The 115,343-nt window shown below is 37.5% G+C and carries 99 protein-coding genes and 2 riboswitches (1 of these 101 only partly in view); of the genes, 23 read left to right on the top strand and 76 right to left on the bottom strand.

Annotation, left to right across the window (positions count from 1 at the left end; translation table 11 throughout):
* The 8 genes from CWR45_RS09090 to CWR45_RS09055 all read right to left on the bottom strand — a co-directional run.
* Positions 1–172, bottom strand: the start of a protein-coding gene (locus tag CWR45_RS09090) for a branched-chain amino acid ABC transporter permease (protein WP_115749550.1). The gene continues 689 nt to the left of window position 1, outside the view; only the first 172 of its 861 coding nucleotides appear in the window; its start codon is at positions 170–172; its stop codon lies beyond the left edge, outside the window.
* A 12-nt stretch (positions 173–184) separates the two neighbouring features.
* Positions 185–892 (bottom strand): ABC transporter ATP-binding protein, encoded by a 708-nt coding sequence (locus CWR45_RS09085; RefSeq protein ID WP_115749549.1) that lies wholly within the window; start codon positions 890–892, stop codon positions 185–187.
* Complete coding sequence (locus CWR45_RS09080) at positions 876–1,643, bottom strand: ABC transporter ATP-binding protein (RefSeq protein WP_115749548.1); 768 nt, start codon at positions 1,641–1,643, stop codon at positions 876–878. The genes CWR45_RS09085 and CWR45_RS09080 overlap by 17 nt, the downstream gene beginning before the upstream one ends.
* A 146-nt stretch (positions 1,644–1,789) precedes the next feature.
* The gene (locus CWR45_RS09075; RefSeq protein WP_115749547.1) at positions 1,790–3,046 is read right to left on the bottom strand and encodes a substrate-binding domain-containing protein; all 1,257 of its coding nucleotides are present in this window, start codon (positions 3,044–3,046) and stop codon (positions 1,790–1,792) included.
* A gap of 79 nt (positions 3,047–3,125) precedes the next feature.
* On the bottom strand, positions 3,126–4,124 hold the full coding sequence (locus CWR45_RS09070; RefSeq protein ID WP_115749546.1) for a 3-oxoacyl-ACP synthase: 999 nt from the start codon (positions 4,122–4,124) through the stop codon (positions 3,126–3,128).
* On the bottom strand, positions 4,121–4,534 hold the full coding sequence (locus CWR45_RS09065; RefSeq protein WP_115749545.1) for a MaoC family dehydratase: 414 nt from the start codon (positions 4,532–4,534) through the stop codon (positions 4,121–4,123). Before CWR45_RS09065 ends, CWR45_RS09070 begins: the two co-directional genes overlap by 4 nt.
* A gap of 150 nt (positions 4,535–4,684) precedes the next feature.
* On the bottom strand, positions 4,685–6,211 hold the full coding sequence (gene menE, locus CWR45_RS09060; protein ID WP_115749544.1) for an o-succinylbenzoate--CoA ligase: 1,527 nt from the start codon (positions 6,209–6,211) through the stop codon (positions 4,685–4,687).
* Entirely contained in the window at positions 6,212–6,817 is a 606-nt protein-coding gene (locus CWR45_RS09055; protein WP_115749543.1) for a TetR/AcrR family transcriptional regulator, read from the bottom strand.
* A 711-nt stretch (positions 6,818–7,528) separates the two neighbouring features.
* Here CWR45_RS09055 and CWR45_RS09050 point away from each other — a divergent pair.
* Entirely contained in the window at positions 7,529–8,509 is a 981-nt protein-coding gene (locus tag CWR45_RS09050) for an aldo/keto reductase (protein ID WP_115749542.1), read from the top strand.
* A gap of 139 nt (positions 8,510–8,648) precedes the next feature.
* Here the strand turns inward: CWR45_RS09050 and CWR45_RS09045 are convergent, their stop codons facing one another.
* Complete coding sequence (locus tag CWR45_RS09045) at positions 8,649–11,903, bottom strand: AfsR/SARP family transcriptional regulator (protein WP_115749541.1); 3,255 nt, start codon at positions 11,901–11,903, stop codon at positions 8,649–8,651.
* A 111-nt stretch (positions 11,904–12,014) separates the two neighbouring features.
* Positions 12,015–12,611 carry a DUF2179 domain-containing protein gene (locus CWR45_RS09040; RefSeq protein WP_115749540.1) on the bottom strand — a complete coding sequence of 199 codons (597 nt, stop codon included), beginning with the start codon at positions 12,609–12,611 and terminating at the stop codon, positions 12,015–12,017.
* Positions 12,612–12,865: 254 nt separating this feature from the next.
* Between CWR45_RS09040 and CWR45_RS09035 the strand changes: the two genes are divergently transcribed.
* Positions 12,866–13,300 (top strand): Hsp20/alpha crystallin family protein, encoded by a 435-nt coding sequence (locus CWR45_RS09035; RefSeq protein ID WP_115749539.1) that lies wholly within the window; start codon positions 12,866–12,868, stop codon positions 13,298–13,300.
* Between the two features lie 56 nt (positions 13,301–13,356).
* Here CWR45_RS09035 and CWR45_RS09030 read toward each other — a convergent pair whose 3' ends face one another.
* Positions 13,357–13,908, bottom strand: a complete 552-nt coding sequence (locus CWR45_RS09030; protein ID WP_115749538.1) for an MOSC domain-containing protein — start codon at positions 13,906–13,908, stop codon at positions 13,357–13,359.
* A 79-nt stretch (positions 13,909–13,987) separates the two neighbouring features.
* On the opposite strand from CWR45_RS09030, the gene msrA reads away from it, so the two are divergent.
* Positions 13,988–14,515 (top strand): peptide-methionine (S)-S-oxide reductase MsrA, encoded by a 528-nt coding sequence (gene msrA, locus CWR45_RS09025; RefSeq protein WP_115749537.1) that lies wholly within the window; start codon positions 13,988–13,990, stop codon positions 14,513–14,515.
* Positions 14,516–14,864: 349 nt separating this feature from the next.
* On the opposite strand, the gene CWR45_RS09020 is transcribed toward msrA, so the two are convergent.
* Positions 14,865–15,575, bottom strand: a complete 711-nt coding sequence (locus CWR45_RS09020) for a gamma-glutamyl-gamma-aminobutyrate hydrolase family protein (protein WP_115749536.1) — start codon at positions 15,573–15,575, stop codon at positions 14,865–14,867.
* Between the two features lie 212 nt (positions 15,576–15,787).
* On the opposite strand from CWR45_RS09020, the gene CWR45_RS09015 reads away from it, so the two are divergent.
* Positions 15,788–16,960: an MFS transporter gene (locus tag CWR45_RS09015; RefSeq protein ID WP_115749535.1), complete on the top strand. Its 1,173-nt coding sequence runs from the start codon at positions 15,788–15,790 to the stop codon at positions 16,958–16,960.
* Between the two features lie 493 nt (positions 16,961–17,453).
* Here CWR45_RS09015 and CWR45_RS09010 read toward each other — a convergent pair whose 3' ends face one another.
* The 7 genes from CWR45_RS09010 to CWR45_RS08980 all read right to left on the bottom strand — a co-directional run bounded on the left by CWR45_RS09010 (position 17,454) and on the right by CWR45_RS08980 (position 23,930).
* A complete protein-coding gene (locus CWR45_RS09010) occupies positions 17,454–18,758 on the bottom strand; it encodes an NCS2 family permease (RefSeq protein ID WP_115749534.1) in 1,305 nt (434 codons plus the stop codon).
* A gap of 117 nt (positions 18,759–18,875) precedes the next feature.
* A riboswitch (purine riboswitch) is annotated at positions 18,876–18,976 on the bottom strand.
* 146 nt (positions 18,977–19,122) lie between these two features.
* Positions 19,123–19,377: a hypothetical protein gene (locus tag CWR45_RS09005; RefSeq protein ID WP_115749533.1), complete on the bottom strand. Its 255-nt coding sequence runs from the start codon at positions 19,375–19,377 to the stop codon at positions 19,123–19,125.
* Positions 19,378–19,632: 255 nt separating this feature from the next.
* Entirely contained in the window at positions 19,633–20,640 is a 1,008-nt protein-coding gene (locus CWR45_RS09000; protein WP_115749532.1) for an LLM class flavin-dependent oxidoreductase, read from the bottom strand.
* Between the two features lie 33 nt (positions 20,641–20,673).
* The gene (lplA, locus tag CWR45_RS08995; protein WP_115749531.1) at positions 20,674–21,714 is read right to left on the bottom strand and encodes a lipoate--protein ligase; all 1,041 of its coding nucleotides are present in this window, start codon (positions 21,712–21,714) and stop codon (positions 20,674–20,676) included.
* A gap of 12 nt (positions 21,715–21,726) precedes the next feature.
* Entirely contained in the window at positions 21,727–22,614 is an 888-nt protein-coding gene (locus CWR45_RS08990; RefSeq protein ID WP_115749530.1) for an SIR2 family NAD-dependent protein deacylase, read from the bottom strand.
* A 9-nt stretch (positions 22,615–22,623) separates the two neighbouring features.
* Positions 22,624–23,418 carry a protein-ADP-ribose hydrolase gene (locus CWR45_RS08985; RefSeq protein WP_115749529.1) on the bottom strand — a complete coding sequence of 265 codons (795 nt, stop codon included), beginning with the start codon at positions 23,416–23,418 and terminating at the stop codon, positions 22,624–22,626.
* 179 nt (positions 23,419–23,597) lie between these two features.
* A complete protein-coding gene (locus tag CWR45_RS08980) occupies positions 23,598–23,930 on the bottom strand; it encodes a glycine cleavage system H family protein (RefSeq protein ID WP_115749528.1) in 333 nt (110 codons plus the stop codon).
* A gap of 186 nt (positions 23,931–24,116) precedes the next feature.
* On the opposite strand from CWR45_RS08980, the gene CWR45_RS08975 reads away from it, so the two are divergent.
* Positions 24,117–25,301: an NADH-dependent flavin oxidoreductase gene (locus tag CWR45_RS08975; protein ID WP_211315955.1), complete on the top strand. Its 1,185-nt coding sequence runs from the start codon at positions 24,117–24,119 to the stop codon at positions 25,299–25,301.
* 177 nt (positions 25,302–25,478) lie between these two features.
* The gene (locus CWR45_RS08970) at positions 25,479–26,066 is read left to right on the top strand and encodes a nitroreductase family protein (protein ID WP_115749526.1); all 588 of its coding nucleotides are present in this window, start codon (positions 25,479–25,481) and stop codon (positions 26,064–26,066) included.
* A gap of 174 nt (positions 26,067–26,240) precedes the next feature.
* Here the strand turns inward: CWR45_RS08970 and CWR45_RS08965 are convergent, their stop codons facing one another.
* From CWR45_RS08965 to CWR45_RS08940, 6 genes are all read right to left on the bottom strand, one after another.
* Positions 26,241–27,473, bottom strand: coding sequence for a tyrosine-type recombinase/integrase (locus tag CWR45_RS08965; protein WP_115749525.1), 1,233 nt, complete (start codon positions 27,471–27,473; stop codon positions 26,241–26,243).
* A gap of 2 nt (positions 27,474–27,475) precedes the next feature.
* Complete coding sequence (locus CWR45_RS08960) at positions 27,476–27,682, bottom strand: DUF3173 family protein (RefSeq protein ID WP_115749524.1); 207 nt, start codon at positions 27,680–27,682, stop codon at positions 27,476–27,478.
* Positions 27,675–28,289, bottom strand: coding sequence for a replication protein (locus CWR45_RS08955; protein WP_115749523.1), 615 nt, complete (start codon positions 28,287–28,289; stop codon positions 27,675–27,677). The genes CWR45_RS08960 and CWR45_RS08955 overlap by 8 nt, the downstream gene beginning before the upstream one ends.
* Before the next feature lie 138 nt (positions 28,290–28,427).
* Positions 28,428–29,021 (bottom strand): hypothetical protein, encoded by a 594-nt coding sequence (locus CWR45_RS08950; RefSeq protein WP_115749522.1) that lies wholly within the window; start codon positions 29,019–29,021, stop codon positions 28,428–28,430.
* Positions 29,022–30,092 carry an ATP-binding protein gene (locus CWR45_RS08945; RefSeq protein WP_115749521.1) on the bottom strand — a complete coding sequence of 357 codons (1,071 nt, stop codon included), beginning with the start codon at positions 30,090–30,092 and terminating at the stop codon, positions 29,022–29,024.
* The gene (locus CWR45_RS08940) at positions 30,092–30,406 is read right to left on the bottom strand and encodes a hypothetical protein (RefSeq protein WP_115749520.1); all 315 of its coding nucleotides are present in this window, start codon (positions 30,404–30,406) and stop codon (positions 30,092–30,094) included. The genes CWR45_RS08945 and CWR45_RS08940 overlap by 1 nt, the downstream gene beginning before the upstream one ends.
* 168 nt (positions 30,407–30,574) lie before the next feature.
* Here CWR45_RS08940 and CWR45_RS08935 point away from each other — a divergent pair, with 168 nt between their 5' ends.
* Positions 30,575–31,564 (top strand): hypothetical protein, encoded by a 990-nt coding sequence (locus CWR45_RS08935; RefSeq protein WP_115749519.1) that lies wholly within the window; start codon positions 30,575–30,577, stop codon positions 31,562–31,564.
* Between the two features lie 85 nt (positions 31,565–31,649).
* On the opposite strand, the gene CWR45_RS08930 is transcribed toward CWR45_RS08935, so the two are convergent.
* The 13 genes from CWR45_RS08930 to CWR45_RS08865 form a co-directional block, all read right to left on the bottom strand.
* Positions 31,650–34,748, bottom strand: coding sequence for a type I restriction endonuclease subunit R (locus CWR45_RS08930; protein ID WP_115749518.1), 3,099 nt, complete (start codon positions 34,746–34,748; stop codon positions 31,650–31,652).
* A gap of 2 nt (positions 34,749–34,750) precedes the next feature.
* Positions 34,751–35,863 (bottom strand): ATP-binding protein, encoded by a 1,113-nt coding sequence (locus tag CWR45_RS08925; protein WP_115749517.1) that lies wholly within the window; start codon positions 35,861–35,863, stop codon positions 34,751–34,753.
* 1 nt (position 35,864) lies between these two features.
* Positions 35,865–37,103 carry a restriction endonuclease subunit S gene (locus tag CWR45_RS08920; protein WP_115749516.1) on the bottom strand — a complete coding sequence of 413 codons (1,239 nt, stop codon included), beginning with the start codon at positions 37,101–37,103 and terminating at the stop codon, positions 35,865–35,867.
* The gene (locus CWR45_RS08915; protein WP_115749515.1) at positions 37,100–38,647 is read right to left on the bottom strand and encodes a type I restriction-modification system subunit M; all 1,548 of its coding nucleotides are present in this window, start codon (positions 38,645–38,647) and stop codon (positions 37,100–37,102) included. Before CWR45_RS08915 ends, CWR45_RS08920 begins: the two co-directional genes overlap by 4 nt.
* A gap of 468 nt (positions 38,648–39,115) precedes the next feature.
* Positions 39,116–40,651, bottom strand: coding sequence for a glutamine-hydrolyzing GMP synthase (guaA, locus tag CWR45_RS08905; protein ID WP_115749514.1), 1,536 nt, complete (start codon positions 40,649–40,651; stop codon positions 39,116–39,118).
* A 190-nt stretch (positions 40,652–40,841) separates the two neighbouring features.
* A riboswitch (purine riboswitch) is annotated at positions 40,842–40,943 on the bottom strand.
* A 155-nt stretch (positions 40,944–41,098) separates the two neighbouring features.
* Entirely contained in the window at positions 41,099–43,288 is a 2,190-nt protein-coding gene (locus CWR45_RS08900) for a transglutaminase TgpA family protein (RefSeq protein WP_115749513.1), read from the bottom strand.
* A complete protein-coding gene (locus CWR45_RS08895) occupies positions 43,285–44,547 on the bottom strand; it encodes a DUF58 domain-containing protein (protein ID WP_115749512.1) in 1,263 nt (420 codons plus the stop codon). Before CWR45_RS08895 ends, CWR45_RS08900 begins: the two co-directional genes overlap by 4 nt.
* Positions 44,544–45,506 (bottom strand): AAA family ATPase, encoded by a 963-nt coding sequence (locus tag CWR45_RS08890; RefSeq protein WP_115749511.1) that lies wholly within the window; start codon positions 45,504–45,506, stop codon positions 44,544–44,546. The genes CWR45_RS08895 and CWR45_RS08890 overlap by 4 nt, the downstream gene beginning before the upstream one ends.
* A gap of 404 nt (positions 45,507–45,910) precedes the next feature.
* Complete coding sequence (locus CWR45_RS08885) at positions 45,911–47,416, bottom strand: amidase (RefSeq protein ID WP_115749510.1); 1,506 nt, start codon at positions 47,414–47,416, stop codon at positions 45,911–45,913.
* Positions 47,417–47,641: 225 nt separating this feature from the next.
* Positions 47,642–48,832 carry a Ger(x)C family spore germination protein gene (locus tag CWR45_RS08880; protein ID WP_170138831.1) on the bottom strand — a complete coding sequence of 397 codons (1,191 nt, stop codon included), beginning with the start codon at positions 48,830–48,832 and terminating at the stop codon, positions 47,642–47,644.
* Positions 48,833–48,836: 4 nt separating this feature from the next.
* Entirely contained in the window at positions 48,837–49,934 is a 1,098-nt protein-coding gene (locus CWR45_RS08875; RefSeq protein ID WP_115749508.1) for a GerAB/ArcD/ProY family transporter, read from the bottom strand.
* A 1-nt stretch (position 49,935) separates the two neighbouring features.
* Positions 49,936–51,486: a spore germination protein gene (locus CWR45_RS08870; RefSeq protein WP_115749507.1), complete on the bottom strand. Its 1,551-nt coding sequence runs from the start codon at positions 51,484–51,486 to the stop codon at positions 49,936–49,938.
* 208 nt (positions 51,487–51,694) lie between these two features.
* Positions 51,695–52,426: a pirin family protein gene (locus CWR45_RS08865; protein WP_115749506.1), complete on the bottom strand. Its 732-nt coding sequence runs from the start codon at positions 52,424–52,426 to the stop codon at positions 51,695–51,697.
* A 253-nt stretch (positions 52,427–52,679) separates the two neighbouring features.
* On the opposite strand from CWR45_RS08865, the gene CWR45_RS08860 reads away from it, so the two are divergent.
* A complete protein-coding gene (locus CWR45_RS08860) occupies positions 52,680–53,600 on the top strand; it encodes an aldo/keto reductase (RefSeq protein WP_115749505.1) in 921 nt (306 codons plus the stop codon).
* A gap of 182 nt (positions 53,601–53,782) precedes the next feature.
* Here CWR45_RS08860 and CWR45_RS08855 read toward each other — a convergent pair whose 3' ends face one another.
* The 5 genes from CWR45_RS08855 to CWR45_RS08835 all read right to left on the bottom strand — a co-directional run bounded on the left by CWR45_RS08855 (position 53,783) and on the right by CWR45_RS08835 (position 60,967).
* A complete protein-coding gene (locus CWR45_RS08855; RefSeq protein WP_115749504.1) occupies positions 53,783–54,106 on the bottom strand; it encodes an antibiotic biosynthesis monooxygenase family protein in 324 nt (107 codons plus the stop codon).
* Positions 54,107–54,382: 276 nt separating this feature from the next.
* Positions 54,383–55,318: a heme o synthase gene (gene cyoE / locus CWR45_RS08850; RefSeq protein WP_115749503.1), complete on the bottom strand. Its 936-nt coding sequence runs from the start codon at positions 55,316–55,318 to the stop codon at positions 54,383–54,385.
* A 683-nt stretch (positions 55,319–56,001) separates the two neighbouring features.
* Positions 56,002–56,805 (bottom strand): formate dehydrogenase accessory sulfurtransferase FdhD, encoded by an 804-nt coding sequence (gene fdhD, locus CWR45_RS08845; RefSeq protein ID WP_115749502.1) that lies wholly within the window; start codon positions 56,803–56,805, stop codon positions 56,002–56,004.
* 10 nt (positions 56,806–56,815) lie between these two features.
* On the bottom strand, positions 56,816–59,167 hold the full coding sequence (locus CWR45_RS08840) for an FdhF/YdeP family oxidoreductase (protein WP_115749501.1): 2,352 nt from the start codon (positions 59,165–59,167) through the stop codon (positions 56,816–56,818).
* 525 nt (positions 59,168–59,692) lie between these two features.
* Entirely contained in the window at positions 59,693–60,967 is a 1,275-nt protein-coding gene (locus CWR45_RS08835) for an L-lactate MFS transporter (RefSeq protein ID WP_115749500.1), read from the bottom strand.
* A gap of 337 nt (positions 60,968–61,304) precedes the next feature.
* Between CWR45_RS08835 and fdhA the strand changes: the two genes are divergently transcribed.
* Positions 61,305–62,555 (top strand): formaldehyde dehydrogenase, glutathione-independent, encoded by a 1,251-nt coding sequence (fdhA, locus tag CWR45_RS08830; RefSeq protein WP_115749499.1) that lies wholly within the window; start codon positions 61,305–61,307, stop codon positions 62,553–62,555.
* Between the two features lie 364 nt (positions 62,556–62,919).
* Here the strand turns inward: fdhA and CWR45_RS08825 are convergent, their stop codons facing one another.
* The 9 genes from CWR45_RS08825 to CWR45_RS08785 all read right to left on the bottom strand — a co-directional run bounded on the left by CWR45_RS08825 (position 62,920) and on the right by CWR45_RS08785 (position 72,344).
* Positions 62,920–63,912, bottom strand: coding sequence for an LLM class flavin-dependent oxidoreductase (locus tag CWR45_RS08825; protein WP_115749498.1), 993 nt, complete (start codon positions 63,910–63,912; stop codon positions 62,920–62,922).
* Positions 63,913–64,128: 216 nt separating this feature from the next.
* Positions 64,129–65,484, bottom strand: coding sequence for an alkaline phosphatase (locus CWR45_RS08820; RefSeq protein ID WP_115749497.1), 1,356 nt, complete (start codon positions 65,482–65,484; stop codon positions 64,129–64,131).
* A 333-nt stretch (positions 65,485–65,817) separates the two neighbouring features.
* Positions 65,818–66,297 carry a GNAT family N-acetyltransferase gene (locus CWR45_RS08815; protein WP_115749496.1) on the bottom strand — a complete coding sequence of 160 codons (480 nt, stop codon included), beginning with the start codon at positions 66,295–66,297 and terminating at the stop codon, positions 65,818–65,820.
* 698 nt (positions 66,298–66,995) lie between these two features.
* Positions 66,996–67,229 carry a DUF362 domain-containing protein gene (locus tag CWR45_RS08810; protein ID WP_115749495.1) on the bottom strand — a complete coding sequence of 78 codons (234 nt, stop codon included), beginning with the start codon at positions 67,227–67,229 and terminating at the stop codon, positions 66,996–66,998.
* 67 nt (positions 67,230–67,296) lie between these two features.
* The gene (locus CWR45_RS08805) at positions 67,297–68,313 is read right to left on the bottom strand and encodes an amidohydrolase family protein (RefSeq protein ID WP_115749494.1); all 1,017 of its coding nucleotides are present in this window, start codon (positions 68,311–68,313) and stop codon (positions 67,297–67,299) included.
* A 71-nt stretch (positions 68,314–68,384) separates the two neighbouring features.
* Entirely contained in the window at positions 68,385–69,392 is a 1,008-nt protein-coding gene (locus CWR45_RS08800; protein ID WP_115749493.1) for a VOC family protein, read from the bottom strand.
* A 112-nt stretch (positions 69,393–69,504) separates the two neighbouring features.
* Positions 69,505–70,551, bottom strand: coding sequence for an NAD(P)/FAD-dependent oxidoreductase (locus tag CWR45_RS08795; RefSeq protein ID WP_115749492.1), 1,047 nt, complete (start codon positions 70,549–70,551; stop codon positions 69,505–69,507).
* 30 nt (positions 70,552–70,581) lie between these two features.
* Positions 70,582–71,070, bottom strand: coding sequence for an aromatic-ring-hydroxylating dioxygenase subunit beta (locus CWR45_RS08790; protein WP_115749491.1), 489 nt, complete (start codon positions 71,068–71,070; stop codon positions 70,582–70,584).
* The gene (locus CWR45_RS08785) at positions 71,067–72,344 is read right to left on the bottom strand and encodes an aromatic ring-hydroxylating oxygenase subunit alpha (RefSeq protein ID WP_115749490.1); all 1,278 of its coding nucleotides are present in this window, start codon (positions 72,342–72,344) and stop codon (positions 71,067–71,069) included. Before CWR45_RS08785 ends, CWR45_RS08790 begins: the two co-directional genes overlap by 4 nt.
* 692 nt (positions 72,345–73,036) lie before the next feature.
* Between CWR45_RS08785 and CWR45_RS08780 the strand changes: the two genes are divergently transcribed.
* Positions 73,037–73,918, top strand: coding sequence for a LysR family transcriptional regulator (locus CWR45_RS08780; RefSeq protein WP_115749489.1), 882 nt, complete (start codon positions 73,037–73,039; stop codon positions 73,916–73,918).
* Positions 73,919–73,944: 26 nt separating this feature from the next.
* Here the strand turns inward: CWR45_RS08780 and CWR45_RS08775 are convergent, their stop codons facing one another.
* The 6 genes from CWR45_RS08775 to CWR45_RS08750 form a co-directional block, all read right to left on the bottom strand.
* Positions 73,945–74,127, bottom strand: coding sequence for a 4-oxalocrotonate tautomerase (locus tag CWR45_RS08775; protein ID WP_425453611.1), 183 nt, complete (start codon positions 74,125–74,127; stop codon positions 73,945–73,947).
* Positions 74,128–74,161: 34 nt separating this feature from the next.
* Entirely contained in the window at positions 74,162–74,950 is a 789-nt protein-coding gene (locus CWR45_RS08770; protein ID WP_115749487.1) for a 2-keto-4-pentenoate hydratase, read from the bottom strand.
* A gap of 39 nt (positions 74,951–74,989) precedes the next feature.
* Positions 74,990–76,006: a 4-hydroxy-2-oxovalerate aldolase gene (dmpG, locus tag CWR45_RS08765; protein ID WP_115749486.1), complete on the bottom strand. Its 1,017-nt coding sequence runs from the start codon at positions 76,004–76,006 to the stop codon at positions 74,990–74,992.
* A 15-nt stretch (positions 76,007–76,021) separates the two neighbouring features.
* Positions 76,022–76,912: an acetaldehyde dehydrogenase (acetylating) gene (locus tag CWR45_RS08760; RefSeq protein WP_115749485.1), complete on the bottom strand. Its 891-nt coding sequence runs from the start codon at positions 76,910–76,912 to the stop codon at positions 76,022–76,024.
* A gap of 102 nt (positions 76,913–77,014) precedes the next feature.
* Positions 77,015–77,812, bottom strand: coding sequence for a 2-keto-4-pentenoate hydratase (locus CWR45_RS08755; protein ID WP_115749484.1), 798 nt, complete (start codon positions 77,810–77,812; stop codon positions 77,015–77,017).
* 12 nt (positions 77,813–77,824) lie between these two features.
* On the bottom strand, positions 77,825–79,291 hold the full coding sequence (locus tag CWR45_RS08750) for an aldehyde dehydrogenase (protein WP_115749483.1): 1,467 nt from the start codon (positions 79,289–79,291) through the stop codon (positions 77,825–77,827).
* Positions 79,292–79,606: 315 nt separating this feature from the next.
* Here CWR45_RS08750 and CWR45_RS08745 point away from each other — a divergent pair, with 315 nt between their 5' ends.
* A complete protein-coding gene (locus tag CWR45_RS08745) occupies positions 79,607–80,407 on the top strand; it encodes an IclR family transcriptional regulator (protein ID WP_115749482.1) in 801 nt (266 codons plus the stop codon).
* 313 nt (positions 80,408–80,720) lie between these two features.
* On the opposite strand, the gene CWR45_RS08735 is transcribed toward CWR45_RS08745, so the two are convergent.
* The 5 genes from CWR45_RS08735 to CWR45_RS08715 form a co-directional block, all read right to left on the bottom strand.
* A complete protein-coding gene (locus tag CWR45_RS08735) occupies positions 80,721–81,455 on the bottom strand; it encodes an ABC transporter permease (protein ID WP_245975393.1) in 735 nt (244 codons plus the stop codon).
* Between the two features lie 3 nt (positions 81,456–81,458).
* On the bottom strand, positions 81,459–82,391 hold the full coding sequence (locus tag CWR45_RS08730) for an ABC transporter ATP-binding protein (RefSeq protein ID WP_115749480.1): 933 nt from the start codon (positions 82,389–82,391) through the stop codon (positions 81,459–81,461).
* 43 nt (positions 82,392–82,434) lie between these two features.
* Entirely contained in the window at positions 82,435–83,037 is a 603-nt protein-coding gene (locus tag CWR45_RS08725) for a TetR/AcrR family transcriptional regulator (protein ID WP_115749479.1), read from the bottom strand.
* A gap of 474 nt (positions 83,038–83,511) precedes the next feature.
* Positions 83,512–84,411 carry a sulfurtransferase gene (locus CWR45_RS08720; RefSeq protein ID WP_115749478.1) on the bottom strand — a complete coding sequence of 300 codons (900 nt, stop codon included), beginning with the start codon at positions 84,409–84,411 and terminating at the stop codon, positions 83,512–83,514.
* A gap of 235 nt (positions 84,412–84,646) precedes the next feature.
* Entirely contained in the window at positions 84,647–86,770 is a 2,124-nt protein-coding gene (locus CWR45_RS08715) for a glycoside hydrolase family 3 protein (RefSeq protein WP_115749477.1), read from the bottom strand.
* A 533-nt stretch (positions 86,771–87,303) separates the two neighbouring features.
* Between CWR45_RS08715 and CWR45_RS08710 the strand changes: the two genes are divergently transcribed.
* The 5 genes from CWR45_RS08710 to CWR45_RS08685 all read left to right on the top strand — a co-directional run bounded on the left by CWR45_RS08710 (position 87,304) and on the right by CWR45_RS08685 (position 92,711).
* On the top strand, positions 87,304–88,218 hold the full coding sequence (locus CWR45_RS08710) for a helix-turn-helix domain-containing protein (protein ID WP_115749476.1): 915 nt from the start codon (positions 87,304–87,306) through the stop codon (positions 88,216–88,218).
* Between the two features lie 359 nt (positions 88,219–88,577).
* On the top strand, positions 88,578–89,159 hold the full coding sequence (locus CWR45_RS08705; RefSeq protein ID WP_115749475.1) for a TetR/AcrR family transcriptional regulator: 582 nt from the start codon (positions 88,578–88,580) through the stop codon (positions 89,157–89,159).
* Between the two features lie 25 nt (positions 89,160–89,184).
* Positions 89,185–90,387 (top strand): MFS transporter, encoded by a 1,203-nt coding sequence (locus CWR45_RS08700; RefSeq protein WP_115749474.1) that lies wholly within the window; start codon positions 89,185–89,187, stop codon positions 90,385–90,387.
* Positions 90,388–90,842: 455 nt separating this feature from the next.
* Positions 90,843–92,063, top strand: a complete 1,221-nt coding sequence (locus CWR45_RS08690; protein ID WP_115749472.1) for an MFS transporter — start codon at positions 90,843–90,845, stop codon at positions 92,061–92,063.
* 144 nt (positions 92,064–92,207) lie between these two features.
* A complete protein-coding gene (locus CWR45_RS08685) occupies positions 92,208–92,711 on the top strand; it encodes a DUF3231 family protein (RefSeq protein ID WP_115749471.1) in 504 nt (167 codons plus the stop codon).
* Between the two features lie 209 nt (positions 92,712–92,920).
* Here the strand turns inward: CWR45_RS08685 and CWR45_RS08680 are convergent, their stop codons facing one another.
* Positions 92,921–94,945 carry a catalase gene (locus CWR45_RS08680; protein WP_115749470.1) on the bottom strand — a complete coding sequence of 675 codons (2,025 nt, stop codon included), beginning with the start codon at positions 94,943–94,945 and terminating at the stop codon, positions 92,921–92,923.
* Between the two features lie 233 nt (positions 94,946–95,178).
* Between CWR45_RS08680 and uvsE (CWR45_RS08675) the strand changes: the two genes are divergently transcribed.
* Positions 95,179–96,132, top strand: coding sequence for a UV DNA damage repair endonuclease UvsE (gene uvsE, locus CWR45_RS08675; RefSeq protein WP_115749469.1), 954 nt, complete (start codon positions 95,179–95,181; stop codon positions 96,130–96,132).
* Between the two features lie 40 nt (positions 96,133–96,172).
* Positions 96,173–97,138, top strand: a complete 966-nt coding sequence (gene uvsE, locus CWR45_RS08670) for a UV DNA damage repair endonuclease UvsE (RefSeq protein WP_115749468.1) — start codon at positions 96,173–96,175, stop codon at positions 97,136–97,138.
* Between the two features lie 223 nt (positions 97,139–97,361).
* Here uvsE (CWR45_RS08670) and CWR45_RS08665 read toward each other — a convergent pair whose 3' ends face one another.
* Positions 97,362–98,669: an MFS transporter gene (locus CWR45_RS08665; protein ID WP_115749467.1), complete on the bottom strand. Its 1,308-nt coding sequence runs from the start codon at positions 98,667–98,669 to the stop codon at positions 97,362–97,364.
* Positions 98,670–99,181: 512 nt separating this feature from the next.
* On the opposite strand from CWR45_RS08665, the gene CWR45_RS19805 reads away from it, so the two are divergent.
* Together CWR45_RS19805 and CWR45_RS08660 are read left to right on the top strand one after the other, a co-directional pair.
* Positions 99,182–99,346, top strand: coding sequence for a hypothetical protein (locus CWR45_RS19805; RefSeq protein WP_170138830.1), 165 nt, complete (start codon positions 99,182–99,184; stop codon positions 99,344–99,346).
* Positions 99,347–99,649: 303 nt separating this feature from the next.
* The gene (locus tag CWR45_RS08660; RefSeq protein WP_245975392.1) at positions 99,650–99,829 is read left to right on the top strand and encodes a DUF2187 family protein; all 180 of its coding nucleotides are present in this window, start codon (positions 99,650–99,652) and stop codon (positions 99,827–99,829) included.
* Between the two features lie 270 nt (positions 99,830–100,099).
* Here the strand turns inward: CWR45_RS08660 and CWR45_RS08655 are convergent, their stop codons facing one another.
* Positions 100,100–101,521 carry a PQQ-dependent sugar dehydrogenase gene (locus CWR45_RS08655; protein WP_115749466.1) on the bottom strand — a complete coding sequence of 474 codons (1,422 nt, stop codon included), beginning with the start codon at positions 101,519–101,521 and terminating at the stop codon, positions 100,100–100,102.
* 288 nt (positions 101,522–101,809) lie between these two features.
* Here CWR45_RS08655 and CWR45_RS08650 point away from each other — a divergent pair, with 288 nt between their 5' ends.
* Positions 101,810–102,376, top strand: a complete 567-nt coding sequence (locus tag CWR45_RS08650) for a hypothetical protein (protein WP_115749465.1) — start codon at positions 101,810–101,812, stop codon at positions 102,374–102,376.
* Between the two features lie 282 nt (positions 102,377–102,658).
* Here CWR45_RS08650 and CWR45_RS08645 read toward each other — a convergent pair whose 3' ends face one another.
* Positions 102,659–103,315 (bottom strand): biosynthetic peptidoglycan transglycosylase, encoded by a 657-nt coding sequence (locus CWR45_RS08645; RefSeq protein WP_115749464.1) that lies wholly within the window; start codon positions 103,313–103,315, stop codon positions 102,659–102,661.
* Between the two features lie 610 nt (positions 103,316–103,925).
* A complete protein-coding gene (locus CWR45_RS08640; protein WP_115749463.1) occupies positions 103,926–104,111 on the bottom strand; it encodes a hypothetical protein in 186 nt (61 codons plus the stop codon).
* A gap of 131 nt (positions 104,112–104,242) precedes the next feature.
* Here CWR45_RS08640 and CWR45_RS08635 point away from each other — a divergent pair, with 131 nt between their 5' ends.
* On the top strand, positions 104,243–104,575 hold the full coding sequence (locus CWR45_RS08635; RefSeq protein ID WP_115749462.1) for a thioredoxin family protein: 333 nt from the start codon (positions 104,243–104,245) through the stop codon (positions 104,573–104,575).
* Between the two features lie 208 nt (positions 104,576–104,783).
* Here the strand turns inward: CWR45_RS08635 and CWR45_RS08630 are convergent, their stop codons facing one another.
* The 3 genes from CWR45_RS08630 to CWR45_RS08620 all read right to left on the bottom strand — a co-directional run bounded on the left by CWR45_RS08630 (position 104,784) and on the right by CWR45_RS08620 (position 107,088).
* Positions 104,784–105,506, bottom strand: a complete 723-nt coding sequence (locus CWR45_RS08630) for an amino acid ABC transporter ATP-binding protein (RefSeq protein WP_115749461.1) — start codon at positions 105,504–105,506, stop codon at positions 104,784–104,786.
* A complete protein-coding gene (locus CWR45_RS08625) occupies positions 105,503–106,159 on the bottom strand; it encodes an amino acid ABC transporter permease (protein ID WP_115749460.1) in 657 nt (218 codons plus the stop codon). The genes CWR45_RS08630 and CWR45_RS08625 overlap by 4 nt, the downstream gene beginning before the upstream one ends.
* A 104-nt stretch (positions 106,160–106,263) precedes the next feature.
* Entirely contained in the window at positions 106,264–107,088 is an 825-nt protein-coding gene (locus CWR45_RS08620) for a basic amino acid ABC transporter substrate-binding protein (RefSeq protein WP_115749459.1), read from the bottom strand.
* 491 nt (positions 107,089–107,579) lie between these two features.
* Here CWR45_RS08620 and CWR45_RS08615 point away from each other — a divergent pair, with 491 nt between their 5' ends.
* Positions 107,580–107,906, top strand: coding sequence for a nucleoside triphosphate pyrophosphohydrolase (locus tag CWR45_RS08615; protein WP_115749458.1), 327 nt, complete (start codon positions 107,580–107,582; stop codon positions 107,904–107,906).
* A 189-nt stretch (positions 107,907–108,095) separates the two neighbouring features.
* Here the strand turns inward: CWR45_RS08615 and CWR45_RS08610 are convergent, their stop codons facing one another.
* From CWR45_RS08610 to CWR45_RS19800, 5 genes are all read right to left on the bottom strand, one after another.
* A complete protein-coding gene (locus tag CWR45_RS08610) occupies positions 108,096–108,806 on the bottom strand; it encodes a DUF421 domain-containing protein (protein WP_115749457.1) in 711 nt (236 codons plus the stop codon).
* Between the two features lie 856 nt (positions 108,807–109,662).
* On the bottom strand, positions 109,663–110,814 hold the full coding sequence (locus CWR45_RS08605; RefSeq protein WP_115749456.1) for a M20 family metallopeptidase: 1,152 nt from the start codon (positions 110,812–110,814) through the stop codon (positions 109,663–109,665).
* A gap of 32 nt (positions 110,815–110,846) precedes the next feature.
* A complete protein-coding gene (locus CWR45_RS08600; protein ID WP_115749455.1) occupies positions 110,847–111,896 on the bottom strand; it encodes an ATP-grasp domain-containing protein in 1,050 nt (349 codons plus the stop codon).
* Between the two features lie 434 nt (positions 111,897–112,330).
* Positions 112,331–114,610 carry an ATP-binding cassette domain-containing protein gene (locus tag CWR45_RS08595; protein ID WP_115749454.1) on the bottom strand — a complete coding sequence of 760 codons (2,280 nt, stop codon included), beginning with the start codon at positions 114,608–114,610 and terminating at the stop codon, positions 112,331–112,333.
* Positions 114,611–114,984: 374 nt separating this feature from the next.
* Complete coding sequence (locus CWR45_RS19800) at positions 114,985–115,146, bottom strand: hypothetical protein (RefSeq protein ID WP_170138829.1); 162 nt, start codon at positions 115,144–115,146, stop codon at positions 114,985–114,987.
* Positions 115,147–115,343: the final 197 nt, after the last annotated feature.

The raw sequence follows: 115,343 nt of genomic DNA, 5'->3' as shown, positions 1-115,343 counted from the left end.
CACTTAACTGGTAGCTCCACACACCGGTATAGGCACCCCATATAAATAATCCTCCATGGGCAAAGTTCAGTACACTCATTAGGCCAAAGATTAGTGTTAATCCAGCTGCAAGGAGGAAAATTAACATGCCTGTCGCGAGCCCATTAATAACTAACGTACTTATTAAATCCATGTAACTTCCCCCCTAAGAAATACCGAGATATTTTTTCATTAATACCTTATCTTCTTTTAGTTCATCCATTTGCCCACTATGAACGGTCCTGCCGTCATCAATAATGTAAAATTTTTTTCCAATCTTACTTGCCATTAAAAAATTCTGTTCGACTAATAAAATTGTTGTTTGCTCTTTCATTTGTTGGATGGATTCGGTTACTTTATCAACAATAATTGGTGCTAGACCCTTACTTGGCTCATCAATGAGAAGGAGTTCATTTTCATTAACATATGCCCGGGCAATTGCTAACATTTGTTTTTGACCACCACTAAGTGCGCCTCCAGGCTTTTTCCAAAACTTTTTTAAATCTGGAAATAGGTCGAGCACCCATTCCATCCGTTTCGTTGTTTGCTCATCCTCTTTCTTCATGGCGACTCTCATATTTTCACCTACTGTTAACTCACCGAAAATTCCTTGCTCCTCTGGCACGAATCCAATTCCCTTGTTTGCAATTCGATGTGTCAGCAAATTGCCGATTTCCTCACCTTGAAAGTTAATCGAACCTTTCGACACCTTGTTCAGTCCCATAATCGTTCTTAATGTCGTCGTTTTCCCTGCACCATTTCTCCCAAGCAATACCGTAACTTCTCCTTTTGGGACTTCGAATGAGATGTCATGTAAAATATGAAACTTCTGGATAAACGCCTCTACCTGATTTAATCTAAGTAAGCTGCTCATCATATTGACCTCCCAAATACGCGGATTGAACGGTTTCATTTTCAATCATTTCTTCAGGCGTTCCCTGTGCAATTAATTCGCCATGAAATAATACAAGCACCTCGTCAGACATCCCCAAGATCATATCCATCTTGTGTTCGATTAGAACAATCGTCCGATCTTCCTGACCTTTAATTTTCTTAATGACATCAATGATCGCTGGAACTTCTTCTAAAGACATGCCTGCTGTCGGCTCATCGAGCAGCAAAATCTCTGTCTCTAAAGCTAGAAGCATTGCAATCTCTAATTTACGCTTTTCTCCATGGGCTAGATTAACTGCAAGTGAATTAGCCTTATCATCGAGAAAAACGAGTTCCAATAATTCGTTTGCTTTTTCTTTAAATTGCTTATAATGGTTAAAGTGAGCTAGCATTTGATATCGAACATTCGCTTGCGATTGCACCGCTAAGCGAACATTTTCATGCACGGTTAGATTGGGGAATACATTCGTAATTTGAAAGGATCTACCAATTCCTAAGCGGGTCCGATTAGTAGTAGACAGTTTCGTAATGTCTCTTCCCTTGAAATAGATTGTTCCATGTGTTGGCGTTAGCTGCCCGCTAAGCAGGTTAAAAAAAGTGGTCTTTCCTGCTCCATTTGGTCCAATAATAGAGGTGAATTTTTTCTCCGTTATTTTTACAGATACACCATTTACTGCAACATGTCCGCCAAAGGCAATCGATAAGTCTTTCGTCTCTAATATCGCTTCCACATTCTTCCTCCTTTGCAACTTTACAACCTTACACGTTAAAACGATGGGCTATGCCACGCCTTCTTCATGTGACAGAGCTGCCTACATTTTTGCAGATAGGAAAGCATTATACTCTCCTATCTGCCATGAGTATTATCCTGATTCTCTTATTGATTCATAATTGGCGGTGCCGTTTCTTCTGGCGTTAGCGCACGTTTTAATACCGGAACTGGATAGTCAAATTCATCGCTTTCTTCCAAGGTCACAGAATACATTTCTTGAAGCGCCTGATGGTCCTCCTCACGGAATGTCATCGTTCCCTTCGGCGTTTCAAAGCTCATCCCCTCCATTGTTTCGATTAATGTATCTGTATTTGTGTCACCGTCTGTTTGTTTTAGTGCTTCAACAATAGCAAGTGCGGCACTCATCCCACCAGCAGTGAATAGATCTGGAACTGCACCATCATATTTACTTTTATGCTGCTCTACTAACCAGTCATTCACTTCATTATCCGGAAGTGTATGATAATACAATGTAAACCCTTCCATTCCCGTTAACGCAGTCATTGTTGGCAGTGTTGCAATATCTGCTACCCCCGTTGTCACTTTAATTCCGTGATCCTCTACTTTCATGTCAACAATTTGATTCCAAGGGGTATTTGCTCCTGCCCATACTACATAAAGATAATCTGGTTTCTTTTCAATGATCTTCTGGATATTTGCTGTAAAATCTGTTGCAGCTTGATCTGCATATTCTTCATGCACAAGCTCTGCACCTAATGATTCTGCTGCACTAATGAATGCCTTCGCACCATCATGTCCGAATGAATAATCGGGTGCAAGTGTTGCGATTTTTACTCCCTCGCCAGCTACCGCTGCAGCTGCCGCAAATGCATCCTGTGATGAGTTTCTTGCAGTTCGGAAAACATAATCATTGTATTCTGATCCCGTAATACTATCTGCTGCCGCTGGTTCAACGACGATAATCTTCTCATATTCCTCAGCAAGTGGCGTGACAGCTAACGTGTCACCTGAACTTGAAGAGCCAACAAGAAAATCAACTTCTTCATCTTCAAGCAAGCTGATTGCCGCTTGTCTTGCTACCGTTGGATCTGTTTCTGTATCTTTAAAAATATATTCAATTTTCTTCCCAGCAACTTCCATCGTTCCATCTGTTGCATATTCTATTCCTAGCTCAAATCCTTTTTTCGTCTGATCGCCATAAGACTCAAGCGCACCTGTTAATGATGCAAGGACACCAATTTTAATTGTCTCCCCTGTTTCTGCAGTTGCTTCTTCTGACTCATTTGAACTGCTCGTGTTATCCTCTGAATCCCCTGATGTACTATCGCTATCACTACATGCTGCTAAAATTCCAAACACGAATAATGCAAGAAGTATACTTAATACACGAAATAACTTCATTTCATTTTGCCCCCTTAATTTCTGAATATTTTACTAAGGCAATCATATATTTTAGTAGTTACAAGGAAGTTACAAGACCTTATCCGAACCATCGTATCGCAGTTGCTGCCCATGTGTAGCCTGTTCCAGCAGAGACTAGTACAGCAATGTCTCCTCTTTCAAGTACGCTATTTTTCTCAGCAAGGTGCAGACCATAGCATGGATCCAGTGCAGACATATGCCCGTGATGTGTTAAGTAAATCGCTTGTTCCTCTTTTATCCCAACGTTTTCACACAGCGACTTAAACATTGATTTTTTCGTATGAAGCGGCAAAAGCAGCTTTAAATGTTCAAGTCCTAATCCACTCTTTTCAAGAGATTGATTGATTACTTTAGTAAAATTTGGAATTGATACGGGGTCGAGCCGCTCCTTCATATTGATTGGATTGGGCACATCTATAAACTGCATGTTCTCTTCCACGACTTTTCTACTCACTGGATTTACTGATCCCCCACCAGGGACAAGTACTTCTTGACTAAATGAACCATCTGTAATAATCGATGAGCCTAGTATTTCGCTCTTTGTCGCCTGCCTCGTAATCAGTGCTGCCGCTCCGCCGTCCGCAAAATTGAACATAAATCGTGAGCGGGGATTTTCATAATTGATAAGCATTGATTCCTTTGAGCCACCAACAAGTAGGATATTGTTTAGCTCCTCATCTGAACGAAGCATGTCTTTCGCTACTTTTACCGCTAGCGGAAAACAAGAGCTAACATTCATCATTTCAAATGCATATGCATTAAACGTTCCTAACTCATACTGTATTTTCGAAGATGCCGTCCAAACCTGATAATCTTTGAAAGGGCTACCAAAGTAAATAACTACATCAATTGTCATTGGATCTATTTCCTGTAAAATCTTTTTCCCAGCAGCAATTGCTAAATCAGATGCGTGCTCTCGGTCAGTGGCAATTCGTTTTTCATAGAGACCAAATTTCTCAATAATGACGTGCTCTGGAATCGCAGTTTTACGCGCTAGTTCTGCTGCTGTTTCTATTCTTTCCGGTTCATAAATACTAGTTGCCTGAATTCCTATCATCTACTATTCTCCTTCTTCGGTAGTTTCATGACACCTTCACCATCTAATACGATGTTTCCCGCTTGATTGACACATGTCGTTTTCAACGTTAACATTCGATTTTCTTTATCTATTTTAATCACTTCTGCCTGTGCTGTAATCGTGTCACCGATATAAACTGGCTTTGTAAAATACAAGGTTTGTGAAACATAGATAGATCCAGGTCCAGGCAAATGCATGCCTAATAATCTCGAAAGGAAGCTTGCAGTTAGCAGACCATGGCTAATCCTTTCACCAAAAAAAGTTTGTTTTGCGTATTCCTTATCAACATGGATTGGGTTATAATCACCACTTAATCCAGCGAATAAGATAAAATCTGTCTCTGTCACGGTTCTGGTAAAACTAGCGGACTGACCAATTGTGAATTCCATTTGATACACCTCCCAAATAAAGTGAAACTTCATTCGTTGGGGATTTTCTGCATCCTCCACTAATGTAAGTTGAACGAATCGGACTTTTACTTTCCGTTAATCCCCCATTTACAATTCGTTAATTCATTTCGAATTCTTGAAATGGGGTCGTTACTGCCGGTTGCGGGATAAATTACTTTCCTTCTCTAGTGACTTCATTTGAAATTCCAAAATCCTAGACTTATCAATCTTCCCTGTCGCATTTTTAGGAAGCTCATCAAGGATGAAGATATTCTTTGGGATTTTGTATTTTGCTAATCTTTTCTGACAATAGCTTTTTATTTCTTCTTCACTTTTCGTACTGCCATTATTTAATGAGAGATATGCAACGGGAATTTCTCCCCATTTTTCATCTGTGATTCCAATGACAGCAACCTCATTTATTTCTGGTAACTCGTTTATAACTTGCTCAACTTCTAGTGGATAAATATTTTCTCCACCAGAAATGATCATGTCCTTCTTCCTTCCAGCAACGTAGATAAACCCGTCTTCATCCTCCCTCATCAAGTCCCCAGAGTGGAACCAGCCATCACGAATTGCTTCCTTTGTTTTGTCTGGTAGTCCCCAATATTCTTTCATAACGTTCGGTCCTTTTATGAGCAACTCACCGATTTCACCCTTTTTAACTGGCAGCCCTGCTTGATCGACAATTTTAATATCGCAAAACATGGCTGGCTTCCCAATTGAACCAACTTTATACTTGTAATCCTCTCTAGAGAGCATGAAGATCGTTGGAGCTGTCTCTGTCATCCCCATTCCCTGCCCAAATGGCAGTCCGCGCGCTAAATATTGATTGATTAACTCTTTCGGACATGGGGCACCTCCACTGTAGAACCACCTGACCGACTGAAAATTTGCCGTATCAAAATTAGGGTTCTTGCGGATTGCTTCATGGATTGTTGGCACGCCCATCACAATCGTTACACCATACTCCTCGATGATGTTAATTGCCTTGGCCGAATCAAATTTCTTCGGAATAATGACGGTTCCACCCGTAAGTAGTGTTGGAAAGGCAAATAATCCAATCCCACCAATATGAAATAAAGGCAAAAGAACGATTGTATTGTCCATTGATGTAATATCAAGGGCATATTGACAATTTATCGCATTCCAGAACATATTCTCCTGCGTTAGTACAGCTCCTTTTGGTCTCCCTGTTGTCCCAGATGTGTAACAAATAATATAAGCATCGTTTGCTGCATCAACCGCAACGTGTCTCACATTTTTTTCAGTAGCTTTTCCTATCTTTTCCATTAAGTAAGCGTTTACAAAATAAACATGATTACATATTTCCCGATACAATTCAGATGTTTCTGTCTCGAAGAGAATCGTCTTTGCACCACTATCGTTGATTTGAAATGCCAATTCTGTAGCAGTGAGACGAATATTTAACGGAACAGCAACCAATCCTAGCTGCGCAATTGCAAAATAGCTAATCATATATTCCGCACTATTTTGCGAAAGGATTGCGACCCGATCTCCCTTTTTTAATTGGCATTCATTTTGCAAAAAGGCAGCCATATTATTGACCTTGCTTGAAAGCATCTCATACGTATCTTCGCTTCTCTCTGTAATTAACGCCATTCGATTAGGAGTAATATCCGCTCGTTTATGAATCCAATATGCAATCTGCTCCAATTATTTCACCTCACTTAAGTTTATACCACGAAAGATTACTTGCATCGCTTCCTCAAAAACTTCTTCAGGCACTGCTTGATCTTCCCAAAGCACCCAGCGCATTCCGATAAACTGTCCAACCCCCATCAAGCAATAAGCGACGGTTTCTGGATTGAGTGGCTTACATTCCCTCTTATCTACAGCCATCTCAATAGACTTGATAAACCCAGCAGCTATTTTCTCGTAATACCAGCGATACAATTCCTTGTCCACCAATACTGATTGCTGTACGATACTATATAAATTACGGTGACTTAACACCCATTCAAAAAATGCAAGAAATCCCGCCCGCTGCCTATCATAGAAACTCGTCTCCACCTCCATTGCTACTTTAATTTCATAGCGCAGGCTCGAACTTAGCTGACGCACTAGTTCATCATAAATAGATTTTTTGGTAGGGAAATAATTATAATATGTCCCTTGAGCAACACCAGCCTTCACGGTTATATCAACAATCGATGTTTCAAAATATCCCTTTTCTCCAAATATTTCTTCTGCAGTATCCAAAATCTTCTGCCTCGTTTTCATTCCCTTAGAAGTTAATTGCGTTTCCTTTGAAACTGACATATGAATCACCTCTCAGTTTTAAATTATATATAATAGTTTGAAGATTAGCAATGACTATTTAGATATTTTTTTAGATTGGTAGATTGCTCTCTTTCTAAAAGACAGAGAGCAGTTAAAGCCAAATAAAGTTGTACCGTTTTATCCCTTTTGGATTTTTTATCAAAAGTGGCGTTTCATTGTAAAAGGACTTACTTTAGGTGTAAACTGAAATTATATAATTAGTTTAAATAATATATGTATTCGTAAAAGTCCAAGTACTGGGAGGGATACTATGAAAAAGGAAAATTAAGGAATTTAGAAGTAGTTCTAGAAAAATCGAACGAATTAAAGAAAGCCTCGGTGCATCTGACGTAATTTTAACAAATGAAGAATTTGAGAAAATTGAATCACAGTTGTCAAAAATAAAGATTCACGGAAATAGAACAGATGAACATATTGCTAAGTTAAGATCTTATAATATTAAGTAGCTGAGGATAAGGTTTATCTTTCATGATAAAAGCTTGCTTATCAATGATGTTGGTCTTGATTTGTTTTAAGTAACGCTCTGTATACTAGAAGCACTTGCAGAATTTTTTCTGGATTTGTAGTGGTAAAAGCATGGACTGCAGCTGAACTGCTCAACCTGATTTGCAATCAATAAAAAACCTTTTCAATATAATGAATTTAGTTATTGAATTAATAACAATATATTTAAAAATGAGGATGATTAACATGGAATATGTAAAACTTGGTAACACAGGCTTAGATGTATCTCGACTATGTCTGGGGTGTATGGGTTTTGGGGATGCTAGCAAATGGATTCATAAATGGGTACTTAATGAAGCAGAATCTCGACCCGTAATAAAAAAAGCACTCGAGTTGGGAATTAACTTTTTTGATACGGCAAATGTGTACTCTCTCGGTACAAGTGAGGAATACCTTGGACGAGCTCTTAAGGAATATGCGAATCGTGACGAAGTTGTAGTAGCGACTAAATTACACGGACAAATGCATGAGGGTCCAAACGGATCTGGACTTTCCAGAAAAGCAATTATGAGTGAAATCGATAAAAGTCTTATGAGGTTGGAAACTGATTATATAGACCTTTATATTATCCACCGTTGGGATTACAATACCCCTATCGAAGAAACGATGGAAGCATTACATGATGTTGTGAAATCTGGTAAGGCAAGATACATTGGTGCCTCGTCCATGTATGCATGGCAGTTCCAAAAAGCATTACATGTAGCCGAGAAAAATGGTTGGACTAAGTTTGTATCAATGCAGAATCATTTAAACCTCATTTACCGTGAAGAGGAGCGAGAAATGTTACCACTTTGTAAGGATGAAGGAATTGGTGTAACACCCTATAGCCCGCTCGCATCAGGAAGATTGACGCGTGATTGGTCGGAATCAACTTATCGTTCAGAAACCGATCAAGTTCAAAAGTCTAAATATGATGGGACCGCTGATGCTGATCAATTGGTTGTAGAACGGGTTGCAGCTATCGCAGAGAAATATGGTGTCCCGCGTAGCCATATCGCACTCGCCTGGTTGTTACAGAAAGAACCAGTAACCTCTCCTATTATCGGGGCGACAAAAATCTCTCATCTCGAAGATGCTGCTGGTGCTCTAACAGTTAAGTTAACAACTGAAGAAGTTGCATTTCTAGAAGAGCCATATGTACCACACCAAATAGTTGGACATAATTAAATGAAGGTAATACCGTTGCAAGGAGTTAGTAACATAGCTATAGAAAAAGTGATTTTTCCACCTAAAGTAACGATAAATGGCGATACTTCAACATGAAGTATAATAGATAATCCCCCTCGATCCAATAAATTAAGGGGGATCATCTATACGAATCCAATTCCTCAGACTCCATAATCAAACGATACATGTCCTTTGTCGATTCCATCGGTCCAACGCCAAGCTCGTCTGCAAGTACATTCAAGCATTTCTCATACCATTTTATTGCTTGTGGACGATTGTTGTTCTGATAATAATGGTACATTATTAGGCGATAAGCCTCTTCCCATGTGTTATCAATTGATAATATCCGCTCACACCAATGCATACATAAATTAAAATCCGCGAGTCGCACTGCAACTTGTGCGAGCTTTTCGGCTCCCCGTAAAAATATAAGCTGCAGCCTTTCTCGCTCATGGGTACACCAGCTAACGAACCGGAGATCTGCCAAATAATCACCTTGATAGAGTTTCAAGCCTTTTTCAAGTAATTCCTTTGCCCGCTTGCTGTCCTTCTCCCTCAGGCCTTTCGCAATCAACTCCTCAAACTGCATACTATCAAGCTCAAAACCTGCATTAGGATTTATTCCATAACTGCTCCCTTTTCTTAAAATAAAAAACGATTCTTCCCTCGCCTTTCTATGTGGTTCTATCGCCTTGTATAATGCATTCAGTGCGACCTTAAAGTTTTTATTAGCCGCATTTTCATCCTGTTCAGGCCATAAGGATTGGAAGATTTCTTCTTTTACTAATAATTTATTGCGATTAGTAAGGAATAACTCAAATAACTCCTTTGCTTTCTCACGTTGCCATTGTTGCGGCTCGATTTGTTTCGTCCCAATCCATACATTTAGTCGCCCTAGCGTATGAATAACCATCGTATAACCTGGATGATTTTTCATCGTAGCATCAAGTCCAAGTTCATAAAGTAATCGACTTAGATAAGTAGGCTTTATATCTAGCTGTTTTGCTTTTAATAACATTGGAATAATATTTTGCATATCAATTGGTCCAAAGGTTGTTCGCTTTTTCAAAAAAAATTCATATTCCTCTGTTTGGATTGCTCCAAGAAAAGTCCCCATTTCCTGCTCAAATCTAGCCATCAGCCCTTGTTCATAGGAAATATATGCAGACCAGAAGGAGGCCACCATCAGCCCATAGCGATCCCCACATATGGACAATTCTGATTCAACCAGTTTTATGATTTCTGCTGCTTTATCATAATGTTGTTGATAAACTTCCGTAATTCCAATTGATAATTTAATGAGCGCACTAAGCCAGCGATCCTTCACTTTTTCCGTTTCTATTAACCCACTGCTCGCATGTTTCATCGCCTGTTCAAACACTTGGTTCTTTCCATTAAGCAGGGAAAGCCCCATATATGGCTCTGCTTTTCCCCTGGAAACGTTGATCTTTTCCATTATTTCTAATGCCGTCTCATAACATTGTGCAGCAAGCTTCGTATCGTATCGATCAAGTAATTGCACCCCATGTCCCAACCGCATCCAGCCACAAGCCTCGACAAACGGAGATTGTATCGATAATCCTAATTGAATTCCACTTTCAGCAAATTTTTTACTTTCTTCAGCATTGCCCATGAATGCTTCAATAATTGACAGAATAATATCGGTTTCCCGATGAGATTGTGAAAGATGCCTTCTGTTCACTTCCCCAGCATCACGTTTATATAAAAGTAATATTTCCTTTGCTTTTGCTAGTCTTCCGGTACGTAAATAAATTCGCGATTGCAAATTGCTTTCTTCCAGCGGTAAGTTTAGCTTTTTGGCACGGTCATACCAAGCCTCTGCCTTCTTTGCTTGTCCAGAATTTAATAAGTTTTCCGCCATAAGAACGTATAACTTCGCCATTTCTTCTTTGCTGGCAGCAGACTGTCCCCGTAACTGGATTGCCTGATTGACATAGCGCTCTGCCATATCTGGCTGAATCGTATCAAGGTATATGCGTGCCATTCCCTCTAAAGCGAGACTCGTTAAATAATCACCTTCACGATTTTCTTTCGGCTGCAGGTTAATAATCGTTTCATAGTTTGCAATCGCTTGGTCATAAAGCGAACGGTAACGCTCAATCTCTCCTTGATAAAAGTATAAAACCGGATACTGCTGTTTATTCTCATTTGGCAGGGCTAAAAGTAAATCATACAATGTTTGCAGCCTTCCAGATTGAAGAATTGTTAAACCATGCTTATTCAGCAAAAGGGCAAACTTATTATAATCACCTGCTTTCTCATAGTGATATAGTGCAGCTTCATTATCATCTTGTTTTTCAAAATGTTGTGCTGCTCGAATATGCAAGTCTATGAATTCGTTTTCATAATTTCTCATTAAATGATTTTCCAAAAAAGTCTTGAATAATGCATGATAATGAAAATGATGATAATCTCCTTCAACAATAAATAAATTCTGTTCAACTAAACCATGTAGAATTTCTCCAGATCCTTGAATTTGTAATACAGAATCACATACTTTTGGCGACAATACATCGAGCACACTGGACTGCATTAAAAACTGTTGAATAATCAACGATTGCTTTGACAATACTTCCGCCGCTAAGTAATCAAATAAATCCCTTAAAGACCGCTTTTGATTTTGCATAATCGCCTTCATGGTCGTCCCTGTATTGATTTGTTGTACGAGCATATTAAAAGCAATTGCCCAGCCCTCTGTTAGTTGATACATTCTGCTTACTTCTTCCTTCGTTATGTTTACTTCATATTTTTCTTCCAGCATATACGCCATCTCATCAGGGGATAGAACTAAGTCTAAATAAGAAATTTCCAACAAATCACCTTGTCCTTTTAGTTTAGGAAGAACTTCCCATTTAGGCCGCTTCCTACTCGATACAATTAGATGGAGATTCACTGGAATATGTTCGAATAAAAATAACATCCACTTTTCGATTTCACTGGAATTTAACACATGATGAAAATCATCTAAAACGATTGTCAATTCATCTTCACATGTTAGAGCATCATTTACAAAAGAAGTTGCTAAAGAATAAATTTCCTCGGTAGTAATATAGTTCTCTTGACGCTCCAATTCATGTTGGATTGTCCGGCCAAATTCAGGATACTTTTGCCGAATCGCATGAATTAATTTGGTTAGAAAAGGCATTAAATCATCGTCATTTTGCGAAATAGAGTACCAGCATGCTTTATTATTATTATCATGTAAAAACAACGCTAATGCTGTACTTTTTCCATATCCTGCCCCAGCATATAGTAATGTTAATGGATAGTTTGATATAGTCATTAATTTCTTATTCAACTTACTTCTTTGGATGAACCGATTTCTGACTGGGGGCGGGGCTAACTGGCTTTGAATGATTGGGATATACCTCATTCACTATCTCTCCCTGTAACTATCTTAATTTTCTACCATTTTATCATGTAATTCGGGAAAATATTACCTTTATGCTTTTTCTTAATTGAAAGAAAGAACAGATCAATAGATCTATTCCTTCTTAGTACTTTCACTATTCTCTTGCTTGTCCTTAACCTTTTTCTTCGGATGCATTAATTTCCCTTTACGCACTTGTTTCACCCAGAACCCACCGTGAATCCGCTTCGGTTCATAGGAAATAATAAATGCTTTTGGATCGATTTCTTGAATCGTTTGATATAGTCTTAACTCGTATCTTCGAGGTGTTAATATTTCCATTGATAGGCGGTCTCCGTCCATCCCGTAAGAAGACCAGCTCGTAACACCATATCCTTTTTCGCGGATTTTCTTAGTGAATTTCAAGTCTGGGTTGCTAGAAACAACGTTTACGGTGATGTAGCCTAATGCAAGTTTTTCTTCTATAAATGAACCAATGATTAATCCCGTTCCAAAACCTAAAGCATATGCAATCAGATTCTGAACTTCATTTAAGTTATCTAACACGAGACCTAAACCGACGATGTAAACGGTGATCTCAAACAGACTTACAAATGCAGCAATATATGTGCGTCCTTTTAATGTCAATATCATTCTCACTGTCGACAGTGAGACGTACACAACATTGACGGCAAAAATAATCATTACCATTACTAAAGCATTACTTAACAATCTGATTCCTCCTTAGGTATGTTCCCTATTAGCATACAGCAAATAGATAAGAGTTGAAAAGAAAACAATGAAATCATATTCCATTCTTATCTTGATTTGTCACTAAAATGCTTTCATTAAAGCTCTAAGTACCCCAAGTCTATAAAAAACAATTTTCCAATATGGTTCACCAAATTTTCTATCTGGGCATATCGTATAGAAGCTAGCGTTAGGTTTCAGTTACACTTTTTACTGACATAACACGAGGTGATCATATGGATCAATTTAAGCAAATGACTGATTGGAAAAAGAATCTCGACAAATTTTTTGGGGAGAACTTTTGGAATGAATTCGATGGGATCATCAAGCCAACAATTCCACAAATCAATATGTATCAAACGGAAAATGAAATAATGTGTATTGTAAATATACCCGGTTTGAATGATTTGAATCAGCTTAATATTTACGTTGACTATGCGACATTGGAACTTCGAGGAACGATTGATCTTCAACATGCGAGTGGCTCCGTTATTAAAGAAGAGATTCTGCAAGGAGTTTTCGAACGGGAAATTTCACTACCCTTCCCTGTCCGCGCTGATAAAATTAAAGCAACCTATAAAAATGGACTTACTTTTATCCAGCTTCACCGTTTGATTTCCGATACGAGTCGAAAAAATAAAATAAATGTCCGATTATTGGAAGATGAATAAATTAGTTTCAATGAAAGTCACCTGCTGACAAGAAATGCAGGTGACTCTTTTTAAATCTAAAATCCACGTAATCTCTTTTTCAAAGCTCGTTTCCATCGGTTACTTAACAGACTGCAAGATGCTAGATCATCTGCTGTGCGAAGATCGTCCTTAAAAACATGCATGACCTCGTTGCAAGCTGTAATCGACCACTCCGGATATGGCCGCTCAATTAATTCCATATCTGATCCCGCTTTAACGCCGCCCTCTTTGAGCACGCGATAATACCAGCCAGTTTTCAGTCCTATTTTTGCTGGCAGATTTCCAATAGAACCTGGTTCGGAAACTTGAATGATTGCATCACCAATTCGATAAGAATCACCAATAAATACATGGTATTCATCCATTTCTAATACAGAAAAATTCTCACCAAGTTCACCTGGCTCCATTACATTACCTTCTATTTCATCATTCCAATGCGTATAATGCTTAATTGGATAAGCCAATACCGCCCTATCTGAATCCAAGCTTTCTTCCTTTGCAAATCCAGATTTGCCAATCCAGATTTCATTGTCACTGTCCTGCACTACTTCATTAATAAATATTTTATGTACATACGGTTCATCCATTATCCATGCCCCTTACTTCTATGGTATATTATCTTTATTCTACTAAAAATATTACTTATTTGAAACGGAGGCGCTTCAATTGTCAAACACGAATAAAGCTACTTTTGCTGGAGGATGCTTCTGGTGTATGGTAAAACCATTTGACCAATGGGATGGGGTTCATCGTGTAATTTCCGGATATACTGGGGGGAAATTAGAGAATCCTACATATGAAGAGGTAAAAAAAGGAGACACCGGCCACTATGAGGCGGTTCAAATTACCTTTGACCCAGCAATTATAAAGTATGAAACGATTCTGGATCTATACTGGAAACAAATCGACCCAACTGACGATGGCGGGCAATTCCAGGACCGAGGCGATCAATATCGCGCTGCAGTCTTTTATCATGATGAACAACAACTAGAAATCGCCGCTGCTTCCAAGCAAGCCCTCGAACAGAGTGGGAAATTTTCTAAACCAATTGTAACCGAAATTCTACCTGCCGTTACATTTTATCCTGCTGAAGATTACCATCAGGACTTTTATAAAAAGAGCGCAAAGGAATATGAAGAAGATCGCGCAAAGTCTGGGAGAGATGAATTCATTGCCAAGGTATGGAAGAAGTAATCTGCGGCAGCAGAGTATCATCTAAGGTCATAAAGCTATATTAGATGTAGGGCTTCTTTACAGCTGTCTTTAACTTGGGTGGAGCTCTAATGTGCTGCCTTGGAGCGCTTGGAGACATGAGTGGAGCCCTCATGTGCTGCCTTGGAGCGCTTGGAGACACGAGTGGAGCTCTCATGTGTCGACATGGAGCGCTTGGCGACATGAGTGGAGCTCTCTCGTGTCGACATGGAGCGCTTGGAGACACGGTGGGAGCTCTCATGTGTCGACATGAAGCGCTTGGCGACACGGCGGGAGCTCTCGTGTATCGACATGGAGCGCTCATAATTTATTCTGCTGTGTTCTCCTTAGTTTATTTACCGCATGCCTCAATAAACCCTCGATAGATCTTCACCGATGCATCATTCCCATCAGCTACCATTGCTTCTGGATGCCATTGCACACCTAATACAAATGGATGTTTCGTACTCTCTACCGCTTCAATAACACTATCACTTGCATATCCACTTATTTGAAAACCAGTTGGAACAGAGCGGTTTGCTTGATGATGATAGCTATTCACACGCAACTTCTGAGAGCCAGTAAGCTGATGTAATAAGGATCCTTCAAGTACATCGACAAAATGAGAGCCATATCCCCGCGGCGCTTTTTGCGAATGCTGCAATAGATTACGATCAATTTGCTCGTAAATATCCTGATACATATCGCCACCCGCGGCAATATTTAAGATTTGTGCACCCCTACATACTCCAAGTATTGGCTTCTTTAATTCTAGCATTTTCTTCGTCAGCGCAATTTCGAATTGGTCACGAGCAGGAATAATCGTCCCAAGCTTTGGATGGGGCTCTTCACCAAATAAGGTAGGATCTATATCATCCCCTCCAGTTGCATACAGTCCGTCGATTTCATTTGCAATTTGCTCCAGATCTTCATCTAATGATAGGTATGGCAGTATAACAGGTATCCCACCAGCTTGTAATATTGCTTTTACATTATCATTCATCACCGAATACCTAATTTGACTTACTTCCATTGATGGAGTAACTCCAACTATTGGCTTCATCATCAATCTCCTCACTATCAGAATAATTAGGATCAACCAGCATTACATTTACTTAATTAATGTTTATAAAATTCCCTATATTGAATGTATCCCAATTTCATATGCAATATCAACGTATTTATATTTTATGTAAATTACAATTACAAAGCGCAGAAAAAATGGTATATTGTACTAATAATATTATGGGATGTTATTAGTTTGGAGAGAATATTTTGTCTAAAAGCCGTTCTTTAATTCCTTTGAAATCTTTATTTATTAGTTATCATGCTTCAAATACCATTTTGATAAGCTTCTTACCACTTTATTTACAATTTAAAGGATTAAATGGTACAGAGATTGGCTGGGTGCTCGCAGTAGAATCGTTTGCATCCATACTCGCACCGCCATTTTGGGGATATCTAAGCGACAAGTATAAAACAATCAAAAAAATATTATTCATTTGTGTAATTGGGCTACTGATTGGAAGTACCTTCTTTTTCCAAATGAATACATTGCCAACCATTTTATTGATGGGCGCAATATTTTACTTTTTCGCATCACCAGTCGGCGGTCTATCGGATAGCTTCGCACAACGAAGAGCTAATGAACTGAACGTATCTTTCGGTTCTATCCGAATGTGGGGGTCTGTTGGTTTTGCAATCTCCTCACTAATTGTCGGTGAAGTGCTTGCTAGATTCGGCATTCAATATATGGTTTGGCCATATTTAATTTTTGGGATGATGGCATTATGCATCCTCTTCCCACTAAAGGATGTAACGGTTGAATCTGAACCTATTAATTTTAAAGACGTACGTAAAATTGTTACAAACAAACCGTTTCTTCTATTTTTATCAGTAATTATTTTCATCACAATTACACACCGAATCAATGACTATTTCATGGCATTATACATAACTGAACTCGGTGGAAGTGAAGAATTAGTAGGGCAAGCTTGGTTTGTTGGAGTTATCGCAGAAGCAGCAGTCTTTGCACTCGCAAGATTTTGGTTTAAAAAATATCGGACATTAATCTTTATTATTATTGCATCGATAATTTATACGATCCGCTGGTTCCTTTACGGGATTGCAGAGGATCCAATGCATGTTATCGCGCTCCAATTCTTACATGGATTAACCTTTGGAGTATTCTACACCGCTTCATTTGAATATGTAACTAGATTAATTCCTAAAACGCTCCAGTCAACCGGTCACCTCGTATTTTTCTCGGTGTACTTCGGACTTTCTGGTGTGATTGGTTCCCTAGTTGGCGGTGGAATCATGGAAGCATTTGGCGGAAGCACATTGTATGTCACGATGGGATGGCTAACAGCAATAGGCACAGTGTTGCTTATCCTCTATCATATGTTGCCATATGGGAAAGAAAATATTGTCCGGGAAATGGAATAAGCGAAAGGGAACTTTTACACTGTGTAGAAGTTCCCTTTTATTATTTATTGTTAAAATCATTCCGAATGGTTTGTTGTTATTTATATAAAGTGCAACTAACTTAGGATGATATTTGCGTCTTGGGCCGTCGCTCCAGAAATACACTACGCACACCTTAGGGGAGCTGGTGAGCCTTCTTGTGCTGTCGCACTTCGATGTCTCACCTAGGCTCTTCTTCCCGCAGGAGTCTTCGTGTATTTCTTCCGCTGAAGATAGAGTGGAATCTAGAAACAAAAAAATGTCAAACCCACTAACTATCAACGTTGATTTTAGCAATATACACGGGACTCATGTGTAAATTGCAACGACTGTCTAGGATTGAGACAAAGTTGTCACTTGTTCGCACTTTATATCAACTGTTCATTATCGTCCATCAATTAGTAGGATAAAGATTAAGGCAGCTAGCAAATAAATAAAGGTCTGGAACACAAATAATGCTCCAGACCTTTCAACATTAACCTAAGAATATAAAGTACAAAATAAATATTACTGCTAAAGCGTACATTATTGGATGTACTTCTTTTGCCTTCCCTTTTACAAGCATCGTAATCGGATAGAAGATAAAGCCAACTGCAATACCCGTTGCAATACTATATGTCAACGGCATCATCAATACAATAAAGAATGCAGGTACAGCAACTTCAAACTGATCCCATTCAATATTCTTCAATTGAGAAGCCATCAATACACCTACAATAATTAATGCTGGTGCTGTTACCTCAGCCGTGACAATGCTCAATAGTGGTGAGAAGAATAGCGCGAGAAGGAAACATCCTGCTGCAACTACAGCAGTAAAACCTGATTTTCCGCCTACACCAACACCTGCAGTTGATTCTACATAAGAAGTCGTACTAGATGTACCAAGAATGGCACCGATAACAGACCCAGAAGAATCCGATACAAGGGCACGTCCGGCACGCGGTAACTTCCCGTCCTTCATAATGCCAGCTTGTGATGCAACTGCAACAAGGGTCCCAGCAGTATCAAAGAAATCAACGAACATCAACGTTAAAATAACAACTAACATATCCATCGTAAATATATTTCCCAAATTAAGGAAGGCTTGCCCAAATGTAGGTGCGAGGCTTGGGACTCCACCGACAATATCACCAAGACCTGTTGGAAGAGCAATCAATCCAAAGATCATTCCTACAATGACGGAAATAATCATTCCATAAAAAATACCTGCTTTAATACCATAAGTTAATAAAATTACAGAAATAATTAGTCCAAAAATAGCTAATAAAACAGTTGGCGATGTAAGATCGCCAATTCCGACCAATGTTGCATCATTATTCACGACAATTCCAGCACTTTGTAAACCAACAAATGCGATAAACAATCCAATTCCTGCACCAACCGCAAGTTTTAAGTTCGATGGAATTGCATCGATAATTTTTTCACGAATTCTTGTTAAAGTTAGAATAACTAGAATAACACCTGAAACTAAAACACCAGATAGAGCTGTTTCCCACGGAATACCAAGACCAATAACAACAGCAAATGTGAAGAAAGCATTAAGTCCCATACCTGGTGCAAGCACTACTGGATATTTCGCAACAAGCCCCATAATTAATGTACCAATAGCTGCTGCAAGTGCTGTTGCTGTAAAGACAGCACCCTTATCCATTCCTGCTTCTCCGAGTGTTGCTGGATTAACAAATAAAATATATGCCATTGCTAAGAATGTAGTAATCCCCGCGATTGTTTCTGTTCTAAAATTTGTACCTAGTTCCTCAAACTGAAAATATTTCTTCATTACGTTTCCTCCTCTTATAGAATGCAAAAAGCACTCTATGGATTTCCATGAGTGCTACGTAACTACGAATTCAGAAAATGTAATAAGATGATTTGTGTATAAACTACAACCAATCATACAAACTAACATCTGCTGCGTAGTCAGACCGTTTACGGTGGTCTGGTAGAAACTCTGGGCCATATTCCCGAAATTATACGCCTTTTATTTAAAATACATTAATATACTACTAAGGGTTTCTAATATTGTCAATAAAATACGAACAAAAAAATGTAAATTTTACTTAACGTTCGATATTAATTATATAAAAAATGTAAATTGGACCTAAAATTAACAAATGAAACGGATATTTTAAAATTTTATCAGGTTAGAAATCATTAAATTTTTTTCTTACCTTCTGTCGAAACTTAAAGCCAAATCGATTAGTATATACCTCATTTTTGGCAAGAAGTTTATATGCATCTACGATATTGGATAAATGAGTAAAAATATAGATGCCGACTGCAATCAACCCAATACAAATCGGATAATAAGGTGTTAAAAAAGCAGCGGAAATAACTTTTTTCCTTACTAATCCAATTGGTAAAAAACCAACTGCAAATAATCCGAATCCTGTTATCATAAAAACCGCGTATTTTTTCTTGATACGTTCATATCTTATGTTAAGCTCTTGGAGAAACTTAATTACTATCTATATTTTTAAAAAACATTGTTATTGTTTCTACCATGCATAAGTTGCGCATTGTCAACTTATGGTTGCAATCATGTTATATAGTGCAGGTTAATGGTATTTTAAAGAAACACCATCCCACAGTAATTTACTGTGAGACAGTGTATCGTGGCCTGATTACATTATCCTTCTCATCAACTCTCAAATTTAATTAAATGTGTCAGCCAATAATTCAATCGCTTTTTTGCGGGCTTCTACACCCGGTATAAGTGGTACTAACAATAATTCATCGGCCTGAAATTGCTTTATCAATTCATTTAATTGTACTGTAACATTTTCAATATCGCCAATTACCATTCGGGTCCGATTAGCTTGAATTATTGTTCTTTCCTCTTTTGTATACTGATAATGGCGAGCTGTTTCAACCGATGGAAATTCATTCAACTTACCAAAGTTATCAGTGCCGAGTAGCCAAAGATCTAAGGATTCCGCGTATTCTTCCGCTTGCTCATTTGTTTCAGCAACAACAACAAATGGTGCGATGGATACTTTCGGTTCTGGCATGAAAAGTGAAGGTCTAAATTCATCACGATAAGTCTTTGCTGCTTGGATGCCGATATTCAATTTATCAATGCCAGCAAGCGGGAATAAGCCAAAAGTATAGCCTATTCCTAACTTAGCCGCCATTTTGGCATTTTTGACACTAGTTGATAATAACCACATCTGTGGAACGGTTGTAATAACTGGATTAGCAGCAATACCATGGAAGCGGTGATTTCCGTCTACTTGGTCACTTAAATATTTGGTTAAATCAACAATACTCTGTTCATAATTGAGCTTACTCTTTTTATTCTCATTCAACGTCTGATTCACAAGGGGTGTTCCAATCGTATTACCCAACCCTAAATCAATTCGATTAGAATGAAAAGCTTCGAGAACCCGAAAATTCTCTGCTACTTTATAAGGACTGTAATGAGGGAGCATCACGCCGCCCGAACCGATACGAATACGCTTCGTTGCATCCGCTAAACGCATAATAATCAATTCAGGGGAACTGCTGGCAAAAGCAGGAACATTATGGTGTTCTGCCATCCAGAATCGTTCATAGCCTAGCGACTCTGCTAATTGGACTAGAGTTATCGTATTCTGCAAAGCTTCTTGGGCACTCGATCCTTCATCAATTTGAGCGTAATCTAGAATCCCTAATTTAACCAATTTTATCCTTCTTTCTATATCTCATGGTGCTGCTTATGCTTCAACTGTCGGAATACTTAACATAAAATTGACTAACTCTTCCTTAGTTAAGTTTCCAAAGTAATCAACTAAATCCAGCATCTCTAAGGCTTTTAATAAATCAGCTTTTCTTAATCGCTCCCCTACTAAAGCCTCTTCAACTTCTTTAACATCTTTTGTTCCGAAAAAGTCTCCTGTAATCTGGATAGCCGCAATTTTAGCATGTTCGATACTTAAACCGATACTAATCGTTCCAATTGGAAAACGATCTGTTAAACGATATTCAAACTGCTTAAAGTGACCATAGTTCCAGTCCCAATTATTGTATTTCTCAGCCGCAATTTTATCGACCTCTGTCCAATCTCTCGAGGTTAATTCATATCGTTTCGCTTGACTAATATTATCAATTTCAAGTAATTGACAAATCATATAATCAGTAAATTCCCAGACCGTCATTTCTTGATATTCAGGCGCTAAATTGGGACGGATCGATCCAACGCGGCTACGGACTGATTGAATGCCGTGTGATTCAATTTTCTTTTGATTAGGGCTCAACACGGACACCATTGCTTCATAATTAGGATCTAATAGTAACGAGTAGCCCGCGTAAATACGCCCTTTCTGAACCGTCATGGCTGCTCCTGAAATTTTCTTGCCATCTAAAACTAAGTCATTACGTCCTTTTTGTTCTAATTTATCGACGCCTAGCTTCTGAAGTGCTTTGATGGCCGGTTCATACAAACGTGAATAATTACCATAAATATCGTTATTACCGTTAAATAAGAAACAAAAGCTCATATTACGGTCATCGAGATATATCGCACCCCCGCCTGTTTCGCGGCGAATGATTTTGATACCATGCTCATCCATATATGGTTGATTGACTTCCTCATATACATTCTGGAATTTCCCAATTTGAACAGCTGGCTGCATCATGTATGGGAAAAGCACATCATCATCTAAGAAAATATGATCTTTCACATATTCTTGTAAGGCCATTGCCACTCCTGGATCATAAATCCATTCTCCATCTCGTTTAGATTCAATTAAATACATCAGCTACCTCCATTAATCATTCAGTGCTATTGTATGTAATACTTCGGCAATATCCTCATCAATTCGCATCGTCTGTGGACGAATCGCATGTGGAATGAAGTAATCCTTCTGATTCATTGTCACAAACAATGCCTTAGGATTTGCTTGCGTCATTTGTTGGAAAGGATGTTTAATAAATTGTGGCGTTGTATGCCCAACCCCAATTTCTAAAAAGAGTACCTTCTTATCTTGGTTCTCTTTTAGGAATTTTTCATAGCGTTCTTTCTGCTCATGAAAATGACCATCCTCTACCATTCCTTTTTCTTCATTGCGTTTGTTAATTTCCATTACGGCCCCACATTTTGGACAATGAGGAACTAATTCTGCAGGAATCTTCATATCTGATTGTTCCTGAGCCATTTGACGGATTAAGCTTTCGTCGTGGTAAGTTTGTTGATGACAGTGATCAGAACATTGCCATAACCCGTATTCTCCTTGAATACGAAAGACCTTATCCATATCGAATGCTGCTGCATAAAAAGCATTATCGGCATTCGTTGTGATAATATGATAGTTTTTATCCTTCATTATTCGACGCAAATCGACATATGCTTGCCCGATTGGTTGATCAAAAAAATTCAACAAACTAAAGCGACTTTGAAAGGCCCAATATTCTTGTTCATCTTCAAAATCAAATAGACTTGCTTGTAACATATCAAAGAAGCGATACTTCGCAATAAAATCAGGAAATGCATCAGTAAATCGTTTTCCTACATAGGTAAATCCAGTTGCAGCAGACATTCCTGCACCAATCCCGATTACAATCGCTTCAGCTTCCTCTATTAGTTGATGTAAAAAATCAGCTTGTGGCAGTGATGAATCCATCGTTAGTGTCTGCCAATGTGTATTAAGTTGTTGCATAGCAATCTCCTATTCTTTCATCCCTAATAATGTCTGATAGATTTGTAAATCTTCATCTTTAAACACATTAAAGATAACATTAAGTGTTGATTGGTTTTTGCTTAAGTACTCTTTCACAGTTTGAATCGCAATTTCAGCCGCACGCCCGTTAGGGAAATTGAATTCACCTGTTGAAATGCAGCAAAAAGCAATCGCCCCTTGTTGGTACTCATCGGCCAAGGCTAAACAAGAACGATAAGACGAAGCTAGTAACTGCTCCCTTATGGGTGTAACGCCACGTTGGTCGATAAATGGACCGACTGTATGGATGATATAGTCTGACGGTAAATTATATGCCTTCGTTATTTTTGCTTTACCAATTGGCTCTTTACGACCTTGAGCTTTTATCAGCGCATTACAATCTAACCGCAACTCCACACCTGCACGTGTGTGAATAATATTGTCAATACACTCATGATTCACTTGCATGCAGCCTAAAAAATCACTGTTGGCTGCATTAACAATCACGTCCACTGCTAGACTCGTAATGTCACCTTGCCACAAATAAAGTTGCGGCTGAAAAGCTGCCATATCATTCAATGTGGTTAGTAGTCGTTCGTTATTCCACTTCGTCAAGAAGGCATCTTGGACCCGGATAAATTGTTCTGTCACCGGTTCAGGGGATCGGACATTACACAGCCCCCGAAATAAGACTAATTTATCTTCTACAGTGTCCATCTTGTACTGCATCATTTTTCCATTTGTATTTGGATTCTCGTTCAGTAAATAATCGATCAGATAATCTAATTGCGCTTCTTGATCCATAACCTACTCCTATTAAGAAATATACTTATTAGAAAACTAAGGCTTAACCAAGCTTTTGGGTGACCACCTTAGTCTCCACTGATGTAATAAGAAAGTTTTTATACTTTCCTATAAATAGTACTATTACTGCTGTTAATCAGTACTCTGATAAACAGATAGTCTAATAAAGCATTTACTAATTAAGCCTCTTCTAATTGGTTAAACGCTTCTTCATCAACATCCGTTAATTTAACTACCCAGTTTTCTTCTTCTTTGGCGGAATTTAATAAGCTTGGTTCTTTTATTAATGCTTCATTTCGCTCAACAATTTTACCAGCCAACGGAGAAGCCAATTCAAAAACAGTTTTCGAAGCTTCCAAATTTAAAATTGCACCATCTACCTCAAGGGTATCAGCATCTATGTATTCTACGAAACCAACTGTACCAATATCATCTTGCAATTCTGGCGTCATACTTAAAGTATAAACCTCATCATTTTTCTCAATAAATAAAAAGCTACCACGTTTTTTCATTCGTAATCCCACTTTCTTAATTTATATTGATTTTTACTATATTTACAGTATATCATTTTTTATGAATAATCTAATATAATGCTCTTTACCCAAATCTATATGAAATTGACATAGTTTCCAATGGGTGCTAGGGTTTAAGTTAACGTTAACAATTACATATCATTGAAGGAATTGGAGAATATGCAAATGAAGACAACAGAACAATATAGACCTTTATTTGAATCAATAACTCTACCAAATGGTATTGAATTAGATAATCGCTTTGTCCTGTCACCAATGATTACTAACTCTTCAACCATTGAAGGTTATGTTACTGAGGAGGACTTGGCTTATGCAGAACGACGTGCTAGTTCTGCACCTCTCCAAATTACGGGTGCAGCTTATATTGAAGAATATGGCCAATTGTTTGAATATGGCTTTAGTATCGATGATGACCGTAGTATCAAAGGACTTAAGCAACTCGCCCAAGCGATGAAGAGAGAAGGTGCGAAGGCAATTATTCAATTAACTCATGCTGGCCGTTTCTCCAAAATATCGCTTAAAGACTTCGGTGTCGTGTATGGTCCAAGTGAAATGAACTTAAAAAGTCCCATTGAACATACAGTCTTACCTATGACCAAACGTAAAATCGAGCATGTCATTACCCAATATGCCGATGCAACACGGCGAGCGATTAAAGCAGGGTTTGATGGGGTTGAAATTTCAGGTGCACAGCGTTTACTAATCCAAACATTTCTATCCACTTTCTCTAATCAGCGTGAGGATGAATATGGTGCCGGAAGCCTTGAAAATCGCTCACGTTTTGGTATTGAAGTGTTGAGGGCTGTTCAAAAAGTCATTGATGAAGAAGCACCTGCTGATTTTATTCTTGGCTACCGTGGTACGCCAGAAGAAACACGGGGCAATGAGATTGGATACAGTGTGGAAGACTTTCTTTATTTCATGGATCAAGTGATGGAAGTAGCAAATATCCAATACTTAGCTACCGCAAGTTGGGGTAAGAATATTTATAAACAAACCATTCGGCAAGGGAGATTTAAAGGGAAATTTATGAATCAAGTTGTGTACGACCATATTGCTGGTCGTATTCCAGTTATGGCAACTGGTGGCATTAACTCACCGGAAAAAGCACTGGAAGCTTTCCAATTCGCTGATCTGGTTGGTGCATCAACGCCTTTTGTTACAGAGCCTGATTTCGTAACTAAATTGAAAAATGGACGGGAAGATGAAATCGATTTAGGTTTTTCTGGGGAAGAACTAGCCGATTTAGCAATTCCCGAAAGAGCTTTTAAAGATATTGTGGAATTAATGGATATCGGCGGTTCACTTTCTGATGATGCTCGGGGGAAATTACGTAAGTTGCGTAATTAGTATCAGCTATTAGATAAAACACCAATCCTGTTTCACTTGTTAAGAGATGAAGTTGGCGTTTTTTGGTAGGTTTATATTTAGATAGTCATATTCAAATAAACCCTCTAAAGAATCTTAAAAACTTATAAAAAAACTCAAACCCATGTATCATAGATAATTATAGGAGGGATAAAAATAATGATGTTAACTGATGTGAAAAATAACAGAAAACCTGAATTTGAAATTGATGAGATGTTTATAAATAGGTGGTCACCAAGATCATTTTCTGAAAAGGAGATACCAACAGATATATTACTTTCCTTATTTGAGGCTGCGCACTGGGCACCTTCTGCTTTTAATTTTCAGCCCTGGCGATTCATTATTGCCCAAACTGATGAAGAACGAAAAACATTCCATTCTTTTATAAGCGAATTTAACTTGGCTTGGTGTAAAAATGCCCCAGTTCTTTCACTTGTTATTTCAAAAAAGACAAATGATGGCGTTGAATTTCCAACGCATTCTTTTGACACTGGTGCTGCATGGGGATACCTTGCATTACAAGCATACAAATCTGGGCTAGCCACTCACCCGATGACTGGTTTTGATTTTCAAAAAGCAAGAGATGTATTAGAAATTCCTGAGGATTATGAGATCGAAGCATTGATTGCAATTGGTTATCAAGACGAAAAGGAAAAACTACCCGAAAAACTCCAGGAACGCGAACAGCCTAATGAGCGTCGTGCTCTGCAGGAATTTACTTTTAATGGGAAGTTCGGAAATAAGTAGTTATTATCATAGTCACACATTATGACATAGAATAATTGGACAGTGTTGCTGTAACAGTAAAACGACAAGCCTAGATAGATTCTAGACTTGTCGTTTCATTTTTCATTATTCCCACTCAATGGAGCGGGTAAGGCTTATAAAGCCTGTTGTTATCACATTTCTAAGGTGTCTCCATTACCTTGGAGACAGTTTTGGCGACAATTGTTTCACCGCTTGATTACCGACAAATGTAAATTGCTTACTCGTTGCAGTTTCAATTTTGATAATGCCTGCCATTGATTCGGCGACAGCATCATCAATCCCACCAAACAAATGTGCATAGTGTTTGAGTGTTATTTCTGGCGAACTGTGCCCGAGACGTTTTGAGACAACCAAGACCGAAGCATTTAATTCATTGATGAGAAAGCTTACATGAGAATGACGTAGTCCTTTTGCCTGTATGACTGGAGCACCTGCTAGCTTGGCATATCTTGCAATAACTCGAGCGATCGTTGATTTAATCATGGGTAAGCCATCGTAGGAGAAAATGAAATCTATATCTCCATGTTGGGCTTGTCGCTCTTTCCATACACGCAATATGTCAAGAGTATCATCATCTAAAGCAAGCACCCGTTTTCCATCAACTGTTTTCGTGTGGTTCTTCCGATTGTAATTCTTGCGACTCTTAGTAACTAGCATATGATGAACACGAAGCTGTTTTTTCTCAAAATCAACATCATTCCACCAGAGAGCTGTTCCTTCGTTCACACGAACACCTGTCATGTAGTAGACCCACAACATCACAAAGCACAAATGCTCATAAAAATCTTCGGTGTAAATCTTCGAGATTACTTTCTCAAATTCGTCTTTCGTCCAGTAAGCAACATCCGTTTTCCCTTTAGGAATTGGTTTCACTTGTTGAGCAACATTCTTATCAAGGTAATTAAGAGTTACGGCAAATTCAAGAATTTTTTTCAACATTCCAAAGACCATTGAAGCGTATGACTGTGAATATCCTGCCGCATTTTTATCCAAAAGCCACGTTCTGAAAAATTGAATATCGTGCAAAGTAATCTTCCGTAATGGTTTCTTTCCAAAACGTCCTATCAGAATTTTCAAAGTCGGATTCCGTGACTCAAATGTCTCTTCCGTCACTTCCGTCTTATAATCTGGAATGTAAACATTGTTCATGAATTGTTCAAAGGTCATGCCATAATCTGAATAACCTTGAGTTTGCAAAAAGTCATTTTTAATACGGATAGCTTCCGCATAGGCTTCTTTTGCTGACTCAAATTTCTTTCCAGATTGTGACTTGCGACCTTTACGCTTGATACGTTTTCCTGTGATTTTGTCCGTACCTAAGCTTACCTCGTAATAGTATTGCCCATTTTTCTCTTGATAGACATCTTGGTAGCTAGTTTTTGGCAAAGTTATTCCTCCGTTTTTTCGGACAACTCAACATCACCGATAACGGATTTTACTGCCTGCATGGGGACAACAGAAATACGCCGTCCCTCGTAAAACTCATACCCTTGTTGTACCATATAGTGTTTTGCTTGTCTAATGATATTGGAAGCCGTGTAAGGTGGGAAGCCAGCACGCTTTAAGTCTTCTGAGTTCACCATTGTTTTACTCATTACTATCCCCCATTTCTTTAAAAATTTTCCTAGTGGGTCTTTCTGAACTGTAACGCCTTGAGTCTAGTAACCTTGAGAAGAAATACGTTTTATCTACGATTAACTCAAGCAACAAATAATCATTTTTTCTTGCGTACATTACAAGTTCTTCAAATTCCTTAAAATCATGTTCTGCTATCACATCAATAATGCTGTTCAAAAATTCACCTGTATTATGTTCAACAAGGAATTTTCCAAGTTCAAATCCACATCCCCACTCAATATCTTCTGTTTGGTAGGGTGTCTTATCTGGATTTTCAGCGTGTGTGAAATACTCATACATTCCCTTCGGAGACATCACAACCTCAACATGCTTTGGAGCGTTAAGCTTTTCGCTAATTAGGCTTGAAACCTGCGAATAGCTTTTCAAAGAATCAAAGTATAGTGCACCATGCTTGTGTGCCTTTTTAATTTCCCCTGACTCTTTATTCACGTCACTATCGTGCCAAGGGCTCAACACAAAGGGTATGTGCATTTCTTCTAATACTTCCAAATAGTTCTCTGGGGCACTTTCCTGATAGAAAATGAACGCCCATTTATTGCTTCTCTGTTCTTTTTTCTTTTCCATATTTCACTTTCCTTTATTATTGATTATTGATACCACGGGGGTCGTAGTAACCCCGTGGACTTTTTTATACCATCCATTAAGTAGCGGAGCTTCCTCTTTGCCTCTGCCGTTGGCAGGCAAAAGCTCCGCTACTTTTCATCAACTCATTTTTGTTCCATTAATTATCAACAAGTGTTTATACCTCTCAAAATTTGAGAAAGAATACTCGGAGAAGCGACTTGAAATTTCTTCACGTAGTATATCTTTTGTATCTAGGATTATTTTTTGGACTTGTACATCATTTGGTAATTTTATAATATACGTGATATTTTGATTCCTAATATCAATGATGGATTTCTGTATTGATTTATTATGCTGCTTGAGTTTGAAAATCCCTTCACCCTCATGGTCTGCCTGTCTTTTTAGGAATTTCCTCAAACGGAAGCTAACCCATATTGAATAGAACCAGTTTGTTAGTGAATCCTCAACAATCCTTCTTATCAATTCAGGAACTACTAGTATTAACAACATCCCCACAGATAACAAAATCATTCCATCCAACACATTGGAAATTTCCCTTAGCACTCTAGTCATTATTTTTGAGTAATCTGCTAAGACCGTACTTGTTTCATGTTGCAAAAAAACTTCTAGCAGTTTGAACGGAACTCGAATTATGATGAGAAGCATGGAAACAAACAGCAGGAAGCCGTTAATATGGAACGTACGAATGAAGTATGATTTTCCTTTTTTCATCTACATTATTCCTTTCAGATTATTAAATGTTGGTGTTAGTAATGGGACAATTTGAAACGGGTGCTCTGAGTCAATAACTTGTATCAGACCTGTTCCAATGCCTTGCGGTATAACTATCCCTTCAAGTGACAGGTCTGGAAATAAGAATTGGGTCGTTTTGCTGTTTATGTTTCCAACTTGAATCAATACGTTTAACTGTTCTCTGCAAGAAATTGGAATAGCATTATTGTCGAAGCGCTGCGACACCAGTAAAAGATGAACCTTTGAAGCTCTACCAAGTAACGAAATTTGAGATAGCAAGCTAAAAAAAGCTTCTTTAATCGGTTTTGCTACACCATCACTTAATGCCAACACTTCGTCAATTACTACTGTATAGTGTTCGAAATCGGCTTGAGGGTTAGTGTATAGCACTTGTTGGCGTTGATGAATCAGTTCCAAGCACTTACTAAGTTCATCATTCACACTTGAAACAAAGTCGCTCTTACTTCTGTTATCGCTTGGTGCAATAACTTTAGCATTGTTCTCTCGCCCCCATCTACTGGGCATATCAAATTTTGGGTCTACGATGATAAGAATTGAACTCTTATTTAGAACGCATAGAAAATAGGTAAGGGCATAAGACTTCCCAGATCCAGAGTTTCCTGCGATAGCAATACTTGTCACTTTGTCTAGGTTTATCGTAAAGTTTTCCATTACAGGTACTTTATTTATCGGTAAATCAGCAACAAATTTGTCTATATCTGGAATAATCAGCCGCTTTGAAATGCCGTTTTTCCATGGGAAGAAGAGAGCCCGCTTTACATGGATATCTTCTGTTGCCAACGGAACAAAGTAGGCTCCTGCTTGCTTCAACAGAGTGAAATCGGGATATAGGACAGCGTTACTGATAAGATAGATTTTTTGATAAAGCTCATCATTAACGACATAACTTGCAGGAAGGCGAGGGATGAAGTAGAAACCTTCATCCGCAACTTTTACACTAAATGAGTTCGTGTAAGAAGTCTCACCGTTAATCTGTAATGCCATGTTCAGAGCTCGGAGCAAATAACTTTCAAGTTCTTTTTTCTTCATTATTTAACAACCCTAATCCCTTCTGAACGGAAATACACATTTGAACGAATTTCAATTGCTTCTAGTTTGTCAAATTTGACCTCAGAAAGAAATGGTGGCAAGGATGGTTTTTTGATGAATTTCACAGCGAATGGGTTAACTCCCTCCTGTGTGAAGTAAAGCTTGTAGCTTGTCACCTCATCTGTTCGTTTACCATCAATCCAGTTATATTGAATTTCGACTTCGGAAGAAACGTTGATGATTGGTTTATCGTTAGAAATATACTGACGTGCCGTTTCTTCGTTGTATGCGTTTTGTGAATTTTTCGTTTTCATGAATTTCTCCTTTTTTTACAAATATGACTAGTACATATTGCATAGATTTATTTATCTCCGGACTCGCGATTCCTTTGACTTTTTCATTGTATATTAACGAAGAGTAGTAGATAGTATGTTATTATAGAGGTGTAATTTAATAGATTTTCTACCACCTTAGGAGGCGCAATGATTTATACAGAAACCAAAGACTACATTTTTTCTGAGATCGGGAAAAGAGTACATGCAAAAAAATATGAGTTAAATTTGACGTATTACCAATTAGCAGGTTATGAAAATAAGGCTGACTATGATGGACATCAGAAGGATTTAACTCAAGATAGTAAAGAAGATAGGCAACTAAGATACGCAAAATATGATCTTTCTATTATCAAAAATATTGCTGGTGGGAAAGCCTATCCCAAGAAAAATCCAAATTTAATTTCGGACTCACTTTTATTACATTTAACAAAGGAGTTGGGATTTAAAAAAGATAAGCGTAAATTACTATGGGGAGATTTTGAAAATAGTGACCTATCTAAAGTCTTATTTGAGAAGCTTCTTCTTGATGTTTTATATGGGGATGATGACAAATTAAAAGAAACATATAATAACGTGCTATTTGACTATGTTCCGTATGCTGAATATCATTCATATTGGCAAATGTTTATGCTTGGTGAAATAGAAATGTCCAAATTTCCTAATAGTCAATTAAGTATTTCTTCTCATTTTTATAATCTTAAAGAAGATGATATTTTTGAGAAGTACGAATCCATACAAAAAAACGCAATTGAATTTCTTTACTTTAAGTGCGGAAAACAATTTCATATTTTGTTTGTAGATTTCATAATGCAAGAAGGGGAATCTTTGAAGAAACTAGATAGGAAATTAAATAGTTTTGGTTCTCGTTTAACTGGGTTTCTTCTAAATTATGTTCCGGACAAGGATTCCTTGGGATTACGGGCTCGCAATATAATTATTTCAGATTATAAGAAATTTGGGACTTTGATAGCTAAAGAAATGAAAGGTGAGCCATGGACATTAGATGAACATACGCTAAAACTGTTGGTGGAATCTTCCTTGGCATACATTAAAGAATTAAAAAGAGTGCAAGCCATAGAGCTTGAGGTGATTAACAAATATAATTTTAGCGGTAAAAAAAGTGATGATGTAGACTGAATAATTCTACACCACCACCAATAAAATTTTGTTCCTTTAGAATGAGACTCAAATATTTTGATGTTTAACCGCTATTTTAGTTTTGTTAAATTTTTCCACCTACTCCCTTAAACTTATCTACGTAGGCAGAAATTTTCTGAAAAACGCCCTGCTTTTTTGTTAAATATTGAGGATTAAGAGGACTCATTTTAGGTAGAATTTCATTAAGTTCCGTTCCGTTTTCACTAGCGTATTCTCTTTTTAATGAATTCAAAATATATCTTTTTGCAGCCTCTTCATTAAGTTTTTCAGTATCAATCAACTCTTCTGCTTCACGTTTTTGCTCAGTTTGAGCAAATGAGAAAAAGGCATCAATAATACTTGTTTTATCTTGAATACTGTCTAAATCAGCTTGGTTGATAAAATCAACTACTAAGCTTTCTTTTGCACGGTTTCCTACACTAGATCGAATTAAGCGACGAACCTCTTCAACCAATGTTGCTTTATCTTTTACTTTCTTGTTTTGTTCAAAAATAAGTTCAAGAATGTAATCTAAATTAATCTCTTGGGATTTTAAAAGATCTACTTCAAAGACAACATCATCCCAATCAATAGAAACAGTTTCCTTTTCTTTTCCATTTCTTTCACGGCGGAGCCAATCACGAATATCATTATATGAAGAACGATAATCTTGAATAGCTCTTTCTTCTAATACCTGAATCTCTTGCATAACAGCAATATCTTCATCAGTAACATAGTGAGTAGATTTGAAATCTTCTAAAGCTTTAGGATCAGTAATATCTATTGCTTGCAAAGCTTTTAAACCTGAAAATTCATCATAGTTCTGCAGTATATTTTCAATACGCAAATATTCACCAAAGAGTTTCGCAAACTCTTTTTTTTCCTTTTCAGTAACAATATCATCAATATTAGGAAAACGTTCCTTTAAATCTTTTACTACATCTACGTATCCACGACGGGCTTCACCAGTTGCCACATCAGTAAATCCTTCCATATACTCCTTGTAGCTTTTCTCCAGCACCACATTTTTAGTGTTTTTATCTCCAAAAAGAGTAATGGCGTCTATGGTTGCTTGTTCTAAATCTCTAAAGGTAACAATATTTCCAAAGGTTTTGGTGGAATCATAAATACGATTTGTTCTCGAAAAAGCTTGCATTAAACCATGATACCTAAGATTTTTATCAACAAATAAAGTATTTAATGTAGGTGCATCAAAACCAGTTAAAAACATTCCTACAACAATCAACAAATCAATCTCTTTGTCTTTTACTCGTTTAGCAAGGTCACGATAATAATTTTGAAATTCCTTACTTTCTACGCCATAATTGGTTTTAAACATGGCATTATAGTCTTTAATGGCTAAACTTAAAAACTCTTTTGCACTACTATCCATTGCTGAAGGTTCAAAAGTTTCATCAAGAATTTCACCTATAGCAGTTTGCTCTTCATTAGCAGCAAAGGAGAAGATTGTCGCAATCTTAAGGGGTTTACTGCTTCCATGTTGTAAGTTATTTAATGATTCATAATAGAGTTTGGCTGCGTCAACACTGCTCACGGCAAACATGGCATTAAATCCTTTTCCATTTGCATTTATACGATGGGTTTTTAATCTAAAATTATTCAGTATATATTGAGAAATTTCTTTAATCCGTTCAGGATGTAGTAATGCTTCTTTATTTTCTGCTGCCGATAGCTTTTTCTCGTCCTGTTCTTTTTCAATCTTTTTGAACTTGGGACGTACATCGTTATAATCTACTTTGAACTTTAAAACTTTTTCATCTCTAATGGCATCCGTAATTACATAAGAGTGTAACTCTCGACCAAAGACAGAAGCAGTCGTTTCAGAACCTAACGCATTTTCCGGGAAAATAGGCGTACCTGTAAATCCAAATTGATAGAACTTCATAAACTTTTTATTGATATTTTTTTGAGCTTCACCAAATTGTGAACGGTGGGCTTCATCAAAAATAAATACCACTTGCTTATTATATATAGGTAAATCTGTTTCGCTTTTAATTAAGTTATTAAGTTTTTGAATCGTCGTCACAATAATTTTATTATCATCTTTTTCAACGTTACGCTTTAATCCTGCGGTACTTTCTGAACCATTAACACTATCAGGGGAAAAACGCTGATACTCTTTCATCGTCTGAAAATCTAAGTCTTTCCTATCTACAACAAAAAATACTTTATCTATAAAATCCAGTTCAGTAGCTAAACGAGCTGCTTTAAAACTCGTAAGCGTTTTCCCTGAACCTGTTGTATGCCAAATATATCCACCACTTTCAGTAGTTCTCCAATTTTTGGCTAGGTATGAACTTTCAATTTTCCATAAAATCCTTTCCGTGGCAGCAATTTGATAAGGGCGCATAATCAGCAGGTTATCGCTCACATCAAAAACGGAGTATTTCAGTAGTACATTCAATAAAGTATTTTTTTGAAAAAATGTAGCCGTGAAATCTTTTAAATCTTTTATCAGGGTATTATCCGATTTTGCCCAATTCATAGTAAAATCAAAACTGTTTTTATCACGTTTAGTCGTATTAGCAAAATAACGGCTATCTGTCCCATTAGAAATCACGAAAATCTGTAAATATTTAAACAGAGAGTTTTCTGAATTAAAGCTCTCTTTACTATATCGATGAATTTGATTAAAGGCTTCACGAATGGCAACTCCACGCTTTTTAAGCTCTACTTGTACTAAAGGTATGCCATTGACTAAAATGGTAACATCATATCTATTGGCTTGCGTACCTTTTTGTACAAATTGGGAAATTACCTGTACTTTATTGTTGGCAATATTCTTTTTGTCTACTAGGTAAATGTTTTGAATATGCCCATCATCAAAAACAAAGTCATAAATATAATCGTTATGAATTCTACGGGTTTTATCATTGTGGTTGTCACTGGGTTTATCTAAAAACTGCTCACAAAATCTAATCCATTCAGCTTCTGAAAATTTTACATTATTAAGGTTTTGCAGTTGCACTCGGACATTAGCAAGCATTTTTTCAAGAGTGGTTAAACTTTGTAGATGTTCATAACCCTGATTCACCAAATCTTGGATGAGTTCTCGTTCTAAATCGGCTTCTGTTTGATAGCCAACTCCTTGTTGGTCTACCTTGGTATATTTATCCAAAACTATGAAGTTGTTTGATTCCGTGATGGTTTTGAAATCGCACATCTTTATGCCTCCTTCCAAAAGCTATAGTTACTAGTCAAATGTTCAAGTAATAGCTTAACAGTTTGTTTTTCTTGGGGAGATGGTTCTGCTACACTTTCATTCGCTAATGTAGAATGACTTGTAAATTGAATAATACGATTATAATAAGTTTGTTTGTTATCAGGTAATAAGTCTGACCAGTATGGAAATCCAAGAAAACTAGCTGTTTTTTCATATAGATTTCTTAAAAGAGTGAAATGATATTTTTGTACTTGATTGTTCTCAATGGCTTCCTCTATCGTCTTCTTCAAATGCAAATGATATGAAAAACTCTTATTTGAGTCTCCTGATTTTTCATCAAATTTAAAAGTGCCATCTTCCTGACGCTCTAGCATGTAGCAGGTCTTTTTGTTGACTTCATTATGGAGCACATTATAAAAAATAGGATTGTGTGATGTAATAACAAACTTTAGACCTGAATCACTTATTTTGATCAAATGAGCCAAGTCTACAGCCAGCTGAATCAGATGGTTATCATCTAATGAAGTTACAGGATCATCTATAAATACATACTCCAGCTGGTCAAACTGATTTGTTTCTCTATCGGTTGGTTCAGCTACATTTAATACATTAATAGCTTGTTCAAGTAGAGAATAAAAAACACACCATACAAAGCTACTCTCTTCTCCTTTTGATATCTTGATATAATTCGAGTGTTCATTGTTGCCACGCTCATATGAGAAGGTTACTTCTGTAAATTCTTCATTAAAATTTGGAGTTAATTTTTCATCGGAATAACGTTGAAAATTAGTAATAATATTTCTATCTTGTCCCTGCTCTTCAAAAATCCATCTTGTAAAAGAATTAGGATGGATTAAAAGTTTTGGTTCAGCATCATTTTCTAAGTCATTATCCCAATAGAACAAATCCTCCGTAAAAGCATTATAATAAAGAATTTCTTTACCAACTACTTCTGATTCCTCTAGCTCCGTATCACCAAATACTTTAGGTGAAACTAACAATCTAAATTCCCTTGAAAGTCTTGTTTTGCCATTTCCATTAAAGGCATAAATTAGTCGGACTTTTTTATTGTCATCTTTTAACTGTTGAGCAATTTCATTTAAACTCTTCCCCATACTATGCTTTCACCTCACTTTTCGGAAATGAAAGTAGCATATTACGGTAATATTCGTATTGCTTTTGACGCAATTCTATTTCACGAGGTAAGCCCTCGGTAATTGAGGATGTCAAACCGTCGAATTTGTCGAGTAAAGACACGATGCGAGCTTGCTCTATTTCATTTACTATAGGAATAGGTATTTCTTTAATTGATTTTAGACTGAGCGTTTTTTGACTGCCTCCTCCCACGTTTCTTTCAATGAAACCTTGTACACTATTAGATAACAAAATATAATATAAATATTTACTATTTATCAAGGGATGAATTACAACAGTATTTTGTCCCATGCAAACAGCGTTATCTGATGGAACAATGCTAACATTTCCATACGAACCTACTCTAGACATTACCAAGTCATATTTTTGAGGTATATACTTTTTGGTGAATATTCTATATATTTCATCACTAACTTTTAAAGTATCTTCTAAATTCACGAAACCACCTTTAATATCAGTAACTCTTATCATGCTCAGTCCATGATCTGAGTATTGTGGTGTTTGATGCAATGAATCGAATATTTTCGCAACCTCCCCCAACGCCTTCCAATCTACTTCGCCCTCTTCAAAAGTCAATAACTTATCACGATAATAGGCATACTGCTTTTTACGAGCTGTAAGCTCTGTTTTAAGCTCTGTTGTAAGCTCTGTAAAGGTGTCCAAAATACGGACGATTTCTTCTTGCACTTTAATGGGTGGAATGGGGACTGAGAGTTTTTTAAATCTGGCTTTAGATATGTTAAAACGCGTAACACCACTAGCTGTCTTTGCAATTTCAGTCCGCATAAAATGACTGCGAAATAAATATTTTGAAAATTGTGGTATTATATGAATATCATTATTAAATCTTACGCCAAATGAAAAACTATTTAAATAAACTTTATCTTCAAACTTTTTTGTAACAGCTGAAGACATCCCTGCTTCTTCTGCCGTCTCTGATGAGCCTGTAAACAAAATATCACCATATTTTACTTCATGTTGATTTTCTGAATCGGACACTTTTACAGATTCCAGCTTATCAAAATTTATTTCTATATTATCAAATATGTTTTTATATGAAATGTATAGAGCGTTTCCTTTGTCAAAGTCTTCCTTCTTTTTGCCTGAAAGACCTCCATAAAGTTCAGCCACCTCCCCTAACTTCTTCCACTCAACCCCAACCCCCTCAAGGAGTTTCTCCATAAAGTTCAGCTTAATCATGATTCAATCACCTCAATAATGTCATCAATTTCAGCACGAAGTTGATCTATCTTCGCTACAGTCGTTTTTATCTCTGCGTTCAGCTCATTTATATCAATGACTTCCCTTGTGTCTTTTGCTTCCACATAGGTGCGCACAGATAGGTTGTAATCATTTTGAACGATTGCATCATATTCAACAGAATTTACAACATGATCAATATCTTTTTTACTGTCAAACATTTCCATTATTTGCTCAATATGTTCATCTGTAAGTATGTTATTATTCGTTCCTTTTTTATAGAAATCTACTCCACTTGCATCAATAAATTGAGTTTTATTATCTATTTTATGCTTAGAAAGAACCAAGATATTAACCGCTATTGAAGTCCCATAAAAAAGGTTAGGTGCTAATGAAATAATCGTTTCAACAAAGTTATTATCAATCAGATACTTTCTAATTTTTTGCTCTGCACCACCACGGTAAAAAATACCAGGGAAACAAACTATTGCAGCACGACCTTTACTTGAAAGGTAACTAAGCGTATGAAGTACAAAGGCAAAATCGGCTTTAGATTTTGGGGCTAATACGCCTGCAGGAGCAAATCTTTCATCATTAATAAGTGTTGGGTCATCACTACCAATCCAATTTACGGAATAAGGTGGATTAGATACAATAGCATCAAAAGGTTTTTCATCACCAAAGTGAGGGTCTAATAGAGTATCTCCTAAAGAAATATTAAACTTATCGTAGTTTATATTGTGTAAAAACATATTCATACGAGCAAGGTTATAAGTTGTATGGTTAATCTCCTGTCCATAAAAACCATCTTCGATAATATGATCATCAAACTGTTTTTTTGCTTGTAATAGCAATGAACCTGAACCGGCTGCAGGGTCATAAATCTTATTAATGGTTGTTTGCTTATGAATTGCTAATTGAGCAATAAGCTTAGACACACTCTGCGGTGTAAAAAATTCTCCTCCAGATTTACCAGCATTGGCAGCATAATTAGAGATTAAAAACTCATAAGCATCACCAAAAAGATCAATTTGACTATCTTCAAAATCACCAAAATTAAGCCCTTCAACGCCTTTAATGACAGCAGCTAAACGACTGTTTTTATCTTTCACTGTATTTCCCAATCTATTGCTTGTCGTGTCAAAATCGGCAAATAATCCTTTAATATCTAGTTCAGATGGATAACCATTTGCTGAACTTTCAATAGCAGAAAATATGGCAGCTAAATCTGTATTCAAGCTTTCATTTGTGTTAGCGGTTTTCGCAATATTAGCAAACAGCTGACTCGGATATATGAAATAACCTTTTGTTTTAATGGCATCCTCTTTGATTTCTTTCGTTATAATATCATCAGGAAGGTCTGCATAATTGACGCTTTCGTCTCCCGCTTCAATATAACTAGAAAAGTTCTCGCTTATGAAACGATAAAAAAGCGTTCCTAAAACATATTGTTTAAAATCCCATCCATCTACTGAGCCACGGACATCATTGGCTATTTTCCAGATTTGAGATTGTAATACGGCACGTTGTGCTGTACTTGACATTTGTATTCCTCCAATTTTCTTCTTATACATTGATTAAAAAAGTAATTCTAGATAGGTTTGAAGTTTTCCTTCAACCTTTAGTTTCTTGCCATATTCAAACAGCAATACAATGTTCTTGTTTTCTCTTCTAGTATAACATTTAAATGCATCTGTGATGATCTGTATATCTGTTTTTAATATGATTTCGAAAGATATCCTAATGACACGATTGTACCTCACATTATACACCATGCCACCGTGATGAAGCCGATCGATGAGAAAATAAGAGCAGGTGGTTTAATGTTTCGCGCGTTTCATGCACTCAACCGGCTAAAGCTTAAATAAAAACTCCCACCGACAATCATTCGGCGAGAGTTTTTGGCGACAATCTTGGAGACAATTCAAAAGAATTTTGGTCTCAGAAAGTCATATGAGTTTTACCTAAACGGCATAAAATCAACGTTTTTCAGTGTATAGAGTGTCGCTTGATTATTCCCACTCAATCGTAGCAGGCGGCTTAGATGTAATATCATACACAACGCGGTTAATATGGTCTACTTCATTAACAATTCGAGTTGATACCTTTTCTAATACATCCCACGGAATGCGTGCCCAGTCTGAGGTCATGCCGTCAATCGATGTCACAGCACGGATACCGATTGTGTGGTCATATGTTCTTGCATCGCCCATTACACCTACACTGCGAATGTTAGGTAGGACAGTAAAGTATTGCCAAATATCACGATCAAGTCCAGCCAGTGCAATTTCTTCACGTAAAATTGCATCTGATTCACGAACAATTTCTAATTTTTCATCCGTTACTTCGCCAAGAACACGAATTGCAAGACCTGGTCCTGGGAAAGGCTGACGCCAAACAATATGATCCGGAATACCAAGCTGGCTTCCAAGCTCACGCACTTCATCTTTGAATAAAGTATTCAATGGCTCAATTAACTCAAACTGCATATCCTCTGGCAATCCACCAACATTGTGATGGGATTTGATTGTTTGTGCAGTTTCTGTACCACTTTCAATAACGTCAGTATATAATGTCCCTTGTGCTAGGAAATCAATTCCTTTTAGCTTCGCTGCTTCATCATCGAACACATAGATGAATTCATTACCAATAATTTTCCGTTTCTTCTCTGGATCATCTACACCTTTAAGCTTTGATAGGAAACGATCTTTTGCATCGACTTTAATAATATTCATATGGAAATCATCTGCGAATACTTTCATTACATCGTCTGCTTCATTTTTGCGAAGTAAACCATGATCAACGAAAATACATGTAAGCTGATCACCGATTGCTTTATGAATTAAAGCTGCAACTACAGATGAATCAACACCACCACTTAACGCACATAGTACGTTACGGTCGCCAACTTTATCTTGAATCGCTGCAATTTCTGTTTCAATAAAGCTTTGAATCGTCCAGTCACCAGAAGCACGACACACATCAAACACAAAATGATTCAATACGTCATTACCATATTCAGAGTGACGAACCTCTGGATGGAATTGTACCGCATAAAGATTTTTTTGCGGATTACTCATCGCTGCAATAGGTGTTGAATTACTTGTTGCATCGACTTGGAATTCAGGAGGTGCTGCCGTAACTTTATCGCCATGGCTCATCCACACCGTTTGCTCCGTTGGAGTATCTTTAAAAAGCACCGGGTCATGTGTTAAATCAATTAAGGCTTTACCATACTCGCGATTCTTTGACTTTTCAACAGTACCGTCGAAGTGCAATGCCATTAATTGCATCCCATAACAAATTCCTAGAACTGGAATACCTAGATCAAAGATATCTTTATCCGGGCGGAAGCTATTTTCATCATAAACACTATGTGGTCCACCAGACAGAATAATACCTTTTGGATTGATTGCTTTAATTTCATCTGCTGTTAGCTTATGTGAGTGCAATTCACTATACACACCAAACTCCCTAATCCGACGTGTAATTAGTTGATTGTATTGACTTCCAAAATCCAATACGAGAATCATTTCATTGTTTTCCATGATTATGCTCCTTTGTCTGTGCGAAATTTAGTTGCTTCGTGAATATAGCGCCTCACCTTGAAAACAGGCATTTTTATTTGGTGTCATAGGATTATTCATTCTATCAAAAAAAGCCTAAATTTCAGCTTTTCACACCTATACAAAATTTTCATATAGCTCGAAAAAGACAGAAATCCAGGTTCCATTAAGATGCCAGATATTCTGCCTTCATAGTCAGAGCATTTACGGTGCTCCGGTAGAAACTTTCGGACCATATTTCCAAGGATATACGAGGGCATATCATTCAGTTTTATATTTTTTTGAAACTTAGTGTGTCAACCGTAGTTGCACATTCTCTTATTTACCAAAAAAGGAGTAACCATGATTGTAAAATTTACAATCACCAGTTTACGAATCTTCTTTACAAACTTTTAATATGTCTTATTCTACTAACCAAGAACTATCAGGTCAACCCATTATCCTTTTGATTAAATCTTTCCATAATTTCGTCAGCTTTTGAATTTCAGCAGCTTCTATTTCATTCTTATATAGCATCCGCTCATAATTGCTCGTTAATTGTCCCATTTCATTCGTGCTATAACGCTCGTCAACCCTTTTTGCAAATTCACGCAATGTTTGGCTCGGCTCTTTTTCAAAACCTCGTCCACTTAAGATTTTCATTAAGAAATGATATGCCTCTTGAAAGCTTTTGGCATCTTGCTTATTGCCTAAGCTCAATGAAATCAAATACATTTGCCAACGGAATCTCGATTTATAAATGATGAATAGAACAGCAGCTAAGATAACCAAACCAACTGCTACATACCACCAATTTATCGAAAACGAAACTGCTTCTCTATCTCTACTACTCGCATTCTCTTTTTCAGTTTTCTCAGGCTCCTCCATTTGCTCTTCCGGGTCTTGGCTTTCTGGTGTTGGGGTCATTGCATCATTCTCCAACGCTTCACGATTTCCTTCTGTGTCCATATGGAAGTCAGATGTATTAGCAAAACCTTGTGTCGGTTCAAATGGAACCCAGCCAACCTCTGGGAAATATACTTCTACCCAAGAATGGGCATTTTCATTCGTTACTTTATAAACCTCATAACTAGCTTCTCCACGCTCGACAATTTCTCCGCTTGCAAATCCCTTTACCCATCTTGCTGGAATATCCAATGTTCGCAGCAAAACAACCATTGATGTTGAGTAATTATCACAATATCCTACTTTTGAATCGAATAAAAATTGATCCACATAATCTTGATTTTGTTCTGGGATCGGAACATCTGTCGTTTGATAGACAAACCCATTGCTACCAAAGTAATTTTCAACTGCCTTTACCTTATCATAACGATTATCATAACTTGCGGTAATTTGCTCTGCTAGCAGAGCAACCCTTTCCGGTAATGCTGGTGGAAGCTGGGTATATTGATTGCTAATCTCAGTCGGATACGGCTCGCTACTTTCTCTTAATTCATTAATAGAGTAAGATGGGCTCTCAAAGTCAATCTTATAATTAAATGGAATTGTGTCCTCATTATATGGGCGGCTTAATTCAATTGCTCCAGATTGCTCGTCTAATGCATATTCTGCCTCCCCATACACTTTGGACATACCATATGGATAAATAAGCTTGCCAATCTTGGTGTTCGTTAGTTCAATAGTCCCTTCCATACTTTCTGATACAACTGTATTGTTGAACGTCTCGAACGTAATATTTCCATTCGGTTGTGGTTCATAGTTTGGTTGCGCTGAAAGCTCCCATCCCTTTCCAGTATATACATCCTTCGATTCAATTCTCCAATACTGTTCATCTTTTACGGTAGCATAGAATACATGTGTATCGTCCTGGATAAACGAACCACCTAGCCTTGAGTCATCCTCACCATAGCCTACCTTCTGGATTACGGAACTATTTCCACCACCAGCTTTCTCCGCTGCACTCTGAATAAACGGAACGGGATCTGGCCATTGCGGTTCTAATTTAGGAGCTGCAACTCCAATAATCGTTGAGAAAAGTGCAATCGCAATTATCGGCAGCAACCAAATAGGCGTTCGCTTCAACCACTGAAACCGAATTGATTCCATGTCGATTTCTTTCATGAAATTTGCAATACCTAATGCAAGTAAGGAAATGATAAACGTTCTTACAATTGACATTGCCCCATCATACACTGTGAACGTATCTAGCACAGCTAAATAAATAATCGTCAGTAATACGAAGAGAAAAATCCGCTTCATTTGCACAAACCAATAGTATAATAAATAACTCATCAACCAGATTAATAATAGAAATAAGAAACTCCTGAATAATGGCGTTAATGTATACCAGGACTGGGAAAAGAGCGCTTCAAAATTAAATGTGAACTCCATTCTCAACTGTTCAAACCATAGATTGCTCCATATCGGTCCATCAAAATACAAGCCATTCAAAATCAACACCATTGCAAGTCCTTTTAATAGAAACGAAATCCACCATTTAAACTGGAACATCGAGATAAAGAAGCAAAACGCAGAATAAATAATAAATAATGTTAAACCCTCGGTATCGGTAACATCCTGAATCGGATACAACCATTCTAAAAACAATAAAAGACCCAATATATACAAAATAGAGGCGTAGATGGTTGATGATTGAATTTTTTTAAATTTACTCATCTGAAGCTCACCTCAATTGGATTCTGCACTAATTGTTGTTCCGTCAAAACTTGGATACTAACACTCGAAAACTCAAGCTGCTTAATAATCTGTTGCTCTCTTTCCTTAATTAAAGCTGAAGATTGAATAAAAATAACCGCCACTTGATTCATGCGCTGGCACATCTGCTGTACCGTCTGTTTAAAGAAATCGTCTAAATGGGTGGTGATTAAAATTACGATCTCCCCACTGGTTAGCTCCCTCATTTCTTCCTTGAGGATTAATGAAAATGGGCGTACACCTGTTGGTTCAAGCCTTGTCAAATGCCTTTTGATTACATTACTTGTCGTTGTATCATAGTTTGGAAATCGGTTAATATTTTGACCGATTGAAACTAGTCCAACTTGTGTTGCCTGTTTGCGAATCGTCTCCATTAAGGAAAGCGTTAATTCAATCGTCGCTTCAAATGCCAAGGTATTCATCCCTTGATAATTGCAAGTATCAAGAATAACAAGCATATTGGTGTTTTTTTCCTGCTCGAATTCCTTAGTCATGACCGCATTCTTCCTAGCTGTCTGCTTCCAATCAATCCAAGAAAACCGATCGCCAGGCGCATATTCACGTACTCCTGTTGCAACATTTGTATTCTTTAAATTTTGGGCAGAAGAAGTAATGGAACCATGTTCAAAGCTGCTTACACTTTCAATGATTCGAAGTGGCCGTTCATTCGGATATGCAGTGAGTTGATCAACAATAGGAAAAACGAACTTTTTTTTCACAAAACCGAAGATATCACCAGTTTGCACTTGGATACCTGTTAACCGATGCTCCCCACGTGGAACCTGTGAAAGCTTATATGATAACTCGAACTTTCGGTTAAATAATGGGAATATCACTCTTTTTACTTTCCGATCATAATATTGCTTCGGCTGCTCCATAGAATGGTATTTCTCATGACGGGTATCCATTCTATTTATAGTCACGGGAAGCAATTCCTCGACAATACAATAAAATAATGGGAAAGGGATGGACCTTTCGAGTTCAATCGTAACCCCTACTTCATCTCCTGCATGAATAACAGAATGATTAAGTCGTCGTGTTGCTTTCCAGTTTTTTATCGGGTAAAGCAATAAACAGAAATGATAAAGAAGGATCGGGAGGAAGCCATAAAAAAGAAACCAGCTAACAAATCCTCCTTGAAACATCGCATAAGCAAATAAAGCGATGGAGGCAACGATAATAAAAAGTAGATCACGGATAAATCCTAGCATTGCCTTCATTCAAGAAATTCCTTTCGAATCGGTATATGTGTTGTTTTTACAATGGAAGCAATAATATCTTCATTTGTCTCACCTTCATATTTCGCCTCCGATGTTAAAATAATTCGGTGTGCCATAACAAATGGTGCTAGAAATTTCACATCATCTGGCAAGACATAATTTCTATCATGGATATATGCATATGCTTTCGCAGCCTTCATCAATGCTATCGAGCCACGCGGACTTACACCTAAATAGATAGACGGATTTTCTCTCGTTCTCGTTACGAGATTAATAATATATTGCTGAACATTCCGGTCAATATAAATGTCCTTAACTTCCTCTTGTATCGAAATTAGCTCTTCCCTGCTTAAAACAGAGTGGATTGCTCCAATTGGATGATTTCTTGCCGTACGCTCTAACATTTCTAATTCATCCTGGTAGGAAGGATAACCCATTTTCAGTTTCAGAATAAAACGATCAAGCTGCGCTTCTGGAAGTGGATATGTTCCCTCATATTCGATTGGGTTCTGAGTTGCCATTACAAAGAAAGGTGCTTTTAATGGAAGCGTTTGGCCATCTACTGTAACACTATTCTCTTCCATTGCTTCAAGCAGAGAGGATTGTGTCTTAGGCGAGGTTCGGTTGATTTCATCCGCGAGAATTATATTCCCTAGAATCGGACCCGCGCGAAATTCAAATTCCATTTCTTTTGGATTATAGATGGAAACTCCTGTAATATCGGATGGTAATAAATCTGGGGTGAACTGAATTCTCTTAAAATCACAATCTAATGATTTTGCAATTGTTCGAACGAGCATCGTCTTGCCTACTCCGGGAACATCTTCGAGCAATACATGTCCACCAGCAAGTAACGCTACTAAACTAAGTGTGGCAACTTCATCTTTTCCAATAATTACTTTACTTATATTTTGTAAAACTGTTTCTATCTTTTCATTATATATCTGTGTCTCTAGCATCTTTTTATAGCCCCTCTCTCCACCCTCTAAACGGCATTTTCTGTCTCTTCTACTATAACTATACAAGAAAAGATTCAGAAGTAAAAGCGGAATTATTTGTATTTATAGTATTTACAGATAGATAGTTTTATATACTTTATTTGATTTTGGTAGTGAAGTTGATGGTAATAAATAGTGCTCGGTAATGTTGGAGCTGCTATTAGGGAGATTAGAGTGCCTGAGGATTAATATGGAGCTATTGTACGTCTTATTGGAGCGCTAAACTTTATTCAATAGCGGTCACATGCGCCGTTGGAGCTGTTTTGTGTTAATGCGGAGCGCTCAGATATCCTTTTGAACTGCTCCCAATTGCGGAGCAGTTCACCGCTGAGCACTCTACTCCAATCCTCCGCATAAACCACTAATCAATAAACATCTCTAAAATAAGGATTCCCTTTCATCCCAACCCATAAATCTGACTGTTCCAATTGTGCCGATAACTGTAACAAGCGATGCTCTTCCCCTTTTTGCGCCATGACTTGCACCCCTAGTGGCAGTCCATTATCTGCTAAATGAACAGGTAATGATATAGCAGGCTGGCCTGTTAAGTTTGCAAGCTGGGTAAATGGTGTATATGTTAGGCTTGACAGGAACATATCATATATCATTTGTTGTTGTTCTTTTTTATCTGCTTTACTAAACCGTTCAATCAGTTCATTCTGCTCTTCAGCTGATAAAGGCAGTTCACCTACCTTTGGAGCTGTATTCGCTGTTGCAGGTGTAATATAAAAATCATACTTCTTGTGGACATTCGCCATTTGCGCTGCTGCTACATCCCATGATGCAAGACTCTCTGAATATTCAGCAGCCGAAACAGATTTCCCAGCCTCACTTAAAAGCCAAGATTCAATTTCCATGTCTTTAGCAGTGATGCCCCGTCCGATTGCTTTTTCTAAACCGCGGATAGTGGAATGCATTTCACCACTGTTCATTAAATAATAATCCTTCATTAATTGCAGGCCATCAACTGGATTATCCTTTTCTTCTATATGATGCCCCTCTTGTTCAAGCCACTTTACCATTTTCATAACTGCTTCTTTAGCATCCTTTGAAACTGGTGTCCCTACCGGTGACTTCGTTGTGAAAGCAATGCGTAATGGTTTATCGAACGCTGCTTTCATTTGTTCTAAATAGCTTCCCGGGAAAAGTGGTGTTTGGTATGCCGCTTCCGGTTGTACAACTTGAAGAATATCCAGCATTGCAGCACTATCACGAACACTTCTACTTAAGACAAAATTAATAGAGGCACCTTGCCAAGAACGACCATACCCAGGACCAATCGGCGTCCGTCCTCTTGTTGGTTTTAATCCAAACAATCCGGTAAATGATGCTGGAATTCGAATCGATCCACCACCATCACTCGCACCAGCTAGCGGTACAACACCTGAAGCAATTGCTGCTGCAGATCCTCCACTAGAGCCACCTGGTGAATAATCCGGATTCCATGGATTTCTTGTCGGTCCGTAAAGTTCTGGCTCGGTAATGTTTTTCAGTCCGAATTCGGGCGTATTCGTATGGCCTAGAAAATGGAACCCTGCATCACGGAACTTTTTAACGAAGTATGAATCCTGCTTGGAAATAGATGATTGTAAAAGCTTCGATCCTGAAGTGAGTGGTTCACCTTCTAAGCTTTGTGAAATATTTTTTAATAATATTGGCACACCAGCAAATGGAGCATCTTCAATTGCCAGAGTCTCCGCTTCCTTCAACGCTTTTTCTTTTCTTGAGCTTGTCAGAATATTTAATGTCGGGTTCACTTTCTCTAATTGAGCAAACGCCATTTCTACCAGCTCTTTTGGTGTCACTTGCTTGCTCTTAACAAATTCAGCCATTTCTGTTGCATCTAATGATAAATATGTATGTTGATCCATGACTACACCTCATTTTATGATTTATAATAAGTGTAGCATTCAACACTTGTTAAAGTAACTGAATTGCTTTAACAAATCAATTATTGTTTTCCTTCTTCCAAGCCGGGTCCCCAATCTTATGAAGCTCTTGATTTACTTTATAGACTGAGTACGGAATAACAACTGTCAATATCGTACATACAATTCCCAGCATATTAGGTAACCTTTCAATGATATTTTGCCACATTATTCACCACGTTTTCCCTTCTGTTTAATCCGGTTCGCAGCACCTGTAGAACTGATATTTGCCTTCACATTAACTTCCACAGTACTTTTTGAAAAATAATTCTCTCCACGATCCCAGTTATAAACTATATTTTTCCACAAATCATAATGTTTCTCCCTAATCACATCGCCTAATCCAATCACGTCAGCCTTATACTCTCTTTGTACTTTTTTTATTGTTCGTTCTACCAATTGCTTAATATCCTTTTCTAAATCTTTTTCAATTTCTGTAATTGACTTCTCCTTCAATAAATCCTTTGTCCCAAAATGTTCTTCTATCGTGCCTTCAAAATTTATATTCAAAGAGAAAGTAAAATTTTCCTTATCCTTATTAGTTAATTTGGTCTTAACTTTTGCTGATTGGGTTTCCACATTAACCAAGTTATCATCAAACTTAGTCTCAATACTCCCACCTTTTGTCCCACCTAAAATATAAAGTAATCCTTTTGTTTCCTCCGAATTGAGCGTTCCGATCATTTGATTGTTTTCTCCAGAGACAATAACCGCATCATCATAAACAATCTCATTATTTACTAACTTCACACGAGGAATGAAATAACTTCGCTCATAGATAAAAATATTTTGAAGTCGATCGACTCTCTTAGGTTCGAGTATTCCAGCATTTTTGCTGTTCGTGGTAAGTTTCTCTATAAACATTGCAGGTGTTTTTTCTATTTGTGGAACGAAGTCCAATATTTTATTAGCTTCTCCTTCAGTGACAAATACCTTTACCCCTCTTCGCAGTTCATGGTTTCTGACGAATACATCCATCACATCAGAAAATAGTCCCGGTTCTTTTATGACTTCTTCTGAAACTAAAATCACTTTCAAATGCTGATAATAAGGAATTAAATTTGTAAGATGTCTCATTTTTCTTGAAGCAGCAAAAAGACTATCACTCTTATCCTGAATATTGATAAACCCTTTCTGATTGCCACCGCCACCACCACCACTTGATTGTTTACTTATAGCAGCTGGATTTATTAATTGATTGGTCATTAATAAGTTATATTTTTCATTACCTTGTTTTCCTTCTAAATCAATTGCTGTTCCAATTACAAACCCTCTATTCTCTATTTCAATCTTTCCCCAACACCCCGCAAGGAAAATAGGAGTTATTAAGAATATAAGTAACCATCTCTTACTACTCAACAACTTACTTCACTCCCTTAATCTTTAAAAGAATGGTAAACAGCAACGTCACAACGAAGAGGAGAACTAGAGCAAAGACAGTTACAATATTAGAAAGTGTTGAAACCTCGACATAATCTTTCGGAAGCAGACTGATGAAATACACTGTTGGTGCAATGAATAAAATGATATTCAACTTTCTTAATTTCTTAAATACGGATTGAAGAGCAAGAACGGTGATGTCAATCGCTATTACTGTAGTAGTAAATATAGCCATTACCCAGATTGTAAAAAAAACCGATTCAAATCGTTCAAAAAAACCCCCTGGGATTTCCAATTCCTTCGATAAATCAAGCGTTGGGTAGATAATATTCGATACCGCTCCATTTCCCATGACACCAACACAAGCAATGAATAATAGCGTATATAATAAAACGGTGAACGACATACCGATTGCAGCCATTTTCGGTGCTTTTTTAGGCTGCTTAGCAAATCCAAGATAAAATAGGAGGAATCCGATATTCCCATAATATATGATGCTCGATTTTATCCCCTCGGCGTACCCGCCTATGCTTGTTTTAAAAATAGGAAGTATGTTTGCCTTCTCAATCCAGCCAATTGATAGAATGATAACAAATAGAGAGATGATAATAATGAAAGGAAGAAACAGTGTATTTAAGCGAAATATCCCCGCTCTTTCCCCTGACACGGCATAAATGACAACTAATAAAAAAACGAGTGAAAGTACTTCCATCGGAGTATCATTTAACAAATAAATCTGAGAAATATCCGCTATTTCCCGAACCTCAAAAGCCGCAGTAAGGATTCCTTGGATAACAAAGAGTAAGGTCAGTATGATTGCAATCGGCTTTGTCACTAAACTCGATGAGATAGTAAAAAAGCTCTGATTCGGAAAACTGCTTACAGTTTTAACAACTAGCCATGTTAAAAAAATCATAACTATTCCACTTATGAGCAGTGGAATCCAACCATCTGAGGAGATTGTTTCTTGAGCTATCTTTGCAGGTAAAGAAAGGATTCCAACTGCAACAAGGATGGAAGGGACTGCTATTATGATATCCTTATCAGAAATTTGTATGTCTTTATCTTCCATCGGGGGCATGTTAACTCTTCTCCTCGTTCTTTGACTTCTCCTGTCTTTCCTCTGGTTTCAAATAGGTTGGACGTTTCTCTAACATCGTAATTGGTGCACGAATAACAGAATCCTTCCAATCCTTTACGAAGGCTGGAGCAAAAGGAGCAGAATATGGGATTCCGAAGCTTTTCAAATTAGCGACATGGATATTTAACATAATATAGGCGAGTATTATTCCGTAAAGGCCAAATATTGCGGCAGCAACCATAAAGAAAAGGCGCAGCATTCGAAAACCAATCCCAACACTGTAACTAGGATTTGTAAATGAAGAGATAGCTGTGAGTGCAACAACAATGACCATAATTGGACTTACAATACCAGCGCTAACTGCAGAGTCTCCTATAACTAATCCACCAACAATCCCAACTGTCTGCCCAAGATTCTTCGGTAAACGGGCACCCGCCTCCTGTAAGATCTCCATCGTAATAATCATTAACATTGCTTCAACGAATGAGGGAAAAGGAACCCCTTCCCTTGCTGCAGCGATAGAAAACGCGAGTTGCGTTGGTATCATACCTTGATGATATGAAACAAGCGCAATATAAATTGCAGGCAGCAACAAGGCAAGAAAAGTTCCAATATAACGGAGGATTCGGATTAATGAGCCAACAATCCAACGTTCATAATAGTCTTCTAATGATTTTAATGTTTCACTATATGTAGTCGGTGCAATTAAGGCAAACGGGGTCCCATCTACGAGAATTCCCACTTTTCCCTGTAACAATGAGCTCGCCACCCGGTCCGGTCTTTCGGTATTAATCATTTGAGGAAAAGGTGATAAGAAGCTATCCTCAATCCATTGCTCGACAAATCCCGACTCTGCAACCAAATCCAAATCAATCGATTTCACTCTGCGGTTTACTTCTTGCACAATAGTTGGATTGACAATACCATCAATATAACTCACCACAATCGTTCGCTTTGATTTATTTCCTACATCATGGTAATTAAATCGTAAATTTGAATTCTTAATATCTCGACGTATTAATGCAACGTTTGTTTGAACACTCTCAACAAACCCTTCTCTTGGTCCACGAATTAGCGCTTCTGATTGTGGTTCTTCAATCGACCGCTTTTCCCCACCAGCAGTGCCTAAGATTAATACAGTATCCGTTTCATCTAAAAAAAATATGGTACTTCCCGATAATAGGGAATCGATCGACTCATCGAACTTGTTGTCCTTCTTTATATCTGTAATCGCAATTTTTTCTTGAAAAACTACATCGATCTGATTTGGATCAATCTCATTCATGTTAGACTGGATAACCTTTAGGATATTGTTATTCACAAGATCTTGATCAACTAATCCACTTATATAGACGATCGCACATTTTTTATCTGTTCCACCTAAGGTCGTCTCGCGAACAATTAAATCACTTGGCTCTCCTAATATTGTCTTGATATTTTTCAAGTTTTCTGCTAGATTTTTCCCTAATTCAATCGTAGTTTTTGTTTGATTTTGTTGTTCCGGCTTATTTGTTTTCAGCTTTCGTCGATTAAAAAAGGAAGTTCGTGACATTCCACTTTCACCTCAGTCGTGAGACCACATTATGTAACTCTAGAGCGAAATCTTTCTCCACTTCTTTTTCCCATTTTTGGTTATTTTTATACAAAAAACCGCTTCATCTCAAATTTAAGACGAAGCGGTTTTCTTATTTAAGGTTTGATTCGTATTGTTATTTGCTGGATATTATTTTCTAATCGTACTTTAGCAGAAAACAACTTTATCAAACTCCACTAATTGTTCCCTCCATCGACATTTCTGCGTTCATATCAACTTGAAAGAGGACGAGTGTGGTATCCGTAATAGCAGTAACTGGTGGGAATGGGTTTTCTAAGTCTGTTACTGCTTCTTGCCTGCCAATCTTCAGATCGCCGATAGTAATTTCCCCGCTCATCACATATAAGAACGGTGTTAATCCTTCGTAAACAGGGATTTTTAGAGTTTCTCCAGCTTTAGCGTGTGCGTCTAATATATATACAGATTGTCTCACATGAAGCGGTGCTTCACTATTTTCTGGGCCGACCATCACATACCATTCTGAATGATCTATTGGCTTATCATGAAATTGGATTCCCGGTTTCAGATTAGTTTCTCGAGGACGAATAAAAATCTGTAACATTTCAACGTAACCATCCTTCACTTTTTCTTCATGCCAGAAACTGGAGCCAGCATTCATCAGCATCAATTTTCCAGGAGCAATTGGTGCTTCAAAACCAGCCGAGTCTTTATGATAAGTAACGCCATGACGAACATAACTCAGGATTTCATCATTTACATGCTCATGCATTTTTATCTTAATTCCTTTTTTCATCACTGCGTGGTCAATGATACTTAAAGGTCCAAATGCAAAATCTCTTCCGTCCTCCTGGAAGATTTCCCCTGGCTGCACACGAGTAATTGATATCGGATCCTTAAAGGGCTGTTTATGGTTTTCAGTACCGAGTTTAATCAACATATACTTTCTCCTTCAAACTACTTTCCTTAACTATAGCAAATCCACATTTTTTTGACAGTTATTCAGTACGGGGGTCGAATCTGTAATATAGCATAAAAGTTTGAACTGCTGCATGTGAATGTTTTTTAAAATAATATTTATATGCAGCAATCTCAATCAATAATCTTTTTTTCAATTAGTATAAAAAGTTGTTTTCTATCCAAGCTCTCCTTACAATAATAGACAAGCATAAAGAAGAAACGGAGTGTAGTTAATGAAGAAAAATAGATTAGGAAAATCCGATATCATGATTTCTGAGCTAACCTTAGGCTGTATGTCTCTTGGAACAGATTTAAACAAAGCAAAGGCAATCATCGATTTTGCAATCGATTGTGGAATCAATCATCTAGATACAGCTGATTTATATGACTTTGGGAGTAATGAGGAAATTATTGGGGAAGCAATTAAAGAAAAAAGAAGTCAACTTATCCTAACCACAAAAGTTGGAAACCATTTTAGCAGTGACGAAAAAACATGGTTTTGGGATCCCTCAAAGAAATATATCGAGCAAGCCGTTAAAAAAAGTTTAAAACGATTGCAAACGGATTATATTGATTTCTATATGTTACATGGTGGTACAATCGATGATCCAATCGAAGAAACTATCGATGCGTTCGAGGGTTTGAAAAAAGCAGGCTTAATTCGTGCTTACGGAATTTCTTCCATCCGTCCGAATGTCATCCGAGAATATATTGAACATTCATCTATTGATGGTGTGATGACACAGTATAGCCTGCTCGATCGTAGGCCAGAAGAAAAGATATTGGATCTGTTATACACCAATGGAATTAGTGTACTAGCAAGAGGCCCACTAGCAAAAGGAATGTTAAGCAACCATGGCGAGAATCTCATTGAAAGAAAAGGAAGGGAAGGGTATCTCAATTATTCCTATCCAGAATTAATTGATGTTCAGCAGGCTTTTTCTCAATTAATTGGTGATAAGTCATCTCGAAATGCACTAGCATTACAATACGTGTTGAGACATCAAGCTGTTGATACGGCTGTATTTGGTGCAAGCTCGATCGAACAGGTAAAGGAAAATATCCAAAGTCATGACTTGCAGAAATTAACAGACGAAGAACATAGCCAGTTAAAGCAAATTTCAAAAGCCAATTTCTATACAAATCATCGTTAACATATCTTGTCATAAGGTGAGGGAAGTCTCACTAATGCCTTAGCGCTGGAGATTGACGCGGCCAAGGCCGGGCATATTAAGGGATTTTTTACATTTCTATGCTATTTGAAACTTGGTTGCTTCTTAGTAGTAAGAGGGATGTTATTCTTCCATAATATACTAATAAACAAGCTAGTATATCCTTACACTAGCTTGTTTATTTTTACCTTTTTCACTCGATATAATCCAGCATCCGAGCTTATGACATAATCTGGTTTTGGCTTCCCACGGTTCTCTTTATGACCGGCAATATGTGCGTCGCTTTTCTCCCATTGTTTCCAGTGATCCTCTGTTTCCCAACGAATCATGATAATAACTTCCTTATCTTCCCCACGAGACTTTTTCTCCATTATTGATAAATCAATAAAGCCTTCTTGCTCCTCTATTATGCCATCTGCACCAAACTTATTTATTACTTGTTCGACGCCTCCCTCTGTAACTACCATGTTTCTCATCATAATAAACATTGGAGCACCCCCATTCTTAATTATCACCACTCTAACTGATAATGGGAATCATTGTCAAGTAAACACTCTGTTCATCATCACTAATAAATTTCCTCTTAACTAATACGTTATACAAACTTTCATACTTTTTCACCGTTGGTTTATAGAAGTAATGTAAATTAAACACCCAGCGATATGTTGATTGAAACAGTTAATCAAAAAGGAGAATTCGCCTAATACGAATTCTCCTTTTTAGTTCTCGCTTATTTAATCATTCTCTAACTTCATCTATCAATATTAATTACTAAAGACTGGAAGTGTTACGACAATCATTAATACAAATAAAATCGTCATATAGTTAACGGAATACAGGAAATTCCAATTTGCCCAGTTATAATTATTTTTCGCATTAAATCCTTTAATTGCTAAAACGAGCCAACATAAATTTAAAATAGAAGCTATCGTAACAAATACAGATCCTAATGCTGACATCATAAATGGCAATGGAATTAGAAGTGCAATATAGATAACCATATGGATTTTGGTTACTTTAAACCCGCGTACTGCTGGCAACATTGCAACCTTTGCAGCTGAATATTCATTATTTTTCTTAATTGCAATTGCGTACGTATGGGGCATTTGCCAAATAAACAGAAGCAGAAATAGAGTGAATGGAATAATATGGAAACTCGCATCAATTGCTGCCCAGCCGATTAGTGGAGTAACTGCACCAGACACACTGCCAATAATTGTATTCCACGTATACTTTCGTTTTGACCACATCGTATAGGGAAATACATATGTTATCCAGCCTATTAGGCCGTAAATAACTGCTGCAAGCGATGTAAATAATAAAAGAATAAATCCAATTAATGAAGCGGCAATCCCCATGATTAGAACGACTCTTAATGAAAAATTCCCTGTCACAGTAGGGCGTTGCTGTGTTCTTTCCATAATAGTATCAATGTCGACATCATACCAATTATTGAGAATAAGAGCTCCGGCAATAATGAACCCACTCCCACCAATGGTCAATAAAAAAGTACCCCAATGCTCTGTCAGCGAGGTATTCGTAAAATGAATTGCCAACCAAAATCCAGCCATTACTGGCAGTACATTCGCTATTAAAACAATGAACTTCACAAGCGACTTTAGATCTTGAAGGATTGTTGTTTTTTGCCCTACTACAGATTTATTATATGCTACGGAAGAAGAATTAATATGTTCGTTCAAGCTTACTCATCCTTTACATTTTTGGAAAACAAGGGTTTGGTTCACCATTAAGTGAATCCTTAGTTGTCCCTTTAGTTAGGTTTGTTTCTTATTGATTGCTACTATATTATATAAAGCTCGACATAACTTAGGATGGCGATTTTTTAAACTTCTTCATACACCTATAAAGCATAGTGTAATACTCCATCTTTAGGTAGAATGACCTCACTTTATAATATTCATTATATCACCTGAATAGGCAATTTTACATCCCTGCTTTCTTACGAATTCATGAACAAATTATAAAATAGACATAGAGCGACCACTAGCAAAGGGATGTAACAATGAAGACTCACGATAAGCATTCGACAAGTGAGTGTCAATTGGTTCGACATGCCTACATGGATTTCAAGGAGTGAACCCTGCTTTCGCAGGAAACTGCGTGGATGGAAAGTTAACAAAAAGCGGAAGACGGCCGGAGTATTTTCGAAAGCATGAGTTTTGTATCGATAATTGCCTTTTCCTTAATTTGTTCTCTAGCTAATAACCGATCCATCAATTTTCAATAATAATAGCTAGTAAGTTTAGTTGCATTAAAAGCAGACCAAGCATTTGTAACTTGGTCTGCTTTTTGGCATTAAATTCAAACTTCCATTAATATAAAGTTTCTCTGTGTTAATAAGATATTGAATTCTCACATCGCTTTAGGAATTATTACTAGCCTCAATAATTCGATGGGGATGAGTATAAATATTTAATCGATTGCCACGCGCAAAGCCAATCGCCGTAATTCCTAAATCATCTGCTAGTTGTAATGCTAGATCGGTCGGTGCTGATTTAGAAATAAGAATCCCAACACCCATCTTTGAAATCTTCAGCAATACTTCCGATGAAATTCTTCCGCTAAAAACTATTAATTTATCACTAAGTCCAATGTTATTTTGAATAACATGCCCATATAATTTATCCAATGCATTATGTCTACCAATATCGGAGCGGATCGTAATAAGCTCGTTCTGAGTTGCTAGTGCAGCATTATGAACACCGCCTGTTTTAATAAATTGCTCTGATTTCGATTGTAGTTCTTTCATTAAGATAAAACATTGATTCACAGAGATCGTAAGTTTACTAGTAATCGTCTTCGCTGTTCGAACATCACTCTTAAAATAAAACTGCCGGCTTTTCCCGCAGCAAGAACCGATGAACCGTTTGGAGTGATCAAGTTGAATGACGTCTAAATCCTTATTCAATTGAACGTAGGAAAAGCCGAGTTTTTCATCAATGCTGATCGATTTAATTTCATCATAGAAACGGATAACCCCTTCTGCCGCAAGAAACCCTATGATAAGATCCTGAAGATCCGTTGGTGTACATACGATTGTTGCAAACTCCTCCCCATTTAACACAATAGTAAATGGCTTTTCGACTGCAACATCCTCTTTTAAAACAGACTTTGAATCTCCATTAAATCGGATGATTTCCCAACTATTGTCCTTCACATCATTCATTCTATCCCCCCTAGCTTATTTCCATTTCAAGCTCCTCTACTCTCTTTTCAGCATATTTGGTATCTTTATGTGCAAAATATGTTTCCGCCTTTTCGACGATAACAGCAGCATTGTATTCCGGTATACCTGCATATTTTTCATAAACACCTTTAGGTATAAGCTCATTTCCTTCTGGCCAGTGCACTTCAACATTTCCTTGTCTTATTTCTACAAATTTTGCACGACCATGAAATGTACCATATTGATTAAAGGCGACAACGGCATCCCCTTCTTTTATGCCTAACTCCGTTGCATCTGCTTCACTTAGAAGCAGGTCATAACGATCTGCATCGTTGAATGGGTCTGTTTCATGATAAATCATCGAATTAAATTGTTTCCCTCGTCGGGATGTCACATAAAAATGACCTTCTGGCTTGCGAAGTTCTGGGAGCTCAACTGTAATGAGATTCCCTTTACCATCTGGTGTTGGGCATATTCCGTCCTCACATAGCCATGCACCACCCCATTGAAAGAGGTCTCCCCTATCTTTCAAATGCTGGATTCCATCATAATTCGGTGCGGCTTTCGCTATTTCCTCCCGAATCTCAAATGGATCTTTAAAATCTATCAGATGCTTTTCTTCCGGTTTTACTCTTTTTGCAAGTTCAACATAAATTTCCCATTCAGCCCTTGCTTCTTCAATCCGAGGCCCTTTTATTTCCGGGGAAAAGTATACCATCCGCTCCGTGGAAGTAGATGTTCCTCCACCCGGTTGCTCATATCGTGTCATTGCCGGTAAAACAATTACTGCTTCCTTTGCATCTACAAGTGTCGACGTATTAAAAATGATATCCTGATGAACACGTATATCTACATTTTCTAAACATTGCTTTACAAAATCTGGGTTCGGCATCGTTTCTAAAAAATTACCGCCAGATAAATAGTAAAGCTGCAGCTTTCGCTCGTGATTATCTGGAAGAAGAGCATTCTCTAAGGTGACACCAACAATGTCTCCTTGCCATTTTGGAATATCAAAACCCCATATCGATTCCACACGACTTCGATTTGCTTCATCAAATCCTCCACCCGGAAGTACAAATGGATCTGCACCCATTTCTCCTGAACCTTGGACTCCCGAATGTCCGCGTATTGGCATTAATCCACAATGCTCTCTTCCTAAGAATCCTCTTAGCAATGCGAGATTCGCTACTTGTGAAATATTGTCCGTCCCAAATCTATGCTGCGTTAATCCCATCGACCAGACAAATACTGCGGATTTTGATTTTGCAAGAAGCTCAGCTAATTCAATCATTCGCTCTTTCGTTATTCCCGACGATTTTTCAAGCTGTTCCCAGTTATAGGCAATAACTTTCTCTCTCAACTCCTCAAGTCCATTCACATGCCTCGAGACAAATTCATGATCAATTGCTGATCCATGCATGTCTTCCTCCATATCAAACCAGTGCTTCATAATTCCATGCATGAAAGCAATATCGCCACCAATGTTAACTTGATAAACATCATCGGCTATTTTTGTTCCGAATAAAGCAGACTCCGCGATAGATGGAACCCAGTAATTATCCATAGATGGCTCGTGATATGGATTAATGATGATAATTTTTGTGCCCTTACGCTTTGCTGCATACATATATTTCGTTGAAACTGGTTGATTATTTGCCGCAACAGAACCCCAAAAGAGCAGGACATCTGTACCAATCCAATCCTTATAATTACAAGTTGAAGCACCGACACCAACAGAACGATTTAACGCTGTTTTTGATGGAGAATGACAAATACGCGATGCGTTATCCACATTGTTCGTACCTAGAAATCGCGAAACCTTTCCTAATGTATAGTATGCTTCGTTCGTGATTCCTCTAGACGTAGTATAGAATGCATAATTCTTTGGTTTAAGCGTTTTCATTTTTTCTGCTATTTTATCTAACGCATCATCCCAGTTGATACGACTAAATTTCGTTTCGCCTGGTCTGCGGATGAGCGGATATGGAATCCTGCCCAATTTACGCAATTCTGTACTACTCATTTTACGTAAATCAGCAATATCAGCATGTATTATTTTTTCATCAATCGCTGACATCGTATTTAGCCTTAGGACATTTAAGCGGGTTGTACATACATGTGGGCCTGTTAATGTTTGATCATGAAGTCCTGATACTCCAAGTGCACAACCATCACATACACCTTGTGTGAGGATTCTCGTTGCATATGGCAGATTATCTTTATTCTCCCAAACTACTTTCATTGTGTCGCGAATATGATGTGGCTTCACTTTCCCCAAACCAAATGGAACTTTACTAACCCAAAGTGATGGATCTGGTTTCGTTGGCAGTTTAACTGGACCAGTGTGTTTTGTGTTCCCCATGCAAATCCCTCCATTTTTTATATAAAATACCATGATCTTATTTTGGAAAAACATATTAATTTATCTTACTAACTAGTTGTAAGAGTAAAGTGCGACGTAAGAGCGATATTGATAAGAGCAAGTGGACTGTCGCTTTCCGTGGTCAACTATACATTCTACGTTCACGTTTAGGTGACCGGTCATATATTAGAAGGCAATTGCTCAAACCTAGCGAAGGAAATACACGGAGACTCCTCGAAAATAAAGAACCATTTTCTTCGTGCGATGTAACGCTGCCGAAGCCTTCCTTGTCCTGCGGGAGGAACGGCCTCGGTGAGACTCTGAAGTGCGTTAGCACAAAGAGGCTCACCAGCCGCCCGCGGAAAGCGTAGTGTATTTCCGCAGCGGTCGGTCCATGAGACTTCTCATCACCCAAGCTTACGTCCGAAGTTTATATCAATAGCAACAAATGATACAAGATGAGCCTATCAGTAAGAATTAGAGTAGAAGATGAATTCCTCTACTAATTGAAGCTTCCTACCTAATCTATTTAGCTACTTGTGGTACCGTCTGGCTTAATGCCTTCTGTGTATTACGTAATCTCCTGATATCTACTCTAATCCAAAGTGATACGATAAAGGCGACGACAAATAATACGCCGAAGATTACCATCGTTAAATTATAACTGTTCGTTGAGTCGTAAATTAAGGATAATAAAATTGGACCTGCTACTCCCGCAAGTGCCCATGCAGTTAGAATATAACCATGAATTGCCCCTAGTTGTTTCGTTCCAAATAAATCTCCAATATAAGCAGGGATCGATGCAAATCCACCACCATAACAAGTTAAAATCGCAAATACTAGTATTTGGAAAATAATATCATTTGTTGCAAATGGCAACATGAAAAATGCGATTATTTGAATGATGAAAAATGCAGTATATACATTCGGACGTCCGATATAATCTGATAAAGATGCCCAGCCAAGTCTTCCACCACCATTAAAAAGCCCCATAATTCCAACCATTGCTGCTGCTGCAATCGGTGTCATACCTGCAATATCTTGAGCCATCGGGGATGCCACGGAAATAATTGCAATACCGCAAGTTACATTTAGAAAAAGCATCACCCACAGCAACCAAAATCGGCGTGTTTTTATTGCTTCATTGGCAGTAAGCTGTGATAAATCCTGTTTAATTTTGATTGAACCATTTTGCTGACTTTCTATAAAACCTTCTGGTGTCCAGCCTTCAGGTGGTGGGGACAAGTATTGTGCAGAAATTGCCATGACTGCAAAATAAGCAATCCCAAGTGTGAAAAATGTATTTGTAATACCGATTGCTTCAATTAATGCGGCAGCAGCTGGTCCACTAATTAGTGCTGCGAAGCCAAACCCCATAATTGCTAAGCCTGTAGCAAGCCCACGTCTATCTGGAAACCATTTTACAAGTGTCGAAACTGGCGCAATATAGCCAATACCTAAGCCAATTCCTCCGATTACCCCATAGAAAAAATACAGTAATAATAATGATTCCACTGCTGTCGCTAAACCTGAACCAGCAACACCAATACTAAAGAATATTGCCGATAAAAGTGCCGATTTTCTTGGTCCATGCTTTTCTACAAATCTGCCCATAAATGCTGCCGAAAAACCTAACATAAAGATAGCAATACTAAAAGCAAAAGATATTTCGGTCACTTCCCAGCCAAATTGATTGACCATTGGGTTTGTAAAAACACTCCAAGCATATGCAGAGCCAATTGAAATATGGACTCCAACAGCCGATGCAGCAATTAACCATCGATTCTTAACCTTATCCAAATAACCATCCCCTTAAAATAATGTACTTATACTCATAATAAAATCATGGATACATAGTTTAATAAAGCAGGATTTAATCTTGGTTACTAGAAAAATAATTAATTTGGACACTTATTAAATGCTAGTTTCTTTCAATCTTATATGTAAATATAACGTATTCTGGGCACTAGTCTAATACATTCAAGGTTAATAATAACATACACATCAAAATATTTGAATAATTATTATTTATTTAATTATTGAAATATTATATTTAAACTGGTATAGTTGGATTTAGAGTGATAGCGCTTACTACAAAGACATCTTTAATAAAACAATTATTTAAGGAGGTTTTTTTGTGAGTAACAAAGCAATAGTTTATGTTAAACCAGGTGAAGTTGAAGTACGTGATATCGGTTATCCGGATCTAGTACTTCGCGATGGTCCAGGAGTCAATCCACTAAACGTGGGAAGAAAATGTAATCATGGTGTTATTTTGAAGGTAATCTCAACTAACATTTGTGGAAGTGACCAACACATGGTTAGGGGACGTACGACTGCTCCAAGTGGACTAGTACTTGGTCATGAAATAACTGGACAGGTTATTGAAGTCGGTAGTGATGTCGAATTCATCGAAAAAGGAGATATCGTATCCGTTCCATTCAACATCGCATGTGGTCGCTGTGAAAGCTGTAAAAAACAAGATACTCATATTTGTACAAATGTTAATCCTGATCGTCCTGGTTCTGCATATGGATATGTAGATATGGGTGGCTGGGTTGGCGGACAGTCAGAATATGTAATGGTTCCATACGCTGATTTCCAATTGCTGAAATTCCCTGACAAAGATCAAGCATTAGAAAAAATTCTTGATTTAACGATGCTATCGGATATCTTCCCTACTGGATACCATGGGGCAGTCAGTGCGGGCGTTAAAACTGGTTCAACTGTATATGTTGCCGGGGCTGGTCCAGTCGGTTTAGCTGCTGCACATTCCGCACAGCTACTCGGAGCATCGGTTGTTATTGTCGGTGACTTAAACGAGGATCGCTTAGCTCAAGCAAGAAGCTTTGGCTGTGAGACAGTGAATTTACGTGAACATGATAATCTTGGCGAACAAATTGAACAAATACTAGGTATACCAGAGGTAGATTGCGCAGTCGATGCTGTTGGTTTTGAAGCAAGCGGACATGGTCGTGATGCTGGTGAGGCTCCTGCAACAGTATTAAACTCCATTATGGGCGTAACTAAAGCTGGTGGACGTTTAGGTATTCCAGGTCTATACGTTACTGGTGACCCTGGTGCAGTGGACAAGGATGCAAAAGAAGGAACACTAAAAATCCGCTTCGGTCTTGGATTTGCAAAAGCACATATATTTGTAACTGGTCAAACACCAGTAATGAGATATAATCGTGATCTAATGAAAGCCATTTTAAGTGGCAGAGCACAAATTGCGAAAGCTGTTAACGCAACTGTTATCTCAATTAATGAAGCCCCTGATGGCTATAAACAATTCGATGGCGGCGTATCAAGAAAATTCGTTATCGATCCACATAATATGATTAAGCAAAGAAGTTTTCTTACAACAAGTCAACAAGTTTCAAACTAATTGAAGAACAAAGGCGCAAGTGCCAGTTTAGCGACGTACGGACTGCGCCCCACACGCGTGGGGAAGTCCGACATGTCAATGTCGAACATTGCCTTGTAGGAGATAAAGGAAACACTTTGGGAGCTTTGCGAATCGATGTTGACTTTCACCACAAGGGTATAAGTGGGACTATGCCTCGAGTGTAACCAATCGGCAAGTCTACTTTAGATTGCCATGAGGTGTGGGAAGTCTCGATAGGAGCACGGGCACTGGAGCTGGACGTGGCATCTCCTGTGATAGGAATTGAAAATGTAGGAAAACATCAAGTATGGAGTTAAATCCAAGACTTGGTGTTTTTTATCTTGCTGCATTTTTTATAAAACAATCAAAGAAGCTCCTTAGCTAATAATCGATAAACTTCCAATCGCTTCTCCTGCGAATGGGGAATACTACAAATCATCGCCTCATCAAATCCAAAATGCGCTTGTTCTTCCTGCAGCTGAGTCGCGATTTCCTTAGCAGCTCCTACTAAATGCAGTTTACGATTTTCTTTTATAGTCATCCGATCCATTTCCGTAAGTGGGTAATTTTGGGCCTCCTCTGGCGTTAAAGCCTGCCCCATTCTCCCTCTCATCAACCATAAACGGGAAATATCGTGTGGACGAGCTTCAAACTCCGCTTCCTCTTTCGTTTCAGCCGTCGTCACCATATAGGCTGCATTGATAATCGGCTTTTCCATGAAAGCAGAAGGAATGAAACTATTTCTATATAATTCAAGGACTTCCCTTGTCATTTCACCATTAAAAAATTGAGCAAAAGAATAACCAACACCCATTCTTGCCGCCTGTAATGCACTATTTCCGCTCGAGCCAAGGAGCCATGCTTCAGGTAACGTAATATTTGGAGGTGTTGCTATATTCTTGTTGTATAAATTATCCTCAGGCACCTCGTCATTGATTAACTTCATTGCAGTATCAAATTTCTCATACATATTATCATACATCGGTTGGCGACCTTCAGAGAGTGCGTAAATAGAATAACTATCGCCACCAGGCGCACGACCAACGCCGAAATCAATCCGTCCAGGTGAAAAGGCACTAAGCGTTTTAAACACTTCCGCCAGTTTGAGTGGCGAGTAGTGCATCATCATGACTCCGCCAGTACCGATTCGAATGTTCTTTGTTTTCGCAGCTAGATGTGCCCCTGTTACTTCCGGTGCTGAGCTGGCATATGCATCTGTTCCGTGGTGCTCTGCCATCCACATCCGTTCATATCCTAAATCATCTGCCAATATCGCGAGTTCTTCTGCATTCATTAATGCATTAACAGCAGTATTACCCTTCGTTATTGGTGCCTGATCCAGTACGCTAAGTTTCATTGTATTCGCTCCCCTTTCACATATACCAATTATATCAAGTCGTTAGAGCAACTGCATCTAAATAAGATTAGACTTGTTAACTATGGGAACGGACCAATGGTATTGGAGTGGTCAGCAATTGACTTTAGCACTTCGACTCAATGTGTCTGCTAAAATTAAAAGAAACCTACCTCCAACTAGAAGGTAAGTTTCCTTTAAATACAGTCACATCATTTTTTATCTTCCTAATTTCAGTGCTTTAGCAATAATTTTTGGTAAATCAGTATTATCATGGAATCCAACAAATTTATCAGATTGTGGACCATAAGCATATACAGGAATATCTGCCCCAGTATGGTTAGGACTTGTCCAACCAATAGATGCTCTATCACTAATTACCTTACTGATTGCAAGGGAAGCATTTTCTGCTTCTGCAATCGATTGAAATTCAGCCTCAGACAATTCAAACCCAGTATACATCTTAATAACCTCTGCTACATTCGAACGATCTCCATTGAGCTGTGCTGCCATGTAATCACCAGTTGCTTTAACATCATTAAGGATTGAAGCGTTTAAGTCCATCGAGTTATTTGCTCCTGTAGTCATACCACCTGTATCATGGTCACCAGCAACTACAACTAATGTTTTCTTGTCTTTTTTAGCAAAATCAATTGCCTCTTCCACAGCTTCTTCAAATGCTGCAACATCCGACATTGCCCATGCAGCATCATTATCATGTCCAGCCCAATCAATTTGGCTGCCTTCAACTACTAAGAAAAATCCGTCTTTATCTTCTTCCAATACGTCGATAGCAGTTTCGGTCATTTCAGCAAGACTTGGTTCTTCGGTTTCACCGCGATGTAGTTCAGGAGCTAGAGCATCGTCTGCAAAAAGACCAAGTAGCTTATCACCTTTATCAACCTTTAATTTATCTATGTCTAATAATTGATCACGTGTTTCCACATATGTAGAACCCTGTGCTTCTGCTTTTTCAATTAAATTTAATTCTTCCTGGTTTCCACCTTCAGATACTGGTAAGAAGTTATTCTTTCCACCACCTAGGATGACATCTAAACCACCATCAATATATTGTCTTGCTATTTCTGTTTCATTATTACGACTTTCAACATGCGCTGCGAAGGATGCTGGAGTTGCATGGGAAATTGTAGATGTGGCGACAATTCCAGTTGATTTCCCTTTTTCTTCGGATGCTTCAAGGATTGATTCTAGTTTGTTCCCCTCTGCATCAATACCAATCCTACCATTATTCGTTTTTGATCCAGTTGCCATTGCCGTGCCCGCAGCAGCAGAATCAGTTATGTCAGAATTGGCAGAGTATGTCGTGAAAAGTCCTTTTAAATGAGAGTCCCAGATTGCTTCTTCACCTTTGTAAATTCGATAATTTGAAGCATAGTCTGCACTAAATCCGTCTGGGATCATATAGATTACATTTTCTACCTTTTCCCCTTTGCCAGTTTTGTTCCTATTATCTTTCCCGTCTAAGTCTTGCTTCGCAGCGTCTCCTGTTCCTAAACTTAATCCTGAAAAAACTAGCCCAGCACTTAATGCAACCACTCCAATTTTCTTATACATGTAAAAACTCTCCTCTCAAGTTTAACTTACAATATAAGAATACCTGAGAGATATTTAGTAACAATTACAACCTCGTAAATCTTCTATTAACTATTTTAATGCTAAATGACTACTACTTTTATCATAGGATATGGGGTATATGACTAGTACCGCTTAACTTCTTACGTTGTACCTAATGCGATTCTAGGTATCCAAAAAACCTAATAAATTCTCATAAATAATTATTATTCATTTCAAGTATAAATTTTATGAAATATTGAACAGAAAATATCGAGAAAAGAGGCCCCTTACAGTCCAAAAATATTTTCTAAAAAAACATTTACTACTTATCCCCTATAACTCCTTCATATACCATGTATCACAAGAATCATGCGTTGTTTCACTAAGTGATTGTTCTAATCGTCTAAAGCCAAATTTTTCATATAAATGATTTGCATTTTCTAGTATGGCAAATGTTTCTAAGTAACAATGAGCATAATGCTCTCCTGCAAACTCGAGTGCTACTTTCATTAACTCTTTAGCTAGTCCCTTCCCCTGCGCCTTTGGAGCGAGATAAAGTTTTTGCAATTCGCCTATTTTCCCTTCCTTATCAAAAGGACCAATCCCACAGCCGCCAACAACCTCTCCTTCCTCATTCTCAATCACCCAATATTTAGAATTGGGTTGTGTTTGATAAAATTCATAGAGATTGTTCAAATATGGATCATAATATGCTGTTCCAGGTATATCTAAATGAAATGATTCCAATGATTTCTTAATAATTCCTTCTATAAATAAGTTATCTTTCTCTTCGATTTCACGAATATTATGCATGACATCCTCCAATCTATGCGACTATTTTTTTCATTGGCATAAAATTTCCTCTGATAAACTCATTATAGTTCACCAAATGACGTTACCTCAATCATCTTCTTTGTTAGGAAAGATAAAGATTATGATAATAACTTATATAGATTAAGTGCGAACTAGTTAAATATGCGAAGTACTCTCGGACCAGTCGCTCCGGAAATACACTTCGCTTTCCGCGGGGGAGCTGGTGAGCCAACTCATGCTGTCGCACTTCGTAGTCTCACCTAGGCTCTTCTTCCCGCAGGACAAGGAAGGCTTCGTCAGCGTTACATCGCACGAAGAAAATGAAACTTGATTTTCGAGGAGTCTTCGCGTATTTCCTACGCTAAGATAGTGCTACATAGGTAAATATCCGTTTCTAAACTACAACAGTCTAATATTATATCGTAACTACAAACAATAAAGTATTGGTAGTTAGTTAAAATTTAAAAAGCGTATATTTGATAATTTAAAATATTACCCTTGGACCAGCTTCTACTGAAATCTCAAATAAAAATAGGCACTAATTTGCACTTTCATCCATTACCTGTCAGGTAAGATTGTAAAATCCCTTTTCACTGTACAAATGTTGCAAAAATAAAAATGTTCCCATTAAGCAAAGACTTAATGGAAACATTTTATTCAACATCTATTATAAGTAATTCATCGTAGTGTCGTTTCATCTATCCGAAAAAGCTCTCTGCCTTCTCCAAATAAACCTCTTGGTCCTCTGTTAAATCATGTTCATCAATGATTGCCTCGACTGGGCACGCTGCAACACATGCACCACAATCAATACATGCATTTGGATCAATAAAAAATTGGTCAGGTCCTTCAGTAATACAATCTACAGGGCATATACTGACACATTCTCCCGCTTTTTCGTTTGTACATGGATGTGTAATGACAAATGCCAAAGTTATCCTCTCCCTATGTCTAAGATTTGGCGTTCTTTCGTCCTGGTGTTCTATTTTTTAAACATTTTTACTGAAAGTTTTCGACATCTAACCCTAAAAATCGCAGGGCATTTAGTCCATGAATTCTTCCTTTTTCCTCATCACTCAGTGTCGTTAATTTATCGACCACTTTTCCAGACGGTGCTTCACGAAGCAGGAATGGATAGTCTGAACCGGCTATAATTTGATCTGCCCCGAAACGGTCAATCATAAATTGCAGATTATTCTCATCATAAACTAGCGTGTCATAATAAAGTAATTTCGCATAATGACTTGGAGCCTTCTCGGTCTTTCTTATTTGTGGCCATACATTCCATCCCTTGTCCATTCTAGGTAATAAATATGGAAGAGACCCGCCACCATGTGCGAAGCAAATTTTTAAGTTCGGATACTTATCAAGCATTCCACTCATAATAATGCTTCCAGCTGCGAGTGCCGTTTCCGATGGCATACCGACCATATACATGAAATTATGCCGTGGCATTCTTTCTCTTCCCATTGTTTCCCATGGATGAACAAATAGTGGTACATTCTTATCATTCGCGGCCTTGAAGAATGAATCGAGTGCATCATCATCTAAATTCTTACCATTTACGTTACTACCAATTTGAATCCCTCGAAGTCCGAGTTCATTAATTGCCCGGTCCATTTCTTGGATTGCTAAATCAGCATCTTGCAGTGGAACAGTAGCCAAACCGATAAATTTCGTTGGATGCTCTTTTACAATTGAAGCGATAAAATCATTCTGGAATTTCGCAAGCTCTAGTCCTTGTTCCGGATCTGACCAATAACTAAACGTAACAGGAATTGGAGATAGAACTTGAATATCAATACCTTCATTCTCCATATCCTTTAAGCGAGTTTCAGAATCCCATGCTTGATCCGTAATCTCTCTAAATTTCTTGCCTTTTAGCATAATGTTGGCACCACAGTCACATGTTTTCTCTAAGATAGGCCAACGATCATCCCCATATTTTTCAGCTAAATTTAAAAACTCCTCTGATATTACATGTGTATGAAAATCAATCCTTAAGCTTTTCTCCACTTTTGGACTCCCCTAGCATTCATAATTTAGAATAGAGAGATAGACTATTAAATTGTCTATCTCCTTCCAGTTTATTTACCTAACTTCGTACCGTAAGTAAAGTAACTTTGTGGTGGCTTACTTCCCCACATTTCCAGACCAAGCTCACCAACTCCAGCTGGCCATTCGATTGGCTTCCATTCCGGAGCAAACATTAGAATTCCGCCTGTCCAAATCTCAACTCTGTGACCAGATGGCTCGAATACATAGATAAATTGTGCTCCACTTGTTCCATGCTTACCAGGTCCCCACTCTATTTTGATTTCATTTTCCGCCATAATATTTGCTGCACGTAATAGCTCATCAGGTGAATCAAGATAGTATGCTAGATGATGGAAAACGCCTCCATTCTGGTTACCGTTTCTCATGAACGCAATCTCATGAGCAATGTTTGTTCTGCTTAACCATGAACCTAGACGTACATCCTCTTTATTCTGTACGAAGTATCGATGATGAATGCCAAGTAACTCAGTCCACCATTGCTGCTCTTTTTGAACATCATCTACCATGAAATTCACATGGTCGAAGCGGCGTGGCGAGACACCTCTAGCCGGATATTTACTTGGATGACTAGGTAATGGAGACTTCAGTTTCGGATCATCCGTAACGAATAATTCTTTTTCCCAATATAGTTCAATCGGGATACCCGATGGTGATGTAAAATGAATTGCATCGCCCAACGCCTTTTTACTTCCACCCTCTACCCAGTTAAACTCAATATTCATTTTTGTTAGTTGCTTCTCAAATAGTCCTAGGGTTTCTTTTGTGCTTACACGCCAACCGACACGATTCACCTCGGAGACATCAGCTGCTTTTAATACTAATGTATGATGGTCAAAATCCTGCCACGCTCTTAAATAAGCACGATCCCCTTCTATTGCTGTTACCTCTAATCCCATTACTTCTCGATAAAACCATAAAGACTCTTCAAATTTTGTGACACTTATTTCAACATGCCCTAAATGTGCAACCGTTCTCAAATAATTATCTAACCTTACTTGTGCAGACTCTTTAACAATCTCCTCTGAAACCTTTGACATTTCCTTCACCCCTAAGTATATTTTTAATTTGAAATAGAATCATAAAATACTCTATCTAAATCTAATGTTTGCCACGTCTAGCTTAAGTGCCTACTTCCAGTGATTCTTCCCGCTAAACGGAAGCTTGCGCTTTTTTCTGAGCTATCGTTTCTTTATTCTGATGACTCTTTCTACTCATAATCGATGTACTATGTGCAACATGAATGGATTCATTCGGATCGATGAACACTTTTGCATTACTAACCGCGATTGGTGCTTCACCGAAACCTGTTGCCATTAACTCGACCTTCCCAGGATAGGTTGCGATATCGCCGACAGCATAAATTCCTGGAATATTAGTCTCTGCCCTTGAATTAACTACTATCGAATGCTTCTCTATTTCTAATCCCCAATTATTAATTGGACCAAGGTTTGAGATAAATCCATAGTTTACTAGATAATCATCTGCTCTCAACTCGATTTCCTCTTTTGTCTTTGATTCCTTCAATATGATGGATTCCAGCTTCGAGTCCCCCAGTAAAGCAGTAGGAACATAGGGAGTAAGAATATTAACCGAGCATTCCTTTAATTGTTTCACACTGTGTTCATGTGCTCGAAAACGATCTCTCCTATGAACAAGCGATACACTACTCGCGATTTTCTCTAGCATTAAAGCCCAATCAACTGCTGAATCTCCGCCGCCAAAAATTACGACATCTTTATCCGCAAAATCATGGATGTTTTTTATACTATAGTGAAGATTCGTATTTTCAAATTTAGCTTCCTCTTCCAGATTCATTGTTCTCGGTTTAAAAGCGCCATTTCCAGCAGTAATAATAATTGTCTTTGAGTAATGAATTTGTGAGCTTGTAATAAGCTTGAATACATCATCTTCCTTTGTTACCTCGATAACTTCTTCATTTAAACAAATCTCCTGCTCAAATTGATTCATTTGTTCTGCTAACCGATCCACTAACTCACTAGCCTTTATCTTAGGGAAACCTGCTACATCATAGACGTACTTGTCTGGATATAATGCAGCTAGCTGACCTCCAAGCTGTGGCAGACTCTCGATTATTTTCACACTTGCTTGGCGCATGCCTGCATAAAAGGCAGTAAACATGCCCACTGGACCACCACCAATAATGGCGATATCAACTACTTCTTGTTCGTTACTCATATCATGCACCACCTTTCATGAAGTGATTTCCTACAGAATTAAGCTAATTTTCCCATGTGGTCGTAAACTATCTAAATTTAGCACAACTTTTTTTCTTTGAATCGCTAACCGGTCATTTTCTCTTACTATTTCATATTTTATTTTGCCGATAAACGTATCGACAACCTCTCGTTTTGTGCGATGTGTCGTAAAATTACACTCCACTGTAATGACATCAGATTCTATATCACTAACTAGAATATTATGATAGTTTCTCGTTGTCGTAGAATGCGGGTATTCGACATGTGCTTCTTTCTTTAATAATCTTTCTGCTCTTTCCTGTAGTCGCGAACGATTATCATGAATATAATATAGTGATTTAGTAGGAATAGCTTCCGGTTCACCGATTGGTGGAACCACATAAGTTCCGTCATCGGTGAAAAGTGCCGCCCAATCCAATAATCTCCACTCGTCTAATATTTTCGCTTCAGTGTATAGAAAATCAACGATATCTTGACGTTCTAGTGTTTTTACAGTCATTGATGTGCAACCTCCTTATCCAAGGATGCTTGAATAATTGAATTATAATGTCTCCAGAAACTCCTCATTTGCAGTTCATCTGTTGCTAGGGCATTTCCTTCCCCTCTAACCATTCCTTTAGAGATATCATTCCACTGAACTTCCGTGTTATTGGTATAAGCCTCTTGACATAATTCAAGTGCCTCGTTATCATCTGGTGTTGCAAAACCACCTGGTCCTAAGAACTCTAGGAAGTTATTATTTCTAGCTAATCGGTGCTTATCACTTTCACCTTTAGGAGCTAGTGAATACCCCTGAACTTCCATATAGCCCGGTGATGACGGATAGAAGGTTCTAGCGGTTACAGCCATAATGTCATTGATTACGAGATTCGGGAAAATGACAATGTTTCGGTTGTAATTGGCAATTCGGTTCGCGCGCTCTTCACCAAAACGCTCTGCTAATCGCTCCTTCATTTTCTCCATATCATTTTTAAACTCTTCGTCCCAAATTGGCGTCCACTGTGCAACTGGTCTTCCCCATGGAGCAACATATTCAATAACACTGTGTCCATTACCTAAATTGATGCCCTTACCTTCCAGCTTCACACGTTTTAAATTAGGGTCCTGTGCTTGTTTAATATCAAAATATGTCTTATGTGTTGGCATACCGTGATACAAGTCCACACTATTTTCAGCTAATAGTTTCCAATTCGCTCTTACACTATATTGCTGTACCCCGCCAAGAGCTTCCATTCCATATTCAGACTGATCAACTACTAGATCAATGTATTCCTTAGCATTTCCTAGATATTCCTCCAGTGAAACAGCATTTTCATCGAAGTTCACAAACATGAAACCACGATAATTCTCCAGTCTATTAACCGCTTTCATGTTTTTCGTACCCTCATCATTAAACCCTTCAGGAAAACCATCCTTTCCAGGCATACCTACTAATTCACCATCATTTTTAAAACTCCACGCATGGTAGAAGCATCGGAAAACCCTTGAATTTCCTGAATCTTCTCTACAAACAAGTGCACCACGATGTGGACATGTATTGAATAATGCTCTGATTTCACCATCATGACTGTGGACAAACAGTAAATTACGCCCACCTACTTTTTTCCGTTTGTAATCACCAGGTTCTGGAATCTCCGTTTCATGCCCAATGAATAACCAGCATTTATTAAATATTTCAGCACGTTCTCTTGCTAGTATCTCTTTATCACTAAAGACACGTCGATTAACAAGAAACTCACTTTTTTCAACATTGTCCTGTATGATGCGCTCCATTTTAAGCCCTCCAATTATTAATGTATTCATTTGGCCAGCAAACAAATTTAAGCATATTGCTATTGCCGTTTACACTAACTTCCTGACGATGTTTCCTCCGTCTTTTCAAGAAAGGGTAGTTTAACTTCCCTACCATCAATATTAACTATTAATTTTTCTCATGTACGAATTTCCTGTTTCCCTATTCCACCTTGGCTTATTGAAAAATCGCCATACCCAATTCTGTTAGCGCTTGCATTTTAATCGCCGCTTCTCGTTCGTTTCTCATTTGTACCGATTATGAATAGATCTCCAGAAAGCTTTGCTAGCTTATAAATTTCCCTCTTAATGATTCACTCATCCGAATATATTGCAAGCTATAGCAGTTCAAGCAGTTCCCTCCTTGGTGATCACTTATATTCGTTTGATTTGGCTTTTTAGCTTATAATTAATTATAGGAGACAGATTATTTAGAATCCAATTGAATTATTCTTGGTTTTCTATCATTTTATAAAATAAATTTAATACCCAATTTTTGAAAAATATTATACTTTCCATTATTTATCGTTAACTTAATTGACATGAGGTGAATTTATAACCTATTATTAAAACTAAATAGCTAATTTTTAATAAGGATAAATAGCAATTGAAACGATAAAGTACTCATTGACTCATCATTCAAACCATTGATAAGTGGGCTCGGAGGTAATCAGATGAACGAAAGCCAATTAGAAACTTTCCTTACTGTTTCTGAATGTAAAAGCTTTTCAAAAGCTGCAGATGTACTTAACGTCACGCAACCGACCGTCACATCAAGAATAAAATCTCTAGAAGATATTTTAAAGTGCGAATTATTCACTAGGATTGGTCATGAAATCTCCTTAACAGAAGAAGGGATTATTTTTACAGAATATGCAAAAAATATTTTGATCAATATGAAACATTCTAAGGAAATTAGAAATATGATAAAGACTCCTGTGATCAAGGTAGGCTTCTCCCCTGGTTACTCATATTCTTTTATTATCGAACTTTTGAAAGCGGTTAAATCCGTTGGCAATATTGATGTTCAAGTTGTAGATGGCTATGATTCTGTTAGCCTGAATGAAAAGGCTCTATTAGGAGAAGTTGATCTTGTTTTTACGAGAGATATGCTCCCAAATAGCCCTTACATTACGTCAGAATATCTATTCGATAATCATCTTGTAGTTGTTCTTCCAATCGATCATCACCTGTGTAAAAAACAAACCTTAGCCATTGAAGATTTACATGGCGAAACAATCTTAAGTTATAAACGAAACTCTGAGTTATGGAAGTCCATCGATCATCAACTAATCAGCGCGGGTAATATTACTCGAATTGATGTCGAAAATAATGAAATGCTTTTGAATGCAGTTGCAAACGAGTTAGGTATTGGGATTATTCCTGAACTTGGTATCGATAAGAAATATAAATCAAAAATAATCATCAGAGATATATCAGCGCTCACCAGTATACCGAATAAAGTCTATGTTCAATACCGAAAAAACTCCCAGATTGAGAAACTTGGAAAAAAGCTTATCTACTCCGTGATAAATCATAAGTATTCTGGAGAATAGGTAGGGGCTTCCCTACCTATTCTCCATTATCTACCAAGCTCTTTCGCTGATGTCCCGCCAATAGCCCAATGCGTTTTCGGTACTTCTGTAACAATGACACGTACATTTTCCTTAGGAGCATCCAATGATTCACTTACAGCATTGGTTACATTTTTTAGAAGTGCTTCGATTTTATCTGGAGTTCGTCCCTCCATAATTTGAATATTCACTAGTGGCAAATCCCCACCCCCTAATTTTTTCTAATTATTCTTTCACTGCAAAGCTTACATCACCTAAACCACCATATTTTACTTGTACGTAATCCCCTGGAGAAATTGGAACAGCAGCTGTAACTCCGCCTGTTAAAATTGGCTGACCAGCTTTTACCATTTCTCCTTTTTCACTTAACATATTTGCCAGTCTTGCAACAGAATTAGCTGGATGGCCAAGAACTGCCGCTCCTGCACCGAGCGATTTTATTTCACCATTGATCGCTAATGTCACACCCACAACATCCAGCTCTAATTCTTCCGGTTTTCGCAAATATGTACCAAATATCGCTCCAGCGGCAGAAGTATTATCTGCAATAACATCCGGCAATGTGAAATTGAAATTTTCGTATCTACTATCGATAATCTCTACTGCTGGAAATACATATTCAGTTGCTAGTAGTACATCAAGTGCTGTTACACCAGGTCCTTCTAAATCCTTTTTTAAAACGAATCCAATTTCTGGTTCGATTTTGGGATGGATATAGTTGGAAACAGAGACAGGTTCCCCTTCTTCAACAACCATGTTATCGAATACATATCCATATATTGGATTATCGACATTCATTTGTTTCATCTTAGCTTCGCTCGTAATACCCATCTTTGGGCCAACGATTGTAAGACCCTCTTCAAGCTTTTGACGAACTAGTTCTTCTTGAACGAGGTATGCCTCATCAATCGTAAGCTCTGGATATAGATCTGCTGTAATCTTTTTTATTTCCTGCTTTTCCTTTTCAGCATGATGTGTATAGTTTGCTAGCTTTTGAATTAACTCTTTGTCCATGTCCTTCTCCCCCATGCACGTATTTCTTATTTAAAATAGTTATTTGGTTGCCGCTTTTGAGAGCTCAGCTGCAACATCCACGATCATATCTTCCTGACCCCCAACAATTTCTCTCTTGCCTAGTTCTACTAGAATATCTCTAGATTCTACTGAGAATTTCTCTGCAGCTCGGTTAGCATGTAAGAGAAAACTAGAATAGACTCCTGCATAGCCTAAAGTTAAACTATCACGATTAATCTCTTGAGGCTTTGGTAAAAACGGTGCGACAATGTCTTCCGCTATATCCATAATTTTATAAAGGTCAATGCCTGTTTGAATACCCATCTTCTCTAATACAGCAACCAATACCTCTGTTTGCGTGTTACCTGCACCTGCTCCTAGACAGCGTATGCTACCATCGATTCGATTCGCTCCTTCTTCAATTGCAGCTAATGTATTCCCCATTGCGAGCGACAGATTATTATGACCATGGAAACCAATATTTATATTTAATGCTTGCTTCAACGACTTAATTCTTTCCTTAACCTGATGTGGAAGTAGAGCACCTGCGGAATCGACAACATAAACAGTATCCGTACCATAACTTTCCATTAATTTTGCTTGCTCAAGTAATTTCTCTGTTGGTGCCATATGACTCATCATTAGAAAACCAACCGTCTCCATACCTAATTCTTTTGCAGTTTGAATATGCTGTTTGGAAACGTCTGCTTCTGTTACATGCGTTGCGACCCTTGCCATTTTCGCACCCAAATTAGCAGCTTCCTTCAAATCCTCAATCGTCCCAATTCCTGGGATCAACAATACCGCAATCTTTGAAAAGTCAGTGACTGATACAGCAGCCTCGATTAATTCAAGCTCATTAGTTCGAGATAATCCATACTGTAATGAAGAGCCACCTAATCCATCACCATGAGACACTTCAATATAAGGAACATGCGCTTCGTTTAATGCTTTTGCAGTAGCTGTAACCTGGTCAACTGTGTACTGATGGCTAATTGCATGACTACCATCACGTAACGCAACTTCCGTAATTTTAATTTCAGATTGATTCACCATATTCATCCTCCTTTCCTACAATTGGTTTGCCGATACGTTTACACGATTCTTTGCTAATTCCTCTGCTACTTTTACTGCAGCTGCTGTCATAATATCTAAATTCCCGGCATATTTTGGCAGAAAATGTCCTGCTCCCTCAATTTCAAGGAAAACTGTTACTTTATTCCCGTCAAAAATTGGTTCCGTACGTAATTGGTAGCCTGGAACGAATGTTTGAACCTTTTCTACCATTCGAGAGATTGCATTTGTAATTTTCTCTTGATCCACTGCACCTTCCTCAACAATTGCTTGGACGGTATCGCGCATCATAATTGGTGGCTCTGCAGGATTTAGGATAATAATTGCCTTTCCTTTCTTTGCACCACCGACTTGTTCGATTGCTTTAGCGGTTGTTTCCGTAAATTCATCTATGTTAGCTCTTGTTCCCGGACCAGCACTTTTACTGGAAATGGTTGCAACAATTTCTCCGTATTCAACTGGTGCAACTTGGTTAATTGCATGGATAATCGGGATTGTTGCCTGCCCACCACAAGTAATTAAATTTACATTGTCTGCGTCCAAATGCTCCGCTATATTAACAGTAGGTGCTACAAATGGTCCAATAGCAGCCGGTGTTAAATCAAGCATTTGTTTGCCTAGCTTTTTTGCAACTTCTGCATTATGGATATGTGCTCCAGCACTCGTCGCGTCAAACACGATATCAACTAATTCCGGCTGTTCCAATAAACCATCTACACCAATATCAAATACTTGAAGTCCCAAATATTTGGCATGCTGCATTCCTCTTGATGTCGCATCGATTCCCATCATTGTTGTTAATTCCAACACGTCTGATTTCGTTAATTTAACCATCAAGTCAGAACCGATATTTCCGGACCCAATTATTCCAACTTTGACTTTTTCCATTTGGGTACCTCCCCATTTATTTTAGAAAACTAAGGCAAGGCCTAAGCCTTTCGGTGACAGTCAAAGCCCGCACTTATCTAGTAAGAAAGTCGTTTTACTTTCTTAACTACCTACAAAGGACACACGCACTTCACCTAAATCAGAAAACTTTGCATAAAATGTATCTCCTGGCTCTCCTTCGATTGCAGCTGATAATGCTCCAGATAGAATGACTTCTCCGGCTTTTAACGTAATTCCATAGGTTGATAGTTTATTAGCAAGCCATGCAACACATTTTGCCGGATCACCTAATGCTGCAGCTCCAACGCCTGTATTTTGCAGCACATTATTTTTATATAACGTCATGCCAATTTGTTTTATATCGATTTCTGTAAGTTTTACAGCTTTATCACCTAGGACATATAATCCAGATGAAGCATTGTCAGCAACAGTATCTGCTAATGTAATCTTCCAATCTTTGATTCTGCTATCAACAATTTCGAGTGCTGGTACAACTGCCTCTGTTGCAGCAAGCACATCCATCGTCGTAACATTTGGTCCAACTAAATCATCTTTAAGGATAAACGCAATTTCACCTTCAACCTTTGGCTGTAACACTCTTGAAAATGAAATCTCTCCACCATTTTCTACATGCATCTTGTCTAATAAATGTCCATAATCCGGTTCGCCAACACCAAGCATTTCCTGCATGGCTTTAGAGGTTAGCCCAATCTTTTTTCCAGTAATCCGCTGCCCCTTTTTAACTTCCTCTTCAATCGTGTGCAATTGTACTTGATATGCATCATCTACTGATAGGTCAGGATTCAGCACAGTAACTGGCTGAACCCCTTCCCTCTTATCCCATGCACTAGCTAAATGTTCTGCAAGGCCTTCCGTATTAGGTGTGTATTCCGTTTTCATAAACGTTTCCTCCTAATGCTTGATCGTAATATTCGTTAATTCTGAGTAGAAGTCAAAGCTATGTGCTCCACCTTCACGTCCTAAGCCACTATGTTTCATTCCTCCAAATGGAGTACGCAGATCACGTAAGAACCAAGTGTTGATCCAGACCATTCCAGCTTCAATTTGCGCTGCTACTCGAGTAGCACGTTTAATATCACTCGTCCACAGACTAGCACTAAGCCCGTAGTTTGTATCATTCACTTGCTCTAATACTTCTTCTTCCGTATCAAATGGAATAACCGTTACTACTGGACCAAAGATTTCTTCACGCACACATCGTGAGTCTTTTCCTAACCCTGTAATAATCGTCGGCTCTACGAAGAATCCTTTATCCAATCCCTCAGGAACTTTCCCACCTGTTAAGAATGTGCCGCCTTCTTCTTTGGCAATTTCTAGAAAGCTAAGTACTTTTTTATAATGTTCTTCACTTACCAATGCCCCAACTTTTGTTTCTGGATCAAATGGATCGCCTAATTTTAATTCCTTTGCTCTTGCTGCAAATTTTTCCAGGAACTCATCGTAAATCGAACGTTCAACGTAAATTCTTGACCCGCATAAACAAACTTCCCCTTGATTAATAAAGCTTGAACGCATTGTTGTATCTATTACATCATCTAAATCCGCATCTGCGAATATAAGGTTTGGATTTTTCCCACCAAGCTCAAATGATAATTTCTTGATCGTTGGTGATGCCGCCTTCATAATCGCAGTACCAGTAATCGTCTCACCAGTAAATGCAATTGCATCAACATCATCATGTGAAGTAATTGCTGCCCCTGTTTCACCCTTACCGTGTACCATATTTACCACGCCATCTGGCACCCCAGCATCCGTACAAATTTGAGCTAACACTGTTGCTGTCATTGGTGTTACTTCCGATGGTTTCATAACGACTGTATTTCCTGCTGCTAATGCTGGTGCAAGCTTCCATGTCATAAGTAGCAGCGGCAAGTTCCATGGATTAATTAATCCAACAACACCAACTGGGCGACGGATTGCATAGTGCAACGCTATATCATCCTGCTGGTAAGCTTCCGTCCCGACTGTTGTCATGTAATCAGCAAAGAAATGAAAATTATATGCTGCACGATCAATATCTACCTTTTTTGAAAGCCATAATGGCTTACCTGTATCTAGCGATTCAAGTGTTGCTAATTCCTCTTTTCTTTCTAAAATCAAATCCCCTATTTTACGGATAATAGCAGATCGTTCTCTAACCGGCATGTTTCCCCATTCGCCTTTAAGTGCTTTCCTAGCAACACCAACTGCATAATCTACTTCTTCTTTTCCACCTTCTGCAACAACTCCTAATACCTCTTCTGTTGCTGGGTTAACGTTTTCAAATGTCTTTCCATCTTTTGATTGCACATATTCCCCATTAATATAGTGGGAGCAATCAATTGGTTTTACGCCCGGCTTTGTTTCTGTTGTTTGCATGTAAAATTCCTCCTTCATTTAATGGAAACGGATACATTACCTCTTGAATTATCTTTTTGATAAATAAATACTCCAACAAGAAACGAAGAATCTATTTATCTGCTTAAACCTAGTATAGAGATTAAGCTAAAATGAAAAAAGACAGTAGTTCCCCTATGCGGAACAAATTGTAATTTTTTTGTTATTATATTAAACTTCACATTATAGTTAGCGTTATCATTTACTTGTACATAAAGGTTTCTTACTGATATGATAATAAATAAAATCAGTTCTTTTATACAGAACAAAGAAAAAATCGGAGGGTGAAAAGAAACAATGTCTAAGATAAAGGGTGGTCCACAAATTCTTTCTTCCGTTCAAAATGCACTACGTTTACTCAAAAGTTTTTCAACCTTTGAACCGACAAAAAGAGTTGGTGAGCTGGCAGAATCGTTAGGATTAGCAAAAAGTACTGTAAGCAGGCTGCTCTCTACATTAGCAAGCGAAGGCTTTGTGATAAAAGACGAGAAGACAAATGCTTATCGATTAGGATTATCTGTCCTTACTTTAGGTGGAATTATTACAAATGATTTAGAAATTCATAAGGAGGCTGCACCGGTATTATACAAACTCGTGAACGATACAGGAGAGACGGCGCACTTAGCCATACTTGATGGACTTGATACGATTTATATTCATAAGGAAGAATGCAATCATCCCGTTCGCATCCTGACCCATCTTGGCAGAAGAAATCCTTCCTATTGCACAAGCTCCGGTAAAGTCCTGCTAGCTTTTAGTGAACCAAAAATTGTCGGAAAGGTAATTGATGGGGGCTTGGTTAAACATATGCACAATACTATTACGGATCCAGGGCAATTACAAGGTGAGCTTGAAATCATTCGAGAGCAAGGGTTCGCAGTTAGTACAGAGGAGTTAACAGAAGGTACAAGGTCTGTGGCTGCACCAATTCGTGATTATACTGGTCAAGTTGTTAGTGCCATTACCGTCGTCGGTCCTATCCAGCGGATGACAGATCATAAAATCAATCGAATTGCTAAAAAGGTTATGGAAGCAGGGAATGAGGCTTCTGAACGGCTTGGGTATGATGAACGATATTTTAAGCGGTTGCGAAGTTAGGTTCGAGTTGGATGGAGCATTTGTGTTACTTATAAGAAGAAGTGTTGATGTAAAGTGTGGAGCAGTAACTACTATATTGGGCGCTGGACAAGTCGGAGCACCGGCCTATTATAAGTACAGTGGAGCAAATCGAATAAGATTTGCTCCTACTCCTATACAATCAAGAAGAATCAAGCATATTCTTTTGACTGCCGACAATTATTATCAACAGCAATGGGAAAACCCCTCAACTTATCAAAAAGTCAAAGGGTTTTTTACTGTTTATTATCTATTCTAATTTAGCTAATAACAACCTATATTCTCTGCTCTACGTTTACCTTTTATTTAAAATAAAGATAGCACCGCCGTAACCTAATACACACCATAATAATAAATTAATGTAGTTTTCTATTCCTGCAGTAAAGGTTGAAGCCGCGAGCGACGCGCGCATTACTTCAGCCATTGAATAAATTGGTAATATTTCATGTAGCGACTGAAGCCATTCTGGAAGCCGTTCCATCGGGAAGTTTACCGGTGAAAACATAAGAGCTCCAAAAACGATTACTTGAGAAATTCCGAGTGAAGCCGCTGGAGATAAGAGGTAAGAAAATCCATATCCAACACCAATCGATGTTAATGCAATCAAGAAAAATGCTGGAACTACTGTCCATGAAACATCATAGCCAGGATTAAACATAAAATAAGCAACAATTGATGAAACAATAATACCCGGAATCGTGAGTAATATCCATAGAGTTGTATCCGCTCCGAGAATGACAGAACGCTTTACAGGCCATGATTTTATATACTCCATATACCCATCAGCTTTGGCAGTACCAATTTGTTGAGGTAAAATAACGAGTCCCGTAATAATTAAGATGATAGTAGGTGCTCCTGTTGCTAAGTAGAGGATGCTGCTAGTACTGGGGTCTGGAATCAAGTACGTAAAACCAATTACGATTCCTATCGATATCAATATTTGAATGAAAGCTATCACTACAAAAAATCCCGCATTTCTAAGAAACTGCATTTGAAAAACATGCTTATAGTGACTCAACATACTCATCATTATTCAGACAGCTCCTTTTTCTGAAGTTAATTCCACATAAACATCTTCAATTGTTGCAGGGGACAAGGAGTAATCTATGAAATGACCTTTATCAACGTTATCTCTCGCCCACTCAATTGTTAATGGCACCTCTGATGATTCTATAGAAAACATCAAGCGGGAAGCCTTATGATTTGAGGTAAGCGCCCAGCTTGGTACATCAATTTCATTTAGTCCCTTTGCTAAACTAACCTCCATCCGCATCTGATTGCTTATGGAACCTTTTACTTCTGAAGGTGTCCCTTGCGCAAGAAACTTCCCTTTATGCAATATAGCCACACGATCTACTGCCCTTTCAGCCTCAACCACATTATGCGTCACTAAAATAACTGAAGTCCCATCATTTGTTAGTTGTCGAATTACTTGCCATAAATAACGCCTGCGAACAGGGTCTACATCGTTTGTCGGTTCATCAAGTATGACCAATTCACCTGGAACAATGACTGCCATACAAAAAGCTGTCAACCGACGGGCACCACCAGATAATTTTTCACCTGCTGTATTTGCCCAGCCGCCCATATTCAACGCTTCAAACAGCATTTCTACTCGCTTTGGATTAAATTTTTCTCTAGCTCGCATTTTTCCCATTAGCGTAACTGCTTGCTTTGGGGTAAGGAAGCCTAGCGGTATTTGAGACTGAGGTTGGACAGAACAAATCGATCGCGCTCGAGTAGGTGATTGGAGTACAGATTCGCCCATCAAGTTAATTTCACCGCTAGTAGGAGTTAGCAACCCTAGAATTTGGTTAACCAAAGTCGTTTTTCCTGCACCGTTATGTCCTAAAAGCCCGAATATTTCACCTTCATGAATATGGAAAGAAAGATTATCATTCGCTACCATCTTAGACTTACCTGGACCTTGGAAAACTTTGGTGACACCTTTCGCATCGAGAATCATCATGTACCCCCAATTATTTTATTTGCCAATTAAATGGCAGCTTTCATAGACCTTTTTTATTTTTTATTTCATCTAACACTCCATCTTTGCGAAAGTGAGCAGTAGCAATCACATCCTCCGCAGTACTGTCCAGCATCTCAATCATCCTTTCATCACTGAAATCTTCAGGTAGTAGTCCATTCGCTACCATAACCGAAAGTCCAGTTTGAAAAACCTGCATTTTTAATAAAATGGTTTTCAGTTCTTCATTAGTAAATCCTTCAAGTACTGGATCCTTACCCATTTGCTCAATCACAAGGTTGATATCATTACTTTCATATTGCATATGCGTATTATTTTTCATAATTAGGTCTCTAAATAGCACACTATATTCCTTCGCAAATTTAAGGCTCGCAATTCCAACGTCACGGAACGGTTGCCCAGAGTTTTGGTCGGCTATCATTTGTCTTGACATATCCATCGTTTTCATCACCACCTGTTTGATTAGTTCGTCGACATCATCAAAGTTTACATAAATTGGCGCGATCGAACTTCCTAGTTTTTGAGCTACCTTCCTAATTGTAATCGATTCGAGTCCTTCCACTTTAGCTATGTCAAATGCTGCATTAATAATATCTTCTCTAGAAAACTTTTTCTTCGGTGCCATCGTAACTCTCCTTGTGCAATGATATATAACAAATGATATGTATCTTTTGATTTATATCCATAATATGATATTATCTTAAATATTACAATACTTATTTTCAGATAAATTATAAAATTTTAAACAGGATGAAATTTAATCTATACTAAACTTATTTACTGAAATGCCACAATTGGGATAATGAAGGCTAGTAAACCAGCGCTGCTATAAATTGGAGGAATGACACCTCTGTCTGATGCATTAACTTAGAGCGTTTAGTCTTTAATTCGGAGCACTTGCTTTGCTTAGCGGAGGGATGGAGTGAGAGATGGAGCTGTTATTGACTAGGTCGGAGCGCTCCCCTGATCATATGCTACGATTGAATGGTTGGACTAGAAACTCCTGATCCTACAAAAAAAGCCATAAGATCAAATGGCATTACGCACATTCTAACTTATAGCTCAGTTATCTATAAATATAGATTCAATTTCAAAATTTCTATTTTTCTACTTTATCCAATGGCAATGCCGGATCTGCTGTCCATTCTGTCATCGAACCATCATACATCGCAACATTATGTTGGCCCAACTTATTTAAGATAAGCGCATTCCAAGTTGCAGCAATTCCGCTTCCACAGTACGTTATCACTTTCTTATTCGGATCGAGTGCTCCAACTTTTTCAAATGATTCACGCAGTGCTTCGTCATCATAAAGTTCTTTCGTTTCAGGATTTGAGAAGTCGCCAAAAAATACATTTACACTGCCTGGAATATGTCCGCTTCGTGCGTAAGTGTCTGTTTCTCCGTTAAAATCAGCTTCCGTCAGGCTATTAACAAGAATGACATTTTCATCGTTTATTGCATTCTTTACATCTTCTTTTGTAGCTAGAAACTCTGGTCGGCGTTTCCCAGTAAATGTTGCTTTCGGATAGGAACCTGTTTCTGTCGTTACCGGGCGTCCTTCCTCCTGCCATTTCGGAAAACCTCCATCAAGGACTGCGACATTATCAAACCCTTCATAATTCAATTGCCATGCGAGACGCGACGCCCAGTCTGAAGCAATAATTGGCGCTCCTACCGTTGCAAATCCTTGATCATATACGACAACATACGTATCATCTCCAACACCTAAATCGCTAATTTTATTTACAAAAAGTTCTCTTGGTGGAACGGTAAATTTGTACGGTGCGTCCGGGTCAGAAAGTTCTTCAAGTAAATCAGCGTATACAGCACCAGGAATATGGCCTTTTTCATATGCCTCTTTACCTGACCATACATCATAATACCCACCATTTTCCGGTTGCTTTAAAAATGTTGTTGCATCTAACAATCTTAATTTAGGATCATCTAGTCTTTTAGCTAACCATTCTGTAGTAACAATTAAAGGAACATTACTCACGACGCTCTCCCCCTAAAATTCTAATCATATAATAAATAATTCCTACAATATTAGTATGAATTAATGTAAGAATAGCATCTAACTCTAATAAATTCAATTATAAGATTGTTAATAGCTCTTTACAAAAAGCCGCATGTAGGAACATTTTCTGTCCTTACATGCGGCTATAATTATATGCTATTGTTTGACAAACTCGGGAAGTGACAGGCACCCTATTATTCACGCGCACAGGCACTTAATAAGTTAATCCATGCCCTAGTTTATACACGTTTCCATCACTGTCTTTGTATGCATAGCTTAGTCCTTCAGGCATATACTTGTCCTTATCATAGCCTGGTACATCATTTCTAGATACACAATCACCATTTTGATAAACTGCGATTACATCTTCACTTGCTGGTAATGTCAATGGAAGAACACCTGTTGGTTTCGTATTTCCTGCAAGTACTTCAAGCTGTGCATTATAGAAAGTATCATATCCAGCAACTAATGCGTCTGCTAATGGTTCAACACTTCCAAGAATCCATGGCAATGTCACGTTAACACTCACTACCACTTTCCCACGACGATCATGAATATCGTCTGCTACTGCTTTTAGTTGATTCATACCAGTTAATGTAGTTTCTTGATATAATGATCCATCCAAACCTGATAATACCTTATCTTCACAAATATCAAGTTCTAATAAACCTGGAGTTGCATTGAAATAAGTACCTGATTTTGGATGTAAGAACATAATTGCCACGTCAGCCTCTTCGTAGTTATCAGTCAATGTATAATGACCAAGTTCTTGACATTCTTTTCTTGCTTTCTCTGTGTATGCTGCAGCTCTTTCAGAATCCTTGTGTAAAACTTCCACATAAACCTTCTTATCATTTAGCTTGTCAGCTGTTAATGGTAATGTTTCGTTTTGGTTTTTAAGAATCGTTACAGATTTTTTATGTGCTTCATAAGCAGCATCCCAATTCGCTTGGTTACTAACTACTGATGTAGCAACTTCTGGTGAATTATACGTACGGTCATCGAAAAGACCTAAAGTAAACATTTCTGTAAGAAGTCTTACGTTCGCTTCGTTAATACGTTTTTCACTGATCCATCCCTTGCTGATGGCTAATTTTAGATTTTCGATGTCGTTTGTATCAGCAACGATATCTGTGCCAGCGTTTACTGCTTTAGCAAATCGTTCAGCCTCACTTAATTCTTCAACTCCCCAGCTCATATTATTTATAATCCCACTGTCACTATTAATATAGCCTTTAAATCCAAGTTCACCTCTAAGAATATGATTGAGGAAATAATGATTAAATGCGAAGCCTACCTCTTCGAAAGGAATGTCCTCACCCTCGAACTCTTGTACGACACTCTTTTTAATACTTGGGATAGAATAATATGGCATGATCGACGATGTTCCACTTTCTACCGCTGCTCTAAATGGTGGTAAGTGATACTTCTCTAAGCTTCCCGGAGTTGGATATAGATTCCATTTTCCTTCTACATAATGTGGGTCAAATCCATTTTCCCTTGCTCCGCCGCCTGGGAAATGCTTCGTTGTCATTGCAATACTGTCTTCCCCTAGTTCTTCACCTTGGAATCCTTTGATAAGACGACTGATTGCATCGGAAATAAATTCAGGATCTTCTCCAAATGTACCATAAATTCGTTGCCATCTTGGATCTGTTACCGTATCCGCCATGTACATATAACCTTTTCTAATTCCTGTAGCATTCCACTCATCGCGAGCAATTTTTGCAAATTCACTAATTAGAGATGCATCGCCACCGTTTTTAATATCTCCCTTTGCTGCAGCTGCAAGTCCTAATGTTCCAGGCCATGTAGAGAAAATCCCTCCAGCATCATTCATACCAAAAATAGGTTCTGCATTTTCATTACGTGAATTTGATGCAATTATATTAGGAATACCTAAACGTGTTCCTTCAGCAACTTCATTCATTTTATTAATCCACTCTGCCATTTCAGCTGGGCTAAAGTTGTCTCTTAAAATGAAATGTCGTAAATTCCTTTTTTCAATCGTATGTGTTGTACCATATACTTTTGATGTAGCGAAAATACTTTCACCCTTTTCAACAATCGCTTCATCTAAAATACCATCGTGGCTTGTCTTTTCCTTATCTTCTTGAGAAAGTCCCATTCTACGAGTATTAATCAGCATCATACCGACCTTTTCATCAATATTCATCAATGAAACAAGGTTCTCTGCACGTTCTTTTGGACTTAGTCGCCAATCTTCATAAGGATCTAGCTTCCCATCGTTATTCAAATCTTTAAATTTCAATCCGTCAACTTCAATGATGTTTTTGACTCTAACTTCTAAATCTGGTTGTTTATGATTCTCTGCCACTTAAATTCCTCCAATATTGTTCTTGCCATCTTAATCATATTGTTACCGCTTTAATCACAGTTATGATAGTGAAGTTAAATTTTACCTATATTAATTGTTCTACATCAATTAGTAGAAATGTCTACCGTTTACAAAACATGATTTCATTAATACAGCAGGAAATTGTCATTAGCATTCCCATTAAAAAAGCCAGTAGTACTTCCTCATATTGATAATGAAATTGTTATCGCTTTCTGTTACAGTATTTATTATAACAGCAAAAAACTAAAAAAATATAACATTTATTGCTAAATTTATTGTAAATATTGCTATAATAAAAGCGTAGGCGTCCGTTTAGCGACGTACGGACTGGACTGAACCGTAGGAGATAAAGGATACACGATGAGCGTAAGCGAATCGATGTTGACTTATCGTACGAAGGTGAGGGAAGTCTCGCTAGTCGCTGGGCGCTGGAGCTGGATATGGCCAATCTGGCAATGGAATTGAAGACAAGTTAGTATCCTTTTCTATTGCCATTTGAAAGGAAACAATTTATGAAACAACCAATTCTTATTCCTGTAGTAGATCAAGGATTTGAAATTAATTATCTTAACCCTAAAAATCAATCCAACGATTGGCATAAAAAGTTTAGCGACTCCGCCGAGATGTTCTCCCAATTAGAGTCTTTGTTCCAGCTACATATGCATGATGTGCTGGAGATTCTGATATTTTTAGATGGAGAGTGTGAGTTCTTTTGTGAAGGAAAAACGTATCACCTAAAGAGAGGTGATGTAGTAGTAATACCTCCCTATGCCGTTCACCGCGCAATTGTTAGGGATATCGATAGCTACGAACGGATTATTGTTAGCATTAGCGAGGATCTAATGGCAGACTTTGTATCTAGTTCAACAGCAATGAAAGAAAGTATTATTTTGCAAAAGACACAAGGTTCTTATGTATTACATCTGCATTCTCAAAACTTTCAAGACGCAATCTCTTTAGTTGATGAAATTGTCAATCGATTGAATAATGGGCAAAAGGCTTATTCATTTGCACTCCACTACCAATTATTCCAAATGCTTCAAGTCATCTACAATCCTGAAATCAGTAAGCCAAATCTTAGTAAAAAGGACGAGTTAGATATCAGGTTTGCGTCAGTGCTAGATTATATTGAATCGCATTTAACAGAGTCGGACCTAAGCTTAGATAATGTATCGAATCATTTTCATTTAAATAAATACTATTTTTCCCACTATTTCAAGAAAAATATGAACCTACCCTTTTACCGTTACGTTTCATTAAAACGTTTATCTTACGCCGTAACGATGATTAAACAAAATAAAAACTCCATGGAGAAAATTGCTTTGGATTGTGGATTTCCTGATTACTCGAGCTTTTATCGACTGTTTAAGAAAGAATACAATCTTTCTCCGAAGAAATTTCAGAAGGAATATAAAATTATGTATTAAGATGTATCTTCTTTTAAATAACATAGTAAGGGAGTATTACATAGAGTTATACTCCCCAGAATCATAATATTTTTGTCCAAGCATACTCTAAGCATCCTACTGATATTTCAGGTATAACATCACTGCCTTCAAGCCAAATATCTCTTTCTTCCTTCTTCTACATATCGTATTACAAATTTCGCACATCGTTTTATGTCCGAAATTCTTTTCAAACTGCTATCAATTAATCTGGAAACATTAAAGTAATGTCCAGTTAGACTAGTATCGAGCAGCGATTCCATCTAGATTTTTTACTTGATTACATTTACTTAATTCTCTATAATAACTTACGAACGTTCGTTAATTAGAGGAGGATATAATTGAAAAGCATCGAAATTAAGGATGCCGCACTAAAATACTTCACGATCCATGGTTATGAAGGCGCATCTCTTTCTCAAATTGCCAAAGATGTCGGCTTGAAAAAGCAATCCATATACGCTCATTTCAAAGGAAAAGATGATCTTTTTCTGCAGGTTTTACGTGATGCGAAGGAGATGGATTTATCTTCAACAGTCCAATATTTCAGTAGCGTTGATTCAAAAAATCCAGAAAAAGCTTTATATGGATATCTACAATTGGTCATCGATTTATTCCAAAAAGATGAGCAGTTAAAGTTTTGGCTACGTATGTCCTTTTTCCCGCCAGCACATCTTGAAAAAGTAATCGAAAGGGAAGTCACCGATATTGAAGAAAAAGAGCGGGCGATTCTGGAAGGAAAATTTCAGGAATGGATTAATGCTAAGTTAATCATTGGAGATGCAGCAATAACGCCAACATTTGCCTTCTTAAGTGTAGTCGATTCTGTTTTGGTAGAGCTAGTATACGGCAATGATGAGGAAAAGCTGAAGGCTAAATTAGCAGCCGCCTGGACAGTATTTTGGCGAGGTATTTCTCATCAATGATTCATACAGAAAGAGGTGTTAATATATGAAGAAACCAATTAAAGAACAGAAGACGGTATTCATTATTCTTCTAAGCAATTTATTCCTTGCATTTCTAGGAATTGGACTTATTATCCCGGTAATGCCGTCTTTTATGAATATAATGCATTTAACAGGAAGTACGATGGGCTATCTTGTTGCTATATTTGCTGTTGCACAGCTAATTATGTCACCATTCGCAGGTCGGTGGGTTGACCGTTTCGGCAGAAAGAAAATCATTATCATCGGCTTATTTATTTTTGGTATATCCGAACTTATTTTTGGGGCTGGAACAAACGTTTCATTACTTTATCTAGCTAGGATTCTAGGAGGTATTAGTGCCGCCTTCATTATGCCAGCTGTTACTGCTTATGTTGCTGATATTACTTTAATCCAGGAACGAGCGAAAGCGATGGGCTATATTTCCGCTGCCATTAGCACTGGCTTTATCATCGGACCTGGAATTGGCGGCTTTATAGCAGAATATGGTATTCGTATGCCCTTCTTCTTTGCGGCTGGCCTTGGATTTTTAGCATGTATTTCATCGATATTTATTTTAAAAGAGCCACTGACAAATGAAGAACTTGCAGATATTTATGCTGAATCAGGGAAAACAAACTTTATCGGCGATTTAAAAAAGTCACTTAACCCAAACTACTTTATAGCGTTTATTATTGTGTTTGTACTCGCTTTCGGTTTATCAGCATATGAAACTGTTTTTAGTCTTTTTACGGATCATAAATTTGGCTTTTCCCCAAAAGATATTGCAGCTATTATTACAATAAGCTCAATCGTTGGCGTAATTGTGCAAGTATTTATATTCGGGAAGATGGTAGAGATTCTTGGTGAAAAGAAACTAATCCAATTATGTTTAATTACAGGTGCAATACTGGCGGTGGCATCTACTGTGATTACAAGTTTCTTAGCAGTACTTGCGGTAACTTGCTTCATCTTTCTCGCATTTGACTTGCTTCGTCCAGCATTGACGACATTTTTATCAAAAATCGCTGGAAAGGAACAAGGATTTGTAGCCGGAATGAACTCGACCTATACGAGCTTAGGTACTATCTTTGGACCTATGGTGGCTGGGGTACTATTTGACGTAAACATCCACTACCCGTATCTTTTCGCTACTGTTATTATGGTCTTAGGATTTGGAATTACAGTCGTATGGAAAGAAAAACAATTGACTGAAAGCATCATGAAATAATACAAAATCTCGAAATAACTTCCAAACAACTTAAGATCGAGATTGTGCTTACGATAATTTTCAAACTCTTGTCCACCCCTTCGTCCATATTGAACGAAGGGGTTCTTAGTTCTCTAATGGATTTTTTCTACTGCAGCCATATTGCTTTCTTAATTTCAATATTTTTATATCAAATATTACGGTCAGAATATGGTCCTTAATCGAAGAATAATAAGCGAGATAGCAGTACCCACCCTCAACAGAATTATGATATTCAAAAGCTTTAACATCATTAACCTCTTCTCTATAAATATCACCCATCATCGTTGAAAAAATATTCCTAAACATTCTAAGCATAAGGATCGAGTTCATTGTCGATTCGAGCTTTTATTGTTCTATATTATTTTCTGTATATTCACCATACAACAGGGGAAAGTACTAACAAGAAATTCGGAATTTATCAGCGGAGGCACATTATGAAGAAAAAGAAGTGGGACTTGTTTGCTCTGGCTTCTATACCGTTAGCAATGACATTGGGGAATTCTATGTTCATCCCAGTCTTGCCAATTATTGAAAGGGAGATTGGTATTTCTTCTTTTCAATCAAGTTTAATCATCACTGTGTACTCGATTATTGCCATTTTACTTATACCGCTTGCCGGCTATTTATCTGACAAGATTGGCAGAAAAAAAGTAATCATACCGAGTTTAATTATTTCAGCGATTGGCGGTATTATTTCCACCTGGGCTGCCTGGAAAGGTGAAAATCCATTTATGCTTATTCTTGTTGGCAGGTTTTTGCAAGGGGCAGGAGCGGCAGGAGCTTTTCCTGTTGTTATACCGACCGTCGGCGATATGTTTAAAGATGAAAAAGAGTTGAGTAACGGCTTAGGGATTATTGAAACATCAAATACATTTGGAAAAGTTTTAAGTCCTATCTTTGGGGCAGTACTTGCAGCGGCAATCTGGTATCTTCCTTTTGCCTCTATTCCAGTACTTTCTGTCATATCTCTTCTTCTGGTTATTATATTCGTAAAAGTACCTAAAAATAATAAAGAAAGCAAGGAAAAAAACTTTCGGAATTTTATAGATGAAATTAGAGAAACCTTTCATCATAATGGCCGGTGGCTGATAGCTGTGTTTATCATTGGCTGCCTAAATATGTTTATTCTGTTTAGTTTCTTATTTCATCTATCTTCACTCTTAGAGGAAGAATATGACATCACCGGTATTCTTAAAGGTTTTGTACTCGCTGTACCACTGCTTTTCCTCTGTTTTTCCTCATATATTTGCGGCAAGAAAATCGGCGGTAGCAAAACTGTTATGCGTTCCGTTATCTTAATAAGTAATGGCGGAGCAGCCGCAGCATTAGCCTTTATTACTAAGGATATAGGACTTGTCTTAATGATACTCTTACTAACGATAACCAGCATCGGAATTGGTCTTTCCCTTCCTTGTCTTGATACCTTAATAACAGGTGGCATTTCAAAAGTAGAAAGAGGTACCATTACTTCCTTTTATAGCAGCATGCGCTTTTTAGGTGTTGCAGCTGGTCCTCCTCTTACGGCCTTGTTAATAGAAAATGCCTCCAATCATTTATATCTTATTTTTGCTTTCTTAAGTATGCTTGCTGCTCTTTTAACCTTTTGGGCTATAAAACCAGAGAAGAGAGAAAAGAAGTTATTAGGACAGGAGTAAAAACACTTTTATACATCTTATTAGACGGATTATTAACTTGAGGTGCATATCACGATAAAACAACTCTGCCTTTGATATGTTGTATAAATATTTCCGTACTCCACATACTAGTTATGAAAAAACATATACAAGGGAGTGCTTTTATTGGGTATTATGGATGGTAATCCAAAAAATGAACCGATGCATTATGGTGAAGTATTTGGTACATGGACATATGTTGGAGCTAATAATGGACTAATTAGCATGTATGGAGCATTTGTCAATCACGCAGGGGATCAAGATCTCAAAGACCTTCTTGAAGAAGCAATTCATAAGATGCAATCTGAAAATGAGGAAATCGAAAAACTATTGAAAGACAATGGAGTGGTTCCTCCCCCGTCCTTACCTGGACGTCCACAAGCAAATACAGAGGAAATTCCTGCTGGTGCAAGGTTCATGGATCCAGAAATTAGTGCTATTCTTTCAGTAAACGTAGGGCAAGGACTCGTTTCCTGTAGTGCGGTAATGGGCCAATGTCTACGAGAGGATATTGCAATGATGTTCGGTAAGTACCATACAGAAAAAGCACTATTTGGGGCTAAGTTACTTAGGCTAAATAAAGAAAAAGGCTGGATAATCCCACCACCACTTCAAGTAGAAAATTCATAATAAAATAATCATAGCAAGCTTCGCTAGATCTACACACGCATTTCCCATGATTAATAGGATTTGAAAACTAAGGTTGCCGCCCAATCCTTAAGGGACAACCTTAGTTATTTTTTATCTAGAAAACATTATACTTTAATAGTATAGTCCCTTTATTATTTCAACATTTAACTCGTATTTGTAAATTTAGTCGTTGGAATTATCCCTTCACTTTAATTCTTGCCTTCACGATCCCAGAATCTTGCTTTACGAACAGCTTCGATAAATTGCTTACTGTTATCAATTACGACACCATTTTGTCCAGTAATTTGTATTTCCTCTAGAATGGCTGCCCCTTCTTTTATCGCACCGATTGGTTTGTAATGCAGAAGAGCTTCCTTGATAAAATAAGGTGCTTCAAATCTGAATAACGGCGTTTTTCCATTTTGGCTGGCAATCAGTACGGCATCAAACAGAACGGAGTCTGCGGTCATTAGTGTGTGATCAACAGGAAGTTCCGTGTTGTCATTACCTTGAATGGTGCCTTGATGGTCACTTACAACCTCAACGTTTATGCCTACAGATTTTAATTCATTAATCATTGCAGATAATTCCTTTGAATATCCGTCTGCCGCAATGACAGCTACTTTACGTGTGTCCGTTTTCTTAATCGTATTTTCCTGGCCTAGGGCTGGTGAAGATTTTGTATACGTTATTTCCTTTTTCCAGGGAACAGGCAGTCCGAGATTTTCTGCAATCGCAGATACCAGCTCATGACTGACATTCGAGAACATTTCTAAAACTTGCTCACGTACAGACTCTTCTTTACATTTCCCAAGCTCAAAACTGAATGCATTAATGATATGATATTTCTCCACAGTGCTCATACTGTTCCAGAACAGAATTGCCTGGGAAAAGTGGTCTTTAAAGCTTTCACTGCAAGCGCGAACTTTACGGCCTTCCACCTTTTCCTGATAATGGCTGTATCCGCCCTCATCCTCACTAACCGGTCCTGGTGTATTGTTTGCCAGCGAGTTTTTATGGTAGCTCACCGGACTAGTATTAATGGTCTGGCGTCCATAACCATCACGCTGGTTGTTGTGGAATGGGGCAACCGGTTTATTAATTGGTAGTTCGTGGAAGTTCGGCCCACCTAAACGTATCAACTGAGTATCTGTGTAAGAGAATAGACGCGTCTGTAAGAGCGGATCGTTACTAAAGTCAATACCAGGAACAACATGTCCTGGGTGGAAGGCTACTTGCTCCGTTTCAGCAAAGTAATTATCCACATTTCGATTCAACGTCATTTTTCCGACAATTTGTACTGGAACTTCTTCTTCTGGCCAGAGCTTCGTAGCGTCAAGAATATCAAAGTCGAATTTAAATTCATCTTCTTCATTAATAATCTGCAAGCCCAGTTCAAAGACTGGATAGTCGCCGTTTTCAATTGCTTCATATAAATCACGGTGGTGGAAGTCCGGGTCTCTTCCGCTAATCTTTTGTGCTTCATCCCACACAACAGAATGTACACCAAGCACTGGTTTCCAATGGAACTTCACAAAGAAGGCTTGTCCTTTTTCATTGACTAAGCGGTATGTATGTACTCCAAACCCTTCCATCATTCGGAAGCTTCTTGAGATTGCACGGTCTGACATATGCCACATGACCATATGCGCGGTTTCCTGATTGTTGGCTACGAAATCCCAAAATGTATCGTGTGCAGACTGTGCCTGTGGAATCTCATTATGCGGTTCTGGTTTCACTGCATGAATAAAGTCTGGGAACTTAATACCATCCTGGATAAAGAAGACAGTTATATTATTTCCTACCAAATCATAATTCCCTTCTTCTGTATAGAATTTTGTTGCAAAGCCGCGGACATCACGTGCTAAGTCTCCTGATCCGCGAGAACCTGCTACTGTAGAAAAACGGACAAAAATAGGAGTTTTCTTTCCAGGTTTATTTAAGAATTTAGCCTTAGTATAGGGAGCAAGTGACTCATAGACTTCAAATTCACCATGAACTCCAAACCCTCTGGCATGAACGATACGTTCCGGAATCCGTTTATGGTCAAAGTGAGTCATCTTTTCACGAAAATGAAAATCCTCTAATAAGGTAGGACCACGCTCACCTGCTTTTAATGAAAACTCATCTTCAGCCATTTTCAGTCCCTGATTGGTTGTCAGTGCTTCACCTTCATCCTTCACCCGAAATTGATCGAGCTGTTCATCCTTTTGGTTATGTTTTTCTTGGCTCATGATTCTCTACCTCCTCCTTTACATTCATTCACTAGTTCTCTTCCCTGTGTGGTTTAAATTAAACAGCTGTTATATAAATTATTTGAAAATAATGTCGATTTACGAGGATTGGAGTAACGCCTGCTTTAGTGAATACATACAAGGACTTTTGCAGAAGATAAATATAATTGACTTTTTACCTCATTGTTTTTTAAAATTCATCGTTTCAAAGTATTAAATAAAGGGGAAAACAAATGAAGATTCGTTTCGGCTATGTAGCAAATGCATTAGGCTTATGGGATGCAAGTCCATCAAAAACGTTAACTTTTACACGGTATTCAACGCTTCCTAAAGACGAGAGAATGGAAAAGTTGAAATTTATAACAGCACAAAATTTATATCATACAAAACGAATTTTGTACTATAATATCGCGCATGAAATAGAAATCTACCGGTTTTCAAGCTCACTTGTCCCCTTAGCAACCCATCCGGAAGTGATGTGGGATTTCTGGACTCCTTTCAAAGACGAATGGGTAGAAATTGGAAATATAGTCCGACATTTTAAACTTCGAGTAAGCTTTCACCCAAATCAATTTACACTTTTCACAAGTCCAAGAGAAGAAGTAACTGTGAACGCAGTAAAAAGTATGGACTATCATTTTAAGATGCTCAAAGCAATGAACGCTCTCGATAAGGGATTAATCAATATTCATATTGGCGGAGCCTATGGGGATAAGGAGAAATCATTAATCCGTTTCCATCAAAATCTGAAAGAATTGCCAAAGGAAATTAAGAAGCATATGACACTAGAAAATGACGATAAAACGTATGACGTTCAAGAAACACTTCTTGCTTGTGAAAAGGAAAACATTCCAATGGTACTCGATTATCATCACTATATGGCGAATAACGTAGAGAATGACCTCCCAATTTACTTACACCGTATATTTGACACTTGGAATAATGTTGGTATACTACCGAAAGTCCACATTTCTTCACCAAAATCTGAACAAGCCTATCGTGCCCATGCCGATCTTGTTTCTTTAGAATTTGTCCTTCCCTTTTTAAAGATGGCAAAGGAGCTTAATCAGGACTTTGACATTATGATAGAAGCAAAACAAAAGAACCTTGCGATGCAGAGACTTGTAGAGGAAATAGCTGCAATTCGGGGAGTCAAACGTATATCGAGCGCATCTGTTGAATGGTAAACGTGCTGAGTAAATAAATAAAAAGGAAGCGGTGGAATAAATGACGATTGTACGGCTTGGTTATGTGGCGATGAGTATGGAACTTAAAAATGCATCCCCATCAAAAACAATGACGTTTACCCAATTTAACAAAATTACTGATCGGGAAGCAGCCATTCGTAAATTAGAGCGTATTGCACTTTCAAATTTGCACAACACACTAAGATTATTAAAACATAGTGCAGCGTCTGATATTCATTTCTATCGATTAACCTCTCACCTTATTCCTTTAGCAAACCACGAGGAGCTTCTTGATTGGAATTATATTAAGCCATTAGAAGAAGCGCTACGTGAGATTGGTGATTTCGTAAAAAAGCATAAACTAAGAGTTGATTTTCATCCGGATCACTTTGTTATCATTAATTCAAAAAAGAAGGATATCTTGAAAAATTCAATAAGAACCTTAAAGCTGCATTACTTAATATTAAAGGGGATGGGAATTGACCCAACACATCGCTGTGTCATGCATGTTGGTGGTAATTATAATGATACCGAAATTTCACTGGAACGCTTTGTAGATAATTGGATGAACGTTCCAAAAGTGATTCAAAATATGATTATGCTTGAAAATGATGATACTTCTTTTACTTTAGAAGATACACTCTACTTATGTGAAAAGCTCAATATCCCCTTAGTTTTCGATTATCATCATCATCTTGCCTATCACAAGGATGATAATTGGGAAATCAATTGGAACAGAGTTATGCAGACATGGAAGCATTCTCCGCTACCAATAAAAATGCATATATCAAGTCCTAAGAGTAATGAAGCATTCCGCCATCATTCGAATTATGTAGATACCGATATGTTTTTTAGATTCCTTAAAGTAATAAAGGATAGTATTCCACAAATTGATTGTATGATTGAGGCTAAGAGGAAAGATGAGGCTCTTTTTAAATTAATGGATGAAATAAAAACAAGAAAAGATGTTGAAGTTATTGATGGTTCTTCTTTCTTCTTAAAGTAAAATGAGAGACGAAATTGGAAAACATATCTATCAACCGCTACCTTGCAGCCAAATCTACCTGCATTCGTATCGACATCCACGATATCTTTCCAACGGAAAGAGCATCACTTCCTTTTAATGTAATATTTTTTTCAAATAATCACAGTGTTAAGTAATCATTAATTTGCCTAGCTGTAGAGAGTTGCTTCATGGGAAGCAGTCCGCTACAGCTAGATTTAATATATTATCTATTGTTTCCGAGAGTCCCTTGTTTAGCTTTGTTTAAGGATATCCAGCGTACTGAAATCGCACTGAGAATACCAGCAAAAATAACGTAAAGGACAAGGTAAGTAGGGAACCCATCACTCAAACTTAATAAATAAGTAGCAACCATAGGTGTCAATCCACTAGCAAATATTCCGGAAAACTGGTATACGAACGATATCCCAGTGTATCTCACTTTTGCATCGAATAGTTCCGAAAATAATGCTGCTTCAGGTCCATAAACTGCGGCATAAAAAATACCTAATGGAATAATGATGGATAACCATATTACTACAGTACTACTGCCACTGTTTGACATGAACCAGAAAGCTGGTATCGCAGAAAATCCGGTAACAAGGCTTCCATACCAATATGTCCGAGTTCTTCCAAAACGGTCTGAAATATAACCAAAGATAGGAATAAAGAAACACATTACAAAGGCTGCTGCAGATACACCTAATAAAGCGACATTTTGTGAAATATCCATGTTTTGTGTAAGATAAGTTATGGAAAAGACACCCATAATATTGAAGAAAACACCGTCAATATACCTTGCACCCATACCAGCAATTATATTCCCAACATTCCCACGCCACATTTCTTTGATAGGAATACCTGAATCCTCTTTTTCTTCTTTGAACTTTTTGAATTCTGGACTCTCATCCACATTTAGTCGGATCCATAATCCTAAAAATACTAATAGTGCACTAATAGCGAATGCTATACGCCATCCCCATTGTAGAAATTGATCTTCTGCAAGTAGCAGCGACAATAGCCCTACCACTCCTGATGCTAATAAAAGACCTATAGCAAGACCAATTTGAGGAAGACTAGCATATAATCCTCGTTTTTTTTCGGGAGCATGTTCGAAAGTCATAAGGACAGCTCCTCCCCATTCTCCACCTAATGCTAAACCTTGAATCATACGTAAAAGCACCAAGGAAATCGGCGCGATAATCCCTATTTGCCCAAATGTTGGTAAAAAGGCCATCAAAGCTGTACTAATTCCCATTATCGTTAAACTCAAAACTAGCATACTTTTACGTCCAATTTTATCTCCGAAATGCCCAAATATAATACCACCAATTGGTCTTACTACAAAACCAGCTGCAAATGTTCCAAAAGCAAGCATAGTGGAAACGAAAAGATTACCTGTTGGAAAATAAAGCTGATTGAATACAATACCAGCTACAACACCATAAAGAAAGAAATCATACCATTCAATTGTCGATCCAATTAAGCTTGACGCAACAACACGCCTAAGCATTTTCTTATCGGGAATAGTCATGATATCCCCACCTCCTAAAAGAATTAAATGTACTCCAGCAGATCAATGCATGTAGAGTTCATGTGTATTATTCATTTGTAAGATTTGTCTTAACTGAATATGAAACGGTTTAGACCTAAATTCTAAACTTACTATTGATTCCTCCTTCCGCCTAAAAAAATTGTATACAATCATAATTCAATAAAAACAAAGGTCAATTTTACCCATGCAAGTATATGTATGTCAAGCTGTTTAGAAAACTTTTCAAAGTAACTTAATAAAACAATATTTATATACTCGAAAGCATTGGGCGTATTTAAAAAGTCGAAGGCACTCCCTTACAAAAATGTAGGAGATTCTTTATATATCTAGGCCTAAAAACCAAATGGGCTTTGGTATATCGGAAATACTTTATCAAGATTCAAGGGTTATTTTTTGTAAATGGGGCATCATAATCTTATTGCAATTCTTTGTATAGCATACATTCTTAAACACTTAGAGGAATAGTAAATGAAAACAAAGGAGAGTATATTATGAACGATAACAAACGTAAGGATTCCAATAACGAAAATAATAACAAGCAAAATCAAGGTGTACTTGTTGAATTTTCGGATGGAAATGAATATCAATTTCTCAATAATGTCAATTATGATCAGAAGATCAAAAATAACAATAATGAACACAATAACCGTAAATAGTTATCCTTTTAAGGAATCTGTCAGAGGTTAAAATAAAACAACCTCTGACACTTGCTGTACGAGACATGGCCCCTCCAACAAAAAATATACAAACCCTAAGAAGTATGACAACTAAACAAAAGCATCTAAAATTGTAAAGAAATTATAATGTCTTCTTTAAACTTTCCTTACATTTTTACGGTAACCTGGAATTATAATCCTAAAATGGGGTAATTTATATAATATGTTTTTCGTTGGATGTTAAATTATAAAAAAGATAGATAAATATCCAACAAGATACTTTATGTAAAGGTGGTACATACATTGGAAATAAGTAATATTGCAGGAGTCGGTGATGTAATTTCTTTTAAGTCTGGGGTAAAAGGTGTCGTCGAAAAGATCTATGATAATTCAGTGATTGTATCTGTTACCGAAAACACTACCAATCTGGAGTTTGAAGGAAATAAGACAGTTGTTGGACATAAAAATTATGAGATTATCTGATAGGTAATAGCATGAAAAAGGCGCTTCTAGATATAGGAAAGCCCCTTAAATTATAACAATGAGCTAACAGTCTTTTTGTTTGTCTTATCTTATTTCGGTTACTATCTTATGTAAGAAAAATAAAATTAAGGATAATTTCATTCACTGGTTTCATACCTAAAAATTGCAGTTTCTAAAAAATAAACAAACGAGGGAACATGATTGCTCTCTTGTTTGTTTTATTTTCTAAGAAAGGGATTTATCTGGTATTAAGTAGCATATATAGCTAACTCATGGAACAATTTCAAAAATAGTACCTTGGTTATGATCAGTCACTTTCATAGAGCGATATACCCCTAAATACAGTCTTGTTTGGTCCAGATTCGTTCCCAAAGTAACATAATAAGCTGTCTCGGACCCAAAATTATAATCGGTTTCAATAACACTATAATCATTTAGTTTACAATCTGCACTTACCCTGGTAAAAGCTAATCCTCCTCTAATCGGCTGAGATTCTGTAGCAAGATCGGTAAAAACGACGCTTCCCGTTAAATCTGGGATTGCGTTCCCCGTATAGGCCTGCACTCCTGTAAGTGCAGTTCCTCCAAACTTCTCGGGTCGGGGATCTTTATGATAATAACTAGTTAAAGGCTGGATACGCTTCACCGAAGAAATGATTGCTTCATTGAAATAAGCAATCGTTTTCTCATCCAAAGCCGGATTTGTAGTGCATCTCCTTATGAAAGAAGTTGGAAAAGCACCTTCCCACCCCCGCCAGCCAAAGTTAATAAATCCTTCTAGATCAGGTATAGGTTTCATTAAAGAAGCTTGAATAAGTTGAGTAACCGGTATTGGTTTATAATGAACGAATGAAAAAATCGACTCTACCAAATCCTGTCCGACATTTCCTACATATTTGATATACTGATTGTAAAACCTTTGATATGAAATACCCGGTATATTGCGAACCCCTTTGGCAATTACTGTAAGCGTTTCCTGAATAGGTGCTGGAAGTTCACTAAAGCGTGTGACTACAGGTGGATTATTGATAAATGTATTCTTCGCTACATCAATCTCAATAATTTTACCCGCGATTTCCATATCGTCCTGACTTAAATTAAATGGATCATAGCCTAATCCACCGTCTCCAGTAGTTAACACGAGGTTTCCGGTTTCAGGTGAAAAGTTTAAGCTATTGACACCATTATGATTAAAAAATGGTCTTCTTAAATTAAGTAATGTTCTTCGTTTTTGAGGCAAGCCATTCATATGTAAAATCCATTCTTCAACTGTATCAATATGATCATAATGAGTTTCTCTATTTGTCCATCTTAGGTTTAAAGTACCCGGATTACACGGGTTAGGCTTAAATGATTCAGAAAGAGCACCTGGACCCTGTGTTCCTGCTACTGAATAATGAAGATAAAACAGACCATTATAATAAAAGTCTGGATGAAACGCTAACCCTAAGAGTCCCCGTTCATCATATCCACTACTAGAAACACCTTGTTCAGAGGTACCAAGTTTTATGATTTGCGGACGAATATCTAAAAAAGTCCTTATAGTCCCGTTTCCTATGTAGAAAATCTCTCCTACCTGGGTTGCAATAAATAATCTTTCAATTGAGTCGCCAGGAAGTATCGCTGTTTTCAAAACAGTGGGTAAGTTTATTTTACTTACAATCGGCTGTAAACTAACCTTAACTTTTACCAACTAACTTCACACCCCTTCTAATTGCTTTCTATTAAAAGAGTATGATTCGAACCGTTCCATTAGTATCAAATAAGGACCTTAACATTACGGAAATCCACTTAATATCATACACATATATAGCACGATCTCTTTGTCAACATCTTTAACAGAGGTTTTAAGTTTTAATCCGTATTTTTGTCAGTTGTCCTTCATATATAACATCTAAGGTTCTAATTTCTGAAGTATCTTATGTACAAAAAAGGATGGAGTAATAAAGCTTATTTGCTGTAAGAAAAGAAGGAGGACCTCATGAATTGGTTTAGCATTTTATCACATGAATCATACGAGCTCCACCATCATTTTAATAGGTTTTCTCGTTCAAAAAAACTCGTATTAGCCGCCCTTTTGTCTGCACTAGCAGCAATCCTGCAGTCAACCGGAAACTATCTCCCAGGAATCGGTTATTTCATCAGTCCTTTTGCAACTCTACCTATCCTAATTTGCACCATCATATCAATTCCCTTTGGACTTCAAAGTTACATTTTAACGTTTCTTTTACTGATTCTAATCCAACCTGACGAGTCATTTATTTTCCTGTTTACAACCGGGATAGTAGGCTTAGGTATTGGAATAGCGCTTCTTATTTTAAAAAGAAGAATTGGCATCATCGTTTTTACGTCAATATTATTAACCAGTGGAATTTGTTTTCTTCTATATATTGTTCAGTTCCCTGTTTTAGGACCAGTTGCCAGTACATCTCCTTCACTTAAAATTATAGGATTTATTTACATTTTTTCTTTTTTTTATAGCTGGATATGGGGTGAATTATGCAGGTTTATCTTTAAGAAATGGTTTAAATTGATGAAGAAAATATAGGTAAGTTTAGGGTGTATTGCTGGGGAATAAGTAGTTTACTCAAATTAGGTTGATGCTTTTTTTAAAACATAAAGAATTTCAGCAGACAGCAACCAAAGAAGCTGCATTGGAAGTGTAATCTCTTGAGCAATTACGATTACACTTCCATAGCACTAATCGTAACCACCCGCATAGCAGGTGGATTTCTGTTTGTCGCGTACTCAACTAACGAAAGTGATAAAATAATCAGCGGGGATGAGCCCACTGATTTGGATGGCTATTGCAGCTCTCAAAGCAACCTCTCTATTCACTTCGATATTCAGTTAATGCCTTCATTACTTCGGATTGTCTTTGTTTCGCCATATCAATATTTGAGCTATAAACGCTTGGTGCTTGCGGAAAGCCTGCCAAGAGAGTTGCCTCATCGTAACTTAGTTCAGAAGGTAATTTTCCAAAATAGTTTTCACTAGCTTCTTTAATGCCATAATGACCCTCTCCATAATAAATGATATTGACATAGAGTTCTAAAATATCATCTTTGCTGTATAATCTTTCAAGGTCTAAAGAGACAAATAGTTCAGCAACTTTTCGAATAAAACTTTGATCATTGCCAAAATAAATATTTTTCGCAACTTGTTGTGTTAATGTGCTGCCGCCTTGTATGATTTCTCTGGCTTTTAAGTTGACGAAAGTTGCCCTGACGAGTGAGATAAAATCAAAAGCACCATGCTCATAAAAGCGATGATCCTCAATGGCGACAATCGCATCCGTAAATTCCAGAGTGATTTCGTCTATAGGGGTGAAACCTTCATCTTCTTTAATAGATGCAACTTTTTCTGTAATGGGAATCTCTTTAATTGCTTCTTTATATTTAAAATAGCCAAATAAACCAATTATTGAACCAGCAAGGATGACAATGATCAATCCTAATTTTATTAGTTTCTTTATTAATCTGAACATGAACGTACCTCTTATTTTGACATATAGTTAATTCACCATAAAGATAAGGAATTAAAATCTCTTTCTCATAACTATTTATAACCGTTTTCAACCCATCTGCTAATTTAATTTTGTTGCTATACACTTCCCATCTATAATTACTGCAGCAATAACGATTATTATAGCTAAAGAGTCTCTCCTTTATTATTAACAACTTATTGATTTTATTGTAAAAAATAGTAAGAATTGCAAAAATCGAGTTACAGCTCTGATAGCCCATAAAGTGAAACTTCAATCAAAAAGGACAGCTAACCATGGTTAACATTAATAACATTAAAACGGATATTTACGATATTCATTTTGAAATGATTCCAGCATATTTCTGAGAATAAAAAAGAAGACGTCTCATCGTTACATTAACGATTGAGACGCCCTTGATTTACATTATAGGATAATACTCAGAATTTAACCCCATGTTTAAACGCTCACAAAATTTCATCTTAATTAACCTTCTCCAATGTTTTGTAATAACCATGGTTCTGATCAATTTATCATCCCTAATGATGTATTGAGATTAGGTGTATTATATTTCTCATTAGAAATTTGGGGCTTCATATCCCACATTCGATATTTATTTATTATCCTTTCTCTTATACTTACGTTCACTTTGTGAATCATCCTTGGTCTTAAATTTTTCCCTTTCATCTTCCACTTCTATTTTCAAGTCCTCTATTGGTATTGGATCAACAAATTCCTGACCTTCTTCAAAGGCATTTCGTTTTTTTTCTTTTGGTGATTTATTATCTTTACTACTCATATTTTTCACCTCAGATATATCGTTTAATATTATATTTCCTTTACTTATTAGTATTAAACATCTATCCGTGACCTAACGCATATTCTTTGTTATTCTATAGATTCAAAGGAAACCTTTATGGAGGGTTAGACATGAGAGAATTTGAAGAGCTGAACAATATGGAGACAATAGATCGTTTTATAAAAGGTAACACACTTTCATTTCTCTATATATCACGTCCAGATTGCAGTGTATGTCATGGACTGCTGCCACAGGTTCAGCTTTTAATGACGAAATACCCCAAGATTAAACTTGGCCATATTAACGCAAATGAAGTGGAAGAAGTCGCTGGCCGTTTTTCTATTTTTACCGTTCCTGTATTATTGCTTTTTGTTAAAGGAAAAGAATATATACGTGAGGCACGTATTGTACACATGGATCTCCTCGATGAAAAAATTGATAAAATATATGAAAATGTGATTTAAAATTCGTCTGAATACCAAGTTAATTACTAAGCTTGAAGACTATTCCTCAAAGCTCACATGGGACAGGATCCGATGGTGAGATAGTATTTTCTTATAGAATCTTATTCTTTCAATATAAAAAACTATTCACCAATCTGTTTTCTTACTAACCGATTAAGATGCAAAGCACCAGCCATAGCGACTGGTGCTTTGCAAATACGATATTCAATCACAAAACTTTACTTAAAAACGACTTCGTCCGCTCTTGCTGTGGGTTTTCAAACAGCTCTTTTGGAATGTTTTCTTCGACGATGAAACCTTCATCCATAAAGATAACTCGGTCGCCCACTTCTTTTGCAAACCCCATTTCATGTGTAACAACAACCATTGTCATTCCTTCTTTTGCAAGCTGTTTCATAACCTCTAAAACTTCACCGACCATTTCTGGATCCAAAGCTGATGTAGGTTCATCGAAAAGCATGATTTTCGGCTCCATTGCTAGCGCCCTCGCAATCGCCACCCGCTGTTTTTGTCCACCTGAAAGTGAATCTGGATAAGCATTCTCCTTTTCAGCAAGCCCTACCTTCTTCAATAGCTCTCGGCCATTTTGTGCCGCTTGCTCCTTCGAAACCTTCCTAACTTTTAGTGGAGCAAGCATGATATTTTCGAGGACCGTTTTATGCGGAAAAAGGTTAAAGTGCTGAAATACCATCCCTACTTCTATACGAACTTTATTGATATCTACTTTTTTATCGGTCGTGTCTACACCTTCAATGTAAATTCTACCGGACGTAATTGTCTCTAGTTGATTGATACATCTTAAAAATGTTGATTTTCCTGATCCTGATGGCCCGATTACTACCACAACCTCTTGCGGTTTAACTTTTACATTAATATCCTTTAACACTTCATTATGTCCAAACGACTTTTTTAAATTCTCAACTTTAATCATTCTGTCCTCAGCCTCCTCTCAAGCAGATTAAGTAGGGAACTTAAGGTAATCGTGAGCACCAAGTAAATGAATGCACTCGCTAAATACGGCTCCCATACTTTAAAATACTGGCCACCCATTGCTCTTCCCCAATACATTAATTCAGGGGCTGCAATAACTGAGAGTAATGATGAATCCTTTAATAAAACAATAAACTCATTTCCAAGAGGCGGGACCATCCGTTTAAAAGCTTGCGGTAAAATGATATAACGCATTGCTTGAGAGTGAGTCAAGCCAAGTGATCGTGCCCCTTCCATTTGTCCTCTATCAATTGACTGAATACCTGCACGAAAGATTTCTGCAATATATGCTGCTGCATTTAAGGATAAGGCAATTACTCCCGCAACAACTGCATTTGTTTCCCCAGCAAATAATGGAACTACTCCAAAATGGATTAAGAAAATTTGAACCAATAACGGTGTTCCACGAAATACCGTTATATAACAATAAAACAGAGAGGATAATATCTTGTTACTAATAATGCGGCCTAATCCTATAAACAATCCTAACACGGATCCAAGGATGATAGATCCTAAAGAAAGGCCGATTGTGAGCATTGTACCTTGCAATAAATATGGTAAGTATTCAATAATAATATCCCAACGAAAGATCATTGAAGACCCTCCTTCCTTATGAATGATTTGTAGTATTTATTTATTCATCTCCCAAAGATTTAAAAATTGCGTAACTTTTTATACCAAAGTTACGCAACTTTTGCCTACTGCTGTTCTTTTAACGTTTCAAGATTCGGTTCTACTCCAAACCATTTTTCATAGATTTCAACATAAGTACCATTATCATAAAGAGTATTAAGCGCTTGGTCGAACTCCGCTTTTAATTTGCTATCTTTCGGAAACATAAAACCGTAGAATTCCTGTTCAAAACTACTGCTATCTTCTACAACTTTTAGCTTTTGATCTGAATTGTTTTTGACGTACTCCTCAACAACCGTGTTGTCCGCAACTACCGCTGCTGCTCCACCTTGAAGCAATTCTTGAATTGCAATATTATTATCCTCAAACTTTTTGATATCTTTATGGTTTTTACCAAACAATTTTTCAACTGCTTCAGATCCAGTTGTACCTGTTTGAACAGCAACAATATGACCTTTTAATTCTTCTCCTGATTGAATTGTGCTATCTTCTGGAACCAAGATTTTATTTGTAGATAAGAAGTATGGGTGTGAAAAATCAAAGGATTGTTTTCTTTCATCATTAATAGTGATCGCACCAATAGATAAGTCAGCTCTATTAGACTCTATTTCTACAAAAATAGGATCCCAACCAACATGTTCTATCTTCACTTCATATCCTGTTTCTTCAGCTAGTGCATTGATTAAATCAACATCAAAACCAATAATTTTATCTCCATCAAAATACTCAAATGGTGCATAAGCTGCATTTGTCACAATCCGTAGAGAGTTTTTCCCAGATGATTCTTCTCCCTCTGTTGTTGCGTCTTCACTGCTGTTAGTTCCACAAGCTGATAGTATCAAAATGAATGTAGTAATAATCACCAAAAACAACAATGACCTTTTTTTCATCTTATCTCCCCTTTGCTCAATCAGACTTATTTATTTAATTAATCATACTTATGTAAATTTTTATAATATATTAATAATACTACATCTGTTCAATAAACATTGCAATATTTTTATCAAACAAAACTGATAATCTATTTTGCAATATAGTATCAAGACCTATCCATCATCTTCAGAAGTCTACCTTACACAAATTACGGATTGATTAGTACATAGGACAAGTACGATAAAAAATGTTTATTTACATGTGACAAAGGAGATGAAAAAAGAGGCTAATATTCTAAAAAAATAGGTAAAAAGTTGTATACTTAAAATAGCTACAAAAAACTGTAGGGATGACAGAAATAAGACTAAATATGTCTGATGGCTGATTTTAAAGGTTTATAACCATAAATCCTTCTAATTTAAAAATGATTCACTAACATTCTCTTTTCAATGTTTACCAAAAAGGAAAAAGTGAAACAGTAAAACGAACGACAAAAAGGAGTGTTCCTATGACAACCTATAATAAGCTCGTACGTGACCGTATTCCGGAGATCATCGAAAAATCCGGAAAAGATTGTAAAACCGAAACACTAAATCAAGATCGTTATATTTTGGAACTGAAGAAAAAATTATTTGAAGAAGTAGAAGAATACCAGCAGGCAGCAACCAAGGAAGACGCATTGGAAGAAATTGCTGATCTATTAGAAATCATTAATACGCTGGTTAAGGATGTTCACGGATCTTCCATGGAAAAGGTAGAAAAAATTCGATCTCTAAAGGCTGAGAAACATGGAAGCTATGTAGAAAAAGTCTTTCTTTTAGAAGTTGAAGATTAGATACTAAGGTATTTTTAAGAGATTCCACTTTCTTTAGGGGAATCTCTTTTAATACTAAGAGGCGCCAAATTTCATTTTTAACCCGATGATTTTGTATAAAACCGTCAATTGCATACAGTCATATATCGTTAGCTGCCCAAATGTATAATCTCCTTAGCATTTACGAATAAAAAAACATAAGCACTAAACTCATTCCTTATCAATTGGGGATTCGATATGATCTTTGTATGTATCGATGTAAACTGCCCCATTTGTTGCAAGAACTGCGTAAAAAACTTCTTTGACGGATAATCCTCGTTTCTGAATTTCAACTTGTAACCAATTATGAGTAAGATTGTTCTCTTTTAAATTAGTTTCAACAATATGTCCATCCATAATCAATTCAATAGGAAGCTTCGATTCTGGTGTAGTAAATATCCCCATATCCTGTTTCGTCGCATGGCGGAAATGCGGTTTTTTCTGAACGGATAACGCTCCATTTGTTTCCACAATCGCAAAAAGAACTTCACTGATTTCAAATATGTCCTTTTCTCTTAACTGTTGGTTGAGATAATCTAGTGTGTACCGCATTTTTTTCATATTTTCCTCTAATATTTTTCCGTTTTCAATAACAACCGTGGGATTTCCTGCCAAAAATCTGCGGACTGTAATTCCCTTCATCGACACGTAAGCCGCTACAAAGAGAATCGCAATCATAATGGCGTATGAAATGAGCAGGTTATAAAATTTTAATGATGTATTAAAAGCAAGATTTGCAGCAATTGAACCAATTGAAATAAAAGCGACAAAATCGTAAGTGGTCATTTTTGCTATGATTTGTTTCCCTAATATTTTAGCCCCTATCAATAATATGCAGAAGGAGCCAATACTCCTTAGGATTACTTCTAACTGTTCAGCCACATAAAATCCTCCGTTTCTAAATATGTTAAATATGGATAAGGTTTAATAAAGTGTTTAATTATTTTGGACTCCAATTCAAATAGAATTAACAATAAGCGTATTCAAAGTATGCTCGTATAATTGATGTTTAAGAAGATATCGGCAATGAATCAATGACTATTACGCTAACAGCACCTAATATTGATGGTGCAGGAGATAATGCCTGAAACAATCGAAATCTAATCCATTAGTTATCGTTTTTCTTTCGGTGAATTCAGATTTAGGTTTTCCCATATATTTATTAGTATTAAAAATATATGGGAAAACTAAATTACGATATTTTCTATTGTTCAATTTTATGGCATGAAATATTTACAGGATTCCCTTTACTTTGGTAATGCATTAAATAACTTTTAACATGGTTACCTCTTAAACCCATCAACATTTAGGATTTCATTTTCATAGTAATAACAATAAACCCACCTACTAAAACTTTGTCATTTTAAATATTTACCTCTGTTGCGTTCATCTTTAACACCCAAAATAGACTACCTCCGTAGAAGTAGTCTTCTCAATAATAACTGTTTTATGGCAAAGGTTTTATTCGATGGTTTAAGTGATTCCACATCCAAAAAGTAATAATATTATTTATAAAGTAAATTTCTCTTCAACAATAGCACTCGATCAGATAATAACATTCACTCTCAGACAGAAGTCTTCCTCCTGGTTGTTATCCACTTAACTTGAAATTTACAAGCTCTACAAAGATAGATTATTGATTCGTATGTTAAAAATCCTGAGCATATAAAATAATATACAAAAAATAAAATTCTTTATAGGAATTCTTTTTATTTTTCGTGAAATACGATTTGGGAGGTTATTTTATACCTCCCTCCTTATCATTATTTGCCGAGTTCTTTTCTTTACCTTCAAGAATATAATCATCGGTGAGTTTTTGGCTGGAATCCAAAGATAAAATAAAGTCGACCAGCACATCCTGATATTCTTTCACCGAATCGACATAAACCATTTCGTTCTCCCCATGCCAGTCGATGCCAACGGGTCCAAACTCAACGGCTGAACCTCCGTACTCGGTGAAAAACTGTCCGTCGCTGGAACCATGCTGACCGAATATGTTTACTTTTTCGAGCTGTGTGACTCGTTTAATTGATTCGCCCAATACTTCCACATATGGATTGTCTTCTTTTGTTTTGACTGGATTATTGTGCATATGCGTTGTTACCGTACCGTCTGTTATTGCCTGAATCTGTTGAACGATATCCTCCGGAGATTGTTCTGGCAGATATCTGATATCGAGAGACATTTCACATATATCAGGTACCTTGTTATAGACGTTTCCTCCTTGGATCTTCGCGAGATTGATAGAAGGACGAGTAAACATAGGGGAGCTTTCTTGTGCAAAAGAAAGCTCAAAAATTTCTTCATAGAGATTAATCGCTTTGGTAATTGCATTCGTTCCTTCCCATGGACGACTCCCATGAGCTGGTTTCCCCCGGACGGTAATATCGAGCTGAAGCACGCCTTTAGATTGGATGGCAATTCCCATATTTGTTGGTTCACCAAAAATAATAAAATCTCCCAAATAGCCTTTTTCTGTTAAATACTTGGTCCCGTAGATGCCGCCGGTCTCCTCGTCTGGAACGATTTGAAGCATGACCCTGGATTTTAAGTCCCTGTCTTTCAATTGTGCTGTTGCCACCATGGAAGCAGCCACTCCTGCTTTCATATCGACTGCACCGCGGCCATACAATTTCCCATCTTTGATATAGGGTTGGAACTGTCTTTCCTCTGCTTCAATGACATCGATATGTCCGTTTAATACAATTGTATGATCACCTTGGCCTATTTCACAAACGAGCATGTGAAACCCATGATTCTCTAATTTTATTACGGGAAGGCCTTGGTCTGTTAACCATTGCTCACAATAAGCTATCGCTTCATTCGCACCTGCTTTTGTAGAGCTGTCTATTTTTATTAGTTCTTCTAATAGGCGGGTTGCATCGCCCATTTTATCCCTCCTGCATTTTTTACTTTTCAATGTTATTTTTCAAGTGCTTGCATTACCTTTTGTTTATTTATTGGAACGACAATATCATGTCGTGCTAGCTCGATATCAGGTTTTTGACGCAGCCATTCCTCTTGCACCTCTTTACCAGCAGTTTGTGCAATGATTGCAGCTGGAATATCTGCTCCTGCTAGATGGGTAAATGCATAGCCGCCGCCAAAACGAGGATTGATGTCAATAACATAATAATCAGTACCGTTGAAATAGACATCAGTGTTCATATAGCCTGCATGACCAAAACTTTCACCTAATCGCCGTGCGATGTCCGTTAGTTCCGGGTTATTTACGGTGATGCACCTGTCGATATCTCCACCTCTCATGTCTAATTGCTTCCGAGCGAAAGAAGTAAGAAAGCGACCATTTAAATCGTTAAACATATCGACACTAAATTTATCACCTTCTATCACTTCCTGAATAATGACATTGTCCTCAGGTTCTTTGGATGTCGCGTCATCCAATGGACTTTCTTTAATCTTTCGAACAGCATTCTGATAGGCAAATTCCATATCCTCTACATTATCGATAATTTCAATGCCGATTGAGGCAGAGCCATTCCGTGGCTTCACGATTAACGGAAAGGATACTTTTTGTTTTTCCAATGCCTGCTGCGCATCTTCAACATTGAAGTAGGAGAGCGGAGTCTTAACGTCAATCGGATCCAGCAGCTCCCGGTATTTCCCCTTGTCCCGTACCTTTTCGACAATACTCGGATCCGGCGCAAATACAGATACACCTAAATTCTCCAGTTCTTTTTTGTGTGCAGAAATATCGGGTACTTCCCAATCATTTAATGGGACAAGACAGTCCACATCATGTAACTTGCAAATCTTAATTATTGCCTCCATATAGTTTGAATCGGTTTGCTGTGGGATTACATAATTTTCGTCCCCTGCTTGGAGCGATGGAGCATTATATTCTGGATCAGCAGCAATTACTTTTCCTTTAATACCAGCATTTTTTAAAGCATCCTGAAAAAACCCTACGAAGTCTATTCTTCTTGCAGTTGATGTCAATAAGATGTTCAATATATTCAACTCCTAGTTGTATAAGTCAGTTTTTTAGATGCAAGATACTAAATGTTTACCCGTCATGTTAAAGTTTAATCTTCCTATTTAGAACAGGAAGAATGTAATTTTTGATTATCAGCTATAAGACGCCGGGTATTTCAGCAGTTTTACTAAATAAAACAACTTTTTCCTATTTTGTAAATCCTATTTACCAGGAGATAGTCTTAGGAAGTACATTAACTAGAATTCTGCAGGATGTAGGGAAGTATCATTTAAACACAAGAAATAAGCCATATTAAAGGCTAAAATGGAAAAAAGAAGCCTCCTATAAAGTTGAGTAAAACTTTTGAGAAGCTTCTATATAACTAGATCTCAAACAAATCAGCAAATTGTTCTGGAACATCATCCTTAATGTGGTAGTTTTCTCGCCTAAATTCGATAAATCTGCATTTTTAAGTAAAACGTTCCGTACCTCCATCCCTCAACCATTTCGCTGTCAATGTTTCTGCATTTAACATCTCTTCTGGGGTGCCTTCAAATATAATATGTCCGCCTTTTTTTCCTCCTTCTGGACCTAATTCTATTACCCAGTCGCTCGCCGCTATAAAGTCTAGATTGTGTTCGATTATTATAACAGAATTACCTCTGTTTACGAGATTTCGAAATACGTTTAAAAGTTTTTCATTATCTTCTTTGTGTAGCCCTAAGGATGGCTCGTCTAATAGGTAGATTTGTCCTTCTTTTTGTAAGTGGCTTGCGAGTTTTAGCCGTTGGATTTCTCCTCCGCTAAGAGAACTTGTCGTCTGCCCTAAGGTTAGATACCCTAATCCTACGTCTTTTAGTGTATTCACTCTTTTTATAATCTTATGTTCTTTAAAATAGTTTGTAGCTTCGTCTATCGTTAAATCTAAAATCTGAACTATATTTTTTTTTCGATATCGATAGTCAAGTGCTTCTTCTGAATATCTCGTACCGCCACATGCTTCACAGCGAATAGTTACTGGATCTGCAAATGCTACGTCTGGCTTTACGACTCCTTTTCCCTTGCAGTGAGGGCATGCTCCTAAGGAGTTAAAGCTGAACAAACCTGCTGCCTGTCCTGTTTCAATTGAAAAAATTGAGCGAATATCATCCATTATGCCCATATATGTAGCTAGGGTCGAACGGTTAGAGATTCCTATACTGCCTTGCCCTACCATTATGCTTTCTTGATAACTTTCTGGGAATGCTTCCAATATTAAAGAGCTTTTACCTGAACCAGATACTCCACATATAGAGACTAAGACATTTTTAGGTATATTTACGCTTATATTTTTTAAGTTATTGTTTCTTGCTCTTTTTATTGTAAAATAACTTTTTATATCCCTTGGATTTTTGTTTATTCTTAGCTTGTGATTTAGGGTTGTTGCAGCTTTAGAGTTTTTTAGTCCTTCTAATTTCCCTTGATAGACAACTTCTCCCCCATTTACACCAGCTCCCGGCCCCATCTCTATGATTTCATCTGCTGCTTTTATTACAGATAGATCATGTTCAATAACGATTACGGTATTATGTTGGGCTTTTATACTTTTTAGCATCTGTATTAACATATCCACTTCTTCTGGATGAAGTCCTGCACTTGGCTCGTCAAAAATATAAGTGATATTGTTTAGGCTGCTTCCTAAATGACGAGCGATTTTTACTCTTTGAGCTTCCCCACCAGACAGGGTGCCCATTTTTCTTGATAGGCTCAGATATCCTAATCCCATTTCAACCAATTGTTTTATATGCGGAATTGCTTGCAGTGCGATAGATTCTCCCAGCGGATCCTTTATCTTTTTCAGTTCTTCTAGTAAATCTATAAGCTCCAATTGACCGTACACTAAGATATTTAAGCCATTTATTCTACATTCTAATACCTTAGGGTTTAGGCCTGAACCTTGGCAGGTTGGACATAAGAATTGAGTTGACACGGCTAAGACGTCATCCTGGGATACTTCTTTTAGATTCGAGATATCTCTATTGATATAAAGACGCGTAAATCTCGGCAATATCCCATCCCAATCATGTCTTTGAGGCCCATGTTTTGTATGAAATGGCGCATTGATCCTTTCCCCATCTCGGGGACCATATATTAGTAGGTGGAGTTTTTCTTCTTGGTAGTCCTTTAAAGGCTTATCTGGATCGAATAATCCGCAGGTCATCATCCATCTGCCTTGCCAACCTGAAGGCGATAATGGCTTAAATTTCACTGCATAATCTCGAAGTGACTCATTGAAATCGATCATCTTATTTAAGTCTGGCGCAATGACCTCCCCATACCCACCGCATTCTGGACATCTGCCAAAGGAACTTTGGCTTGAAAAATCAGTGGCGGAACCTATTGATGGATGTCCAATTCTTGAGAACAAAAGTCTTATTAATGGATGTATATCCATATAAGTGCCAACTGTTGATCGGGAATTGCCTCCTGTAGGCCTTTGCTCTACTACAACAACCGGGCTTAAGTATTGCATAAGATCAGCATGGGGTCTTTCGTACCTTGGCATTTGATATCTGACATAGTGAGGATAGTTCAGAGTCATTTGTCTTCTGCTTTCTGTTGCTAATGTATCAAAAACAACCGAGCTCTTTCCCGAGCCTGAAAGACCAGTAAATACGATGAATTTTTCCTTTGGTATGTTTAGGTCAACATTTTTTAAATTATTTTCTTTAAGTCCTCTTAATATGATTTCATCTTTGATTTCTGTCACATTACCATCCTTTCTGATTTTCTCTACTAAGAAAGTGCCATAGATAATTAGATTCCATCAATCCAATCTCTTGTGAATAAAAGCTTATACCCTCCCCCACTTTCTTACAACTTTATTTATACAAAGAATAAACCCTTGTAAAAGGAAATCAAGTGAAACCTCTTATATTTTTTTCAAACTTACCCAAAAAATCCTTCGTTTTTTTCTATTCTCACGTTCTGGGCGGTTTTTACAAATACTTATTCATAATTTTATTTGTTGATAAAAAAGCTACAGCATGTATAAAACACGCTGTAGCTTTCAAACATTTAGCCATCTATTATTTTATTCTCTACTGTCAACAAAACTCCGTCCGCTTTACAGTTTAACCAGACTTACCATTTTTTTATAAATGCATTCAACAACATACTCATACTCATTTTCCAATTCATTGTTCTTTTACTTCCATTAATCGTTTGTTTTCCGTAGGTTTCATCTTTGATCTTTTCCATCCGTTCATATGCAATACATTTAAGAATATCAATATCTATATGCATTAATAACTTCCTCCCTTACCATTAATCATACATACGGGAAGATTTCTTGTCGTCGGCTTAAGGCCTAAAAATCGGTACCAATTATTTCCGACCTTTGATTCAGAACCTCTACATCTTAGGTCTGAATAACATGTCTTGGTGGTCATAACTTACAATAAAAAAGCAAGTAGTATGTCAGAGGCCTCGACTATAAGAAA

This window comes from Oceanobacillus chungangensis, from assembly GCF_003369565.1.
In the GTDB taxonomy this organism is placed as follows: Bacteria; Bacillota; Bacilli; order Bacillales; family Amphibacillaceae; genus Oceanobacillus; species Oceanobacillus chungangensis.
This window is presented reverse-complemented; position numbering and strand designations above follow the sequence as displayed.

What these genes read in the sequence shown, in the direction of transcription:
- CWR45_RS08645 (WP_115749464.1), bottom strand. Translation starts at nt 103,315, where the DNA reads ATGTTCAGATTAATAAAGAAACTAATAAAATTAGGATTGATCATTGTC.
- CWR45_RS08630 (WP_115749461.1), bottom strand. Translation starts at nt 105,506, where the DNA reads ATGATTAAAGTTGAGAATTTAAAAAAGTCGTTTGGACATAATGAAGTG.
- CWR45_RS08680 (WP_115749470.1), bottom strand. Translation starts at nt 94,945, where the DNA reads ATGAGCCAAGAAAAACATAACCAAAAGGATGAACAGCTCGATCAATTT.
- CWR45_RS08855 (WP_115749504.1), bottom strand. Translation starts at nt 54,106, where the DNA reads ATGTTTATTATGATGAGAAACATGGTAGTTACAGAGGGAGGCGTCGAA.
- CWR45_RS08730 (WP_115749480.1), bottom strand. Translation starts at nt 82,391, where the DNA reads ATGATTCTCGATGCGAAAGGTGTCACCAAAGTTTTCCAAGGTCCAGGT.
- CWR45_RS08650 (WP_115749465.1), top strand. Translation starts at nt 101,810, where the DNA reads ATGAATTGGTTTAGCATTTTATCACATGAATCATACGAGCTCCACCAT.
- CWR45_RS08975 (WP_211315955.1), top strand. Translation starts at nt 24,117, where the DNA reads ATGAAGACAACAGAACAATATAGACCTTTATTTGAATCAATAACTCTA.
- CWR45_RS08750 (WP_115749483.1), bottom strand. Translation starts at nt 79,291, where the DNA reads ATGCAAACAACAGAAACAAAGCCGGGCGTAAAACCAATTGATTGCTCC.
- CWR45_RS08865 (WP_115749506.1), bottom strand. Translation starts at nt 52,426, where the DNA reads ATGTTGATTAAACTCGGTACTGAAAACCATAAACAGCCCTTTAAGGAT.
- CWR45_RS08960 (WP_115749524.1), bottom strand. Translation starts at nt 27,682, where the DNA reads ATGAGTAAAACAATGGTGAACTCAGAAGACTTAAAGCGTGCTGGCTTC.
- CWR45_RS09010 (WP_115749534.1), bottom strand. Translation starts at nt 18,758, where the DNA reads ATGAAGAAATATTTTCAGTTTGAGGAACTAGGTACAAATTTTAGAACA.
- CWR45_RS09075 (WP_115749547.1), bottom strand. Translation starts at nt 3,046, where the DNA reads ATGAAGTTATTTCGTGTATTAAGTATACTTCTTGCATTATTCGTGTTT.
- CWR45_RS08985 (WP_115749529.1), bottom strand. Translation starts at nt 23,418, where the DNA reads ATGGATCAAGAAGCGCAATTAGATTATCTGATCGATTATTTACTGAAC.
- CWR45_RS08895 (WP_115749512.1), bottom strand. Translation starts at nt 44,547, where the DNA reads ATGAAGGCAATGCTAGGATTTATCCGTGATCTACTTTTTATTATCGTT.
- CWR45_RS08825 (WP_115749498.1), bottom strand. Translation starts at nt 63,912, where the DNA reads ATGAAACTTAGCGTACTGGATCAGGCACCAATAACGAAGGGTAATACT.
- CWR45_RS08940 (WP_115749520.1), bottom strand. Translation starts at nt 30,406, where the DNA reads ATGAAAACGAAAAATTCACAAAACGCATACAACGAAGAAACGGCACGT.
- CWR45_RS08950 (WP_115749522.1), bottom strand. Translation starts at nt 29,021, where the DNA reads ATGAAAAAAGGAAAATCATACTTCATTCGTACGTTCCATATTAACGGC.
- CWR45_RS09055 (WP_115749543.1), bottom strand. Translation starts at nt 6,817, where the DNA reads ATGTCAGTTTCAAAGGAAACGCAATTAACTTCTAAGGGAATGAAAACG.
- CWR45_RS08800 (WP_115749493.1), bottom strand. Translation starts at nt 69,392, where the DNA reads ATGTCAAAGGTTTCAGAGGAGATTGTTAAAGAGTCTGCACAAGTAAGG.
- CWR45_RS09085 (WP_115749549.1), bottom strand. Translation starts at nt 892, where the DNA reads ATGAGCAGCTTACTTAGATTAAATCAGGTAGAGGCGTTTATCCAGAAG.
- CWR45_RS08875 (WP_115749508.1), bottom strand. Translation starts at nt 49,934, where the DNA reads ATGCCCCCGATGGAAGATAAAGACATACAAATTTCTGATAAGGATATC.
- CWR45_RS09050 (WP_115749542.1), top strand. Translation starts at nt 7,529, where the DNA reads ATGGAATATGTAAAACTTGGTAACACAGGCTTAGATGTATCTCGACTA.
- CWR45_RS08890 (WP_115749511.1), bottom strand. Translation starts at nt 45,506, where the DNA reads ATGCTAGAGACACAGATATATAATGAAAAGATAGAAACAGTTTTACAA.
- CWR45_RS08930 (WP_115749518.1), bottom strand. Translation starts at nt 34,748, where the DNA reads ATGTGCGATTTCAAAACCATCACGGAATCAAACAACTTCATAGTTTTG.
- CWR45_RS09030 (WP_115749538.1), bottom strand. Translation starts at nt 13,908, where the DNA reads ATGGATGAACCGTATGTACATAAAATATTTATTAATGAAGTAGTGCAG.
- guaA (WP_115749514.1), bottom strand. Translation starts at nt 40,651, where the DNA reads ATGGAAAACAATGAAATGATTCTCGTATTGGATTTTGGAAGTCAATAC.
- CWR45_RS08640 (WP_115749463.1), bottom strand. Translation starts at nt 104,111, where the DNA reads ATGAGTAGTAAAGATAATAAATCACCAAAAGAAAAAAAACGAAATGCC.
- lplA (WP_115749531.1), bottom strand. Translation starts at nt 21,714, where the DNA reads ATGTATTTAATTGAATCTAAACGAGATGGAGAATGGATTTATGATCCA.
- uvsE (WP_115749469.1), top strand. Translation starts at nt 95,179, where the DNA reads ATGAAGATTCGTTTCGGCTATGTAGCAAATGCATTAGGCTTATGGGAT.
- CWR45_RS08780 (WP_115749489.1), top strand. Translation starts at nt 73,037, where the DNA reads ATGAACGAAAGCCAATTAGAAACTTTCCTTACTGTTTCTGAATGTAAA.
- CWR45_RS08945 (WP_115749521.1), bottom strand. Translation starts at nt 30,092, where the DNA reads ATGAAGAAAAAAGAACTTGAAAGTTATTTGCTCCGAGCTCTGAACATG.
- CWR45_RS09035 (WP_115749539.1), top strand. Translation starts at nt 12,866, where the DNA reads ATGGATCAATTTAAGCAAATGACTGATTGGAAAAAGAATCTCGACAAA.
- CWR45_RS08770 (WP_115749487.1), bottom strand. Translation starts at nt 74,950, where the DNA reads ATGGACAAAGAGTTAATTCAAAAGCTAGCAAACTATACACATCATGCT.
- CWR45_RS08710 (WP_115749476.1), top strand. Translation starts at nt 87,304, where the DNA reads ATGAAACAACCAATTCTTATTCCTGTAGTAGATCAAGGATTTGAAATT.
- CWR45_RS08955 (WP_115749523.1), bottom strand. Translation starts at nt 28,289, where the DNA reads ATGGAAAAGAAAAAAGAACAGAGAAGCAATAAATGGGCGTTCATTTTC.
- CWR45_RS09065 (WP_115749545.1), bottom strand. Translation starts at nt 4,534, where the DNA reads ATGGAATTCACAATTGGTCAGTCCGCTAGTTTTACCAGAACCGTGACA.
- CWR45_RS09070 (WP_115749546.1), bottom strand. Translation starts at nt 4,124, where the DNA reads ATGATAGGAATTCAGGCAACTAGTATTTATGAACCGGAAAGAATAGAA.
- CWR45_RS08900 (WP_115749513.1), bottom strand. Translation starts at nt 43,288, where the DNA reads ATGAGTAAATTTAAAAAAATTCAATCATCAACCATCTACGCCTCTATT.
- CWR45_RS08920 (WP_115749516.1), bottom strand. Translation starts at nt 37,103, where the DNA reads ATGATTAAGCTGAACTTTATGGAGAAACTCCTTGAGGGGGTTGGGGTT.
- CWR45_RS08755 (WP_115749484.1), bottom strand. Translation starts at nt 77,812, where the DNA reads ATGAAAACGGAATACACACCTAATACGGAAGGCCTTGCAGAACATTTA.
- CWR45_RS08970 (WP_115749526.1), top strand. Translation starts at nt 25,479, where the DNA reads ATGATGTTAACTGATGTGAAAAATAACAGAAAACCTGAATTTGAAATT.
- CWR45_RS08860 (WP_115749505.1), top strand. Translation starts at nt 52,680, where the DNA reads ATGAAGAAAAATAGATTAGGAAAATCCGATATCATGATTTCTGAGCTA.
- CWR45_RS09045 (WP_115749541.1), bottom strand. Translation starts at nt 11,903, where the DNA reads ATGAGGTATATCCCAATCATTCAAAGCCAGTTAGCCCCGCCCCCAGTC.
- CWR45_RS08870 (WP_115749507.1), bottom strand. Translation starts at nt 51,486, where the DNA reads ATGTCACGAACTTCCTTTTTTAATCGACGAAAGCTGAAAACAAATAAG.
- uvsE (WP_115749468.1), top strand. Translation starts at nt 96,173, where the DNA reads ATGACGATTGTACGGCTTGGTTATGTGGCGATGAGTATGGAACTTAAA.
- CWR45_RS08735 (WP_245975393.1), bottom strand. Translation starts at nt 81,455, where the DNA reads ATGATGAGTATGTTGAGTCACTATAAGCATGTTTTTCAAATGCAGTTT.
- CWR45_RS08980 (WP_115749528.1), bottom strand. Translation starts at nt 23,930, where the DNA reads ATGAAAAAACGTGGTAGCTTTTTATTTATTGAGAAAAATGATGAGGTT.
- CWR45_RS08605 (WP_115749456.1), bottom strand. Translation starts at nt 110,814, where the DNA reads ATGGGCGATGCAACCCGCCTATTAGAAGAACTAATAAAAATAGACAGC.
- fdhD (WP_115749502.1), bottom strand. Translation starts at nt 56,805, where the DNA reads ATGAATGATGTGAAGGACAATAGTTGGGAAATCATCCGATTTAATGGA.
- CWR45_RS08665 (WP_115749467.1), bottom strand. Translation starts at nt 98,669, where the DNA reads ATGACTATTCCCGATAAGAAAATGCTTAGGCGTGTTGTTGCGTCAAGC.
- CWR45_RS08885 (WP_115749510.1), bottom strand. Translation starts at nt 47,416, where the DNA reads ATGGATCAACATACATATTTATCATTAGATGCAACAGAAATGGCTGAA.
- CWR45_RS08840 (WP_115749501.1), bottom strand. Translation starts at nt 59,167, where the DNA reads ATGGGGAACACAAAACACACTGGTCCAGTTAAACTGCCAACGAAACCA.
- CWR45_RS08925 (WP_115749517.1), bottom strand. Translation starts at nt 35,863, where the DNA reads ATGGGGAAGAGTTTAAATGAAATTGCTCAACAGTTAAAAGATGACAAT.
- CWR45_RS19805 (WP_170138830.1), top strand. Translation starts at nt 99,182, where the DNA reads ATGAACGATAACAAACGTAAGGATTCCAATAACGAAAATAATAACAAG.
- CWR45_RS08915 (WP_115749515.1), bottom strand. Translation starts at nt 38,647, where the DNA reads ATGTCAAGTACAGCACAACGTGCCGTATTACAATCTCAAATCTGGAAA.
- CWR45_RS08725 (WP_115749479.1), bottom strand. Translation starts at nt 83,037, where the DNA reads ATGGCACCGAAGAAAAAGTTTTCTAGAGAAGATATTATTAATGCAGCA.
- CWR45_RS08935 (WP_115749519.1), top strand. Translation starts at nt 30,575, where the DNA reads ATGATTTATACAGAAACCAAAGACTACATTTTTTCTGAGATCGGGAAA.
- CWR45_RS19800 (WP_170138829.1), bottom strand. Translation starts at nt 115,146, where the DNA reads ATGCATATAGATATTGATATTCTTAAATGTATTGCATATGAACGGATG.
- CWR45_RS09020 (WP_115749536.1), bottom strand. Translation starts at nt 15,575, where the DNA reads ATGAAGCCAATAGTTGGAGTTACTCCATCAATGGAAGTAAGTCAAATT.
- CWR45_RS08990 (WP_115749530.1), bottom strand. Translation starts at nt 22,614, where the DNA reads ATGCAACAACTTAATACACATTGGCAGACACTAACGATGGATTCATCA.
- CWR45_RS08795 (WP_115749492.1), bottom strand. Translation starts at nt 70,551, where the DNA reads ATGAGTAACGAACAAGAAGTAGTTGATATCGCCATTATTGGTGGTGGT.
- CWR45_RS08700 (WP_115749474.1), top strand. Translation starts at nt 89,185, where the DNA reads ATGAAGAAACCAATTAAAGAACAGAAGACGGTATTCATTATTCTTCTA.
- CWR45_RS08760 (WP_115749485.1), bottom strand. Translation starts at nt 76,912, where the DNA reads ATGGAAAAAGTCAAAGTTGGAATAATTGGGTCCGGAAATATCGGTTCT.
- CWR45_RS08785 (WP_115749490.1), bottom strand. Translation starts at nt 72,344, where the DNA reads ATGGAGCGCATCATACAGGACAATGTTGAAAAAAGTGAGTTTCTTGTT.
- CWR45_RS09005 (WP_115749533.1), bottom strand. Translation starts at nt 19,377, where the DNA reads ATGATAACAGGATTCGGATTATTTGCAGTTGGTTTTTTACCAATTGGA.
- CWR45_RS08790 (WP_115749491.1), bottom strand. Translation starts at nt 71,070, where the DNA reads ATGACTGTAAAAACACTAGAACGTCAAGATATCGTTGATTTTCTATAC.
- CWR45_RS08745 (WP_115749482.1), top strand. Translation starts at nt 79,607, where the DNA reads ATGTCTAAGATAAAGGGTGGTCCACAAATTCTTTCTTCCGTTCAAAAT.
- CWR45_RS08625 (WP_115749460.1), bottom strand. Translation starts at nt 106,159, where the DNA reads ATGATCTTTCGTTGGGATATTATTATTGAATACTTACCATATTTATTG.
- CWR45_RS08820 (WP_115749497.1), bottom strand. Translation starts at nt 65,484, where the DNA reads ATGTATAAGAAAATTGGAGTGGTTGCATTAAGTGCTGGGCTAGTTTTT.
- CWR45_RS08690 (WP_115749472.1), top strand. Translation starts at nt 90,843, where the DNA reads ATGAAGAAAAAGAAGTGGGACTTGTTTGCTCTGGCTTCTATACCGTTA.
- dmpG (WP_115749486.1), bottom strand. Translation starts at nt 76,006, where the DNA reads ATGGTGAATCAATCTGAAATTAAAATTACGGAAGTTGCGTTACGTGAT.
- CWR45_RS08635 (WP_115749462.1), top strand. Translation starts at nt 104,243, where the DNA reads ATGAGAGAATTTGAAGAGCTGAACAATATGGAGACAATAGATCGTTTT.
- CWR45_RS08620 (WP_115749459.1), bottom strand. Translation starts at nt 107,088, where the DNA reads ATGAAAAAAAGGTCATTGTTGTTTTTGGTGATTATTACTACATTCATT.
- CWR45_RS08615 (WP_115749458.1), top strand. Translation starts at nt 107,580, where the DNA reads ATGACAACCTATAATAAGCTCGTACGTGACCGTATTCCGGAGATCATC.
- CWR45_RS08815 (WP_115749496.1), bottom strand. Translation starts at nt 66,297, where the DNA reads ATGCATAATATTCGTGAAATCGAAGAGAAAGATAACTTATTTATAGAA.